Origin of the sequence: Rhizobium sp. 42MFCr.1, from assembly GCF_000377185.1 — a bacterium.
GTDB lineage: Bacteria > Pseudomonadota > Alphaproteobacteria > Rhizobiales > Rhizobiaceae > Rhizobium > Rhizobium altiplani.
The window spans coordinates 1-108,192 of record NZ_KB897833.1; the positions used below are offsets into that span (position 1 = coordinate 1).

Consider the following 108,192-nt stretch of genomic DNA (forward strand, 5'->3'; position numbering starts at 1 on the left):
GATCCCCGGCCTGATCATCTTCTCCGACGCCTTGAACCATGCGTCGATGATCGAAGGCATTCGCTACGCCAAGTGCGACAAGGTGATCTGGAAGCACAACGACATCCATGATCTCGAAGCCAAGCTGGCCGCCGCCGATCCGAAGGCGCCGAAGCTGATCGCCTTCGAATCGGTCTATTCGATGGATGGCGACATCGCCCCGATCAAGGAGATCTGCGACCTCGCCGACAAATACGGCGCGATGACCTATCTCGACGAAGTCCATGCCGTCGGCATGTATGGTCCGCGCGGCGGCGGCATTGCCGAGCGCGAGGGCCTGATGGACCGCCTGACGGTCATCGAAGGCACGCTCGGCAAGGCATTCGGCGTCATGGGCGGCTACATCGCCGCCTCGACGGCGCTCTGCGACTTCATCCGCTCGTTTGCCTCTGGTTTCATCTTCACGACGGCGCTGCCGCCGGCCCTTGCTGCCGGTGCGGTTGCCTCGATCCAGCATCTGAAGGTCAGCCCGTTCGAGCGCGCGCGCCACCAGGATCGTGTCCGCAAGCTCAGGGCGCTGCTCGATCAGCGCGGCATTCCGCACATGCCGAACCCGAGCCACATCGTGCCGGTCATGGTTGGCGATGCCGCCAAGTGCAAGTGGATCTCCGACCTGCTGCTCGACAATTGCGGTGTCTACGTGCAGCCGATCAACTACCCGACGGTGCCGAAGAAGACCGAGCGGCTGCGCATCACTCCGACGCCGCTGCACAGCGACGCCGACATCGAACATCTCGTCGAGGCGCTGCATTCGCTCTGGGCGCGCTGCGCGCTGGCGCGGCACGTGGCCTAAAGGTACATTGTTTGGGAAAAGATTGGGCCGCCGTCAGGCGGCCTTTTCGCTGAGGGCTACCAGTTCGGCAGCGAGCCTGCGGGCTTCGGCATCGGCGGCAAAGACGTCGTCCATCGTCTTCGCTTCGCCGGTTGCGATCATCTTGTCCATCACCGCTTCGGCAATGTCGGCCATGGACAGGAAGCCGATCCGTTCCTCGACAAACGCGTGAAACGCAATTTCCTCGGCCGCATTCATGATGGCGCCCTGTAGGCCGCCGCGTTCCAGCGCGGTGCGCGCCAGTCTGAGCGCCGGGAAACGCTGTTCATCCGGTGCCTCGAAGTCGAGGCGCGAGAGCTTGGCGAAATCCAGTCGCTCGACGTTCAGTGTCGGTCGGCGCGGGTAGTCGAGCGCGTAACCGATCGCCGTCCGCATATCGGGGCTGCCGAGCTGGGCGATGATCGATCCATCCGTGTAGCCGACCATCGAGTGAATGATCGACTGCGGGTGGACGATCACTTCGATCTGGTCCGGGCGAACGCCGAAGAGATGCTTCGCCTCGATCATCTCCAGCGCCTTGTTGAACATCGAGGCACTTCCGACCGAGATCTTCAGTCCCATCGACCAGTTCGGGTGCGCTCGCGCCGTTGCAGCGGTCACATTCGCCATGTCGGCGCGCGACCAGGTGCGGAACGGACCGCCCGAAGCCGTCAGGATGATCCGTTCGACGGCGTGCTGCTGGTCTTCGTCGAGAGACTGAAAGATCGCGCTGTGTTCGCTGTCGACGGGGATCAGCCGTCCGCCGCCCTTTGCCACTGCATCGACGAACAAGTCGCCGGCTGACACCAGGCATTCCTTGTTGGCGAGCGCGATCGTTGCGCCCTTGCGGGCGGCGGCCAGTGTCGGCGCGAGGCCGGCCGTGCCGACGATGGCGGCCATCACCCAATCCGCCTCGAGGTCGGCGGCCTCAGCCAGGCCCGATACGCCGGCGGCAACCGCAATGCCGCTGCCGGACAGTTCTTCCTTCAGCGAGTGATATTTGCCGTCGCTGGCGGTGACCGCAAGCTTGGCGCCTGACGATTTCGCCTGCTGCGCCAAAAGCTGGACGTTCTCGTTGCCCGTTACGACGGAGATCTCATAGCAGTCCCGACCGCCCAACTGCTCGACAACGTCGAGCGTATTTTGTCCGATCGAGCCGGTTGAGCCAAAAATACTGAGGCGCCTCGGCGCACTTTCGCCTGCCATCATCGGTGATTTCGCCAAAACTCTTGCATTGGCTCTGGCTGTACAGGGGATTGAAATGAGCGGCAAGTGTGCGGCGCAGCAGAAATCCAGCGAATCCGGGAGAGGGCGGTTGCCCTCCCTTGCCATGTCTAACAGGGTGGCGCGAAACCAATCGGCCAATTGCTGCGTTTCGTAATCGAGACAGGAGGAAGGCACATGGTTTTCAAGCAACCGACGCTCTATGGCGAACCCTTCGAACCCGAGACTGGAGCTAACCAGGATGCCGCGCTCGAGGAGGCCGTAGCGAATGCCTTGGCTGTCGCTGGTGGGATTGATGCGGCTGATGTGAAGGTGACGCTTGAAGGTCGTGAGGTCGTGCTGACCGGCATGGTTGCCACGGCAGCCGAGATCGAGCGTGCAACCGCCGTCGCGCGCGCTCTCGCGGGAACGCGGCCCGTGCGCAATGATATCAAGGTAGCGTAGTTATCCCTCAGCCGGCGAAGCGTTCCATCTGGAAGGCTGCGACCCGATCTGTCTTTGGCGTCGTGATCGGTCCCGCCGATTTATAGGTGGTTGCCAGCAACAGGCCGCTGACGACAAGATATGCGAATGCAAGCAACGTCAGTTTCATACGCATGGCGAGCACTCCCTCCGTTTTCCGCGAAACGCAGAACGGGTCGGAAAGTTCCGCCTTCCGAGAGTCGGAAGAAAATATGGTCCGGCAAGGCTTGCACTGGCTTGCTCGACCCGTCTTGTCGTAAAGAAGATCTGGCCGCTCTCGGCGGCCCAATGTGTTCGGCAAGGGAGTGCTTATGCGCAAAGCGATCATCGTCTGGGGCGGTTGGAGCGGCCACGAGCCTGAAGCGTGCGCCCACCGCGTCGCGGACCTGTTGCACGAGGATGGCTTTGCCGTCGAGGTGACCGGCGACCTCGGCATCTTCGGGTCAGCTGTGATCGCGGGCGCCGATCTGCTCGTGCCTGTAGTTACCGGCGAGAAAATCGAGAAGGCGCACGCAGACGCGCTGGTGGAGGCTGTGCGCGGCGGTCTCGGCCTCGGGGGGCATCACGGCGCGCTGGCGACTTCATTCAAGGAGAGCGCACCGTTCCGGTATGTCTCCGGGGTAACATGGGTCTCCCATCCCGGCAACATCATCGATTTCCGCGTCAACGTGACCCGTCAGCATGATCCTGTGATGGCGGGGATTCCCGACTTCGACTATCGGTCCGAGCAGTACTACCTCCACTACGATCCGTCGGTCGAAATCCTGGCGACGACGCGCTTTTCCGGAGAGTATGATTCGGCCGCCCGCAACGTGACAATGCCCGTTGCCTTCAAGCGCCAGTTCGGACAGGGGCGTGTGTTCTATTCCGCTCTCGGCCATGTCGCGAGCGAGTTCGACCACCCCTATATGCGCCTCATTCTTCGACGCGGATTGTCCTGGGCCGCACGGCGCTAAGGCGGAGGACGGGTCGCCGGCAGGGCTAGATGTTCTCCGAGGTGTAGATATCGAAGGGCAGGAACGATTGACCCGGGATCGCGTCGTCCTCTGATCCTATCGAGGTTGTCATCAATGTGATCAGCTCGGTGCAGAGGTTCCTGACGGGCGTCGCGATCGCCATGGTCACCACGTCGTCGGCGAGTGCCGAGCGCGAGTCCGGCGTCAGTTCGTTGACGACGACGACAAGCTTGCCGGCGAGACCTTCTTCGCGAACGGCTGAGATCGCGCCTTCCATGCCGCCGCCGCAGACATAGAAGCCGACGAGATCAGGGTGCTGCTTGAGGAGATTGATGGTGGCTTCGTGCGTTATTTCAGGGGTTTCGAGGTTGATCAGCGTCTCGAGAACCTCGAAATCCGGGGCGTTCTCTCGAAAATAAGAGCGGAAGCCGATCTCGCGCAGTTCATGTCCATGATAGCGGTGGCTACCGACGAAGCAGGCGACCTTGCCGGGTTTCTTGGCAGCCTTTGCGATCATCCAGGCGGCCGTGCGGCCGACCTTTCGATTGTTCAGCCCGATATAACCCTGTCGCACGCCACTGGCGAGATCGGACAGAATGGAAAAGGCAGGAATGCCCCTGGCCTTCAGATCTTCAACCTCGGCCGCGACGGCCGGATAGTCCGGACCGACCAATGCGATCGCCTGGTTGCGGCTGGCGAGAAGCTTCAGCTTTTCAATGATCGCAGCAGGCGTGGACGCCGTCGCATATTCGATCTGGGCGGTTATGCGAGACGATGTGTTGGCATGCGCCGCTTGCTCGATTTCCCTGGCGAGCGTTTGGTAGAACGACTGCGTCGGACGCTGCAGAAGAAAGCCCAGCCGATGATGCGGGAGGTCCTGGAATACCCGTTGCCGGAGCAAGCCGACCGCATGGTAGCCGATAGAGGCCGCCGCGTTATAGACCCGCCGTGCCGTCTCCTCCCTAACCCGATGCCGGCCGTTCAGCACACGATCGACCGTCGCGACGCTGACGCCCGAAGCATTCGCCAGATCCTGTATTGTCGGTCGCTTCACCATTCGGTCCTTGCAAGAATCCATCATTGTGATGTGGTCGCAATGATGTCTTTTGATAGAATACATCAAGGCTGCATTGTCGCTTGATGAAAGTCAACATATTCTCGTCTGCATAGGCCGGGAGGGATGGCATGCGGGAGGTTGAGATGGCTGATCAGACGAGGAAGCGGGACTACAGCCTGCTCGGTGAAAGCGGCCGCACAGCCGTTGACATGGGATTGGCCGCCGCCGAGTGGTATCACACCGAGGTTGCGCGCAAGGACATGAAAGCGCTGATGCAGCGCTCCGACGCTCCGGCTATCCTTGACACGATCATCTGGCTGGGCGCAATGATCCTCCTTGGCGGACTTGGCGTCTACTTCTGGGGCTCGTGGCTCTGCGTGCCCTTCTTTCTGGCATATGGGGTGCTTTACGGTTCGGCATCGGATAGCCGCTGGCACGAGTGTGGTCACGGCACGGCCTTCAAGACGCGCTGGATGAACGACGCGGTCTATCAGATCGCCTGCTTCATGATCATGCGCAATCCGGTGACCTGGCGCTGGAGCCATACGCGCCATCATACCGACACAGTCATCGTCGGCCGCGATCCCGAAATTGCGGTAATGCGTCCGCCGGATCTGCTGCGGCTGATCCTGAACTTCTTCGGCATTCTCGATGTCTGGCACGCGATGGTCGACATGCTGCGCAATGCCGTCGGCGTCATCGGCGTAGAGGAGAAGACCTTCATCCCCGAGATGGAACAGCCCCGCGCGATACTTATCGCCCGCATCTGGCTTGCCATCTATGTCGCGACGATCGCCGTTGCGATTGCGATGGGCTCCATCCTGCCGCTGGTGCTGATTGGCCTGCCCAGGCTCTATGGCGCGTGGCATCATGTGCTGACCGGACTGTTGCAGCATGGGGGCCTCGCGGACAATGTCATCGACCATCGTCTGAACAGCCGCACGGTTCACATGAACCCCATCAGCCGCTTCATCTACTGGAACATGAACTATCACGTCGAGCACCACATGTTCCCGATGGTGCCCTACCATGCGCTGCCGCGCCTGCATGCGATGATCAAGCACGACCTGCCGGCGGCAAACCCGTCGATCTGGTCCGGCTATCGCGAGATGCTCCCGGCATTCCTGCGCCAGCTGCGCAATGAGGACTATTTCCTGAAGCGCGAACTGCCGGCGACGGCGCGTCCCTATCGCGAGGAATTCCACGCCGAGCTTGCGCCGGCTGCCCAATAAACAACGCCAAGCATAAGCCTGGGAGGACGAGATGAGCGGAAATTGGATCGAGGTCTGTGCCGTCGAGGACATCGACGAAGAGGACGTGATGCGGTTCGATCACCAGGGCAGGACGTTCGCGGTTTATCGCAGCCCCGACGATGAATTCTTTGCAACGGACGGATTGTGCACGCACGAGCAGGTCCATCTGGCCGACGGCCTGGTCATGGACGAGATCATCGAATGTCCCAAGCACAATGGCCGTTTCAACTACAAAACGGGGCAGGCGAAGGGAGCGCCGGTTTGCGTCAACCTCGGCACCTATCCCGTGAAGGTCGAAGACGGCGCTGTCTTCATCTCGATCTGAGGAGGCTGTCATGACCCATTTCGTGACCATCGGGGCAGGGGAATGCGGCGCCCGCGCGGCATTTGCCCTCCGCGAAAAGGGATTTGACGGCGAGATCACGCTGATTGGAAGCGAGGCGCTCGCGCCGTACGAGCGGCCGCCGCTTTCGAAGGCGTCCGACCAAGGGACTGAGGAACCGAAATTCATCGCCGAACTGGAGAGATATGCCGCAGGCGGCATCAGTCTGCTGACCGGCCTGACGGTTCAGGATCTCGACCGTCAAGCAAAGTCCGTTACGCTTTCCGATGGCTCTACCATTGCCTATGACAAGCTGTTGCTCGCGACCGGCGCCCGTGCGCGGGTGCTTCCTGATATTGCCGAGGACAGCAAGCATATCTGCTCGCTGCGCACCCATGCCGATGCGGTGGCACTTCGCAGGGCAATGGTGCCCGGAAAGCATATTGTCATCATCGGCGGCGGCTTTATCGGCCTGGAGCTTGCCGCGACGGCGCGTGCGCTCGGAACTTCCGTAACGGTCCTCGAGGGCCTGGAACGCGTGCTGAAGCGCGGCGTCCCGGAGGAAGTTGCCGGGGTGATCTGCGAACGGCATTCGCTCGAGGGCGTCGATATCCGCTGCGGGGTGGCTATAACAGCCATTGCGGAAGACGACGAAAAGGCCGTTGTCCACCTGTCCGACGGCAATATGATCGGCGCGGACCTCGTGCTTATCGGAATCGGCGCCACTCCCAATACGGAGCTTGCCGCGCGGGCCGGTCTCACAATCGACAATGGGATTGCCGTCGATGAATTCCTGCGCACCTCGGCGCCTGACATCTACGCAGCCGGCGACTGCTGCTCGTTCCCCCTCGCGATCTATGGCGGCCGGCGTGTGCGGCTCGAATCCTGGCGGAATGCCCAGGAACAGGGAGCATTGGCCGCCGCCAACATGATGGGGCTTGGCACATCCGTTTCCGCCGTTCCCTGGTTCTGGTCCGATCAGTATGACGTAACGCTGCAGATCGTCGGCCTCGCGGAGGGCGCCGTTCAGCATTTGCGCCGCGACCTCGGCGACGGCGCTTTCATTCTCTTTCATCTCGATGAAGCCGGCAGGCTGCTTGCGGCCAGCGGCATCGGTCGCGGCAACGTGGTCGCGCGCGATATCCGGCTTGCCGAAATGCTGATTGCGGCGCGCGCGCATCCGGATCCGGCAGCGCTTGTCGCAAGCAGCGTCAAACTGAAATCCCTCCTGGCCGCCTGACTGGCTGCCGCATTCTCAAGGTATCGGCGATGGGCAAACAACTGCGACCGACTGTGCATGACCTCCTAGCGATGAAGGGCAAGCGGCAGCTCAGCATGCTGCGCGTCGTGTCGCTCGAAGAGGCGGAAGCGGCCGAGGCTGCCGGCATCGACCTGATTTCCGTGCCGCCGGAACTTTTTTTCGATCCGCGGTTCCGCGATGCCGCCCCGGGGCGTTTTGCCATTCCGGGTGGCGAATACGGCCAGAGCGGCGCCACCACCGATGAGATCCTGCGCTCGGCGGTAAAGATGCGGGCGGCCTCGGCCGATGCCATCTATTGCGCCGCCAGCCTGCAGACGATCCGGCGGCTGCGCGACGAGCATATTCCGGTCTGTGGACACACGGGGCTTATCCCGTCGCATGCCACATGGACGGGCGGCTTTCGCGCGGTCGGCAAGACGGCCGAAACGGCGGCTCTTGTCTACAAGCAAGTGAAGGATCTGGAGGCCGCGGGTGCCTTCAGCGCGGAGATCGAGGTCGTGCCGGCCGAGGTAGCGGCAGCGATTTCTGAACGCACCTCCATGCTCATGATCTCCATGGGCGCCGGCAGCGGATGCGACGCCCAGTATCTCTTCTCCGAGGACGTGCTCGGCCTAAACCGCGGGAAATATCCGCGCCATGCCAAGGTCTATCGCAACCTGGCGGCCGAATATGACCGCATCCAGGCTGAACGGATCGCGGCATTCCGCGAATACGCTACCGACATCGCCAGCGGCGCCTATCCGGAGGAACGGCATCGCGTGTCTGTCGATGGGGAGGAGTTGGAAGGTTTTTTGTCACGGCTTTAGGTAGTCGGAGACCAAAAGCGTTTCTCTCCTCATCGCCTGACTACCTCGCTGGCACGTGGAAATGATTGCCGCCCAGTGGGTCGAGAAGGCGCGCGTGACCGCCGGCAAGGCAGATCGAGCTATTCGGGTGGGGGATCGGGGTATATGCTTCGCGATCATCGTGTTGGCGGAGGGGAAGACCGATGCGTGGGCTACGCAAGGCCGCCCACTTCACGAGGCGGTGAAGAGCGGCGACCCGACTGCCATCGCGGCCGCCCTCGACGCCGGGGCTGACATCGAAGAGCAGGACAAAGGGAGCCAATCCTCTTTTCCTGGCCATTCGTAGCGAACATCCCGAAGCGGCAGAGTTGCTGATCAAGCGCGGCGCCAACGTGAACAAGGAGTCGGCGATCGGTCTGCCGATCGCCGGTGCCGCCCTGACAACTCCCTGTTGGCGTGGGAGGGGACTTGGACGTTCGAGGACCTCAACATTTTTCTCGCCGGTCCAACCCTCACAACCCCAGGCGTAAACATGGAGATTCGTGGAGCGCCTGATGAAACTGATCGACTGAACGTGATCGCATATCTGCGAACGCTCAGCGACGCGCCGGTTCCGTTGCCCTGAACTCAGAGCGGAAGCGCGCAGTACGACACGGTTACTGAAAATAATGGTGATCCCGACGCGATTCGAACGCGTGACCCTCAGATTAGGAATCTGATGCTCTATCCTGCTGAGCTACGGGACCACTTGAGCGTCATGCATACAAAAGGCTTGGCCGGAAGCCAAGCTCTTTTGCATGTGTAACTGACGTCAGATTTCAGGCGCCGAGGCGCTGTTCGGCGAGCCGCACCCAGTAGGAAATGCCGTGGGCGATGGTTTCGTCGTTGAAATCGTAGGCGGGGTTGTGCAGGCCGGCCGTGTCTCCGTTGCCGATGAAGATGAAGGCGCCGGGACGGGCGTTCAGCATGTAGGAGAAATCCTCGCCGCCCATCATCGGGTCGATCTCCGCATTGACGTTGCCTGCGCCAGCAATCTCGCCGGCGATGCGGACGGCGTGGCCGGTTTCCGTCGCGTGGTTGAAGGTGACGGGATAATTCCGGTTGAAGTCGATATCAACCTCTGCGCCGTGGGCGGCAACGAGGCCGTTGACGACCTGCTTCAGGCGGGTTTCGGCGAGGTTACGCACCTCCTCATTGAGCGTGCGCACGGTGCCGGCGATCGTCGCGTCGTTCGGGATGACGTTGTGGGCGAAGCCCGCGTTGAACTTGGTGACCGAGACGACGACCGAACGCAGCGGATCGACATTGCGGGAGGCAATCAGCTGCAGATTGCTGACGATCTGAGCGCCGATGGCGATCGGGTCGATCGTGCGGTGCGGCTGGGCCGCATGGCCGCCGCGGCCCTTGATGGCGATGGTGAATTCGTCGGTGGCGGCCATGATCGCGCCGCTACGGATGGCAAAGTGCCCGACAGGAAGACCCGGCAGATTGTGCATGCCGTAGACCTCTTCGATGCCGAAGCGCTCCATCATGCCGTCCTTGACCATCAGGTTGCCACCGCCGCCGCCTTCTTCCGCGGGCTGGAAGATGACCGCGATGTTGCCGTTGAAGTTGCGCGTCTCGGCCAGATACTTGGCCGCGCCGAGCAGCATGGCCGTATGGCCGTCGTGACCGCAGGCATGCATCTTGCCAGGTGTCGTGGAAGCCCAGGGCTTGCCGCTGATTTCGGTAAGCGGTAACGCGTCCATGTCGGCGCGCAAACCGATGGTGCGCCCGCCCTCGCCCTTGCCTTTGATCAGACCGACGACGCCGGTCCTGCCGATGCCGGTGACGATCTCGTCGACGCCGAATTCCTTGAGTTTTTCAGCCACGAAGGCGGCGGTGTTCTCGACCGCAAAAAGAAGTTCGGGGCGTGCATGGATATGCCGGCGCCACTCTGTCACCTCGTCTTGAAGTTCGGCGGCTCTGTTCAAAATCGGCATGTCAGCTTCCTGTCGTGAAATCGAAACGGGGACGGGATCGGGTCGCAAGGACACGATGCCGCAGAAATAACTTAATCAAGGCCCTTTGCCATGTCATGGCCATATACGTTAAATAGGGGAAACTTTCGAGACTTCCGGACATCTTTAAGGACGAACCGTGTTGACGCGCCAGAACCGTTTGCTTGCCGCCTTGCGGCCGCTTTCAATCGTAGCTTCCGCAGCCGCCATCGCGCTCTCGGCCTCCGCTCAGGCCTATGCGAATCCGCATATTCTGGTGGATGTGCAGAGCGGCCGCGTGCTGGAGCACGAGGAAGCCTTCCGCAAATGGTATCCGGCTTCGCTCACCAAGCTCATGACCGTCTATACGGTTTTCGACGCGGTTCGCGCCGGCCAGATCAGCCTCGATACCCCCATCGTCATGAGCAAGCGGGCGGCAGCCCAGCCGCCGGCAAAGATGTATTTCAAGCCGGGACAGAAGCTGACGCTCGACAGCGCGCTGAAGATCCTGATGGTCAAGTCGGCAAACGACATTGCGGTTGCCGTTGCCGAGGCCGTCGGCGGAACGCAGGAAGCCTTTGTGCTGAAGATGAACGCCGAGGCGGCGAAGCTCGGCATGACCGACTCGCATTTCGTCAATCCGAACGGCCTGCCCGGCAAGGGCCAGTATACGACGGCGCGCGATCTTGCGGTCCTTTCCGTGGCGCTTCGTCGCGAGTTCCCGCAATACGCCGGATACTTCTCGCTTGAAGGCATCACGACGGGCACCAAGAACGTGCCGAGCATCAACGTGCTGATCGGTCGTTTTGCCGGCGCCGATGGCATGAAAACGGGCTTCATCTGCGCCTCGGGCTTCAACCAGATCGGTTCGGCGACGCGCAACGGCCGTACCTTGATCTCTGTCGTGCTCGGCACGGACAGTCTTGCGGCGCGGGCGGATGCCTCCGCCGACCTGCTGCAAAAGGGCTTCACTTCGCAGTTTGCCGCGCCCGATACGCTCAGTTCATTACGGCCCTATGGCCCGGGTCAGGATCAGGTCGCCGATATTACCGCCGATATCTGCAGCGCCAAGGGTGCCAAGGTCCGCAGCGAAACGCGCGACGAAGTGGGCCGCATGAAGGTTCAGTCTCCCTATATCCAGGAAATGGACCACGACCCCAACTTCGTCTTCGCAGGACTGATCCCGGGCCAGAACGAACCGCAGCCGGACAAGTTGGCGACCGCGGATACCGCGGGAACGATTGCCAAGGTCCCGGTTCCGCTGCCACGCCCGACCACTTTCTGAGGCCACTTTGACATGAGCGCTGTTTCCGATCGGATACCGGTCACCATCCTGACCGGCTTTCTTGGCGCCGGCAAATCCACCTTGCTGAACCGGATCCTCAAGGATCCGGCGATGAAGGACGCCGCCGTGATCATCAACGAGTTCGGTGATGTCGGCATCGATCATCTACTGGTGGAAAGCTCGGGCGATGCGATCATCGAACTGTCGGACGGCTGCCTATGCTGCACGGTGCGCGGAGAGCTCGTCGATACCCTCGCAAATCTGATGGACGCGGTACAGACGGGCCGCGTCAAGCCGGTGAAGCGCGTCGTGATCGAGACGACCGGCCTTGCTGATCCGGCACCGGTCATGCAGGCGATCATGGGCAACCCCATCATCGCCACCAATTTCGACCTCGATGGCATCGTGACGGTGGTCGATGCAGTCAACGGCTCGCAGACCCTCGACAATCACGAGGAAGCGGTGAAGCAGGCCGCGGTTGCCGATCGGCTGATTCTCTCCAAGCGGACAATGGCTTCGCCAGACGTGTTGGAAGCACTGGAGGCGCGTCTCGATGCGCTCAATCCGCGTGCCGCATTGATGGATGCCGACAGCGCCGAAGCAGGGCAGGTCAGTGTGCTCGTCAACGGCCTCTACGATCCGACAAACAAGATTGCCGACGTCGGACGCTGGCTGCGGGATGAGGATGCGCATGAGGCGCATCACCAGCATGACCATCATCACCATGGTGCTGACGACCATCACCATCATCATCACGGGAACGATCACCAGGACCCACATGATGTGAACCGCCACGATGCATCGATCCGGTCCTTCTCGATCGTCGAGGACAAGCCGATCGACCCGATGGCGCTCGACATGTTCATCGATCTCTTGCGTTCGGCGCATGGCGACAAGCTGCTGCGGATGAAGGCGATCGTCGCGGTCTCGGACCGCCCGGATCGGCCGCTGGTGCTTCACGGCGTGCAGAGCATCTTCCATCAGCCATCGCGCCTGCCCGCATGGCCCGACCCTCAGGACAGGCGCACGCGCATGGTGCTGATCACCAAGGATCTGCCGGAAGCCTTCGTCAAGGATCTGTTCGACGCGTTTCTCGGCAAGCCGCGCATCGACACGCCGGATCGCACCGCGCTGCACGACAATCCGCTTGCCGTGCCGGGAATGCGATTTTAATCTATCGCTTGCGGATGAGGAAGCGGTGGCCGCCTTCCGTCGTCTCAGCCTCGATCAGTTCGTGGCCGTCTTCGTTGCAGAAATGAGGGATGTCGATGCCAGCGAGCGGATCTGTCGTTTCGACGCGGATCAGTGAGCCGCTCGGAAGGGAGGACATCTTGCGGCGGGTCTTCAGCACGGGAAGCGGGCACTTTAGCCCGCGTAGGTCATAGAGGATGGCGCTCACGCCGTCAGTCCCTGCCCCAGAATTTCCAGAACGGCTTCTTCGAGGCGACTTCCACCGGTTCGGGCTGTTGTACCGGCGCGAATGCCAGCGGGCTCGGCGTTGGGATCGGAACCTGAGCCGGAACGGCAGCGGCGACGGCAATTTCCTTTGCTTCGGAGGATGCCGGCGTAGCATTGGGCGCCGCATTTGCGGCAACCGCGGACGCGGTCTTGCTCGCCATCATCTCTTCGAGGTCCGCGACCTTGACCATCTTGCCCGCCTCCAGCGAGGTGCCGGTCGGTGCATAGGCCAGTTCGCGACCCTTTCGCAGCTTAGCGACCACGGCCTTGCGCTCCGCCTCGCTCGGGTCGTACCAGGCCATGCCATCATACTTCTTCATGGCCTTGGCGTAGTCGGCATCGTAGGTCTTGCCGTAGGAGGCAAGCGCGGCGGTCAGCGCCGGCGGCGTCGACATTGCCGGGCACTTGCCGGCCGGATTGAACTCGCCATTGTCGGTTGACTGCTGGTTGAAGACGTATTTCTTCTCGCAGAAATTCACCTCGGGAGGACGCTTGGTGACCTCGAAATTGTCGTAGCCGACCTTCAGCATGTTCCAGAACTCGATGTTCGGGTTCAGGCGATGGCGCACCATGTTTTCCGCGGTCATGCGGAAGGGGAAGGCCTGAAGCTGCACTGTCGACTGGCCGCCGGCAAAGGCGTCACGGGCAAAGGCGTAGATCTCCAGTACCTGCTGGTCGGTCATCGAGTAGCAGCCCGACGAAGAGCAGGCGCCGTGAATCATCAGGTTGGTGCCATTGTGGCCGTTCACAGCGTCATAGCGGTTCGGAAAGCCGGTGTTGATCGCGAGGTAGTATTTGGAGTTCGGATTGAGATTGGCGCGCGTCAGGTTGTAGAAGCCTTCCGGGGCCTGCCGGTCGCCCTCTTTTACCTTCGGGCCGAGGCGGCCAGACCAGGCGCAGATCTTGTAGTCGGCGATCTTGTCGAAGCGATTGTCGGTTTTCGCCTTCCAGATCTCCAGCGCGCCTTCTTCCTTGAAGATGCGGATCATGATCGGCGAGTTGCGCTGCATGCTCTTGGCCGACATCTCGGACAGGATGCGTGGCGGCAATGGCTGCTCGACCTTGTTCTTGACGCTGGAAAGATCGACCTGGGCGGTTTCCAATGCATCGTTGCAGCCGGCCAAAGCCAGCGCCATCAGGGAAACATATGCAAAATGACGAATGCGCATTCAAAAAAGCCCATCAACAGTATGCAACCCGGCCCCGGCACGCGGAGCGAATCATAGGCTGACTATGGTTCACAAACTCTTAGCAGCCTATGAAGCGCGCTCGCGTCCCCCGCAAGTAGTAATGTTATTGATAACATTATTGTGGCCAAGGTTTGGCCTCATTCACGGCGCAGCCGCGCGTTTGTGCACTACAAATTGCGGCCCATGTTGAGGAATTTCTGCCGACGCTCGTTGCGAAGCTGCTCGCCGGTGCGGTTGGAAAGCTCGCCCAGAGCTTTGGCAATGACATCACCGGTCGTGGCGATCACGCTGTCCGGATCGCGATGCGCGCCGCCGAGCGGCTCGCTGATGACGCCGTCGATGATGCCGAGCGCCTTCAGGTCCTCGGACGTGATCTTCATGTTGGTGGCGGCTTCCTTGGCGCGGGCGGAATCGCGCCAGAGGATCGAGGCTGCACCTTCCGGCGAGATGACGCTGTAGATCGCATGCTCCAGCATGTAGACGCGGTTGCCGGTGGCGATCGCGATCGCGCCGCCCGAGCCGCCTTCGCCGATGACGACGGAAACGATCGGTACCTTCACAGAGAGACACATTTCCGTCGAGCGGGCGATGGCTTCGGCCTGGCCACGCTCTTCGGCGCCGACGCCCGGATAGGCGCCTGCCGTGTCAACGAGCGTGATAACAGGAAGGCCGAAGCGGTCAGCCATCTCGAGAACGCGGATCGCCTTGCGATAGCCTTCGGGGCGGGCGCTGCCGAAATTGTGCTTCAGGCGGCTCTTCGTGTCGTTGCCCTTTTCCTGGCCGAGAACGGCGACGGGCTGGCCGCGGAAGCGGGCAAGGCCTGCCTGGATTGCGGCATCTTCGGAGAACTTGCGGTCGCCGGCAAGCGGCGTGAATTCCTGAAACAGCGTCTTGGCATAGTCGACGAAATGCGGTCGCTGCGGATGGCGCGCAACCTGCGTCTTCTGCCAGGCGTTGAGCTTCGAGTAGATGTCGACCATCGCTTCGCGAACGCGAACTTCGAGCCTGCCGATTTCATCTGACGTGTCGATGCTCTCGTCTTCCGTGGCGAGCTTCTTCAGTTCGATGATCTTGCCTTCGAGGTCGGAGATCGGCTTTTCGAAGTCGAGATAGTTGTGCATGAGGTGCGTTTCCGTTCCTTTGCCGGGGCTAGTTTGATGAGCTCGCCCTTTGTCGCCGGTCCTATTCCTGCTTTTTGTCCTGTTTGGCAAGGGGGTGGTGCGTTTGGACCAGTTGTTGAAGCCGTTCCTCCAACACATGCGTATAGATTTGCGTGGTTGAAATGTCCGAGTGGCCGAGCAGTTCCTGAACGACGCGAAGATCCGCGCCATTGGCGAGAAGATGACTTGCAAATGCATGCCGCATGACATGCGGCGAGATCATAGATGGGGTAAGACCTGCCCGGATCGCAAGATTTTTCAAATCACGCGCGAAAACCTGACGCGGCAGATAGCCCTCCTTGGACGCTGCGGGAAACAGCCAAGGGCTTTCCTGCAGCACTTTGGCGGCGTCGTTTTCAGCGGCGAGCATACGGCCGTAGAGCTTGAGCGCCACGATCGCCGACTGCGATAGCGGCACAAGCCGTTCCTTGTTGCCCTTGCCGCGGATCATCAGGAAGCGTCCGTCCTGGTCGAGCACGCGGGCCGGAAGCGAGACGAGTTCGCTGACGCGCATCCCCGTTGCGTAGAGCAGTTCGAGCAGGGCCAGCATGCGAAGGCGCTGCAACTGTCCGGGCGCGGAATCCTGCGCTTCGGTTTCCGCCTGCTCGAGCAACCGGCCAACTTCGTCGACCCCCATCGTTTTCGGCAGAGCCCGGCCTTTCTTCGGCGCATCGAGAACGCCGGTCGGATCGTCGGTGCGCAGACCCTCGGCGTAAAGGAACTTATAAAACTGGCGCATTGCCGCCAGTCGCCGCGCCTGCGAGGAAGGCTTGAAGCCTTGGGCGGCAAGGGAAGACAGGTAGGCCGAAAGATCGGCCGACGCCGCCTCCAGCAGGCGCACTCCCTTGCCGTTCAGGAAACCGTGCAGATCGTCAAGATCCCGCTCATAGGAAGAGAGTGTATTGGCCGCAGCGCCCCGCTCCGCGCTCATCATTTCCAGAAAGGCTTCGACGTGAACCCAGCCGAGATCCTTCATTGTCTCACTTCTTGGACGGGTTGATGGCGCCGGTGGCCGGAGGATTGACCCGCTCGGACGGAAGGCGGATCGTCACGTCGCGCTCCTGTGGCTCGACAAAAGCAACCAATGCCCACATCGTTCCGTATATCGCACCGGCGATGATCGCCAATATGGCGAGAAAACGGAACAGACTTGGCATTCAGCGACTCCATGGCTCTGCTTCTTTATGAAGAAGCATGTTTGCAAGTGCAAGAAGGTGCATTTGAACCACGTTTCCCTTGCCCGCGACTTGACGCTACACCTGCATTTGTCGATACCGTTCGCAAACAAAGTGTGAATGGACCAATGAGCGACCCAGTTCTGACCGTTGCCGAAAGCTTGAAAGACAGGGCTCGTGCTGCGCTCGGTTCTCGTAACCTGATCCTCGTCGGATTGATGGGCGCGGGCAAGTCCTCCGTCGGCCGGATCGTCGCGCATCAGCTCGGCATCCCTTTCGTCGATAGCGACGCCGAGATCGAGAGGGTCTCCCGCATGTCCATCGGTGAGCTCTTCGCCGCCTATGGCGAAGATGAATTCCGGGCGCTCGAAACCCGCGTCATGAAACGCCTGTTGAAGAATGGTCCGCGGGTGGTCTCCACCGGCGGCGGCGCCTTCATCAACGACCGGACGCGCAAGCATATCAAGAAGGGCGGCGTCTCCGTCTGGCTGAAGGCCGACCTCGACGTTCTCTGGGAGCGGGTCAACAAGCGTGACACGCGGCCGTTGCTCAAGACCGAGAATCCCAAGCAGACCCTCGAAAACTTGATGAATGCGCGTTATCCGATCTACGAGCTCGCCGACCTCACCGTCCTCTCGCGCGATGTGCGCAAGGAACTGATGGCGGAAGAAGTACTCAAAGCCGTGATCGACGCCCGAACCGAAAGTGCAGCCTGATGAATGCTGATGCCTCCGCCTCCGAACGCAAGGTTCACGTACCGCTCGGAGAGCGCGCCTACGATATCCTGATCGGGCCGGGCCTGATCGCACGCGCCGGTACTGAGATCGCCTCGCGCCTGAAGGGCCGCAAGGCGGCTGTCATCACCGACGCACATGTGGCGCCGCTCTATCTGGATGCGCTGGTTCAAAGCCTCGAGGCGGCGGGCATCGCGTCTGCCACCCTCGTGCTTCCGGCGGGCGAGAAGACCAAGAGCTTCGAGCACCTGATGACCGTTTGCGACAAGGTCCTCGAAGCGCGGATCGAGCGCAACGACTACGTGATCGCCCTTGGCGGCGGCGTTATCGGCGACCTCACGGGCTTTGCGGCGGGCATCGTGCGCCGCGGCGTGCGTTTCGTGCAGGTTCCGACCTCGCTGCTGTCGCAGGTCGATTCCTCGGTCGGCGGCAAGACGGGTATCAACAGCCGCCACGGCAAGAACCTGATCGGCGTTTTTCATCAGCCGGATCTGGTGCTCGCCGATACCGATGTCCTGAATTCGCTGAGCGCTCGCGAGTTTCGCGCCGGCTACGCCGAGGTCGCGAAATACGGACTGATCGACAAGCCTGATTTCTTCTCCTGGCTGGAAGCCAACTGGCCGGCAGTCTTTGCCGGCGGTGCCGCGCGCATCGAGGCGATTGCCACCAGCTGTCAGGCAAAGTCGGATGTCGTCGTTGCCGACGAGCGCGAAACTGGACAACGCGCCCTCCTCAATCTCGGCCACACCTTCGGCCACGCGCTGGAGGCTGCGACCGCCTATGACAGCGCTCGCCTCGTTCATGGCGAAGGTGTTTCGATCGGCATGGTTCTGGCGCACGAGTTCTCGGCGCGCATGAACCTGGCAAGCACGGATGACGCCCGCCGTGTCGAAACCCACCTGAAGGCCGTCGGCCTGCCCACCCGCATGTCGGAAATTCCGGGAGCGCTGCCGCCGGCCGAAATGCTGATGGACACGATTGCCCAGGACAAGAAGGTGAAGGGCGGCAAGCTGACCTTCATCCTGACCCGCGGCATCGGGCAGTCCTTCGTCGCCGATGACGTACCTGCGTCGGAAGTGCTGAGCTTCCTCAAGGAGAAACACCCGCGATGACCCTCGACGGCACGTTGGCATTTTTTTCCGCATACTGGCCGGAAATTGTCTCTATCGTGGCCCTCGTCCTCATGTCGGCGTTCTTCTCCGGCTCGGAGACCGCGCTGACCGCCGTCTCCCGCAGCCGCATCCACACGCTCGAAGCCAACGGCGAGCAACGTGCGGGGATCGTGCGTCAGCTTATCGAACGCCGCGACCGACTGATCGGCGCGCTGCTCATCGGCAACAACCTCGCCAACATCCTGTCCTCGTCGCTGGCGACCAGCCTGTTTCTTGGCGTCTTCGGCAATTCCGGCGTGGCGCTCGCCACCTTGGCGATGACCGTCATCCTGGTCATCTTCGCCGAAGTGCTGCCGAAGAGCTGGGCGATTTCCACCCCCGATCGGTTTGCGCTGAACACGGCTCCTGCAGTCAAGATGTTTGTCGCCGTCGTCGGTCCGGTTTCGTCCTTTGTGAATGCGATCGTTCGCCGGATATTGTCGCTCTTCGGCATCAATCTGTCGCGCGAAGTCTCGATGCTCTCCGCGCACGAGGAACTGCGCGGCGCCGTCGATCTGCTGCATCGCGAAGGATCGGTGGTGAAGGCAGACCGCGACCGTCTGGGGGGCGTCCTTGATCTCGGCGAACTCGAGCTCTCCGACATCATGGTCCACCGCACCGCGATGCGGGCGATCAATGCCGACGATCCGCCTGAGGTCGTCGTACGGACAATCCTTGAAAGCCCCTTTACCCGCATGCCGCTCTGGCGTGGCACGACGGATAATATTATTGGCGTTGTTCATGCGAAGGATCTTCTGAGGGCGCTTGCCGAGCCGAATGTCGAGCCGGAGAATCTCGACATTTCGAAGATCGCCCAGAAGCCCTGGTTTGTGCCCGATAGCACCAGCCTCGAGAACCAGCTCAACGCCTTCCTGCGCCGCAAGCAGCACTTTGCCGTCGTCGTCGACGAATATGGCGAGGTGCAGGGCATCGTGACGTTGGAGGACATTCTGGAAGAGATTGTCGGCGATATTTCCGACGAGCACGATATCGAGATGCAGGGCGTGCGCCAGGAGGCCGACGGCTCGATCGTCGTCGACGGAACGGTGCCGATCCGCGATCTCAACCGGGCGCTCGACTGGCACCTGCCGGATGAGGAGGCGACGACGATCGCTGGTCTGGTCATCCACGAATCCATGACCATTCCGGAAGAGCGCCAGGCCTTCACCTTTCATGGGAAGCGCTTCATCGTCATGAAGCGCGAGAAGAACCGTATCACCAGGCTTCGTATCCGCTCGGCCGAGGAGGACGGGGCGAAGCCGGCCTGACCTTCGCCGATCTGGCCGAGGGGGCCGGCGGCACATTTTTGATGGGATTTCACATGCTTGATATTATCTGGCGCTCTGTGATCATCGGTATCGGCGCGACCGCGCTCATGGATATCTGGACCGTGCTCTACGGCGTCACGTCTGGTGGCGGGCTGCCGAATTGGGCGCCGGCCGGGCGCTGGTTCAGGGAAGTGGCCAAGGGCCGCGTCTTTCACGACGACATCAATGCCGCCGAACCCTATCGGCACGAGCGGGCGCTCGGCTGGATTGGCCACTATGCCGTCGGCATTATCTACGGTCTGCTGCTGGTGCTGATCGTCGGCTCCGCCTGGCTCGATACGCCGACTTTCCTGCCTGCCTGGATCTTCGCCATCGTCACCGTCGGCGCCGGCTGGTTCCTGATGCAGCCGGGCATGGGGCTCGGAGTGGCGGCCTCCAAGACGCCCAATCCGAACAAGGTGCGCGTTCTCAATCTCGTTGCGCATACCTTCTTTGCGCTCGGGCTCTACGGCACGGCGCTTCTCATCCGCTAAGTCTTTGCGGCGCTCTTGGGAGAGCGCCGCCCAGTTCCTATATTCACGCAGCCGCCTACCCGCCTACCAGCGCACCGGCTCCCCAGGGGCTGCGGGTTCGACGGCGAGTGCATGCAATCCGGCATCCAGTTCTGGCTTCAGAAGCTCCGTGATCGCACGGTGCCGCGCCAGTCGCGGCATGCCGGCAAACTTGGCGGATACGATGCGCACCCGGATATGGGTCTCGCCGGTGCCCGTCATGTCAGGCTGATGGCCCGCATGAAGATGGCTTTCGTTGATGACGCTGAGGCGCTCCGGCGCGAACGCGGCGGTCAGCTTTTCTTCGATGCGGGTCTGCAGTGTCATGGTCTCGTTGCTTTGCGAAAAAGGTTCCCACCAAGCCAGCAACATTCCGGTTTGTCAATTCTTGTTGTCGCCTCTTCGCAGGCCCATAATTAGCGCCGTCATGAGACTCGATTCCAAATATTTCGACCGCATCCGCACCCGCCGCAAACGCGAGCAGGAAACCGAACAGGCACCCCCTGCCTGTCAGTGGGATGGCTGCGACAAAAAAGGCGTGCATCGCGCTCCCGTCGGACGCAATGCCGAGGGACAGTTCTTCCTGTTCTGCTTCGAGCACGTCAAGGAATACAACAAGGGCTACAACTACTTCTCCGGCCTTTCCGACGGCGAGATTGCGCGCTACCAGAAGGAAGCGATAACAGGGCATCGCCCGACCTGGACGGTCGGCGTCAACAAGGCCGCCAAGAACAGCCCGCTGCATTCCGATATGCGCTCGGGCTCCTACCGGGTGCGCGATCCCTTCGGCTTCGTCAATGGCACCAAGGGGAGCGGCCCGCGCTTTCCCGAGCAGCGCAAGCTGAAAAGCCTGGAAGCCAAGGCCTTCGACACGATGGGGCTTGATGCCAGCGCCACCTCCTCTGAGATCAAGAGCCGCTACAAGGAACTGGTCAAGAAGCACCATCCCGACGCCAATGGCGGCGACCGCGGCTCGGAGGAACGCTTCCGCGCCGTCATCCAGGCCTATCAATTATTGAAGCAGAACGGTTTTTGTTAATTCCCGTCCTTGCTCTTGGTCTTCAATCAGGTATGGTCCCAAATCGGCTGAGGCTGCAGGCAACCGCGGCATAAGTTTCTGCGTTTGTCCCACAGGCGCCTCGGCCACTTCCGGGCGCGGCGTTTCTTGTCCGGGACTTTGTTCAAGAATGCTCGCTAGCGGTAGATTATCGCCCCCGAGGTTTCGTTTCAGTCCCGGAGAAGCATCGCCGACGTTCCCACATGAACGAGCGCGGGGTAAACTGCGGCGTCATGGTTGCAAAATGGGCTGAGACAGTATGGCCGGGTGTCGGGCACCCGCCTTGGAGACATGATGAGCAAGATTGACCTTGATATTTCGGAGCTTCCGGACACCACCGTTTCGGTCAGGGAGGTCTTTGGTATCGATTCCGACATTCGCGTGCCGGCCTACAGCCAGGGCAGCGCCTATGTTCCGGACCTCGACCCCGACTATCTCTTCGACCGCGAGACGACGCTCGCCATTCTTGCCGGCTTCGCCCATAACCGACGCGTGATGATTTCAGGCTATCACGGCACGGGTAAGTCCTCGCACATCGAACAGGTCGCCGCCCGCCTCAACTGGCCCTGCGTGCGTATCAACCTCGACAGCCATGTCAGCCGTATCGACCTCGTCGGCAAGGACGCAATCGTGCTCAAGGACGGCCTGCAGGTCACCGAATTCAAGGACGGCATCCTGCCCTGGGCATACCAGCACAATGTCGCGCTCGTCTTTGACGAATACGATGCCGGCCGCCCTGACGTCATGTTCGTCATCCAGCGCGTGCTGGAATCGTCCGGCCGCCTGACGCTGCTCGACCAGAGCCGTGTCATCCGTCCTCACCCAGCCTTCCGCCTGTTTGCGACGGCAAACACGATTGGTCTTGGTGACACGACCGGCCTCTATCACGGCACGCAGCAGATCAACCAGGCGCAGATGGACCGCTGGTCGATCGTCACCACACTGAACTACCTGCCGCACGACCATGAAGTGAACATCGTCGCTTCAAAGGTGAAGAGCTTCGGGAAGAACAAGGAAGGTCGCGATCTTGTCTCCAAGATGGTGCGCGTCGCCGATCTGACCCGTGCTTCCTTCATGAACGGTGACCTGTCGACCGTCATGAGCCCGCGTACGGTTATCACCTGGGCCGAGAATGCCGAGATTTTCGGTGACATCGCCTTCGCTTTCCGCACCACCTTCCTCAACAAGTGCGACGAGCTGGAGCGTCCGTTGGTTGCCGAGCATTACCAGCGCGCCTTCGGCGTCGAGCTGAAGGAAAGCGCCGCCAACATCGTCCTGGAGGCCTAAGGCCAACCGATCATGGCTGCTCGCGGTGACAATTCGAAAGCAAAGCCCGGCTCGCCTGTCGACGTCGAGCCGTTGCGCCGGGCGATAACCGGCAGTGTGCGCGCGATCGCCGGCGACGGCGACGTCGAGGTGACCTTCGCCAATGAACGCCCTGGAATGACGGCCGAAAGGATCCGTCTGCCGGAGCTTTCCAAGCGCCCGACCATGCGTGAGCTGGCGATTACGCGCGGTCTCGGCGACTCGATGGCGCTGCGGCTCGCATGCCACGACGACAAGGTTCATGCGACGATGGCCCCGCAAGGCTCCGACGCGCGGGCAATCTTCGACGCCGTCGAGCAGGCGCGCGTGGAATCGATCGGTGCGCTGCGGATGGAAGGCGTGGCCACGAATCTCCGGACGATGACCGACGAGAAATACTCCAAGGCGAATTTCTCCGGCATCGAGCGGCAGGAAGACGCGCCGATCGGCGAAGCGATGGCCATGATGGTGCGTGAGAAGCTGACGGGCGAGAAGCCGCCAGCCTCCGCCGGCAAAGTGCTCGATCTCTGGCGCTCGTTCATCGAGGAGAAGGCTGGGTCCGACCTCGACGACCTTCCCTCCGTCATCGGCGACCAGCAGGCCTTTTCCAAGGTGATCCGCCACATGCTCTCCGCCATGGAAATGGCGGAAGAGTACGGTGACGACGACAGTCAGCCAGAGTCCGACGATGAATCGGAGCAGGAAGACCAGCCGAACGGCGACGAGCAGGATCAGGACGAGGTCGATGACGATGCGGGTTCGGATGCCGCGCCCGTAGAGGACAGCGAGGTCGCCGACGAGCAGATGGAGGACGGCGAGACCGAAGGCGCCGAGATCTCCGACGACGACATGCAGGAAGAAGGCGAGGAAGATTCCGAGACGCCGGGCGAGACCCGCCGTCCGAACACGCCCTTCGACGACTTCAACGAGAAGGTGGACTACCACGTCTTCACCGAGGAGTTCGACGAGACGATTACCGCCGAAGAGCTTTGCGACGCGGCCGAGCTCGAGCGCCTGCGGGCCTTCCTCGACAAGCAGCTTGCGCACCTGCAGGGCGCGGTCGGTCGACTGGCCAACCGCCTGCAACGCCGCCTGATGGCGCAGCAGAACCGTTCCTGGGATTTCGATCTCGAGGAAGGCTATCTCGACCCGGCACGCCTAACGCGCATGATCATCGACCCGATGCAGGCGCTCTCCTTCAAGATGGAGCGCGACACGCAGTTCCGCGATACGGTGGTGACGCTTCTGATCGACAACTCGGGCTCGATGCGCGGCCGTCCGATCACGGTTGCCGCCACCTGCGCCGATATCCTGGCCCGCACGCTGGAGCGTTGCGGCGTCAAAGTCGAGATCCTGGGCTTCACGACGAAGGCCTGGAAGGGCGGACAGGCGCGCGAGAAGTGGCTTGCCAGCGGCAAGCCGCAGACGCCGGGCCGTCTCAACGATCTGCGGCATATCATCTACAAGTCGGCCGACGCGCCCTGGCGTCGCGCGCGGCCCAATCTCGGCCTGATGATGCGCGAAGGGTTGCTCAAGGAGAACATCGACGGCGAAGCGCTTATGTGGGCGCATAACCGCCTGATCGGCCGCCGTGAGCAGCGCAAGATCCTGATGATGATCTCCGACGGTGCGCCGGTGGATGACTCGACGCTGTCGGTCAATCCGGGCAACTACCTGGAGCGACATCTGCGTGCCGTCATCGACCGGATTGAGACGCGCTCACCGGTAGAGCTGCTGGCAATCGGCATCGGCCATGACGTGACGCGCTATTACAGGCGCGCCGTAACGATCGTCGATGCTGACGAGCTGGCCGGTGCCATGACCGAGCAGCTTGCGTCGCTGTTTGAAGATAAGACCGCCCAGCCGCGGGGCGGTCGCCTCCGCCGCGCCGGTTAACCGCGAAGGACGCTTTCTGGATGCTCCGGAAGCCCTTCGCCAGCCTGATGTCAATTGCTTTCGGGCTGGCGGCTCTCATGTCGTCGGCGCTTGCCGAGGGCGACGTCGAGGTCCGCAGTCGCGTCATCACCGAATTCAAGATCGGCTCCGATGAGATCAAGTTCGGCTCGCTCGAGTTTCTCGGCGGGCTGGAAATGGTCTCGCCGCAGCGACTGTTCGGCTCTCTGTCGTCGATCCGGTTTCGATCGGACAAGACGCATTTCGTCGGCGTGCTGGACACCGGTCACTGGATGACGGGCCATATCGAACGCGATCCGCAGGGGCGCCTGTCGGATCTCGCCGAAGTCGCCATCACGCCGATGAAGAACCGCGTGGGGCGCAGCTTCGAAGGCAAGGGGTATATGGATGCCGAGGGCCTGACGCTGCATGGCGACCGGATCCTCGTTTCCTTCGAGCAGGATCATCGGGTCGATGCCTATCCCGATCCGGGTTTCGCGACATCGCGTGCGATCGATGCCCTTCCCATTCCCTTTCCGAAGAGATCGCTGCGGGGGAATCGCGGCTTCGAGACGATCGCCGTTGCACCCGTCGACAGCGTTCTGAAAGGAGGCATATTGATCGTCGCGGAGCGCAGCCTGGACGCTGACGGGAATGCCTATGCAGCAATCTTGGACGGGCCGCAGAAGGGACGCCTTGCGCTCGCTCACTATGGCGATTTCGACGCGACGGACGGAGCCTTCCTGCCGAACGGTGATCTCCTGCTCCTGGAGCGTCGTTTCAACATGGCGGAAGGTATCGGGATGCGCATTCGCCGCATCAAGGCGGCCGACATCCGCCCGGGCGCCGTCATGGACGGCGAGATATTGCTGCAGGGCGACTTCAGCTACCAGATCGACAATATGGAAGGCCTGGATGCCTTCACGGCCGATGACGGCACCACGCATGTGGTGATCGTCTCCGACGACAACCATTCCATCCTGCAACGGAATTTGATGCTGGAGTTCCGGTTGGTGGAACCGCGAGCCGGCGACACGGCCCGCTTACAGAATTGAAACCTGGCATCAGCCGCCGATCACTGGAAGCAGCGTAGCCGCAGAATAGCCAATAGTGCAGCGAGTTTCCGTGTGCTCGAATGCAAAACGGCGGAGCATAGGCTCCGCCGTCCGTCCGAGATAGTGGCTTCGAACTTTTTAGTTGGCGCGCGCTACCTGCATCGGGCGCAGCACATTCATCAGCGCGCCATAGGGCAGCAGCATTACGAGGCCGACAATCATTTTTACCGAGAAATCGCCAATCGCCCAGGAAATCCAGCGCGGTGCCGCAGCCGACAGGACGCCGAGGATCGGCGCCGATTCAAGCGCGAACGGATCGTTCGGGCCGAAGAAGACGAAGAAGGCCGCAAAGGCGAAGGAGAAGAAGATCACCGTGTCCAGCATCGAGCCGATGAGCGAACCGACGAGCGGCGCGCGCCACCAGGCCTGACGGCGCAGGCGATTGAAGAGCGAGATATCGAGCAGCTGGCCAGCGAGGTAGGCCGAGCCGGAGGCGATCGCGATACGCGGAACCGAGGTATAGAAGGACAGCGTCACGCCAACGACGAAGCCGGCGAAGACAACCTTGCGGGCAGCCTGCGGGCCGAACTGGCGGTTGGTCAGATCGGTGATGAGGAAGGCGACCGGATAGGTAAAGGCGCCCCAGGTCAGGATGTCGGCCAGATTGATGCCGGCGAGCTCGGCATGCAGCGGGAACTGGACGAGGAAGTTCGAGGCGACGACGACCAGCGTCATCAGTGCGACATAGATCAGCGTAGAGCGAGTCGTCAGCATTTTTTTATCCTGGGGTATGCCACCAGTTCGAGGAACAATTGGCAAAGCAAAAGGCTTGTCCGGATATTATCCGTGCAAGCCTTTTGAAGCCGTATGAAGAAGAAGCGGTCGAAGCTTACGCAGCAGCAGCTTCGGCAGTCTTCTTGACGATCTGGCGACGCAGCAGACGAGCGCGCATCGACAGTTCATTTTCGCTTGCCTTCAGCAGGAAGGCATCGAGACCGCCGCGATGCTCGACGGAACGAAGAGCAGCAGCCGAAACGCGAAGACGATAACGCTGGCCGAGCGCGTCGGAGATCAGCGTAACTTGGCACAGGTTCGGGAGGAACCGGCGCTTGGTCTTGTTGTTGGCATGGCTGACATTGTTACCAGTCAGGACTGCCTTGCCGGTCAATTCGCACATGCGGGACATGGAACACCTATTCTTGTTTTTCTCGGCCATCGGTTGCGGACCCGCGCATAATCGGGCTAGCAATCCAACGGGCCATGATTGGAAAGTTGCGGTTCTATAGTCAGACAGGCCGCGTGCGTCAAGCCAAACCTTGGCGTTTCCCGCAATTCTGTCAAAAAGCTTGTGTTTGCTTCGTCGTGACACAGGCGTATAGACCGTGATGAACGGCTTTACCAGCCGCTTGAACAAGGTTCATTTCATGGCTCATCTGGGCAAACGCATTTTTGTTTCCGCGGTCGCGGCGCTGATGGCCGTTCCGGCCAGCGCGAGCGAGATCGTGCATCGGACGGAATACAGGGTTGCGCTCGGTATTCTGACGATTGCGCGCGCCGCCTTTCTGACGAAGATCGAGGACGACAAGAGCTACCAGGTGTCCGGTGACATCAGCTCGGCCGGCCTTGCCGACCTCGTTACCAACATCTCCGCCAAGACGAGCGTCGACGGCGTTCTGCGCGGCGACCGACTGCAGGCGTCCCGCTACTATCTCTACTACAAGAGCGGCAAGCGCGCCCGGACATACGAGGTGCGCTACAGCAACGGCAATATCACCTCGACGACGGTGAAGCCGCCCCGAAAGCCTCCGAACAACTGGGTCAACGTACCGGCAAGCGACATGCGCTCGGTCCTCGATCCGATCTCGGGTCTGATCTTCCCCGCAGATGCCAATGTCTGCGCGCAGAAGCTGCCGATCTATGACGGCGAGATGCGCATGGATCTCGTGCTCTCGCCGAAGGGTGCCCAGAATTTCTCGACCACGGGTTTCAACGGCAAGGCGACGGTCTGCAGTGTGCGGTTCGTCCCTCGCTCCGGCTACAAGAAGGGGCGGAAGGATATCGATTATCTGAGCAAGAGCAGCCGGATGGAAATCTGGTTTGCCAAGTCAGATGCGGCAAATGTATATGCTCCTGTTTATGTTCGTATTCCGACGCAATACGGACCGGTGACGATCACCGCTGTAAAGTACGGTGCAAGCTGACGGAGCAGGGGCCTCCGTGAAGGGGGACAGGTGAAGCTTCGGGCAACGCTAATCGGCTTTACGGCCATTCTCATGTGGTCGATCCTGGCGCTGTTGACAGCTGCATCAGGCACCATGCCGCCGTTCCAGCTATCGGCTATCTGCTTTGCCATCGGCAGCATTCCCGGCATCGTCGTGCTGCTCCTCAATCCTTCGCGCCTGGCGCTGCTCAAGCAGCCGGCCAAGGTCTGGGTGACAGGGATCGCCGGCCTGTTCGGGTATCATTTCCTCTATTTCACGGCCATCAGAAACGCCCCGGCCGTCGAAGCCGGGCTGATTGCCTATCTCTGGCCGCTCTTGATCGTCGTCGGATCGGCGCTGCTGCCGGGCGAACGACTGCGCTGGTATCATGTGGCTGGGGCGTTGGCCGGTCTCTGCGGCACCTTCCTGATCGTCGGACGCAACGGCATCAATTTCGATGGCGCCTATGCCGTCGGCTATGGAGCGGCTTTCCTCTGCGCCTTCACATGGTCGGGCTATTCGCTGCTGACACGGCGGTTCGATGCGGTCTCGACCGACGTCGTCACCGGCTTCTGCATCGCGACCTCGATCCTGTCGCTCATTTGCCATCTCGGGCTCGAGACAACCGTCTGGCCGGAAACGGCGTTGCAGTGGATCGCGGTGGTTGGCCTCGGGCTCTTTCCTGTGGGAGCGGCTTTTTATGCGTGGGACTACGGTGTCAAGAACGGCGATATCCAGATCCTGGGTGCCGCAAGCTATGCCGCGCCGCTTCTCTCGACGCTCAACCTCACGCTGTTCGGCTTTGCCGAGCCGAGCTGGCGGATCGCCCTCGCCTGCGTGCTCGTGACAGGCGGTGCCGTGCTTGCGGCAAACGAGATGTTTCGCCGCAAGGCCACGATGGTTGAGCAAGGCGGAATAGCCTAGACGCTGAAAGGCTCTAATCCGCCGGCTTCCAGTCCGGCGGTGCCATTTCGAAGGATGCGAATTCGAAGCCGGGCGCAACCGTGCATCCGACTAGCGTGTAATCGCCCGTTGTTTCGGCTGACTGCCACCAGTTGGCGGGAATGATCGCCTGCGGACGCTCGCCCTTGGGGATGTCAGTCCCAAGGATCAGCGTCTCGCTGCTGGTGCCATCCTCAGAGCAGTGAAGCGCAAGCGGAGCCCCGGCATAGTGGTGCCAGACTTCCGCCGCATCACGGACGCGGTGCCAGTGAGAACGCTGCCCCGCCTTCAGGAGATAGTAGATCGCCGTCGAGTGGCCGCGCGATCCCCCCTTGAGGTCTCGGAACGTCTGCACGTACCAACCGCCTTCGGGATGCGGCTGCATTCCAAGCTCGCGGATAATATCGTCCGGCGACATCAGAAATTGTCCTTGCGCCGGCGGATCTCCGCGAAGACTTCCTCGTTGCTCTTGTTCTCCATCAGCAGGTTGCGACGGATGGCCGGATCGGCGGCGCGCAGGAACGGGTTGGTCTCTTTCTCAAGCGCCAGCGTGGTCGGGATGGTGAACTTGTTCTCGGCCCGCAGAGCTTCGATTTCGGCCGCACGGACTACCAGTCGCTGGTTGTCCGGATCGATGGTGACCGCAAAACGTGCGTTCGACAGTGTGTATTCGTGGCCGAAGTAGATCGCGGTTTCGTCAGGCAGCACGGCAAGCTTCTGAAGCGAGTGCCACATATCGGCAGCCGGGCGCTCGAAAAGACGCCCGCAGCCGAGCGCAAATAGCGTATCGGCGGCAAAAAGCAGCTTGTCGTCGACGAAGTGGTAGCAGATATGCCCGGCCGTATGTCCGGGAGTCTCGATGACCTGTACCGTGTGATCGCCGAACAGGAATGTATCGCCATCGGCCATGGTCTTGTCGAGGCCGGGGATTGCCACCGCCTCGTTGATCGGGCCGATGATCTCGCAGCCATATTGTTCCTTGAGCGCGAGATTGCCTTCGACGTGGTCCGTATGGTGATGGGTTGTGAAGATATGCGAGATCGTCCAGCCGCGGCGGGACGCAGCCTTCTCCACTGCGCCTGCATCCGGAGCGTCGATCGATGCCGTCAGGCCGGTTTCAGGATCGTGCACCAACACACCGAAATTGTCGGAACGGCAGAGAAAAACGTCTAAATCCAAAGGTTTCATAGTTTCAGGCAGCCTCTTTATCGCGGGTATATCGGGAATGTAGAGGGTCGCGCCTTGAAGTCCAACCGTGCACTGATAACATTTGCCTTGATGCACGCTGATATTGTCGACCTACGCCAGTTCTATCATTCCGACCTCGGGCGCATTGCCGAGCACTCGATCGCTATGGCCCTCTCGTCGCTTTGGGTGCGGCTACCGCAGGAGCGTCTCGTTGGCCTCGGCTACGTGGTTCCCTTCCTCGATCGCTTTCAACCCGACACGGAGCGAACCTTTGCCTTCATGCCGGCCGGGCAGGGGGCGGTGAACTGGCCGGTAGGCGCTCTTTCCTCGACCGCCCTGATCTTCGACGAGGAATTGCCACTGCCGGATTCCTCGATTGACCGGGTGCTGATGGTCCATTCCCTGGAATTCGCCGAAAGCCCGCGGGAAACCCTGAAGGAGCTGTGGCGCGTATTGGCGCCAGGCGGACGGCTGGTCATCGTCGTCCCGAACCGCCGCGGTGTTTGGGCGCGCATGGAACACACGCCGTTCGGCTCTGGACGCCCCTATTCGCGAGGGCAGCTGACGAGCCTTCTGCGCGAGACCAATTTCACGCCCGGCGCGACGGCGGAAGCATTGTTCTTTCCACCCTCGAAGCTGCGCACGATGATGAGCCTGCGCAGTGTCTTCGACCGCGTGGGACGCGCCTTATGGCCGGCATTCTCGGGCGTTATTATCGTCGAGGCGCAGAAGCGGCTCTATCAGGGCCTGCCGGTTGCCGCCCGCGCCTCGCGGCGCGTCTTCGTACCGGTTCTGGCGCCGCACGGCGTTCCAACGACGCGCAGTAGTTAGAGCCTAAAGCCGTGGCACTCGACAAGGGCGCCGTTCCGTTCTATTGCCACGGGGCAATTTCAGCCGAATTTTCCCGGTATTTCCAAGGTCGATCCCATGAGCGAAGAGAAGAGCAAGCCCGTTCCGCGTCCCGGTATTCTGGATATCGCAGCCTATGTGCCGGGCAAGGAACATGCGCCGGGCGTTGCCCGCGTCTACAAGCTCTCTTCCAATGAAACACCCCTTGGCGCGAGCCCGAAGGCGATCGAAGCTTTCCGCAATGCCGCCGGCAGTCTCGAGCGCTATCCTGATGGCCAGGCCACGGAACTTCGTGAGGCGATCGCGGCTGTGCATGGTCTGAACCCCGCCAACATCATGTGCGGCAATGGCTCGGACGAGTTGCTCGGCCTGCTTTGCCATGTCTATCTCGGGCCTGGCGACGAAGGCATCATCACCGAGCACGGCTTTCTCGTTTACAAGATCCAGATCATGGGCGCGGGTGCGACGTCTGTCGTCGTCAAGGAGAAGGATCAGACGGTCGACGTCGATGCCATTCTGGCGGCCGTTACGCCGAAGACCAAGATCGTCTTCATCGCCAATCCCGGCAATCCGACGGGTACCTATGTTGCGGTCAGCGAAATCCGCCGTCTTCAGGCATCCCTGCCGAAGCGGGTCGTTCTGGTGCTCGATGCCGCCTACGCGGAATATGTCCGCCGCAACGACTACGAGGCCGGCATCGAGATCGTTTCGTCGAATGCCAACGTCGTCATGACCCGTACCTTCTCCAAGGTCTATGGCCTGGCCGCGCTTCGCGTTGGCTGGATGTATGCGCCGGCAGACATCATCGATGCGGTCAATCGCGTCCGCGGCCCGTTCAACATGAACGCCGCAGCCATTGCCGCGGGCGCTGCAGCCATTCGCGACCAGGCGTTCACGCAGGAGGCCGCCTCCTTCAACCAGATGTGGATCGAGAAGCTGACGGGTGCGCTCGAGGCTCTCGGCCTCAAGGTGACGCCGTCGGTCGCCAACTTCGTGCTCATCCACTTCCCGGATGTCGATGGCAAGCGCGCGCCGGAAGCCGATGAGTTCCTGACCAGCCGCGGCTATATCCTGCGCGCTGTAAAGGGCTATGGCTTCCCGAACGCGCTGCGCATGAGCATCGGTCCGGAAGTGGCGAACCGTGGCGTCATCGAAGCGCTCGGCGAGTTCATGGGACGCAAGTCATGACGGTGCAGTTCGATCGCATTGCGCTGATCGGGATCGGCCTGATCGGCTCTTCGCTGGCCTATGATATCAGGCGGCTCGGTCTCTCAGGTGAGATCGTCGTCTCGACGCGCAGCGCCGAAACGCTGAAGCGAGCGGAGGAGTTGAGCCTGGGCGATCGCTATACGACCTCGTCGGCAGAGGCCGTCAAGGATGCGGACCTGGTGATCGTGTCGGTTCCCGTCGGCGCGTCGGAGAGCGTGGCGAAAGAAATCGCCGGCAGCCTGAAGCCCGGTGCCATCGTCACCGATGTCGGTTCGACCAAGGCATCCGTCATTGCCCAAATGCAGCCGCATATGCCGCCGCACGTGCATTTCATTCCCGGCCATCCTCTTGCCGGCACGGAGAAGTCCGGCCCAGACGCCGGATTTCCCGGGCTCTTCGAAGGGCGCTGGTGCATCTTCACCCCGATCGCCGGAACCGACCAAGCGGCATTGAAAAAGTTGCGGCGGTTCTGGGAAACGCTCGGCTCCAAGGTCGACGAGATGGATCCCGAGCACCACGACAAGGTGCTCGCCATCGTCTCACACCTGCCCCACATCATCGCCTACAACATTGTCGGCACGGCGGATGATCTCGAGGCGGTGACGGAATCGGAAGTAATCAAGTATTCCGCGTCCGGCTTCCGCGACTTCACGCGTCTGGCCGCTTCCGATCCGACGATGTGGCGCGACGTCTGCCTGCACAACAAGGATGCGATCCTCGAAATGCTGGCGCGCTTCTCCGAGGACCTCGCTTATCTGCAGCGGGCCATTCGCTGGGGCGAGGGCGACAAGATCTTCGATCTGTTCACCCGCACGCGTGCCATCCGCCGTTCGATCATCCAGGCCGGCCAGGACGTTGATGCGCCGGACTTCGGCCGTCCGCATCCGCTCGAAAAGAAAGCCTGAAGGCTCTATTTCAGATCGGCGGGATCGATCCCAACGGAATGAAACCGCCGACCGTGGCATTGCCACGTGCTACAACGAGATCGACGGAAACCTTGTCGCCGCCGCCCGCCAAAGCTTTCAGCAGCTTGGCGGCGGTGTCGACCGTCTTGGCGATTTCAGGGAAGGTCTGCTTGACGCTGTCGCGCCAGGGGCCGAGCTGTTCGATCTCCAGCTTGAATTTGCCCGACAGATAGCCCTCCTCGTCGAAGGAGAAGGGGCCGCTCAGGGTCATGACCTTGCCGTCGCCGATGTCGGCCACGACCTTGCGCAGTTCGCCGCTGGCGCCGTAGAGGCCCTTTTGGTCGCTGCCGTCGATCATGCCGGCCTTGCCGGCCAGCGTCACGTCGGCGCTCGCCGAGAGCTTCGGGAATGCCGGCCAGTCCTTGATGGCGGTATTGGAATCCTTCAGCGAGATCGCGCCATCCAGGTCGCCGTTGTTCTGGCGAAGGTGGATCTCCGTGTGAGCAGCGTCGAAATTGATCGTCTGGCCGGTCTGGGAAGCCGCCGTCCCCTTGAGCCCGTCGATGATGGTGGAGGAGCGGTCGATGCCCTTTAGCTTGGTGATCAGGCTGGATTGTAGGTTTGCCCATTCGGCATTGAGCGTCAGGCCGTGGGCGGTGCGGATCTCGGCGGGCGAGTCGAGTTCCCAAACGATATGCCCTGGAGCATAGACCTGGGCTGCGGAGCGCAGCTCGCCAAAACTCGCCGACACGCCGTTGACGTTGTCATCGACATCGACCTTCGAGCAGAACAGGCCGATCCGGAACGGATAGCCGCGGAAGTCGATATCGGCGCATTCGGCGGTGACGCCTGCGGTGTTGCCCGGCGCGATCGCCTTCAGCACCGTCGTTTTCAGCTGCGCGGCGGCATAGAACCAGCCACTCGTATAAAGCGCGATCACCAGGAGGAGGATGCAGCCGAGCCACCAGAATTTTCTGCCGCTGCGGGATGGGCTTGACGCTGCCATGATGTTCTCCAAAGGTGACGCGCGAGTGGGAATGTGGGTCTGGCGTGCGATATGGACGAATTTTGGGTGTTTGGCTACGGATCACTGATGTGGAATCCGGGCTTCGAATTTTTGGAGCGTTCTCAGGCGCTTGTCTATGGCTATAGACGGTCGCTCTGCGTGCATTCCTGGGTGCATCGCGGCACGCAGCAGAAACCGGGCCTCGTGCTCGGCCTTGATCGTGGTGGTTCCTGCCGTGGAATGGCCTTTCGGATCGCGCCGGATCAGTGGGGCGAGACAATCGACTATCTGAGGGAGCGCGAGCTCGTAACCAACGTCTATCTTGAGCGTTGCCTGCCCCTCCAGTTGGCGGACGGCCGGAGCAGCAAGGCGGTCGCCTACGTCGTCGATCGAGCGCATACGCAATATGCCGGTGGGCTCGACGCGATCGCGGCGGCGCACGTTGTCCACGGTGCGGAGGGCCGATCAGGGCCGAACGACGCCTATGTCTTCAATACGCTGGCACACCTGCGGGAAATGGGCATTCGCGACCACTGGCTGGAGCAGGTGGTCGGCGAAGTGGAACGACTAAGAAACGCGGCCTGAGTTCAGGCCGTCGTTGCCTTCGCTTTCTGCAATTCCGCGAGCCGACGAGCGGCGGTCGGCGGGAGCGGCAGGTTCGGGTTGCGCTTGACCGTGTCGACCAGCAGTTCATCGCTCGCCTTCTCGGTCACCTCGATCAGATGCGCGAAAAAGGCATCGGGGTCCATGCCGGGTTGGATTGGCGGCAGGATCCGCACCTTGAAGTGACCGGGGTAGCGCAACGTGCTGCGGCGCGGCCAGAACAGGCCGGGGTGCATGGCGACCGGCACGACCGGTAGCTGCAGGTCGCGGTACATGCGGGCGATGCCGTATTTGTAGAGCGGTTCGGCACCGGGCGGGCGGCGCGTGCCTTCGGGGTAAATGATCAGCTGGCGGCCGGTTGCCAGCTCTTCCTTGGTTCGCCTCAACGCCTCGACCATCACCTTGCCGCGGGCGCCGCGATTGACCGGGATCATCCGCTGCTTCTTGGCATACCAACCGAAGAGCGGGATCCACATCAGCTCTCGCTTCAGAATGTAGACCGGATCCTTGAGCCACGGCAGCAGGGCATAGGTATCCCAGAACGACTGATGCTTCGGCGCCAGGATATAGCCGCCATCGGGCAGATTCTCCATGCCCTCGATCTCGAAGGTCGTGCCGACGATCTTCTCCATCAGCCAGTGGCTCGACAGTGCCCAGTTCTTCGGTATGCGGTAGGCGTCCTTGCGTGGCGCGACGAAATAATAGGGGGAGAGCACGATCATGCGAACGATGAGGTTGGCGTAGAAGATCGTGTTGAAGAGAACGGAACGCAGGGCGATCATAAATTTTCCCGAGGCCAATGTCCGCAAGAGGCGGTTGCGCCCTCCTACACGATATTGGCGTTCAGAAAAAGGTTTCCCTCGGCATTAGCCGGAGACGCCTGCCGAGCGGAGCCCAGGGTGCCGGCCAAGTCCCGTCAGATTGCGCGCGCCGGCGAAGAGCACTTTCGCATATTCGGCGAGCATGACCCGGACGGCGTTGGGATCGGTGAACCAGTCGCTGGTCTTCAGGTCCGTATTGACAACGGGGTAGGGAATGAACTGCGTTTCGGCGTCGACATAAGCGAGTTCCGCCAGGCTGCGCGGCATGTGGTAGTTGTTGGTGACGACGAGGACGCTCTTGTAGCCGCGCTGGTGGATCCAGTTCGATGCTTCCTGGGCATTGCCGATCGTGTCGAGTGCGTCGTAGCCGACGTCGACGCAGCATGTGAAAAGTTCCGGCGAGGCCTGGGTCATCCTGCGGATCTGCTTCGGCGTGGTTGTCGGATGCACGCCCGAAATCAGCAGGCGTTTTCCGGCGCCTTTCTGCAGCAGTTCGACGGCCTGGTCGATTCGCTGGTAGCCACCCGTCAGAACGACGATTGCGTCTGCCCGTGGGTCAAGCGGAGGTTTCAGGGTCGTGACGGAATCGGCAAAGCGCAGGAACCCACCAAAAATCAGGGCGATGGCAAGGATGGAGGCCATGCCGCCCCAGCGCAGCATGCGTCGCACGGGGCCGCGAACAGGTCGCCCGTCGGAGCGAAGAAGCTCCGCTCCAGGGCGAATCGGGGTGCGCGGAATGTGTCCCATGCTCATGAATCGGAAAAATATATGCAGATTGCGGCGGCGAACAGACGCTTTCATGGCAAAAAAGGCATGACAAGCTTAATTCACGAGCCCATCCGCCCGTGTCGGGTCGGAACGCAACGTATCGATCTCGTAAATCGTCCGCATCACCGTCAGCCGTGCCGTGAAGGTCGTCAGCAGGGCGATGACGATCATGGTCGCAAAGATGCCGAGATAGCCAAGCGCGCCGACCGAGAACGTGCCAAAGAGCGCGGTGGCCTGGTCCGTCTGCGGCGTCGCCAAGGTCCGGCTCTGCAAGAAGCCGGCGGTGAGGAAGAACAGCGCTGCAAGGGCGCTCCCAACCGCCGATCCCTTCAGGCTGATCTTCAGGAAGTGCTTCTGAAACTCGTTGGCGACGAAAGAGCTTTCGGCGCCAACGAAATGCAGCACCTCGACGATATGGCGGTTGCCAGAGAGAGCTCCTCGGGTTGCGAAAACGACTGTCAGTACCATGGCCGAGAAGACAAGCAGCAGGATGCCGGTGCCGATCATGACCGTCGTGTGGGCCATCGACACCAGACGGTCGACCCAGGTGCGGTGATCGTCGAGCGAAGCCTGCGGAATGCTCCCCTTGAGCAGGGAGCGCATTGCCTCGAAATCGGGCGGGTTGCTTTCGTCGATGGTGATAATGACAAGCCGCGGGACCGGAAGTTCCTTGATGTCGAGCCCTGTGCCGAGCCAGGGTTCGAGTAGGCGGGCGGTTGCCGCTTCGTCGACGATCTGACCGTCCTTGGTGCCGACGAATGTCAGAGCGAGATCGCGCGCCTGCGCCAGCGTCTTTTCCATGTCCAAGCCCTCATCGGGCCTGATCTGGATGGTGATCTCGCGGGAAATCTGGCTCTCCCAGCTCGCCGCTGTGGAACGCACCATGCTGACGCCGCCGAGCGTCAGGCAGGCGAGAAAGGCCATGATGGCGATCACCACCATTAGCGCATTGCCCTGAATGTTGGCAGACGGCAGGATCGGCGCCGTCGGCCGCACCTTCATCTCCGGCCGCTTCTGGCCTTTCGGGGCGGCCTCAGCCGGCGGTTTGGGCGCAGCTTTAGTCATGGATATCAAGGTGCCCTTCCGAGAGTATCATGCGGCGGGCTTCCACTTGGTCCATCAGTGCCAGATCGTGAGTCGCGATCACAACTGCCGTGCCGAGACGATTGAGTTCGAGGAAGAGATTGAGCAGACGGCGAGCCATTGGCGGATCGACGTTGGCGGTCGGCTCGTCTGCAAGCAGGATCTCGGGACGGTCGATCAAGGCCCGCGCGATCGCGGCGCGCTGCTTTTCGCCGCCCGAAAGCACCGGCGGCAGAACGTTGATGCGCTCGCCGAGACCGACCCACTTCAGAAGTTCTAGCACGTCGGTCTTGTAGGAGCTCTCGTCCTTGCCACGCACGCGCAGCGGCAGGGCCACGTTCTCATAGGTGGTCAAGTGGTCCAGCAGCCGGAATTCCTGGAAGATGATGCCGACGCGCCGCCGCAGCAAAGGTAATTCGGGCCGCGGAATATCGGAAATGTCGCGTCCGAACATGCGGATTAGCCCGCGGGTCGGCTGCAGCGATAGAAACAGCAGCCGGAGCAGCGTGGTCTTGCCGGCGCCCGAGGGGCCTGTCAGGAACTGAAACGATTTCTTCGGAATGTCGAACGTCAGGTCCCGGAGAATTTCCGGGCCCATCCCATAGCGCAAACCGACATTTTCGAAGTGGATCAACGATAGATCAGTCTTTTGTTTGTTCACCGCACGACTTGTTAACCAACAGCATTAACAACCAGTAAATTTATCGGAAAGACGCCGCTTTGATGGCGATCTTTGCGAAGCATTAACCATTAAAATTTACGACTGAGGAGGATTCGTTTCAATGCCGGATTTCCGTCCGGCTCGAAACCATGTGGACACCGGAAAGGCCGTCATCATGACCTCCTCCTCGTTCAGACGCCAGGCGCCCGGCCGCAGCTATGATTTTCTGCCGCCCGAGCCGATCAAGCGCGAGGCCCGCCGAGCCCGCCCAGCCGATGTGGCCGATGCCGAATTCGTAGTGATCAACAACCGCTCCCAGGCCTTTGATGCCCGGAGCTTCAATGGCAATCGCCGACGTCCTCCGGCGCCTTCGATGCTCCGGCCGACGTCCCCGCGAGCTTCGATGGAATCATTCGTCCGAGCGGGCGAAGCCTGGCTGCAGCAGGCATCGGTCAAGACTTTCGCCGCCCTGGTGGTCGCGCTTTCGGTGCTGGTGTTTGGTCTCGTCGGTGGCTTCTCCGGCCTCTCTGAAAGCGACGCTGCACCGGCAGAGGCACCGCTGCATTTCTCGCATGTCACGATCACGCCCCGCGAGGCAAACGGGATGCAGGTGTTGCTGATCAACGGCATCATCGACAACCAGAGCGGCACGACGCAGATCGTTCGCCCCATCCGCGCCAACTTTTTTGCCGGCGAACAGTTGACCGCGAGCATCGTCATCAACCCGCCGGTGGATGTCCTCTACGCAGGGCAAAGCCGCGGATTTTCTACGAGAGTCCAATACACCGGTGGAAAAATGCCGGAAGTCCGGCTTTCGTTCATGCCCTGAAGGGCTCTAAAGGGGTGTTTCATCGCGCCGTTTGTGGTAACGGCTTGTGCTTCTATTCATGGAGCAAGCCTGCTTATGCCCGTCGTGCGCGGAAAAAACATCGAGCCACTCTTCACAGCCGAGCAGATTGCCGAACGCAATCATGCCATGGCGAAGCAGATTGCATCGGGACCGACGAAGGACCTGCTGGTTATTGCGGTGCTGAAAGGCTCGTTCATCTTTGCCGCGGACCTTATCCGCGCGCTGCATGACAGCGGCCTCGCGCCCGAGGTCGAGTTCATCACTCTCTCGAGCTACGGCACCGGCACGGTCTCGCAAGGCGTGCGGATCGTCAAGGATATCGACAGCGACGTGAAGGATCGCGACGTTCTTCTGATCGACGATATTCTGGAATCCGGCCGTACGCTGCTGTTTGCCAAGGAACTGCTCTACGAGCGCGGCGCCCGCAACGTCACCATCGCCGTGCTCCTCGACAAGAGCGTCAAGCGCAAGGAAAAGCTCGAGGCCGACTATGTCGGTTTCGAATGCCCCGACTATTTCGTCGTCGGCTACGGCATGGATGTCGCCTACGCCTTCCGCGAACTCCCATTTGTCGGCGTCGTCACCGGCGACGCCTAGGGATCACGACCTGACCCTGAATGTGCCACGATGAGACGGGTTGTTAACCATCCCGTCCATCCCTTCCTGCCGTTTACCGATCGCAAAGGAAACTCGTGTGATTTCCGTTGCGGGGCATGAAACGGAGTGATGCACACCATGGCAAAAATTCTGATTACGGAAGACGAGGACTCCCTACGCTCTTTCGTAGCCCGCGCTTTGCGTCTTGACGGTCATGAGACCGAAGAAGCCGCTGACGGTGCGGAGGGACTGGAAAAACTCAGAGACGGCGTCTACGACCTGCTGCTCTCGGATATCCGCATGCCTGTGATGGACGGCATCGAACTGGCGCATCAGGCAAAATCCGCCTTCCCGGCACTGAAGATCCTGCTGATGACTGGCTACGCGGAACAGCGCGAACGCGCGGACGACTTGGCGGAGAAGATCGTCGATGTCGTCTCGAAGCCCTTTGCCTTGCCCGATATCCGCAAGGCTGTCGCGCGTGCGTTGGCCGCCTGAGGCGGCTAACGGCATGATCTCGACTATTCAGCCCTCATCGGGGATGAATTTGCCTTCATAGCGGACGCGAAAATTGCGTCGCTGGAAGTCCTGCTGGAAACATACAAAGATCAGTTCGATATCGGCCAGGCTGTCGCGCTTGTGGAGCAGGCTGAGCGTCACGACGATGACGCCGGCATAGCCGCGCGTCAGCCTAAACGCCGCGTTGCGGATGGCGTTGGCTTCGGCGTCCTGCCGGTCGTCGCGCCGCTCGTAGATCACCCAGAAGCGGCAGATATCCCAGGTCGAACGGAGAATTTCCGTGATTTCCGCCTGGAACTGCTCGGCATGCATGCCGGGTGACCAAGGGAGAGTCTTCTCGCCTTCGTCAGCCACGACGTTTAGGTAGCCATCGTATTCGCCGGTACGGGAGAGCGCATTCTCGATCAACTCGAATGCCGCGTTTTCACCGATTACGGTCTTGAAAAGAATTGCCATCGAATCGCTATAGTTATTCAGCTGCAGCGTGACAAGACGAAGCTTTCGCCAGGCGGGACTCGCCTCGGTGGCGGAACTTGAAGTTTGTCATCCAGTCACGCACAGATCATGCCTTCGCCGCGCCACATGGAGACGATGGCCTCGTTGGCAAGATCCAACCCGTAGCTTCTCAATAGTCGGGGCAGGCGGGATTTATGGTCGTTCCGCTGTTTCCGCCCTGCGTCTGCAGCGTGCCGGGAATCGGCCTCGGCGGACAGTTGACGGGTTGCCGTGCCCTGGAGCGGCTGGACGAAATGCTCCCGGTTGTCTCCATGCTGTAGGGAGCCGGTCGGTAGCTGTTCGATCCGCCCCAGCTTCGGCTCGATTCGTAGCCGTCGGCAGCAAGGGTCCTGCCGCCGCTGTTGGTCGTTGCGAAACCACCAATATCCATTGCGCTTGCCGTGCTTGCAGCCATGCCGAATCCAAGAGCGACAGCTGCGATCAGCTTCCATTCCGTTTTCATGGAAATACCCTCAACTCGTGCCCAAACGACGCGCGATCTGCGTCAAAATAGACATAGGGAGTGCTGGCGTGGAGGTGGCGAATCTCACGCTATTGTGACCTGAATTGGCACAGCCGAGCTATTGAATGTCCAGAAGCCGTTCCAGGTAGCGCCGTTCGATTTCCTGCGGCGGGTTGTTGCCGAGCTTCTGGCGAATGGCATCCAGGATTTCGCGGGCGCGCTGCACGTCGATCTCGTCCGGGACCTTCACCTGATCGCCGAAATCGGGGCCTTCGGCGCGGCGCGGACGTCCAAGCGGGTCGCGGCCGTTCTGATTGCCTTGCCCGACCTGGCCCTGCTGGCCTTGTCCCTGTTGGCCCTGCATGGCCTGCATCATCTGGTTCATCATGTCGCGCGCGCCCTGACGGAGCGCCTCGAGGGCGCGTCCCTGGCCCTGGATGGCCGGTTCGCCGTGACCCTGACCGAGTTCGCGTCCGGCGCCTTCCATTTCGCGCTGGGCCTGGCCGAAGCCCGGACCGGGCTTGATGCCCATGTCGCCGAGACCCTTCTGCAGCTCGCCAAGCTGGTTGCCAAGTTCGTCCTGGCGCGAACGCAGCTGCTTCAAGGCTTCGCGCAGCTGCTCAGCCGTCATCTGGTCGGAAGGCGACTGGCGCTGCTGGTTCTGGCTCGGGTCCTGACTCTGGTCTTGCTGTCCCTGTTGTTGATCCTGCTGCATGCCGTCATTGTCCATCGGCATCTCGTCCAGCAGCGGATCGTTCATCCCCATGTTCGGATCGCCGCGCTGCATGCGATCCTTCAACTGCTGGTCCAGCTTGAAGGTCTCTTCCATCAGCTTCTGCTGGTCACGCAGGATCTGGCCAAGCTTGTCCATCTGCTGGCGCATCTGGCTGTTGTCCTGACCCTGCTGCCCCTGCTGTGGCCTGCCGGCCTGCAGGTTGTTCATCATTCGCTGCAGCTCGGAGAGCATCTGCTGGGCAGCGTCGCGGTTGCCGGAGCGCGCCAGATTCTCGATCTGGTCCATCATCCGCTCCAGATCCTGCTGGCGAAGGATGTTCTGAGCATTCTGGTTCGGCTGCATCGGCGAATTCTGCATGCGCTGCGCAAGCTCCTTCATGTAGTCCTGCATCGCCTTGCGCAGCTCGTCCATGAGCTTCTTGATCTCGGCATCAGGGGCGTTGCGCTGGAGAGCGTCGGCCAGGTTCTGCTGGGCGTTGCGCAGATTGCGTTCTGCCTGCGACAGATCGCCATCCTCCATGCCTACAGCAATATCCCAGAGGTGGTCGGCGGTATCCTTCAGCGCCTCCTCGCCCTTGGCGAGCTTCATCCGCGTCAGAGCGGATTGCAGCAGCAGGTAGTTGGTCAGCTTCGGGATCGTCTCTTCCGGGCGCAGCGTCAGCGCCTCGTTCAGCGTGATCGCTTCCAGCATCTTGCGCGTGTCGAGCGAAAAGACCTGCCGCTCTTCGGCGACGGCGGCGGCCAGCGGCTCGTGGAACGGGCGGGCCGGCATCGTCATCTCGTAGGGCGAGCTGCGACCCGTCTGGCCGGCGGCGTCCTTGGCAATAAGGGTGATGCGGACCCGCTTGCCCGACAGCGGATGCTCGGTCAGGTTCTTGCTGGTCAATCCCTTGGAGTCACGCGAATTGCGGCGGGGGATCTCCAGGCGGAAGTCCGGCAGCGGATAAAGCGGCGTTGCGGCCGGGTCGGAGTCGACAGGAACGATCTCCGCGCGCGCTTCCTGCACGCCGTAATCGTCCTTGACCGTGAAGCCGATTTCGAGAGCGCCGTTGACGGTCGGCTTCGGTATTCCATTGAAGGCGATCTCGGGCGCCTTGTCAGGAATAACGTCGAAGCTCCACGCGCGACCGTTGACCTCGAGCCTGCCGTTTTCCTCGAGCTTCATCAGATGCGTCGTGGCGGACAGCGCGGGATTGATGGGAGCCGTGCCGTCGGCCTGCTGAGTGGCCACTGGCGTAACAGGGGGCTTGGCGGCTTCCTGAGGCGTGATGTCCTCGGCCTCGCCATTCTCGTGCCGGAAGACAACCTTCTCCGCCGTCTTTCCGCCGCTGACGCGGACCGTCAGGCTCGAGAGTTCGGGGACGCGGATCGCCGTCTGCTCGGTACCGTTTGCCGTCAGATAGATCGGCGCGCGACCGGTGTAGGAGGGGGGCGTGACCCAGGCGTCGATACGCACGGCAGGATCAACTGCCTGCGGCGCGGGCCGCGGCTGCAGCGCATCCGAGATCGAACCGCCGCTCGTCGATAGCGAATAGGCGAAAGCCATTACCACAAGCAATGCCGGGATGGCACGCAAGGCCAGCCGGTCGTGGGAGGCGATGTCGGGGCGTGGGAAGCCGGTATCGAGCGCCGCGATCTTCTCCGCCATCCGCGTCTGATGTTCGCGCCAAAGGGCGCGGGCGAAAGGCGTGTCGGTGGCGGGTTCGTCTTCCTGAACGGCAACAGGCTGATGCTGCAGGCCGTTGCGCTGCTCGAGCAACCGATCGGCAGCAGCCACATCGGGCCAATGAAGCCGGCGCAGCGGAAGGAGGGTGACGAGGGTGGCAACCGCAAAAATGATCAGTAGCGCCACGCGAATCCATTCGGGCGCGTAGCGGAAGACACCGAACCAAGACGCTGTGAGGTAGAGCGCCACAACCGACAGAATCGGCAGCAGGAGAGGTAGGATCTGTTCGAACAGCAGGACCAGGCGCGCCAGAGAGCGCTTGGCCGCGACCAGGCGCGCCAAGGAAGGCCTCAGGGCAAATGCTCCGGTTTTCTCCTTGCTGGAGCTCTTGTTCAATCCGTTCTCCGCGCGCTGGCGTTCAAAGCAGGAGGGCGTTTCCGGCGATTGCCGGGGCAATTCGCTCTCGATCAAGGATAGCATTCTTTGTGGCGAAGGCGAGGGCAAGCCCCAGCCAATGCCGGTTTTTCACGGTTCTTCGCCAAAAAGTGATGCCCCCGCCAGGCGGTGATCAGTCCAGCCAGGCCGGGATGGAATCGAGGGCGATGAGCTCTTCGTAGGTGCCGCGCGGGCGAATCACGTGGAAATCGTTGCCCTTGACGATCACTTCAGGAACCAGAAGGCGGCTGTTATAGGTGCCGGCCTGAACCGCGCCATAGGCGCCGGCGGTGCTGATGGCGAAGAGATCGCCGGACTTCGGCATCGCCATTTCGCGGTCGAGCGCCAGATAGTCGCCGGTTTCGCATACGGGGCCGACGATATCCGCCTTGATGCGCGGCGCGTTCGCTGCCGAGATCACTACGGGGCGGATCTCGTGATGGGCCTCATAGAGAGTCGGACGGATGAGGTCGTTCATCGCGCCATCGACGATCACGAAGGTTTTCTCGCCGCCGTCCTTCACGTAGATCACTTCGGTGACCAGGATGCCGGCATTGCCGACGATCAGGCGGCCGGGCTCAGTGACGATCTTGCAGTTGAGGTCGCGCAGAGTGTTCGTGACGATCGCAGCATAGGCTTCCGGCGATGGGGGCGGGTTGTTGTCGTCCCGGTAGGGGATGCCAAGGCCGCCGCCCACATCGACGTGATGGATATCGTGGCCCTCTGCGCGTAGCGTGCCGACCAGTTCGCGCAGCAGCTTGAAGGCGTCTTCGAATGGCTGCAGGTCGGTGATCTGGCTGCCGATATGCATGTCGATGCCGGTCACTTCGATGCCGGGCAGGCTTGCCGCGCGGGCATAGACGGCGCGGGCGCGCTCCCAGGAAATGCCGAACTTGTTTTCCTTCTTGCCAGTCGAGATCTTCGCATGCGTCCTGGCGTCGACATCGGGATTGATGCGGAAGGAGACAGGGGCCTTCTTGCCTGCCCTGACGGCGCGCTGGTTGAGGATCTCGAGTTCCGGCTCGGACTCGACGTTGAAGCAATAGATGCCGGCCTCGAGGGCCAGGTCCATCTCCCGCGCTGTCTTGCCGACGCCGGAGAACATGATGCGCGATGCCGGGATGCCGGCGGCCAGTGCGCGACGCAGCTCTCCCTCGGATACGACGTCGATGCCGGCGCCGAGATTGCCCAGCGTCTTTAGCACTGCCTGATTGGAATTCGCCTTCATGGCGTAGCAGACCATCGCGTCGACATCGCTGAAGGCTTCCGAGAAGACGCGGTAGTGGCGCTCGAGAGTGGCCGTGGAATAGACATAAAAAGGCGTGCCGACGGCCTTGGCGATCTCGGGAACGGGAACGTTTTCGGCGTAGAGAACGCCGTCGCGGTAGTCGAAATGGTTCACGTCAGTGGCCTCTCAAAGCATGTCTCCCGACGTGGGAACCGGTTTCGGGATCAGGACATGCATAAATACAAAGGCTAAAGCGCTGCTGGCGAATCCTAAAGATCGCCGCGTGCCTTAGAGAAGCGGATCGAGGATGAAGGGCCTGTCGACCCTGCCCGGCTGCGGCGTCGGCTTGGACGAGTCACCGGTCTTCGTTGCGTTCGCGCTCGGCGGGTCGAGATCGCCCTTTCGCCCGCACCCGGCGACGGCAAGGCCGATCACGGCGAAAACAACCGTCAGGCGGACGATCTGCGGCAAGCTCTTCTGCATGGAATTCCTCTTGGGAAGCGGCACTGGTGGACACCTTCATAGCGAAGTTTATCCAGCTTGTGCACCCTGATTGTTGAGGTCAGTTGCGGGCTCGCCAATAGGCGATCTGCTTGCGCACTTCCGACGGCGCCGTGCCGCCGAAGCTCTTGCGGCTTGCAACCGATGCCTCGACCGTCAGCACGTCGTAAACCTTGTCGGTGATACCGGCATTGATCGCCTGCAGATCGGCAAGCGACAGCTCGGCCAAGTCGCAGCCCTTGCTCTCGGCCAGCGCCACCGCACGGCCGGTCACGTGATGCGCGTCACGGAACGGCAGGCCGGCTTCGCGCACCAGCCAGTCGGCAAGGTCGGTCGCGGTCGAATACCCGGAACCGGCAGCGGCCTTCATGCGCGCGCTGTTGACGGCCATGTCGCGAACCATGCCGGTCATGGCTGATACTGCCAGCTCCAGGCTTTCGGCAGCGTCGAAGACCTGTTCCTTGTCTTCCTGCATGTCCTTGGAATAGGCGAGGGGCAGGCCCTTCATGATTGTCAGAAGTGCGATCAGCGAACCGTTGATGCGGCCGGTCTTGGCGCGCACCAGCTCAGCGGCGTCAGGGTTCTTCTTCTGCGGCATGATCGACGAACCGGTGGAGAAGGCATCCGACAGGCGCACGAAGCCGAATTGCGGCGTCGACCAGATGACGATTTCTTCCGCCAGACGCGACAGGTGCATGCCTGCGATGGCGGCGATCGACAGGAACTCGATGGCGAAGTCGCGGTCCGAAACCGTGTCAATCGAGTTGCGTGTCGGCTCGCGGAAGCCCAGCGCCTTTGCCGTCATGTGGCGGTCGATCGGATAGCCGGTGCCGGCAAGCGCTGCCGCGCCGATCGGGCTCTCGTCCAGATGCTCAATTGCATGGCGCACGCGCGAGCGGTCGCGGCCGAACATTTCGACATAGGCCATGCAATGGTGGCCAAAGGTGACGGGTTGGGCGGTCTGCAGATGCGTGAAGCCCGGCATGACGGTCTCGGCGTGCTCTTCGGCGCGGTCGAGGAAGGCGGCGATCAGGTTGGTTAGTAGCTGCTCGGTCTTCTGCAGCTCTTCCTTGACCCAGAGGCGGAAATCGAGCGCGACCTGGTCGTTGCGGGAGCGGGCTGTGTGCAGGCGACCGGCGGCCGGGCCTATCAGCGTGGCGAGGCGTGCCTCGACGTTCATATGAATGTCTTCGAGCTTGCGGGAGAATTCGAAACTGCCGCTCTCGATCTCTGACAGGATCGTGTTTAGCCCTTCGACGATCTTGACTTTATCGTCTGCCGAAATGATGCCCTGGTGGGCAAGCATGGTGGCATGGGCGATAGAACCGCGGATGTCCTGGGCAAACAGCTTCTTGTCGAAACCGATCGAGGCATTTATCTCCTCCATGATCGCATCGGGACCGGAGGCGAAACGGCCGCCCCACATCTGGTTGGAAGATTTGGTATCCGTGCTGTCGGCCATGACGATGCCTGCCTTGAAGAACGCGTGTCTCGGAGAATGAAATGACGACAAGAAAGTCCCTGCGCCTGCCATCCCTGAAGCTGATCGGGATCGCGGCCGTCGCAGGCATTATTGCCGGTGCGGCAGCGGTTTACATCAGGGAAGCCGGGTCTGGCAATGGCAGGACGCAAACGGCCTCGGGCGAATGCGCGGCGACAAAGGAGATCGCCGCGAGAATCGCGCCGCTGCTCAAGGGACAGGTGGCGGCGATGGTCGCTCCTGACGAGCACCGCAGGCTTACCACCGTTTCCTTCAAGGGCGGGGACGGCAAATCGATGACGCTCGACAATTTCGCCGGCAAGACCGTGCTCTTCAATCTCTGGGCGACGTGGTGCGTACCCTGCCGCGAGGAAATGCCGGCGCTGAACGCGCTCGAGAAGGAGCTGGGCAGCGACAGGTTCCAGGTCGTGCCCGTCAACATCGACACCGGCGACGACGAGAAGCCGAAGGCCTTTCTCAGCGAGATCGGCGTAAACGCGCTGCAGCTTTACCGCGACAACACGATCGAGGTCTTCAACAGCCTGAAGAAGGAAGGCCTCGCCTTCGGCCTGCCGGTCACGCTTTTGATCGACGGCAAAGGCTGCCTGATCTCTGCGATGAACGGCCCCGCCGCCTGGGACAGCGACGATGCCAAGGCGCTGATCAAGGGCGCGATAGGTTCGTAAGCTGTGTCTGAGCACTTTGACGCGTTTGAAGAAAATACCAGTCGACCTTGCCTGGCGTAAACGCGACAGCCGCCCGCTTTTCCCACAATGGTGTTGTATGGTCACCGACAACGAGGATGTCCGTCGATGGTAGCTTTGGATCGGCTGCAATCTCGGAAATCTTGTCGAAAACCTCTGCCCAGATCTCGGTCAATTCGCAAACGCGCTGGTTCTTGATGATTGCTTCGTTGGTCCTGCAATGAAGCTGGCCGCCAGGTTTCGCGACGTAGGGTATGTGCGAGTTAAGCGTCAACCAGTAGACTATCATCGGCTGCGCGCTCTTGGCCAGAAGACGGAGATGAACTGCGTCACCAACTTCGCCATCACAAAGGCCGTTGAAGACGCTGCCGCATCGGGATGGGAAGAGCTGCCGATCGCGTGCAAGGTCGTCGAGGAAATGGGATTCTTTTATGCCAATCCGGGGGTACCAGACATCTCGATCGAACATTTCGCTGGAATAGCCGTGGTAGGAGATTGTAGCGAAACCCCTTTCGGCAAGTTGTCGAGGAAGGCAGTCGTATTGTTCGGCGCGCAGATAGTCGGTGAAATTCCCCCATCGCCCGCATAGTTCGCGTGACTCGGCAGAGGTGGTTGAGCCCTCAAAGTTGCTTCTGCCGGAGAGTACGCTGTAGCCCGCTTTAACTGCTGCACTTTCAAATTTGCTGGCCAAGAGGGCTTTCATCCCGGGGTCGGAAAACGAGCCAAGCCCTTCCACTATGACGATCAGCAGGTTCCGTCCGCGCTTGGTTATGCTTTCGGCATCAAGGCCGTTCAGTGCCATCGCACTTTCAAAATGTGAGGCAGGCTGTTTTACGTATAAGCGATTTACGTAACCATCTGCCACGGGCAGCGCAGCGGCCAGGATGGCCGCGGGCAATGGCGAGGCAGCGCAAAGCGCCTTTCTATGCCGGTTTACGAGCCAAGCTGTTCCAAGCGCGTTGAAAAGAAAAAGAGAAATTGCGCCGATGTAAAAAGCAGATGCGGCGACATCGATCGATGCAAGATAGCGAATCGTATGAAAGGCGGTTGCCAGGGGTAAGTAGAACATGACTGCGACCACCAAGCTTAAGTCGATAATCGCCACGAGCCCGAAAAGGACATAAACAAACGGTGGCCGCAGCCAAAGGGAAATCATCGCTGCCAGGAAATAGAGGGGAGGCGAAACCAGCCGGTAGACAAGAAAGTACGGAGTTGCGAGCAGGAAGATCAGATTCGGCACGACCACTGCCACCAGTGCGAGAAGCCATGCATTTGGCTGCGCCAGCCTTTTCAGCATGTCGTTCGAAGCGCTTTTCTTGCTCGTGCTGTTCATCGATGTCCCTCGGCTCGATCCAAGGCTAATCAATAAACCTTCAGCAATCGTATATGCTTTTGAGCGACTTTATTTAGCGGACACAACCAGAAGCTCGTCGCGGTGGCCGTCGAAGCCGCGGCGAGGTCTTCAACAGCCTGAAGAAGGAAGGCCTCCCCGTCACGCTTTTGATCGACGGCAAGGGCTGCTTGATCTCCGCCATGAACGGCCCCGCCGCTTGGGACAGCGACGATGCCAAGGCGCTGATCAAGGGAGCGATAGGGTCGTAGGCAAGGCGGCTTATGGCCGCTTGCGTGCAGAACAGCGAATGGGCTAGGTGGCATCTGCTACACCACTCTGAATTCTTCGTTGTTAATCTGCGATTTGAGCAGCTGCCGACAGAAGCTCTTCGGGATTGAGCGCCTGGCACACATTTCGCCCCTCGTCTTCGACCTCCGTGAAGCTCCAACGCACCACACTTTCTCGATCGAGCAAGAAGTGGCCGACAAGCTGCATATGTCCGGCGAGGCTCACCTGCCGATCGGCTTCCGTAAATTCGTACCGGTCCTTTTTGTTGAGAAGATCACCTGCTGTGGGCGGGGCCATTGGTTCCGGCAACTCTCCCGGTCGATCGACCCGCATTGCCATGACCACGTCCATTCCAACCTTGTATGGCCAGTCGGTCTCATTGTGGGTGAACTCGAGGACGGGCAAGCCGAAGGCGCGATGCAAATCCCGTTCCGGGTCGGATGCCGCAAAAAGATTGGGTATCGGCTGGTAACGGAAATAGAGTCGCGCGCGTTCTACCGGGGTGCTTACAACGACCAGGGATTCGATGCCTTTCTCGCGCAGCGCCGAACTGAGCTGTGCCATAGCTGCGACATGGCGACGGCAGAACGGACAGTGCAGGCCCCGAAACAGACCGATCAATAGCGGGCTGCGGCCGCGAAAGTCATCAAGTGCGATCTTCCCTTCGCGTGAGATTGCATCCAGCACAAAGTTCGGAGCTTGGTCGCCCGGTTGCAACAGATGTTCGACATGGCACACAGACATAAACAACCTCCTCGCCGCGGCGATCAGAGAGGCACCACGACAAGCGCTTTGAAGTCGAGCCCGCGTTGGGCGCTGCCGAGGTCGAGATTCAGCGTTGCAGGCCTGACCTCTCGTCTTGGCGAACCGCCAGGATCGATCCTGAGAATGGCCCCACATTGGCCGACGAGCAAGCGCTAAACAGCAAAACTGGTCTAGCTCTGCGGGGCGCCTGTTGGACGGCGGCGAGGGCGGCCAGATCTCTACATGAACGGCCCGCCGCCTGGGATAGCGACGAGAAGGCGCTGATCAAAGGTAGGTGGGGACGTCGCCTTAGGAGAGCGGCGGCCCGACGATCGCGATATGGTTTTCGGCGCAGCAGCGCGTGAGCGCGTCGATCACCTCGGGAGACGGGGCGGTCGCGGCGGGAAGTTCGGCCTTGTCGGCGACCTGGCTTGCCTGCCGCAGCATTGTCTCGAAGTCATCGCCACGCGTGATCGTCAGGCAATGGGCGCCGGCGACACTTTCGACCCGAAAGCTGTGCGGGATACCCTTCGGAGCAACCAGTGTCTGCCCCGCGCTGGCGTGAACCTCTCGCTGCCCGATTTGGAAGCGCATCTCGCCTTCGAGCAAATGGAAAACTTCATCTTCGCGATGGTGAACGTGCAGAGGCGGCGTCTCTCCCCATGGCATCCAATGCTCGATGACGCTGATCTTGTCATCGCTTGCCAGGGATGAAAGCCGGATGGCGACGAGCGTATTGCCAAAGCAGCGAAGCTCGCCATTTGACCGCGGATGGGTGTTCATGTTCATCTCTGATCCTTCCAGGATTTGAAGTGCTTACGAATGAGCGGTTTTTAGCGTCGGAGCCTGACTCCGATCCAATCCAATGATCGTATGGACTGAATCCACGCCATGAATTTCAATGGTCTCGACTTGAACCTCGTGCGCGTCTTCGATGCCTTGATGCGGGAGCGAAGCGTCACGCGTGCCGGGGATCGTATCGGTCTCAGTCAGCCGGCCGTGAGTGCGGCGTTGAACAGGCTTCGCCACCTCTTCAACGACAATCTTTTCGTGCGGCAGGGAAACGAAATGCTGCCCACGCCCAAGGCAGTCGAACTTGGTGAAAGGGCCCGCCTGGCGCTCGCGGAAATCGAGGGAATGATCCGCTCGGTCCGCGGCCTGGAACTAGGCGAACTCGATCGGACCTACACGCTGTTGGGGGCCGACTTCTTTTCCATGCTGTTGATGCCCCAGCTGGCGAGAAAGGTGCACGAACAAGCGCCGAATGTGCGCCTGTGGTTGCTTGATAGCGCCATGGGCGACGTCGCAAGGCTGCTTCAAGAGAATGCGGTCGATATGGCCCTCGAGCGTCCGCTCGAGTTACCGGATTGGGTATCAAGCGCGCTGCTTTTTCAATCGCCCTTCGTCATCATCGCATCACGAAACAACGAGGCCATTGCAGCGATTCCGGACGGCGGACAGATTCCGCTCGATCTCTTTTCCCGCTTGCCCCATGCTATACGTTCGATCGATGGGACGCTTTCCGGCATGGTGGACGAGGCTCTGAAGTCGCACGGGCTTCGTCGTAACGTGACGCTCGCGCTCCCGCATTCAGGGCGTGGCGCTCGCGGTTGCCGCCGGCTCGCATGTCGCGGCGGTGCCCGTGCAGTTTGCGAGAGCGGTCAAGGCGCAGCTCGACCTGATGGTCTTCGAACCGCCAATCGATGTTCCCGCGCCGCACGTGAACCTCTACTGGCACTCCCGCTACGACCAGGATCGAGCGCATCTGTGGATTTGATCGCTGATCGTGACGACGGTCTCGGAGTTGGGGTTCCCCATTTAAAGGCAAGCCGGCGCCAAGCGGGCCAAAGCAGGATCGCGCCAGCGAAGTCCATCACCGTCCTTTATGCGATGCTTACATCGGGTGCCCGTCCATCCAATCGAAAAGATATGGCCGCACCGATAATCTTAGCCGGTGCGGTCGATCATCTGGCCGCTTGAACAGTCATGCAGTTTTGCTGGAAGGATGAGGCGATGTACGGTCGCTGGTGGTTATATTACGTCGCGGTGCAATCGCGTCAGGCGGCTCAAGCGCAATCATCTGGGCACACCGATAAGCACGAGGTTGCCTTCGATCGCGCAGACGATTGCTGGATCTTCGCCAGGCTTGCACTCGTTCTTGCGGTCTTCTTCGCCGGGCTGGCTTGCATTCTTTGGGTCGCAAGCTGATCGCTGGCTTTCCTCCAAGGGCGAAGACGGCAACCGCCGACGCTCGACGGTTTCGCCGGCAAAGGCCGCGATTTTCAGTCTTCGGGTGACGGGTGACGCCGTTGTCGCTCCGATCATCCGTCAGCGTCTCCTATCCGTCGCAAGCAGTCAGTGGTGGATTTAGCCACAGCACTTGGTAGCAGCATTAGCCGGCCCGCGGCAGGCCGTCTCTTGGGCTTGCTTCGCCAGCCACCGGTCACGCGGCTTGCAGCTTGCCGCGCGGGGAAGGAGTTCAACCTGCACCACACCGTTGCTGATGACCGGGATCGAGGCGCAATAGAGCTGCATCGGCTGCACACCATCGCTTACCTCAAAGGTCAGCTTCGCCGAGCCATCAAGCTGCACATGTTCGGAAACCTTGCGAATGATGGCGGCGAACTTGCCGGCCGGCATGTGGGTGCGGTCGCCCTCCTCGATATCCCAGAGCTGAACGAAAGTCTCCGCCCAAGCTTCCGGGTTGGCTCCGCAGTCGAGTGCCGAAAACTGTCCGGCCTTGACCTCGGTGACGTGATAGCCCGGCTTCGCCAACCGACCGTCGTAGCGGAACGCCAGAGGCAGATCTGGAGACGTTGCCAGGGCCTCAAGCAGAAGGCCGAGGCTGATATCTGAAGACAGGGCCTTGTCGATCGCATTCATCTGAGGTACTCCTTGTTTCAACATTTCAAGGATTATTGAATTATGGATGAACGTCAAGCCCTCGCTTCGTTCGGCGCGCTGTCTCAGGAGACCCGCCTCCAGATCGTCCGCATGCTCGTCGTTGCCGGCCCCGAGGGCATGGCCGCCGGGACGATTGCGGAGAAGCTCGAACTATCGCCCTCGAACATTTCCTTCCATCTGAAGGAGTTGGACCGGGCGGGCCTTGTCAGCCAGCAGCGCGAAGCCCGCTCGATCATCTACACCGCCAATTACGATGCGCTCGGCGGCCTCGTGCGCTTCCTGATGGAAGACTGCTGCGCCGGCCATCTGGAAATCTGTGCGCCGGCTGCGGAAATCGCTGCCTGCTGCCCGCCCGGCAAGGGAAAAATTCAATGAACGTCCTGATCTAGTCCGGGACCTGAGGCCTTGACATCTTTTCCGCTCTCCAGTCGCCTTGCCTCGGAGGCGTTGGGCACAGCTCTTCTGGTCGCAACCGTGGTCGGCTCGGGCACCATGGCGGACAGACTGACGACGGACACGGCGCTTGCGCTGCTCGCCAACACGCTGGCAACGGGGGCGATCCTCGTTGTGCTGATCACCATCCTCGGACCGATTTCCGGCGCTCACTTCAATCCGGTCGTGTCGCTGGTTTTCGCGCTGCGCCGTGAGCTGACTGCCATGTCTACTCTGGCCTATATCGGTGCACAAATCCTTGGCGGCGTTGCCGGAACGCTGCTCGCGCATGCCATGTTCGGACTGCCTCTGCTGCAGGTCTCGACCACCATCCGCACCGGCAGCGCGCAGTGGCTGGCCGAAGTGACTGCCACGTTCGGCCTCGTCTTCGTCATCCTCGCCGGTCTGCGCTTTCGCGCCGATGCGGTGGCATGGCTGGTCGGCCTCTACATCACGGCGGCCTACTGGTTCACCGCTTCGACCTCATTCGCCAATCCTGCGGTCGCTATCGCCCGCTCGCTGACGAACACCTTTTCCGGCATCCGCCCGGTCGATCTGCCGGGTTTTATTGTCGCGGAAATCCTCGGCGCATTGCGGGCGAGTTGGCTGCTGATGGAAGCTCGCAATCCTCAATCACTGACTGAAACGGAACCTGCGCCATGACAATCGACGTCACGATCTATCACAATCCGAAATGCGGCACCTCGCGTAATACGCTGGCACTGATCCGCAATGCGGGCATCGAACATGTGGTCGTCGAATACTTGAAAGATCCGCCGAGCCGTGAACAACTCATCAAGATGATCGCGGATGCAGGCCTGACCGTCCGTGCCGCGATCCGCGAGAAAGATACGCCCTACGCCGAACTCGGACTCGACAACCCTGACCTGACCGATGACGAGTTGCTCGATGCCATGTTGAAAGACCCGATCCTGATAAACCGTCCCTTCGTCATCAGCCCGCTGGGTACGCGCCTCGCCCGGCCTTCGGAGGTCGTCCTGGATATCCTGCCCGGCACCCACAAAGGTCCGTTCGCCAAGGAAGACGGGCAGCAGGTTCTCGATGCCCAAGGTAAACGCCTTGTCTGAACGCGTGCCGCTTCTGGCCGTGCTGGCGCTCGGTGTGACACAGATCATCGGCTACGGCACCCTCTATTACAGTTTCAGCATTCTTGCTCCCGATATGGCCGCGCAGTTTGCCTGGTCGAAGGAATGGGTCTTCGGCGCTCTCTCTGCGGCGCTTCTGGTCGGCGGCCTGGCGGCTCCGTGGTTGGGAGCGCTGTTTGACCGGATCGGCGCCGGCCGGGTGATGGCTACGGGCTCTTTTATTGCTGCTGTCTCTCTGGCCGCCTGCGCTCTCGCGCCCAACAAGGCCGTGTTTGTTGCCGCGCTCATCGCCGTCGAAGTTGCCGCAAACCTTGTTCAGTACGGCGCAGCCTTCGCGCTGCTTGTGCAGATCCGGCCACAGGTTGCATCCCGCAGCATCACCTATCTGACGCTGATTGCCGGTTTTGCCTCGACGATTTTCTGGCCAATCACCGCGGCGCTGAATGCGCATCTTACGTGGCAGAACGTTTATCTGATCTTCGCCGTTCTCAACCTGGCCATCTGCCTGCCGATCCATGCATGGCTGTCGCGCAGCAGGAGCACGCAACGGACGACGGCGGCATTGGTCGCCGCCCCGCGAGTGGAGGGGATCTTGCCACCTGCTCGCCGCCGGCTCGGCTTTGCCCTCATGGTCAGCGGCTTATCACTGATGTCGCTCGTCAGTTCGGCCACGCTGGTGCATCTGGTGCCACTACTGTCCGGCCTTGGGCTCGGCGGAGCCGCTGCCCTCGTGGGGACACTCTTCGGCCCATCGCAGGTCAGCAGCCGGCTGATCAACATGGTCTTCGGTAAGAACCTGCCGGCAATCCATCTGGCGGTGATCGCGGCCATGCTGATTCCGGGCGGCGTGTTGGTGCTGCTGTTCACGGCTCCGTCCGTGCCGGGTGCGATGGCTTTCGCCGTGATCTTCGGCATGGGCAATGGCCTGCTGAGCATCGTCAGCGGTACGCTGCCTCTGCATCTCTTCGGCAGCGACGGTTACGGCAAGCTGCAAGGGAGAATGATGGCAGCGCGGCTGATCCTGTCGGCGCTTGCGCCGTTCGTCCTGGCTTTTGCGATGGAGAACTTCGGCATCACACAGTCACTCGGCACGGCCGCTGCTTTAGGCGGGCTTTCCATCATCGCGCTACTTTCCATCCCGGCGTTGCGATAATTGCGGTTGGCGCACCGCCGACCGGAAGCCGTGGCCGGGTCGCGAACGCCGGCAACCTGGAGTACTTCTATCGCAGTGACCGTGCGACTAGCGACACTGAAAGTCTATTGCCGACCTTGCCGTCAGCGCTAGGTTTGTGAATCGGACACAGTCGCGCGGATAAGTTGGACCCGCGACCGAACCAAGCTTTCGAAACTCTAGCTCGCTTTGCTGGTGCGCAGCGAGCCCTCTCGAACCAAGTCGGTGTACTGATGCGATAGCGTAGGAGGCGTAGATGGCAATTTCGCGCAAGCAGGCAGAGCGTTTGCTAACGGCGGACGAATGGCAGCTTGTTCAAAAGACTCACCATCCGGCAATGCAGGATTTGTCGGATACAGATCTCTCTGATCTCGCCAAGCGAATCCGTGAAAGGCGCGATCGTGCGCAAAGCGAGGCGAACAGACAGCGCAGGGAAATGAGAGGCAAGGCGCAACCCAAAGGGGCGACACCGGCACGCAAGGATACAGGCACGAGAGGCAAACTCGAAGTTCTGGCCATGGGCGTGCGCAGCGTGAACGCGGAACAGGCCCGCCGGCGTCGAATGCTTGCTAAAATTCAGATGGTCGAGAACATGCGCGCCGCGTTGGCACGAAGGAAAGAAGCGAAAAGCGAGAAGGACGAGTCATTTAACACGCGGCAGGCCCACGCAGGCATGCACTCGATCGAAAGCACAAAGCGCAAAGATCTCATCCGCCCCATGGAGCGCGGTAGACTGCGGAAGGCGAGCGCCGTTTCGCAGGCGAAGCGCGATGCTCGCGGCGCATAGGTTCTGGTTTCGCCAGCTCATCAGTTTCGGCGGACAACCTTCGAACGGCAAGAATGAAACGAGACCGTGCGGATCGTCGAGATCGGTTGGCGTCAGCGGGTCGGGATCGGCGTATCGCCGCGATAATCGTAGAAGCCGCGCCCGGACTTGCGGCCGAGCCAGCCGGCTTCGACATATTTCACCAGCAGCGGGCAGGGGCGATACTTCGAGTCAGCCAGGCCGTCGTGCAGCACCTGCATGATCGACAGGCAGGTGTCGAGGCCAATGAAATCGGCAAGCTGCAGCGGCCCCATCGGATGATTGGCGCCTAGTTTCATGGCGGTGTCGATGGCGTCGACGGTGCCGACGCCTTCGTAGAGCGTGTAGATGGCTTCGTTGATCATCGGCAACAGGATGCGGTTGACGATGAAGGCCGGGAAATCCTCGGCGACCGTCACCGTTTTCTCCAGCGAGGCGACGAAGTCCTTGGCGGTTGCGAAGGTCACTTCGTCCGTCGCGATGCCGCGAACCAGTTCCACGAGTTTCATGACCGGCACCGGATTCATGAAATGGATGCCCATGAAGTGCTCGGGGCGGTCGGTGGCGGAAGCGAGCCGGGTGATCGAGAGCGAGGACGTGTTGGTGGCAAGGATTGCTTCCGGCTTCAGGACCGGACACACTTGGGCGTAGATCTTGCGCTTGACGTTTTCGTCTTCGGTCGCGGCTTCGATCACGAGATCGGACGCGGCAAGATCGTTGATGTCGGAGGAGCCGGAAATCAGGGCGAGGGTGGCGGAACGCTCTTCGTCCGTCATCTTGCCGCTCGTCACATGGCGGGCGAGGTTGCCGTTGATGGTGGCCAGGCCGTGCTGGACGCGTTCCTCGGAGATGTCGTAGAGCTGGACCTTATAGCCTGCATCTGCCGAAACCTGCGCGATGCCGCAACCCATCTGGCCTGCGCCGATAATGCCAATCGTCTTCAACACCGCGTTCATCTCCAAACCCCCGCTCGGCATGCGCCGCCGCGCTGCCGCATTTTTCTAACAAAACTGCCGGGCAAATGATCGCCCGGCAGAAGTAGTAGCCCTTAAAAGGATAATTTTCCAGTCATTCGCAAGTGCGAAATAAGGGCATCTGCACACATCAGAGCGCCTTCTGCAGTTCCGGCAGTGCTTCGAAGAGATCGGCGACGAGACCGTAGTCGGCAACCTGGAAGATCGGCGCCTCCTCGTCCTTGTTGATGGCGACGATGACCTTCGAATCCTTCATGCCGGCGAGGTGCTGGATGGCACCCGAGATGCCGCAGGCGATGTAGAGATCAGGAGCGACGACCTTGCCGGTCTGGCCGACCTGCCAGTCGTTCGGGGCGTAACCGGCATCGACGGCGGCACGCGAGGCACCGACGGCAGCACCGAGCTTGTCGGCGACCGGCAGGATGACTTCCCTGAACTTTTCGGCGGAACCCAGCGCACGACCACCGGAGATGATGATCTTCGCAGAGGTCAGTTCCGGACGATCGGAGGCCGACAGTGCGTCCTTGACGAAGCTCGACAGGCCAGGGTTGGCCGCGGCCGCAATAGCTTCGACCGGGGCAGAACCGCCTTCGGCAGCGGCGGCGAACGAGGCGGTGCGCACGGTGATGACTCGTCTGGTGTCGGTCGCCTGCACCGTCTGGATGGCGTTGCCGGCATAGATCGGCCGCTTGAAGGTGTCTGCGGAGACCACTTCGATGATCTCGGAAACCTGCGCGACATCGAGCAGGGCGGCGACGCGCGGCATGACGTTCTTGCCGGTCGAGGTGGCGGCGGCGATGATCGTATCATAGCTTGCGGCCAGCGAAACGATCAGGGCGGCCAGCGGCTCGGCCAGATTGTTGGCAAGGCTTGCGTCCTCGGCAACCAGCACCCTGGAAACGCCCGAGAGCTTGGCAGCCTGTTCGGCTGCAGCCTTGGCGCCGGCGCCGGCGACAAGCACGGTCACTTCGCCGCCGATCTTGGCGGCAGCCGTCAGCGTCTTGGCGGTCTGGTCGGAAAGGTGGCTGCCGTCGTGATCAGCCAGAAGAAGAATGGCCATGGATATATCTCCCTTTCTCGATCCTTTAAAGCACGCCGGCTTCGGTCTTCAGCTTCTCGACCAGCTCGGCGACCGACTTGACCTTGACGCCTGCCTTGCGGCCGGACGGCTCCTCGGTCTTCAAGACCTTCAGACGCGGCGCGGTGGAGACGCCGAAGTCGGCCGGCGTTTTCTTGTCGAGCGGCTTCTTCTTCGCCTTCATGATGTTCGGCAGCGAGGCGTAGCGCGGCTCGTTCAAGCGCAGATCTGATGTGACGACGGCCGGCAGCTTGACCTCGATCGTCTGCAGGCCGCCATCGACCTCGCGGGTTACCTGGGCCTTGCTGTCGCCGATCTCGATCTTCGAGGCGAAGGTCGCCTGCGCCGTGCCGAGCAGGGCTGCGAGCATCTGGCCGGTCTGGTTCGAGTCGTCATCGATCGCCTGCTTGCCTGTTATAATCAGGCCCGGCAGTTCGGCGTCGACGACGCCCTTGAGGATCTTGGCCACAGTGAGCGGTTCGACTTGATCGTCGGTCTCCACCAGGATGGCGCGGTCGGCACCCATGGCAAGTGCTGTGCGCAGCGTCTCTTCGGCCTTGGCCGGGCCGATCGACACGACGATCACCTCCTCGGCCTTGCCGGCTTCCTTCAGCCGCAGCGCTTCCTCGACCGAGATCTCGTCGAACGGGTTCATCGACATCTTCACATTCGAAAGCTCGACGCCTGTGCCATCCGGCTTCACGCGGATCTTCACGTTGTAATCAACCACCCGCTTCACGGGGACGAGAATTTTCATGGGGTCCTTCCTTCAACTCTTTCGCCAAGAAAATGCGCGTTTCGGCGCTGCTCCGATTGTCGAATGGCGACATGGATACGCGTTTTTCCTCCAAACACAACGCTTCCATGGCGCAGATAGGCAAATTGATCCCGTGGATATATTACGCTTACGTTCACGTCAATATTAGAGTTATTGCTTGTCCCAAGGCAGGCGCGGGCGCAGCTGTTGACCGGGCGTCACGACCATCGTCGTGTTGGCGGCTGGCCGGTTTTTGACAGCCCTGGGCGTGACGACCTCCCGATCGAATAAAGGGACGCCGCGGCGACGCATCAGAAGGACCAACAGGCCTCCGGCGACGATGCCGCCGGCATGGGCGCCCCAGGAGATGCTGCCGTCGGGTTCCAAGACCAGCATCACGAATTGCTGGCCGATCCAGAGAAGGAGCGGCACGAAGGCCGGCAAGGGCAGCGGGACGCGCATTAGCACCAGCACCCAGACCTTCACGCGGGGATGCAAGACGACGTAGGCGGTGACCACGCCTGAGATCGCGCCCGAGGCGCCCACGAGCGGCGCTTCCGATGTCGGCCCCACAAGGCCATGGACAAGAGCGCCGGCGGCCGCGCACAGCAGATAAAAAATAAGAAAGCGGAAGTGCCCCATCGCATCTTCGACATTGTCGCCAAAGACCCACAGGAAAACCATGTTCGGCGCAAGGTGCCAGAAGCCGGAATGCACGAAGGAATAGGTGATGTAGGTTAGCGGTTCCGGGATGAGGGCCAGCGCCGGCGCCAGCCTGGCGTGGTTAAACGCAACCGCGGGAATGTAGCCCAGGCCGACAATCGTTGCCTGCGACGCGGACTCGTTGGCGACCACCCCGGTGAATAGCCAAACCGCGAAATCCACCGCGATCAGCGCCATCGTCACCCATTGGACCTTGATATGCTTCAGCGTATTGGCATCGTGCAGCGGTATGAACATGAAGCCTGCCCCGGCGTTCGCGCCACATAGTCGGGAAGGAGCCTACCTGTTTTTTCCCGGAACCCAAAGCACATCCGCATGGCCGCGGTCATTGGCGTGGCGGGCCGCGACAAACAGGAAGTCCGAAACGCGGTTGACGTATTTCAACGCGGCATCGCTGACGACCTCGCCATCCGTGCGGGCAAGCTCGACCATCAGCCGCTCGGCGCGGCGCGCGATCGTGCGGGCGAGGTGAAGATGAGCGGCAGCCGAGTGACCGCCCGGCAGCACGAAAGATCTCAAAGGTTGCAGGTCAGCGTTCAATTCGTCGATGTCGTTCTCGATCCGCGAGACCTGGCTTTCAACGATACGCAGCGGCTCGTGTGCGGGCGGTTTGCCATCGTCCGGCGTTGCAAGATCGGCGCCGAGATCGAAGAGATCGTTCTGGATCAGTGTCAGCATTCGGTCCAGGACCGGCATGCCCTGCATGTGAAGCCGCGCGACGCCGATCGCGGAGTTGGCTTCATCGATGGTGCCGTAGGCTTCGACACGCAGATCGTATTTCAGCCGACGCGGCCCGGAAACCAGGGCCGTCGTGCCGTCGTCGCCGGTCTTCGTGTAGATCTTGTTGAGCCTTACCATGTCTACCCCTTCTTTTTCCCCGCCTTAGCTAGGGCGGCCGCCGCCGGTCAGCCAGAGTGTCAGCATGATGAGGAGCACTGCGATCGCCTGCAGGAGCACGCGCAGCTGCATCAGCTTGTTGGAAAGGTTCGGATTGCCGCCCTTCATCATGTTGAAAAGACCGCGAATCAGTACGATGGCGACAATGCCCATGACAATGATCGCGAGAATATAGGTGACCGTGGACATGCTGGCTTTGGCTTTCCTGATTAGTCCACCCAGCGCATCAGGCGATAGAAAAGGTCTGCAGGCAGCAGCCTTTTCAACACCATGCCCTGCTTTGCCGGCGTGGTTACGGGGTAATGTGGTTTCGGATTGTTCGAGTTCAATGCGTGCTTCAGTACGGTATACACGGCTTCCGGACCAAGCTTATGTCGATTGGGGCGCCCCGAGCCGTCAAGACGCGCAAGCTGGCGGCGGTAATCTGCCGCATGGACCGAGTTCCTGACGTCTATGTGCTCGTGGATTTTTACGAGCGCATTTGCCGTAAAGCGAGACGCAATCGGGCCCGGCTCGATCAGGCTCACGTGAATGCCACTACCCTGCAGTTCCATGCGAAGACTGATGCTGAGGCCTTCGAGAGCGAATTTGGAGGCGGTATAGGCGCCGCGGAAGCGGTACGGCACGACACCGAGAATCGACGAGCACTGGACGATCCGCCCCTGATCACGCTTGCGCATTAGCGGCACGACCTGACGTGTCAACTCGTGCCAGCCGAAGACGTTCGTTTCGAATTGGGCGCGCAGAGCCTCGGTCGGCAGGTCCTCGACGGCGCCGGGCTGCCCGTAGGCGCCGTTGTTGAACAGCGCGTCGATGCGTCCGCCCGTCAGCTCGCTGACGTCGCGCACGAGATCCGAGATCGTATCGGGCCGCGTATAGTCCATGCGGAGGGCCTCGATGCCGTCGGCTTGGAGGGCGGCCAGATCATCGAACTTGCGCACGGTGGCGAAGACCCGCCAGCCATCGGCCTTCAGCGCGCGGGCGCAGTACGCGCCGATCCCGGAAGAGCATCCGGTCACGATGATGGTGCGCTGATCCGACATGGAATGATTCCTGTACAAAATAGGAGTGGTTTCCCATATTCGAACGGGCGACACAACGATCAAAGCCGGGAGACGGAATGCCGAAGATAATGCGCATCTTCTATGATGTGGTCTACGACGCTATCTGCCACCTTATAGAGGATGACGGCTTCGCGATGGCGAGCCATGTCGCGTTGTCGACGCTTCTCGCCGTTTTTCCATTTCTAATCTTTGGGACGACACTGGCGACCTTCCTGGGCGCTGACCAGTTCTCGGACAGGGCGATACATCTCATCTTCGACACCTGGCCCGAGGCGATCGCCAAGCCGCTTGTCGATCAGGTAATCCAGGTTCTGACGATACCGCGCGGCGGCCTGTTGACCGTGTCCGTGCTGGCAGCGGCCTACTTCGCTTCGAACGGGGTCGAGGCGCTGCGCATCTCGCTCAATCGCGCTTATCGTGTCCAGGAAACGCGGCCGTGGTATCTCACCCGCCTGGCAAGCCTTGGTTTTGTCATGATCGCCGTGGTCATTTTCGCCGCCGTCAGCGTCCTGCTGGTGGCGGTGCCGATTGCCCTGAACTACGCGCGCTATTGGTTTCCGCTGTTTGCCGACACGCTCGAGGTTGTTTTCAGCTGGCGCGTCTACGGCACGCTGTTCATGCTGACTATCGGCCTTTTCGTCGTTCACCTATGGCTGCCGGCGGGCCGGCGCCGGGTATTCGACGTGGCGCCAGGCGTGTTGGTAACGCTGCTGCTCTGGCTGGTGGGAGCCCTGATCTTCGCGTACTACCTCGCGACGTTCGCCAATTATACGGCGACCTATGCCGGCCTGGCATCGGTGATGATCGTGCTGATCTTTCTTTATATGGTCGGCGTCATCTTCATTGTCGGCGCCGAGATCAATGCCGCCCTCCTGAAGTTCCGCGTGCGTGCGATCTTCAAGAACAATTTCCTGGGCAGAGGTCAGGCCAAGGCGTCAAAGCCCGACAAGGTGACGGATATCGGCCGGTGACAGGCCGCGGTCGCGAAGTTCGGAAAGCCCCGTGTCGCTTCGGCTCTTCGAAAGCTTGCGTCCGTCCTCATCGGTGATCAGGCGATGGTGATGGTAGACAGGCGCCGGCAGGCCGAGCAGCGTCTGCAGCAATCTATGCACCGAGGTTGAGTGAAAGAGATCGAGCCCACGGACCACATGGGTGATCCCCTGCAGCGCGTCATCGAGGACGACCGAGACATGGTAGCTCGACGGCGCATCCGACCGCGACAGGACAACGTCTCCCCACGCGCCTGGATTTGCGGCGATGGTGCCACGGTCGCCGTATCCTGTTTCCTCCCAGAAAAGAGCCTCGCCGGCAGCCTCCAAAGCCTTGCTCATGTCGAGCCGCCAGGCGTGTTTCACGCCTGATGCGAGAAGCTGCCGTCGGTCGAAATCGGCGCGTTGACGATCGTCGGGGGGATAGAGCGGCGAGCCGTCGGGGTCTCGCGGCCAGGGGGTGCCATTGGCTTCGGCGGCGGCAACGCGCGTCTTGATCTCTCCCCGCGTCATGAAGGCGGGATAGGCGAGGCCGAGGTCGACCAGCCGGTCAAGCGCCGACTGGTATTCGGCGAAATGCTCCGACTGCCGCCGCACGGGTCGTTCCCAGTCTATGGCGAGCCATTCGAGGTCGGCGTAAATGCCGGCCTCGAATTCGGGTGTGCAGCGCGTCAGGTCGATGTCTTCTATACGCAGCAGAAAGCGTGCGCCTGCGGACGCCGCCATGTCTCTGTTCAGAAAGGCAGAAAGTGCATGGCCAAGATGCAGCGGGCCATTGGGGCTTGGCGCAAAACGAAAGACAGGCTTTTGACGGGGAATCGCGGTCATGCTTTCTTCTGCCACGGATTCGATGGGATCGCGAGGAAGCGTGTTGATCATTCGCAGCGACGATGACGTGAGAGAAGGGCTGGAGAAGCTGCTTCACCTGGATCCGAGACTTGCTGCCATTGCGGCCGAGACTGGCCCGCTTCCTTTGCGGCTGCGCGAACCGGGATTCGAGGGGCTCGCGCACATTATTGTCTCGCAAATGGTGTCGAGAGCCAGCGCCGAAGCGATCTGGAAACGGATGCGGCCGAGCGAAGGCGTGCTGACGGCTGATAATTATGTGCTTCTCCATCCGGAGGCCTGGCGGGAGTTCGGTCTTTCGCGCGCCAAGGCCGAAACGCTGTCGCGCATTGCCGAGGCGGTTGCCTCGGGCCGTCTCGACCTTGCAGCGCTTTCTGCGCTGCCGCCCGACCAGGCGCTGGCCAAGCTTACGGCTCTCAAAGGCGTCGGTCCCTGGACCGCCGAGGTCTATCTGATGTTCTGCGGCGGCCATGCGGACGTTTTTCCGTCCGGCGACGTCGCCCTGCAGAACGCCGTGGCTGCGGCATTCGATCTCGGCGCTCGCCCAGCTGCTCGCGAGCTGGCGTTCATGGCGGGTGGATGGTCACCGTGGCGATCGATCGCGGCGAGGCTATTCTGGGCCTATTACGCCGTCAAGCTCGGTCGCGGTATGCTGCCGGTCGACTGAGTGACCGTGCAGTAAATACAAGGATTGATGCCTGAATTTATTAGACTTCACAATGCCGTCACAACCGGCCTAATATAAGAGGGCAGATGCCGAATCGATCAGGAGAGTCCCTTGACGATTGCAGTCTCCCCCCAGGCCCTGCCAGCGCTCGTCCTGAACGCTGACTACAGGCCCCTGAGTTATTACCCCTTGTCGCTTTGGTCCTGGCAGGACGCGATCAAGGCGGTATTTCTCGACCGTGTGAATATCATTGCAGAATATGAGCATTCGGTATCTTCGCCCAGTTTTTCGATGCGGCTTCCGAGCGTCGTCTGCCTCAAGACCTATGTCCAGCCTTCCCGCAACCCGGCCTTTACGCGCTTCAACGTGTTCCTGCGCGACAAGTTCGAATGCCAGTATTGCGGCGAGCACGATGACCTGACCTTCGACCACGTCATCCCGCGTGCCCATGGCGGCGAAACGACATGGCAAAATGTCGTTGCTGCCTGCTCCCCCTGCAATCTGAGAAAAGGCAGCAAGCTGCCGAAGCAGGCAGGCATGTTCCCGAATCAGAAGCCGTACCAGCCGACGGTGCAAGACCTGCACAATAACGGCAGGCTTTTCCCGCCGAACTACCTGCACGACAGCTGGCTCGACTACCTCTACTGGGATAGCGAACTGCAGCCCTGATCAGTCTCTACTCAGACAGGCTCAGGCCGTCTTACGGACGCCGACGAAGGCGAAAGCCGCCAGGACAAGGCTTGTGATCACGTTCCAGCCTGCGAAGGAGAGGCCGAGGACGCGCAACGCGGCGTCTGTGCAGGAGGGGCCCTTGATGCTGTTCAGCTCGCCCAGCAGGTCGCCGGCATTCTGCGTCATGCTGCCTGCCGTCGTGGAGCAGGTCGCCGGTCCTTCCCAGAACTGCCACTCGACACCGGAGTGATAAACGCCCATGCCGGCGCCGACAATCATAAGCATGCCGGCGGCAAGCAGGAATGCCCGGCCGATCCAGCTCGGAAGGCCGACTGCGGAGGCAACCGCGCCGAGGATCGCGACCGGAATGCCGTAATAGTAGGGCTGGCGCTGCAGCAGGCAGAGCGCGCAGGGGATGTAGCCGCCGATATATTGAAAACCAAGCGCAGTTCCGACGACGACCGCCATGCCTAGTGCGAGCACCAGCGAGTAGCCGACGACCGGGCGAGCAAGGGAAAACGAGGCAGGCATGAACGGACTCCGCGCGAATAGCTCAGTGGGCAAGTAGTTTATAGGCAATCCCGAGGGCGATGGCGACGGCGGCAACAATGCCTGTAACCTGTGCAAGGCGTTTCTCGATGAAGTGGCGGATCGGCTCGCCATAGCGGCGCAGCAGCCAGGCGAGGAAGAAGAAGCGGGCACCGCGTGCGATGATCGCGGAAATAACGAAGAAGCCGAGGTTCATGTGAATGACGCCGGCAAGGATCGTCACGACCTTGATCGGCGGCAGATGCGCCAGGCCGGAGGTGACGAGCAGCAACAGCAGGATTTCCCACTCATCGTGGATATAGAGCCTGAGCTGCTCGAAGGCGCCAAGCTTTCCGTAGAATTCCAGAACCGGGCGAGCGATCGCATCATAGGCATAGTAGCCGAGCGCCCAGCCGGCGATGCCGCCCAGGACGGATGCAACGGTTGCGACCAGCGCGTAGCGATAGGCGCGTTCCGGCTTTGCGAGCCCCATCGGCAGGTAGAGAACGTCGGCAGGAACCAGAAAGACAGAACTTTCGACGAAGGCTATAACGGCGAGCCAGACTTCGGCCGATTTCCGGCCCGCGAGTGACATGGTCCAGTCGTAGAGTCTGCGGAGCATTCCGATCCTTTCGCTTCGAGCGCATGAGCTTTATGGGGCGTCTGCGCCGCTGTAAATGCTTGCTGTGTCGTTCGTAGGGTGACGTGCCAAAAATCTTCGTGATCAAACGGCGGCGATGAGCTCAGGAGTCGACGCTGGAGGGCTGATCTGTCTTCTGCCGCATGACGTTCATTTCGGTTCGTTCGCGCGCCATTTCGCTGACGGCCTGACGCAGAACGGGATGCTTTGCCGTGAACATGTTGAAATCACGTCTTTCGAGCACAAAGAACTGGCAGAAATCCACGGCAACGACGTCCGCGGTGCGTCGTCCGCCGCTGAGCAGCGCCATCTCGCCGAAGAACGCGCCCGGCTCCAGCCGGATCGGCTCGCCCGGTAGCTGTACTTCCACTGCGCCCGATGACAGGAAATACATGCCATCGCCTCGGTCGCCCTTGCGCACCACGCGTTCGCCCGGCAAGGCCGATTTCGGCCGAAAGAGGAGCAGCAACTCCTCCTGCGAATCTTCATCGACCTTGGCAAACAGCGGGAAGGTTTCGATAAGTTCTTCCATCTCGAGCTGATGCTTGTGCTCGCGGGCCTCGTTGATCGCTCGGATTTTTTCAAGCTCGCGGCCGAGTGCCTCGTGCCGGCGGCGACCGAAGCGATTGCTGAGCACCGGCCATCTGGTGTGCACATGGGTATGCAGCGCTTCGGCACCCAAGCAGACGAGCGGATTGAGCGTGATCGAAATGATGGCGGATGCGAGGATGATGTCCTGCCCGTCACTTGGCAGCAGCCCGAGAGAAACGCCGAGGCTGGCGAGAATGAACGAGAATTCGCCGATCTGCGCCAGTCCGCCTGACACGGTCAGTGCCATGCCGATCGGATAGCGAAGCATGACGACGATGAGGAAGGAGACGATGGTCTTGCCGACGACAATCAGCGCCAGCGCGCTGATGACAGCCATCGGCTGCCGCACCAGGATCGACGGATCGAACAGCATGCCGACCGAGACGAAGAACAGCACCGAAAAGGCGTTCTGAAGCGGCAGCGAATCGGCTGCGGCCCGATGGCTGAGGTTGGACTCGCTCATCACCACGCCTGCGAAGAAGGCGCCGAGCGCAAACGAAACGCCGAAGACTTTCGCCGAGCCGAACGCGATGCCAAGCGCTATTGCGAGGACCGTCAGGGTGAAAAGTTCGCGCGAACCGGTTCTCGCCACGAGCGTCAGGAGCCAAGGGACGATCTTCGGCCCTAGAAAGATTGCCATGACCGCAAAGGCACCAACCTTCACCAGCGTCAGCGCTATCGTCAGCGGAAGCGGCAGCCCGGCGTTGTGTGCAAGGCCGCCCGCGGTCGCATGACCACCGAGCAATTCGGCGACGGCAGGCAGAAGCACCAGTGCCAGGACCGTGGCAAGGTCTTCGACGATCAGCCAGCCGACGGCGACGCGGCCGCTGGCGGAGTTGAGCAGGTTCCGCTCCTCCAGGGCTTTCAACAGCACAACCGTACTTGCTACTGACAGGCTGAGTCCAAGGACGATTCCCGCCCCAAGGTTCCAGCCCCACCAGCTGGCGAGCCCGATACCGAGCAGGGTAACGGCGACGATCCGCGCGATTGCGCCCGGCACGGCAATCCCGCGCACGGCAAGCAGGTCGGCGGTCGAAAAATGCAAGCCAACGCCGAACATCAACAGGATGACGCCCATCTCCGCCAACTGGCTGGCAAGCTCGGCATTAGCGACGAAGCCGGGCGTCAAAGGGCCCATCACGATGCCTGCAAACAAGTATCCGACAAGCGGCGGCAGACGCACTCGATCGGCGAGATAGCCGAGTATCGCCGCGCAGACGAAACTCACGGCAACTGTTGCAATAAGCGATACTTCCTGATGCACGCGTGCGCTTTCCCTCTTGGCGGGCGCAGTGTGGCCGAAACGCCGAAGAAATTAAACAGTTGATTTGCCGCGTCGGGCCAATTGCTGGGTAGAGCCCGATTGAGGCAGCAATGTTGCAAACGACGAGATGAGAAAGCGTTGCCCTGCGGCAACACCCAGCTTCTGAACGATGCTGGAGAACCCCTGAAATTGCAGGTGAAGCGCTATACTCTCCATTAGAGTAGTTGCATATCTTCGTCCTGAATACTCGTTTAGACCGAGCGCATACGGGGCAGAAGTTGACTGATACTGTTGATAGTTCATACCTTTCCACCCGGCGTGCCACGCGTCTAAGCACACTCCTGCCCGTGCTCCTGCTCGCCACATACTTTAGCGCCAGCTTCGTTCTTCGACTCTTGCGTGGCGGCGATCTGGCGTCCGACGAGGCAGAGCAGATCAGGCTCTCGCATGCCTTGCAACTGGGCTACGGCGACCAGCCGCCGCTCTACGACTGGCTATTCTACTATTTCGCCAAGATCTTCGGCGCCTCTGTCGACACGCTGGCTTTCGTAAAGAACGGGACGCTGCTGCTGAGTTGCATCTTTCTCTGTCTCGCGGCCCGCAAGGTGATGGGCAAGCGCGAAACTGCATGGATCGCCCCCATCGGCTTCCTGAGCCTGCCTGTGGTCTTTCTGCTCTCGCAGCGGGATCTAACTCACAGCGTCGGCGCCTTCGCTGTCGTCGCGTTCTTTCTCTACGTACTGGCATTGATGGCGGAACGACCGTCGACCGGCAATTATGCACTTCTCGGCGCAGCAGCCGGGTTGGGATTCCTTGCCAAGTACAACTTTGCGATCGTCCCGGTCGCGACGGTTGCAGCGCTCCTTCTCGAACCTGGCCTGCGGCGATTGGTCTTCAACTGGCGGCTGGCGGTGACCATCGCGGTTGGTCTCATCGTCGCGGCCCCGCATGTTTATTGGATCGTGACCCATCTGGATTTGGCGACCGGCGACACGCTGAAAAATTTGCGGGCAGCCGCTAGCGCCGGGATGCCCGAGCAAGTGGTTGCGGCCTGGGAGCTGTTGGGAGCGATCGTCAAATGTTCGGCGTTGACGCTCGCTATCCTCGCCATTGTCTATCGTGGCCATATCCGGACGATCCTTGGCACCAGCAGCGAATGGACGAGGGTCATCGGCCGGATGCTCGTCATCAGCATGTTTCTGGTCTACGTGATCATGCTCGCCGTCGATGCGACGATCATGCGTCCGAAGTGGATCTCGATCTTCTTCGTGGCGTTCCCGCTTTATCTGGCATTCAAGGTCGAGGCCTCAGGTGTCCAGGTCCCCGGCGCAATCGGGAAGCTTGTCGCGCTTGTGGGGGCGGTGATCTTTATCTCCCTGGGCGTCGTTTTCGTTGGGAGCTTCCACTAAAGCATGTCATGCGATGCCGCTCGTCTTGCCGAGACGCGGGCGGAGCGGATCGAGCGCTGATCTTGCGTGGCATCTGCCAGTGGCTGCCGCATGCCGGGGTGTGGCAAGTGCGCGAAATTATGACCCTTCGAAATTATCAGACATAGCAATAGCTTACGGGATCGTTATGTCCTTCTCCGCGATGTCTGTCGCGGGCCCGAATTCATCGGCTAAAGCGCGCCTCACAGCCCTTACATTGGACGAGAAGCTCCGGACCCTGGACGAGCACGTTTCGTACTAAGCCTTTCTGCCGACTTAGCGAGAAAAGGTGGAAGGCGTATTATCGATTGTCCAACGCTGTTCGTAGCAAGGAGCGTCAGGATGCCTTATTTCCAAGATCCGAATCTGCCACGCAATACCGCGCGCCGACGTTTTCTGGGAGTGGCGGCCGCTGCCGGCGCTCGCGTTGCAAGCGTGGCAGCCCTTGCAATGGCAGCGTCGTCTTTGCCGGTGAGAGCGGGCCCACGTAACGGGAACGGGAACTCGGGCGGAAATGGCAACTCCGGCGGAAATGGCAACTCTGGCGGAAATGGCAACTCTGGCGGCGGTGCGCAGTGCTTTCTGCGTGGGACGTCAATCCTTACGGATTGCGGCGAAAAGCGTGTCGAGGACCTGCAGACGGGGGATCGCGTTGTTCTTCTGGAAGGAGAAACCAGCCCAATCAAGTGGGTCGGTCGGCAGGTATTTACGAAGCGAGGCGCGTGCTGGCAGGAAGGCGTCGTACCGATTCGAGTGGCACGTGATGCACTGGGCGATGGCACGCCACATTCCGATCTCTACCTGTCACCCGGCCATGCTCTGTTCCTGAATGGCGTACTTATCCGAGTGAAGGATCTCGTAAACGGCACAACAATCGCGCCGATCGCACCGCGCGACGATTTGACGATTGAGTATTACGCCGTTCTGCTCGCGACACACCAAGTAATCCTTGCTGAAGGCGCTGCGGCAGAAACCTTCCACCCCTCGGACAGCAATCGCGATAATTTCGGAAATTTCGCGGAATACGAACGCCTGTATGCTGGTGAGCTACGCGAGCCGATGACATCCTATGCGACGGTTCTGGGCGAGGAAGGCGGCTGGCAACATCTGAAAGCCCTTCTTCTTCTCGGCGCCTCGCCTCTGGTGCCAATGCGTGATCCGTTCGAGGATGTCTGCGAGAAGATCAATGCGCAAGCCAAAGAGCTCTCGGCCTAGACAGGCTGATTTCGAGGTTTTGCGTGCTTGAGACAAAAACGCCAAAGAATAGGAAATTAAATCACTAGCGTTTTGTCGGGATGGTGCCCCATGCCGGGGTCGATACACCATGCTTCATACTGTATTTTCAATAGCTTAGAGCGCCGTCTGTGGTGAGTGCTGTAGCAGTTTGCTGTAGCATTTTCAACCTGCCTTGCGCGGCCTTGGGCGGGTCAAGCCGACCAGCTCACGACGATCAACAGGCTTGCGAATCGGAGTGCAGTATCGTGATCTTCACCCTTGAGAGTTGCGCAGCGGGAGCGAGACGTGGACGACTACAGTAGACTTGATGATGAGACGGTGTGCTTCGCCCTCATAGGTCGATTCATGTTTCACTGGTCGGTGCTTGAACATGCCGTAGATCAGGCGCTGGGCAACGCCCTGAACCTCGACTACATGCAGATGACCGTCTTGTCGGACCACATCAAGTTCATGGACAAGCTTAAGATACTGACCGGTGCGATAACGCTGGCGACGTTCGACGCTTCTCAAAGGAAAAGCTATCACTCCACTATCGACAGCCTCATGCCGCTGTACCGGGATAGGAACATAGTCGCTCATCACCAGTTCGGACCTCTTTCCGGCAAGCGTGGGGTAACCTTCTTCACAAAGCAGACCAAGAAGACCGTAACGCTGACTGAAGAGTTCTGGGCGGTGGAAGAGTGTGTCGCTCGTTTCGTGAAGCTGGGCGAGGCAGCGCACGCCATCCACGAACTCTCGAAGAGCTTGGAGACAGAGAAGCTAAATCTCAATCGCCTCTTCATGTTGAGTACGCCCTATGGCGCTAAGCGTGAACTTAATGAGGAAAGCGGTTCTTGGCTCAGCAAGCTTCGCGGTAGTGGCTTACTCGATCAAGACGATGGGCACCCCAACGACACTGAGGGCTGACGCGGGAGAAGGTCGTGCATGCCCTACGAGCGAGGGTGCCTGAGGCCGAAAACACATAATCAGGGCAGAAGAAACGAACGCCCAAGAATTAGGACACGACCTGACCCGAGACACCTTTAGCCAGTCGAGCCAGCGTAGACCGTGAGCAGCCTGTAGCAGCCACGATGGTGTTCCAGCTCAGGCCGCTCTCAAGCATCTTGACGATGCCTGCATTGCGCTCCTCGTCCTCAGGGCGACGAAAATCCATCATCGCCCCTCGGCAGGTACGCCCTCAATCATCTGCCCTGAGGATGCGGAAGACGCTCGACCGGCTGACCTCCAGTGCTGCGACGATCTGGTCGATGGTCTTACCTTCTGCCTTTAGCTGCCTCACCTCATCGGCCTTACGCTGGGCAGTGGGTGCCCGTCCCCTATACTTCCCGTCCTCCTTGGCTTTGGCGATGCCCTCACGCTGACGCTCAAGCATGATCTCACGTTCGAACTCAGCGATGGAGCCGAGCAGGTTCATCATGAGCTTTCCGGTAGGGGTCGAGGTGTCGATGCTAAGGTTAAGGATTTTTAGTGTTACGCCCTTGGCTTCAAATGCATCCTTGATCTTGACGAGGTCAGCCATCGAGCGGGCCAAGCGGTCGAGCTTGGTGACCACGAACACGTCACCCTCACGGGCATACTCCACAGCTCTCGTCAGCTCAGGCCGCTGCTTATCGACCGATGAAAGCTGTTCTTGGAACACCTTCTCACAGCCCGCAGTCTGCAAATCCCGTAGCTGGGCGGCAAGGCCGTAGGTCTGGTCGAGGGTCGAAGTACGGGCATAGCCTATGACGGTGGAAGGCATGGTAGCGTCGGTCCTTAGCTTCGTTGAAGTCTAAGACCTTGTGACACTGACGGTGCCAAAAGTCAATTACCATTTATATGACACGGTTGAGCGGACCGATCAGATAGATTCACATGAGCAGGGTCTATTGGCACTGCAAGGCATCCACACTCAAGCTGAGGGAGAGTGCCGCCCGCCCTGAAGGTCAGGGGATTTTTTCCAACCGCTCCTTCGCACGTAGGTAGGTGTCTTCTCCGAAGTGGGCCGTGCTTTGGAGTAGCGCGTCCGCCTCACGACCAAGCCCATCACGATCAGATTGGGCGGCTTCCTGAATACCGGCTTGGAAAAACAGAAACGCAAAGTCGAGGTCGTCGTACTTAAGTGCCGGGATAAAGCCGTTGCCGATGCCAAACTCGACGCATGCCAGGTATTCGTACTTTTGTGCCCTGAACGCGCTAAACGACTTCTTCATCTTGATCACAAGAAACGACATGTTCAGGTCGGGGACCACTAACAGCAGCATCCCTTTGGCCACCAGCTTCAGGTAACCGTCAGATGCCGCTCCAGACACTGGGTCGCCCACGTGCATCTGAACCCCGTCTTGCCTGCAACGGCCCACGAACTTCAAGCCCTCGTTGGTCTCGATGGGATCGAAGGGCACGCACGAGTAACGTCCCCAAAGCTCACTCAGCCTAAGCCCCTGCTGCATGCCATCTCACCCCCGTTAGCCCCACGGGCAATCCAGCATACATCAAGCGGGGTTGTAAACCCCTGTAGGTAGGTTGCATGACGGGGGCACCGGGGGAAGCTGGTGATTCCTATTATCTGATTGAGGTCTCGAAATTTTTCGTCGGATATTTCGACCTCCCTTCCGCTGACACTGCTGGATACAGCGACGGAGACTTCCCAAAAAGTGGGGGGGTATGTCAGCGGAAGGGGCAGGCAGGGGCCATCGTTTCAGATCGCCTCATACAGACTTCAGGAAATCGACCGTAGACGCGCGTTCGGCCTCAGGTACCACAAAGGTACCCTGAAAGCTCAAGCGCTCGTCCTTGGTCGGTACCGCATAAGAAAGAATGCAGGTCTGGCGTTAGACCGTGCTGTGTAGCTTCAGGACTTCAGCCACGAGCTGCTTATGAGCAGTCTCGGTCATCAATGCGACGGGGCCGATAAGCCCACCCTGGCTGTCTACCATCAATTCCCGGAACGGGATTTCGAACTGGCTCAGTACTGACCGGTAATCACCGTCGTCATCGACCCGAAGGTCGTAAAGGGAGCAGATATCCTTGGCGAGGTAATGCATTTCACCGTCCAGTTCAGCCATACGGAGGCTGAATGTCGGCTTGTCCTCGTCATGGGGGTCTATGGTCATAGTAGCAATGCGCGGATAGGTCATGGGTTCTCCTTACAGCGTGGGTGAAGCCACGGCTGCTATTGGGTGTGGTGATGGTGAGAGAAGTAGTCGCCAGCTTGACCCTGGCTGGGTAGAAGACCAAGGCTGAACGCCTCGCTCACAAGAAGCTTTTCGTCATCAGGCGAGCTGTTGGGGAGCTGGGATTACGGTCGATGTATCCTTTCGTCTCGTCCATCCCGGCAGCAGCGATCCTCAGACCAGCATCAAAGAAGCTCGGCTTGGCCGCACGCTGAACCGAGTTGATGCGGTCCTGAGCGTTCGTCTGGATGCTCTTCATTTCGGTGTTGAGCTGAGACATCGTCCAGTCGGTGTTCTCGTCGATGCGATCATTCGCCTTAGAGGCACGGCCATCATATTCAGCCAGGAGGGCATCAACGGAGAGACCGGTCACACCAGATTCACCGGCAGCTACTGCGGCTGTTGCCTTGGCAGCGCGGGCTTCTTGGATGTTGTCGTTCTTCTCCTCAGCGCCCTTCACTTGTTCCTGCATCATTCGCTGCTGGGTCTGGACGTACTGGTCGCGAGCGGCCTGTTGGGCGTTGAGGGCGTTCTGTTTGTAGAGCGCGTTCTGCTGATTTGCAGCAGCAACTTCGCCCTGATAGCCAGCGATGGCGGAGACCGAGCTGACCGCGAAGGACACGAGAGCTGCGGGGTTACACATCAGGCAGCCTCCTTCGAGCGTAATTTGAGCCGCTGGACATGGTCGTCCTCCATAGCTCGATACGGAACGATGCGAGGACCGTGAAGCTCACCCTCGGCTACCGTCAGAGCAGCAGCCCTGACGATGTCGCGGACGCGAAGACGGGGATAGGACCGCTCCTCATCCCAGACCTCAAGCGACCCGACATGGCCGAGGGAGACCAAGACGCGGCACGCATCGAGGGAGGGATTGCGGGTCTTCGCGATCAGGAGATGACCGTCATGCAAGACCTCGTAGTATTGACCCCGATGTCCCACCTTCGTGGGCCTGATGGTGATCTTGATCGGGGCGACAAGATCGGAGCTGCTCGCAGCGGGCGTGATCGAAGGCAAAGCTTCGCCACCCTCTGCACCGGCAGCGGCAGTTTCGTTGTGCATGAAATTCTCGTTAGGTTTGGTGATCGTGGTGAGTTCGGACCTCGTGGTCGGATGAAAGCAAAAAGCCCTCCTCATCCCAACGAGGGACCAGAAGGGCCTTGAGGTTCACCAAAACCACGAGAACGTTTGACCGGTCAGAGACTGACCCGTCGCCGCACTCTCAGCAGTCGAGCGTTCGTTCATGAACCGTGCGGGCTATGTTCAGGTGTAAGCGCGAATTTCAGTGCGCCTTTTGAGGCGCAGCGCTCTGAGGCATGAAGTGTCCACCAAAAAATAGGTGGACACCAAATCATGGATGAAGATGCTCCTAAACTGCAGGTGCGGCTTGTTGGTCGCGACGGCCGCCGTCGATATGACCCTGCCTCCCGAGATCAGCTTGTCGCAGCGTGTTTAGAGCCCGGCGTTTCGCTCTCGCGTCTAGCTCTGGAGCACGGCGTCAACGCCAATCTCGTTCGCAAGTGGGTGAGGAGAGCCAGAGAAGATCGTGCTTTGCCTGTGGTCTCGGCGTTCGTTCCGGTTCAGATAGCTGCGGATATGCACTCGTCTTCTGCCAGCGGTCCACTGACGAAGGCGGAGCCGGTCGGCAAACGATCTCATGCATCCAAGGTGAGCGCGGTGCTGCCGAACGGGGTCAGCCTGACGGTGGAGTGCAGCGATGTTGATGGACTGGCGGCGATCATAGGAGCGTTGAGTCATGTTCAGGCTGGGCGCTGACCTCAAGGTCTACCTGCATCGGGAACCGATCGACTTCCGCGCGGGCATCAACAGCCTTGCGGTTCTGGTGCAAGAGGTGATGGAGCTTGATCCCTTTGCTCCCGCGGTCTTTGCCTTTTGCAATCGCCGTCACGACCGGATGAAGCTTCTGTTTTTTGATCGGTCCGGTTTTGTGATGGTGCTGAAGAAATTGACGGAAGACAGGTTCCGTTGGCCCCGCCGGGAGGTGCCGGTCGTTGTGCTGACGACAGAACAGCTTCACTGGATTCTCGACGGCATCGATATCGATGCGATGATCCGCCATCCCGTGCGGCAGTATCAGATCGCCGGCTGAGGATGGCGAATTGCGATTGACGCGCAGGGACGGTTCAGATTCAAGAATCTGATGACTCGCACCGGCGAACCGAGCATTGCAGAACTGATGGCGCAATTGGCAGCCAATGCTGCCGAAATCGCTGCGCTCAAAGCCGAGAAGGAAGCGCTATCGCAGCGAGTCGTCAAGCTTGAGGAGGAGCTGGCGCTTGCAAAGCTGCATCGCTTTGCACCGCGCAGCGAAAAGCACATTGACCGTCTCTTCAACGAGGCCGAAGAGGCTGCGGTCGAGGATGACAGCGAGGAAGGCGATGCTGTCGAGCTTCCAGACACCGGCCTGCCACCGGTAGAAGGTCAAACGGGAAAGAAGCGTGGACGCAGACCTCTGCCGGAAGACCTGCCCCGCGAGCGTGTCGAGTATGACCTCCCCGACGATCAGAAGTCTTGTCCCTGCTGCCAGGGTCAGATGCATCGCATGGGCGAGGCTGTTACCGAGCAGCTCCATATCGAGGTCAAGGCAAAGGTCCTACAGAATGTGCGGTTCAAGTACGCTTGCCGCCATTGCGACCGCACCGGGATCAACACGCCCGTCGTGATCGCACCGATGCCGACGCAGCCCCTGCCGGGCAGCATCGCTACCGCCTCGACGTTAGCCTTCGCGCTCGTCCACAAATACGTCGACGGCACACCGCTTTACCGCGTGGCTCAGACATTCGAGCGGGCCGGTGTACCGATCAGCCGCGGCGCTCTCGCTCACTGGGTGATCGGCTCAAGCGAGAAGCATCTGCACCGCATCTATGATGCCCTGAAACTGCGGTTGCGATCGCAGCCTCTCATTCATGGCGATGAGACGACAGTTCAGGTGCTGAAGGAAAAGGACAAGGAAGCCACCAGCACGTCGTACATGTGGGCGTACCGCAGCGGCGAGGACAGTGACGAGCCGATCGTACTTCTCGACTACCAGCCCGGCCGCGGTCAGATCCACCCGCAGACCTTCCTCGGTGACTACCGTGGCATACTCGTCACTGATGGCTACACGGCCTGGCGCACATTGAATGGCGCCACCCATGTCGGATGCATGGCTCATTCCAGGCGCCGCTTCGTCGAGGCCCTCAAAACCAGGAAGAATGGAGGCGGCCCGCCGGAACAGGCACTCCGGTTCTTCGAGCAGCTCTACCGGATCGAAAAGCAGGCAAGAGACAAAACCCCAGACGCTGGGGAGACGAAGGTCGACTGCATTCGCCGCTTCCGCCAACAGCACAGCTTGCCTGTCCTGAACGCCCTAAAGACGTGGCTCGACAACATCGCGCCAAAGATCGTGCCGGATACCAAGCTCGGCGATGCCGTGTCCTACACCCTGAACCAATGGGATTACCTGACGCGTTACACCAACGACGGCAGGATGCCGATCGATAACAACATTCTGGAACGCGAGATCAGAGTTTTTGCCACCGGAAGAAAATCGTGGCTGTTCAGCGATACCGTCGACGGAGCCAAGGCCAGCGCCGTGATCTACAGTCTGATGCTGACTTGCCGTGCCTGTGGCGTCGACCCGCTCGCCTGGCTACGCCACGTGCTCACTGAGTTGCCGCAGCGGGGCGAAGCGGCCGACATCGGCGACCTGCTGCCATTCAACTTCTCCAAGACTACTGCGGCCGGGTAGAGCGGGATCACGCTACCCCGCGTGGGCGTTCATCAGTCCCGCAGACGTCAATGCGCATCGAAAATCGCGCTTACGTTCAGGTAAGCTTTAGGGAGACCTGAAGAGTAGGTTGAGGTTGTTGTTGATGATGTATTGAAGATATATCCACCATCATCTCATCCATAAAATTCCCATAGAGTAATCCTGATTTCATCAGTCATCTTCTATTCCATCTTTATTTTTTCATGTTGTCTCTCTTGCTTCTTGGTCTTCCCTTAAGTGAGGTGTAATCAGGGGTTGTTTGTTCTTGGTCTCCACACCAGCGAGGTCTTTACGCTCTCCTTAAGAGGGCGGTAATTGCAGTTCGGGTCTTTCTTATGTGGTACCGACCATAGACGAGCGTTCGTGTTTCTCTGGTGTCCGACATCATTCAAGACGACAAACGCGCTGTGGGGTCGACACCCGACAAGAAAGAATCGATGTCTTTCGACGTGGTGGGAATTGCATGCTGCCAGATCGCGGGCAGTTTGAGTTGAGCCTCCATCGCATTGAACTGCTCGATGTAGCGGAGTTTGAAGCTCAGCGCCTTCGCTCCGGTGAAGCGCAGGGCGAGGAGAGTGAAGCCATTATCAAGCGAAGTGAAGAATTGACCCCGCAGATCACTCCACGGGGCTGGAGGCTACCGCTTGCTCAGCGGCGGCTTACGATCACGTAGAAACGGCCCATCCAATACTCGGAGGTTCCAGCCTCGTGTCTTGTGCTGAACCAGCTATCTATCCGTCGATACCGCTCCAACTGAGCGTACACTTCGAATGACCTGAAGCTATGAAAGAAGCTCCATATGATAGCGTAGGGCTTGGCCGTCATGTTGTTGTCTTCGACTGCTGCGGAATGCACTGTGGTATCCCCTGAAGGTGAGTTGCTGAAGTGATGCGTTCCGGCCAGAACGCACCTCTTAGATTCCAGCGACGATTCCGTGTCAATGGGATAAAACATATATTTTTCAAATAATTAACTCACCAGTGACACGATCCAACTTCTGGATTCTTCATCAATGGTTTAGCTGAACTGACCGCCCTCTCGGGGCGCTGCTCGAACTGCTCAGCCCATGCACGAGCCGCGATGGCGGGGTTCGAGAAATCAGGTAGTGAGATGGCTGTGCCCTGTGCCTGCTGCTCCAATTCCATCCAGCGGTCGATGATGCGGGCACGAAGCTCGACGTTGTAGCCAGAGACGAGGATGAGGGTCTCACGCTTGGGGAGAGAGTATTGGGCGCGAAGCTTGTCTTGGGCATCACGGTAGGTCGATCCAAATTTGGATTGGCCTCCGATCTCTTCGAGCATGATGCGGATATCTCGCATGACATGAGCATGTTGCTTGCCAGTCAGCTCAGCGATCTCGCGGCTGGACATGGTGGGGATGGAAGACTGGTTGATGGTGATGATCTGGTTCATTTTAAGAGCTAAGCGCCCGCTCGGGGCTGCGATTTGGAGCAGCACGATCAATCGAACTGAATCGACAGCTTCAGCGCGTGGTGAGACAATCCGTACTCTCGGAAGAGGAGGACATCGCTATGCCGGGAACTGACGACCACGATCAGCGCAAAGCTCAAGACCAAGAGGCAGAGCGTAAGCGTCACGCTGAAGAAAACTCAGCGGAAGACAAGGCTATTAAGGAGCCTGAGAGCGGTTCCTCAAAGGTCGAGGCTGGTAAGATCATCGGTAACGGGTAGCCGCTAAGAAGGCGCACGCCCAGCTCACCATCGATTGATGTCTCGTTCTCTGTCTTCGACAGCGTAGTGCATTGCCTGCTCTCTGCTGCACCCCAGCCTTTGCATGTGATAGTCAATGAGCGACTGCCGCTGCGGCTCTGCCATGATCGCAAAGACCGCTCTGAAGCGCCTCTCGCTCTCTGATAGACTGTCAAGTCGTATTGCAGGAACGCGCAGCCTCTGGAGCAGCGGCGCGAGTAAACAGAAAGCGAAGAACCCAATACCCGCGCCGACCACAGCAGCCATTATGTATTGCATTGCGAACCTCCAGCAATCAAGAGGAGTATCGGCAAATGCTAAATCTGCGACAAGCCGCAACGTTGAAGAGGCTTACCGCAGCCTTAATGCCACGATCTCATGCGTCTGTGATTTCACCGGCAAGAGCTTCCCCTGGCATCTCGCTAATCCCGAATGCCTTCTCCATAGCTCGCTTCAGCCTCACCCTCTTCACCGCGTCTGAGCCGTAGTGCTTCTCGCTCGCACCCACTTTGAGGTGCCCAAGTATCGCTTCCTTATCCGTGGGATGTACCCCGGCAAGGTCGCATCTATCGGCCATGTTGTGGCGTAGAGAGTGAACGACATGTAGTGGATCAGTGCTGATCTTGCGCAGCCACTTCATTAGGGACTGAGAGGCCGTGTTTGGCCCTGTAGGTCCAGAGTAGCGTGGAAACGCGAACAGGTTTGTATCTGCGCCCGTGACTACTTCCCGCGCCGCTGCAAGGGCATCACCGACCAACGGAACATCGCGCTTCGATGAGGCGTTCTTGAGCCGCCGTCCCTTATGCGCGACGATCTTGAGATGTGGCGTGTCTCCATCTACCACAATGTCGGAAACTCTTAGACCGGTGATTTCAGCCATTCGGCACCCTGTGCCCTCAAGTAATCGCCATATGGTCTTGAGGTCGGGATTGGCCCTGTCGAGGATGAGCTTGCGCGTCCCCGTGACAACCTCGTCAGGTAGAGGGACACGGACCTCCTTGTCCGGCACAAGGCTGTTGGGCAGCTCAAGACGAGCGAACGGGTTGTCCATGCTCCTGAGCTTCTTGTCCTTGTAGAGCGAGAAGACGCCCTTCAGGTCGTTCAGATCACGTTGCACCGTGGACGGTTTAATTCCTTCCTTCGACAGCAGGTAATCACGGACCTTGTAGGCGTGGTCGATGGTCCAATCTGGAAGGGCAGGTATCTCGCCACCCAAAGCTTCCTTCACCTGCCGCATCATGGCCTCCAGGCGGGTCTTACGCTTCTTCTGCGCGAACTCGCTGCCTGAAACCCTCTCTGTGATGTAGAAGCCCTTGGCATCCTCCAGCGTGGGCTTTTCCTTCTCAGCAGGTTTTGGGGCTGCTGGAGGGGCCTTGGGGGTCTCCACCACAGCACCGGTATTGCGCTGGCGGCGAACCTCATCCGCTTTGATACGAGCCTTGTAGATTTCCCTGACCACCTTCACCCAGCTCGCGGAGGTTTCGCTGAGGCGAAGATCAACGTTGCTCCATGTCAAAACCTCTGCGGCCTCGTCCAGCATGAAATGCGAAATTCCTCCACGGGCAAAGTCATGCCGATTGTCCGCGTCTAAGGCTTCCAACCACTCAGCATCCTCATCGAAGTCCCGACCCTCAAAGCCGCCCTCACGGGTTTCGTCATCCTCCTCCAACAGGTGGACGAAGTAGGCATCGTGGATGGACTTGAGCTGTCCTTCGTTAAAATCTTCAAGGGCTGGTTCCAGCTGCTTCGCCTGCCGTCTCCTTGCCACTTCGAATAGATCGGTGATCTCCGCGCTCTCCTGACGCAGCCGATCAATGGCTGTGCGTCGGTCCTGAGTGTGGAGAGACTTCCAGATTTCCGCCTTGCCGAACGACCCACGAATGTCGGCCGGTACCGGAGCGCGGAGGTAATAAGTCCTGCCCCTGAGGGTCAGCCAAGGATAAATAGCCACGTCTTCCATGCCTCGCTGTAGCAGTTTGCTGTAGCAGATGGAAGCTTAAGCCGTTGAAATTACAGTATGCAATTGACTTTTTTGAAGATTTTTGGTGCCCCATGCCGGGGTCGAACCAGCACTTCTTTCGAAACTCGATTTTGAGTCGAGCGCGTCTACCAATTCCGCCAATGGGGCAACGGATACCGACGAGGCGGCTGTCTAGCATGCGTTCGCCCGCGCGCGCAAGACGGCGGGCGAAGTTCTCGGGTTGATTTGTTGGAGTTTCCGGCTCGCGACGTGCGGCCGGAAACGGTATCAATGCGCGACCGCGGCGGCGGGTTGATGGACGGCCGACTTCTTCAGCGTGATCGCGAGGACGGAGGCGAGCAGGCAGAAGGCGCCGGCAATGAAGAAGGCGGGCAGATAGCTCTGCAGTTCGGTGCGCGACCAGCCGGCGCCGTAGGCGGCGGTCGCCGCTCCCAACTGATGGCCTGTGAAAACCCAGCCGAAGACGAGGCCCGCCTTTTCGCGACCGAAACGGTCGGCGGCGAGCTTGACGGTCGGCGGCACGGTGGCGATCCAGTCGAGGCCATAGAAGATCGCGAAGATCGACAGTCCGTAGAAGCTGAAATTGCTGAAGGGCAGGAACAGCAGCGACAGGCCACGCAGACCGTAATACCAGAAGAGCAGCCAGCGATTGTCGAAGCGGTCCGACAGCCAGCCGGAGCCGATCGTGCCGAAGAAATCGAAAATGCCCATCACGGCAAGAACGCTGGCGGCAGCCACCGGCATGATACCGAAGTCACCGCAGAGCGTGACGAAATGCGTCTGGATCAGGCCGTTGGTGCTGAGACCGCAGATGAAGAAGGTGGCGAACAGGATCCAGAAGGTCGAGGTACCGGAGATTTCCTTGAGAACCGTGACCGGCGTTGCCAGCATCGCCAGCAGCCCGGATTCGGTTGGCGGCGGTGGCGTGATATGTGCCTCGCCGAAGGCGGGCAGGTTGAGGTCGGAAGGGCGGTCGCGCATGAAGGCCAGTACGATGAGTGCGGCGAACATGATCATGCCGCAGACCAGAAAGACTGTTGCGCGCCAACCGTACCGTTCCGTCAACTCCGCCATCAGTGGCAGGAAGACCAGCTGTCCCGTCGCAGAACTCGCCGACAGCATGCCTACCACGAGGCCGCGATGCTTGGTGAACCAGCGGGCGGATACGGTTGCGGCGAGCACCATTGCGGTCAGCCCGGTGCCGAAGCCGACGACGATTCCCCAGAGCAGGAGCAACTGCCAGAGTTCGCTCATGAAGAGCGAGCCGACGAAGCCGCCGCCGATCAGGACCATGGCGAAGACGATAACCTTGCGGATGCCGAAATAGTTCATGAAAGCGGCCGAGAACGGTCCCATAAGCCCGAACAGAATCAGCCGGACGGCGAGCGCGGAAGATATCTGCGAAGTTTCCCAACCGAACTCGTCCTGGAGCGGCTTGATGAGGACGCCGGGGGCGCCCATCGCGCCAGCGGTCACCAGCATGGTCAGGAAGGTTGCTGCAACGACCACCCATCCATAGTGGATGTTGCGTCGCGCCAGAGATGAAGCAAGTGCAGTCGATACCATGTGGCCGTTCCGTTTTGAGGTTGCCGGAGACTATCGGAAGCTTTTAGATGATGGTCATCATAATTGTTGCGTATTGATGATTGACGTCATATAAATTGTCAAGCTGCCAATTGCGGAGAACCGAATGCGGGTCAGCCGAGAGAAATTTGCCGAGAATCGCGAGAAGATCCTGACGGTTGCCGGGGTGCTGTTTCGCGAAAAGGGTTTCGACGGCATAGGCGTCGCCGAGATCATGAAGGCTGCCGGGATGACGCATGGCGGGTTCTACGGCCATTTCGAATCCAAGGAAGAGCTGGCGCTGGAAGTGAGCCGCGCATTGATCGAGAAGGTGAAGATTCGCTGGAACGAGATCATCGCGTCGGCGCCGGAGCGGCCGTTCGATGCGCTGCTCAATCACTATCTGTCGCGCTGCAGCGTCGACGACCCAGGCGGCAGCTGCGTTTTCGCCTCGCTTGCCCAGGAAGTCAGTCGCAGTCACGGAGCGATGCGCGAGACATTCAACGATGGGCTTTCGATGCTCGTTGATATTCTGTCCAAGATTGTGTCCGGCAAGACGCCAGAGGAACGGCGCGAGAAGGGCTTTACGACGCTTTCAGCGATGATGGGTGCGGTGATCCTGGCGCGAGCCGTCGAGAGCCGTGAACTCTCCGACAGCTTTCTCTATGCGACTCGCGATGCACTCTCCCTTGAGAACAGGACCGAAGGCTAGCCGCGGCGTGCAATCAGGCCGCCGATCTCCACCACCTCCAGGAAGCTGCCCTCGGGCGAAAGCTTGAGGAGGGTGGCGCGAAGCTCGGCCTCGAAGGCTGCCGTCCTTTCGCCAAGCGCCTGTGGCGATGTCACCGAGGTCGAGAAGGCGCGGCCGACGATATCGTCGAGGCCGAGCTTGCGCTCCCTCACAACGGAGATCCGCTCCAGATCACCGAAGGGCGAGCGAAGGAGGATGCTTTCATGCTCAATCCAATCCGGGCTTTTCCGCCGTTCGCGATTGGCATTGCGCTCCGGTGCGAAGCTCTCGGCGATCTCGTTGACGGCCTGCCGCCAGTCGGGCGTCGAGGAGATGTGGCGATCGCCGAACAGCACCACGCAACCGTCAGTCACGGTGATTTCATCGAGAGCCTTCAGCGTCTCCAGGCGGTCCATCCAGTGAAACGAACGCCCCATGACCGTCATCTTGAGCGGCGCAAAGCGCGGGCCGAGATCGTATGAAGAGCCCTTGATGAAGGTGACGTTGACACCGACGGCGGCTGCATCCGTCCGCGCCGCCTCCAGCATTTCCGGTTCCGGATCGAGGCCAGTGACCGTTGCTCCGGCCAGCCGCACGAAAGCAATGCCGAGCTGACCGGGGCCGCAACCAAGGTCAAGCACACGCTCGCCGGCCACGAGGCCGGCGCGCTTGGCAACCTGCCCGATGAGTTGATCGGGATAGGGAACGCGATAGCGCGTGTAGTAGGCGGCCGTGGATTGAAAGCGGCGCGCTTCGAAGGGGATCGTCGTCATGGCAATATCCTTGAACGGAAGTGGCCGCGGTCGCCGGCTCAACGCCCGCGACCGGCAACTCTCCAAACTGTCGCGTTATTTGAAACCTTCGACCCTGTGGGGAACATAGGGTTCCTCGAGCGCGGCGACGTCTTCTGGGGCCAGCTTTACGGACAGTGCGGCGACGGCGTCGGCCAAGTGCTTGGCTTTCGACGCGCCGATGATCGGCGCCGTGACGGCGCCCTTCTGCAGGATCCAGGCGGTCGCAATCTGGGCACGGGAGACACCATGTTTTTCGGCCAGCTTTCCGACAACGCCGATGATGGTACGATCGGCGTCTTCCGCCTGCTTGTAGAGCGTCTTGCCGAATTCGTCCGTCTCGCTGCGGGTTGTCTTCTCATCCCAGTCGCGCGTCAGCCGACCGCGGGCGAGCGGGCTCCAGGGAATGACGGCGATCTTCTGATCCTGGCAGAAGGGCAGCATTTCGCGCTCTTCCTCCCGGTAGAGCAGGTTCAGATGATCTTGCATGCTGACGAATGGCGTCCAGCCATTGGCGCGCGAGGTATAGAGCATCTTGGCGAATTGCCAGGCATACATGGAGGAGGCGCCGATATAGCGCGCCTTGCCTGCCTTCACGACATCATGCAGGGCTTCCAGCGTTTCTTCGATCGGCGTCGTATAATCGAACCGGTGGATCTGATAGAGGTCGACATAGTCGGTGCCAAGGCGACGCAGGCTGTTGTCGATCTCGTCGAAGATCGCCTTGCGCGACAGGCCGGCGCCGTTCGGCCCCGGACGCATGCGGTTAAAGACCTTGGTCGCGAGCACGATCTCGTCCCGCTTTGAAAAGTCCTGGATCGCGCGCCCGACGATCTCCTCCGAGGAGCCGTCCGAATAGGTGTTGGCGGTGTCGAGGAAGTTGATGCCGAGATCGAGCGCCTGTCTGATCAATGCCCGGCTGTCTTCTTCGCCGAGTGTCCAACTGTGGTTGCCACGGCCAGGTTCGCCGAAGGTCATGCAACCCAGGCAGATCTTCGACACTTCCAAGCCAGTGCCGCCAAATTTGACGTAATCCATGAAATTGCTCCAAACGAGTCGCTACCCAGCGCCCTTTGATCTAGCGCGGCAAGCTTGAAAGTGTCTGCTCCTCACACAAAAGTTTTGTGACCATCGAGAAGCCATCGCAAGGTCTCGCGCTTGCGTGTGCCGGGCTCTCGGTGTTAGCTGCTGCAGCATTTGACTGGATTTTCGCCGATGAGACTACCGCAGCGCGATCGCTACGAAGACCTTTACCGTGATTTCGCCTGGGAAATACCGGAGGATTTCAATATCGGCCGCGCGGTGAGCGACGAATGGGCGGCGCGGACGCCTGATCGCGTTTGCCTTGAGCACTTCAGCCCTGACGGCAATCATCTCTCCATGACCTACCGCGAGCTGGCCGACCGGTCGGCGTCGCTCGCCAATGCGCTGGTGTCTTTGGGGGTAACGAAAGGTGATCGGGTCGCCCTGCTCCTGCCGCAGTCGTTCGAGACCGTTATCGCCCATGTTGCGATCTACAAGATCGGCGCGATCGCACTGCCGTTGGCCTTGCTCTTCGGCGTCGAGGCGCTGGAATACCGGCTGCGGACCGCGGGCGCTTCCGTCGTCATCACCAACACATTCGGGCTCGACCGCATCAGTCATATCCGCGAGCGACTACCTGACCTTTCCGAAGTGATCTGCGTCGACGGCGATCGACAGGGCGTGCGATACTTTTCAGGGCTGCTCCAAAGCCATCCCCCGGTGTTCGAGGTCGCGAAAACCGCGCCCCACGATCCGGCGCTGATGATCTTCACGTCGGGAACGACCGGTCCGCCGAAGGGCGCGCTTCACGGTCATCAGGTGCTGGCGGGGCACATACCGGGCATGCAGTTTGCCCATGAGGGATTTCCGCAGGCCGGAGACAAGGTCTGGACACCTTCGGACTGGGCCTGGGCTGGCGGTTTGCTGAATGCGCTGCTGCCCAGCCTGTTGCTCGGTGTTCCCGTCGTCTCCTCGCCGGCGCAGAAATTCGATGCCGACATGGCTTATCGCATCATGGCCGAAATGAAGGTGCGCAACGGTTTCATTCCGCCGACGGCCTTGCGGCTACTGAAATCGGTGCCAGATCCACGTGCCAAATATGATCTCGTCTTGCGCACCATCGGCGCAGCGGGCGAGTCGCTCGGTGCCGAAACGCTGGAATGGGTCAAGCGGACGCTCGGGATTACGGTCAACGAGTTCTACGGCCAGACGGAGTGCAATTTCGTGCTTTCGTCGAGCGCCGCGATCGGAATCAGTCGTCCCGGCGCAATCGGACGCCCGGTGCCCGGGCATCGTGTGGCCATCGTCAGCGAAGCCGGCAAGGAGCTTCCTGTTGGCGAAGCTGGGCAGATTGCCATCCGCCGCCCGGATCCCGTGATGTTTCTCGGCTATTGGGACGACGTCGGGGCGACCGAGCGGAAGTTTGTCGGCGATTGGCTTCTGACAGGCGATATCGGGCGCCAGGATGCGGACGGCTACGTCACCTTCTTCGGGCGGGATGACGATGTCATCACCTCCTCAGGCTATCGGATCGGGCCAGCCGAAATCGAGGACTGCCTCATCGGCCATCCCGCCGTGCAGCTGGCCGCAGCCATCGGCAAGCCCGATCCCGTTCGCACCGAGATCGTCAAGGCCTATGTCGTGCTGGCGCCAGGATTCGAGCCAAGCCAACAGCTGGCGTCCGAGATCAGCGAATGGGTGAAGTTGCGGCTTTCGATGCACGAGTATCCGCGCGAAGTGGAATTTGTCCCGGAACTGCCGCTGACCACGACAGGCAAGGTCATCCGGCGCCTGCTCAGGGAGCGGGCCGCTGCCGGCTGACGGCTTTGGCGTGACCTGACGTCACTGGGGAGACTTTCCACGCCGGGCGAGTGACATGATCTTCTGTCGCAGCATCTTCGCGACGTTGCGGGTGCTGCTGTACATATGGAGCTGGGCGGCCACCTGGCGCACGTCCCGGTCGCCGTTCTGGTTCAGCCCGATTACCATCGTGCCCATCTCCTCCCGCTCCTTCCAGAAGCGATTGATCATCGGGTGATCGGGGATGGCGCAGGAGTCGGAACGAACGATGTTGGCGTCGTCAAGGTGCCATTCGGTCACCTCGCCCATCAGCAACTTGCCTGGCGAATAGCGCGCATAGGCTTCGTCGTAGGCCGTCTTCCAGGTGTAGGCCTCGCCGCCCATCATCAAGACCACCATCGAGGCGATTGCCTTGCCGTTGAGGTCGATCGTGTGGACACGAACGGCATCGACGGCGGCGAGGTTGGAAACCGCCTCTCGGGCAAAGGCGGTGTGGTAGCGATCGGTCACCAGCGCACTGCGCTTCTTGCCCTTCCAGCCGCCGGCCTCGAGCGCAAGGAACTCTTCGAAACGCGCGTGGACTTCACGCGCCTGGCGGGCGACGTTATAAACCACCGTGCCCAAGTCCTCGAGCAGACGCCATTGCCGCCGCATCTCCTTCAGATGCGACGAAGAAATCGCGTCGCGCAGATAGACGGTTGCTTCCTCGTCGCTCTGCAGCATGGCGCGCTGATAGGGATTGGCGATGGTGATCGGCAGGTTGCGGCCGATGGCGACCGCCCTTGCCATGCGGGCAAAGAGCCCGTTCAGCCTGACATCCGGCAACACGAGAATTGGGGGCAGGCGCAGGTCCCGATGGGTCAGGCCGTCATAGAGATTGTCCAGCGTTTCGCCTGCATCCTCGGTATCGACCAGCGGCGTGCCGAGCGGTGCAAAGCCGTTCGACCAGACCCGTACGATCGAGGGGCCGACGGCGAAGCCGGGTTTTTCGATGGAGAACGGCATCAGGAAGCGCATCCGGCTTCGCGTGTCGCTCAGATCCCGCAACAGGGCGAAGTTCACCTCTCTATCATCCAGCCGCGGCATGGCCGGGGCGAGGAAGCGACCGGTGAAGAAGACATTCGGCTCCATCGCTCGGTTGGAGAGGAAATCGAGCTCTTCCTGCAGTTCGTAGCCGAGCTTGCCGGAATAGAGGCAGAGTTCACGGCCCGGACGGCCGACTTCAACGCGCGCATCCGGCCGTGGCATGTCGAAATCGAGAGCCGCTAGCTCGTGAACCATGCGGTTCGTCGTGACATCGGTCGTTTCGGTAGCTGGAGGAATGCGCACCATTATATCAGGCTTCCATGTCTGTTTTGGCCGGAGGCGTGGCAAATGCGAAAAGCATAATTCCAAGCGCGCGCCGGACGGCAAAATGCAGGAGGATGGCTTCGACGCCCATGGCCGAGGCCGTGGCGATCGCCGCACCCTCGATACCCAGTCTTGGGATGAGGAGCAGGTTGAGGCTGATGTTCGCTGCCAGCGCTCCGGCATAGAGCAGAACGCAGACGTTCTGCTTGCCAGCCATCATCAGCAGCGTCTCCGCCGGTCCGACCAGGGCTTTGGCGAGGATGCCCGCCAGCAGGATTGCCATCACGATATAGCCAGCGGTGAAAGCGCCACCAAAGAGCGAGAGCAGAAAATGGCCGGCGGCGACAACGGCCAGGCCGATGGCGAGCGCGGGCCAGAAGGTCCATCGCGCGGCGTCGATCGCAGCAGCCGCGAGCTGCTCGCGTGTCCCCTCGGCGATGAGGCTTGAAAAGCGCGGACCGGATGCCGCCTTCACGGAGAAATTGATGAAGTGGACCAGCGCCATCGTCTTGGCAGCGGCGAAATAGATCGCGACGTCGTGCGGTTCGAGGAAGATGCCGACCACGACCACATCAGAATTGGTCAACAGGAAGCTGACCCCCTCGATAAGGAAGATTGGGAAGGCGACACCAAGCCAACCGAGAAAGTCGACCTCGCGCGGACCCTCTTGGTAATGGCGGCGCAGTCGCAAGAGCGTTGCGACGTATTGGCCGACGGTGGTGACATAGGTCGCGATGAGTGCGGCCTGCATCGCCGTCATCGCGGTGCGCGGCGCGCCAAGCCCGATCGCAGTCAGCATGAAAAGAATGATGAGGACCGGCCGTACGATGTAGGCAGGACTCAACGCCATGACAGGCCAGTGATTGGCCCGCGACGTGCCTTCGAGAATATCACCGAGGGCGATCATCGGCATGGCGACCAGTCCGAGGAAGATCGGGATGACATAATAACCCTCGATCCTGTCGCGGAAGAGATGCAGGGCGATCATGCCGATGACAAGAGCGGCCGTGCCGGAGAGCAATCCGAAGATGCGGGCGGTGCCGGTCAGTCCGCGGATCTTCTCAAAAGAGCCGGCCGCCTTGTATTGCGGCAGGAACCGCACGACGGCGGTGTGGAAGCCCAGGCAGGAAAGATCGCCGAAGAGGACGATCAGCACCCAGACGAATACAAAAATTCCGTACTCATATTCGCCCATGAGGCGGGCCAATACGATTTGCGACAGAAAGGCGAGGGCGGCGCTGACGATGCGGATGGAAAAGGCGGTCAGCGCCATGCGCTGAGCTGTAGCCTTATCGCCGCGCGCAGTCAGAGCGGTCACAAACGAGCGCAGCAGGCGACTTCCCGCCGGGCGCAGACCCGCAGGCAGCATCTTTTCCGCCGTCTCAATGACCGCCATCACAAACACGCAAAACTCTTCAGGCAAATCGTCGTCGAAGTCTTGGCAGAACGGCGTTAAGAAACGGTTGTGACACCGTCATTCGTGCCAACGGCTGGAACGCCAGAAATCAGCGGCCTGCATGGGAAAGCGCACGTTCGATCAGTCGGTCGAGAACCTCGGCATAGCTGACGCCACTGGCGGCCATGGCCTTGGCATACATGCTAATATTGGTGAAGCCGGGTATGGTGTTGAGTTCGTTGACGACGAAGGACATGTCGGGCGTGAGAAAGAAATCGACCCTCGCCATTCCATCGCAGCCGAGCGCTTTGAAGGCATTGGTCGCTGTGCGGCGCAGTTCTTCCCCGATCTCCTTCGGCAGTTGCGCGGGAACTCTGAGCGCTGCGCCATTCTCGTCGATATACTTGGCCTCGTAGCTATAAAAGCCGTGGGTTTCGGCGGGCACTATCTCGCCGGGCAGTGATACGAAGAGCGAACCATCGGCGTGTTCGAGCACGCTGAATTCAATCTCGCGGCCGGTGATGAATTCCTCTGCCAGCAGCTTGCGGTCGTGCCTGAAGCCTTCGGCGAGGGCGGCGGCGTAGTTGTCGGCGTCGGCTACCTTACTGACGCCGACGGAAGAGCCCTGGCGCGCGGGCTTGATGAAAAGCGGAAGGCCGAGTTTTTTTACAACATCAGCGAAGGGCGGCTCCGCGCCTTCTTCGATGCAGACGGCCTTCGCGACCGGTAGACCAGCCTCCTTCAACAGGCGCTTGGCGATATCCTTGTCGATGGCCGTTGCCGAGCCGAGGATGCCACAGCCTGCGAGCGGCACGCGGGCGACGGCGGCCAGTCCCTGTACCGATCCGTCCTCGCCGTGCATGCCATGCAGGACGGGAAACAGGATGTTGATCGGCGGAACTTCGTATGGAGCTGCATTCGCGGGAATGGCTAGCAGGCGGCCCCGACCGCCGGGCAGCAGCGTCAATTCCGGAGCGTCGCCGACGGTTGCTGCGGTCGACAGTTCCGTCTGCCGTGCCATCAGCAACCACCGCCCTTCCTTCGTCACGTAGATGGGAAGAACGTCGTAGCGGTCACGATCGAGCGCATTGACGACATTGGTTGCCGACAGGATTGAGACATCGTGCTCGGGCGAACGCCCGCCGAAGAGGACAGCGACCCGCAGGCGCGAGGCTGTGGGCCGGTCAGTTTCCGTAGAACGCGTGTTCGGCATGATGATTTTCTGCTCGGATGGGTCTGTTGAGGTTGTCAGAGAATGATGGCCACGCCGCGATTGGCGAAGAAGCGGTCGAAGGTTGGGAGCGGCAGTACGACGTCTGCCTGGCTTTGAGCGTCATGGCCGAATGGATTGTGGAAACGGATCGTTCCGGGCGATGCCGCCGTTACCAGTACGAGATGGCCGCCGCGCGACGGCGGCTCGCGATCCGGCCACCGGATCTGGCTGTTGACCGAGGCGATGAAGAATGTGTTCCTGCGAAGCAATTCGGGAATATCAGTGGTCGGCAGATTGGTGATCGTTTCGGCCTTGAGGCCGAAGGCCCGCCCGACGAAGGTGACGAACGGCGCATAGATCAATCCCTTGATCGATTGATCCGCCTCGTTGACGACGTACCCGCCAAAAGCAGTGCAGGCCCGTGCCAGGTCGATGGTCCGGTGCATCTCGCCGCGTGCGGCAAGTGCCATCTTCAGGCATGCCATGCCGCAGATATTGACCGCCCAGCGGGCATATTCTTCGACCGTCTCGGCGCCAGACTGGTGCCAGAGCGGATCGCTCAATAATACAGACGAGCCGCTTTCAAGCACAGGCAGCGTCATCGACGCCGTTTCCCACTGGCTGAAATAGGGAACCGCTCGGGCGCAAGCGTTCATCTCTTCCTCGGCAATCAAAACGAATATGGTCGCAAACTCGGCGAACAAAGCGACAGTTCTGTGGCTGAAGTGTGCGCTGATTATTAAATCAGGAGTTGTGAAGGGGCTGGGCGCGAGCGACAACTGGGCGGACAAAAAAACCCTCGCGACGTTTCCGTCGCGAGGGCCTTGTTTCTAGCTTACCGGCCGGCTCAAGCCTGTGCGAAGGCGCCGTGGCAATGCTTGAACTTCTTGCCGGAGCCACAGGGGCAAGGCTCGTTGCGGCCGACATGACCCCAGGTCGACGGGTCGGTCGGATTGCGGTTTTCCGGGGCGACAACCACTTCCGAGGCCAGGAACGCGGGCGCGAAATCGTCTTCGCCCGTATTCGGATCGAGGTGGTGCGCCTGCATGAACGGAGGTTCCGGCTCCGCAGGTGCCTGCTGCACGAGTTCGACGCGCATCAGCTGTGCGGTGACGGCTTCACGCAGGTTGTTCAGGAGCGAGGTGAAGAGCTCGAACGCTTCCGACTTGTATTCCTGCAGCGGATCGCGCTGTGCGTAGCCACGGAAGCCGATGACGGAGCGCAGGTGGTCGAGGTTGACGATATGCTCGCGCCACAGGTGGTCGAGCGTCTGCATGACGATCGAGCGCTCGACATAGTGCATGATGTCGTCGCCAAAGCGTTCGGCCTTCTCCGTGAAAGCCGCATTGGATGCTTCCGTCAGGCGCTCGCGAATGCTGTCCTCGCCGATACCTTCCTCCTTAACCCAGTCCTCAACCGGCAGATCGAGGTTGAGCAAGGCTGCTGTCCGCTCCTTCAGGCCAACGGCATCCCACTTCTCGGCATAGGCGCGCTCGGGGATGTGCTTCTCGACGAGATCGTCGATGACCTCGCGGCGCATGTCGGAGACGGTCTCGGAAATATTGGCCGCTTCCATCAACTCGAGGCGCTGTTCGAAGATCACCTTGCGCTGATCGTTCAGAACGTCGTCGTATTTCAGGAGGTTTTTGCGGATGTCGAAGTTGCGGGCTTCGACCTTCTTCTGCGCGCGCTCCAGAGCCTTGTTGATCCAGGGATGAACGATGGCTTCGCCCTCCTTGAGACCGAGCTTCTGCAGCATGCTATCCATGCGGTCGGAACCGAAGATGCGCATCAGGTCGTCCTGAAGCGACAGGTAGAACTTGGAACGGCCAGGGTCGCCCTGACGGCCGGAACGGCCGCGCAGCTGGTTGTCGATGCGGCGGCTCTCGTGGCGCTCGGTCGCGATGACATAAAGGCCACCGGCGGCAAGTGCCTGCTCCTTGAGCTGCTTGATCTCCTCGCGGATCCCTTCGATCTTTGCGTCGCGCTCGGGGCCGGGCTCGATCTCGCCAAGATCGCGTTCGACACGCATTTCAAGGTTGCCGCCGAGCTGAATGTCCGTACCGCGGCCCGCCATGTTGGTGGCGATCGTTACCGCACCTGGCACGCCGGCCTGCGCGACAATATACGCTTCCTGCTCGTGGTAGCGGGCGTTCAGGACCTGGAAGTCCTTGAAGCCCTGCTTGCGCATCATCTCGGCGAGCAGTTCCGACTTTTCGATCGAGGTCGTGCCGACGAGAACCGGCTGGCCGCGCTTCTGAGCGTCCGCGATCTCGGCAATGATAGCCTTGTATTTCTCTTCAAAGGTCCGATAGACCTCGTCGTCTTCGTCGGTACGCTTGATCGGCAGGTTGGTCGGCACTTCGACAACCTCGAGGCCGTAGATGTTGCCGAATTCTTCCGCTTCCGTCTGCGCCGTACCGGTCATGCCGGCGAGTTTGCCGTACATACGGAAGTAATTCTGGAAAGTGATCTGCGCCAGCGTCTGGTTTTCCGGCTGGATGGTCACCCTTTCCTTGGCTTCCAGAGCCTGGTGCTGGCCTTCCGAGTAGCGGCGGCCCGGCATCATGCGGCCGGTGAACTCGTCGATGATGACGATCTCGTCGTTGCGGACAATGTAGTCCTTGTCGCGCTGGAACAGCTTGTGGGCCTTGAGCGCGTTGTTGACGTGGTGGACGATCGCCACATTCTCGATGTCGTAGAGCGACTGGCCCTTCAGCAGGCCAGCCTGGCGCAACAGGTTTTCCAGCTTCTCGGTGCCTTCTTCGGAGAAGTTGGCTGAGCGCTGCTTTTCGTCGATCTCGTAGTCGCCTTCGCTCAGTTGCGGAATGAAGGCGTCGATGGTGTTGTAGAGGTCGGAGCGGTCGTCCAGCGGACCGGAAATGATCAGCGGCGTGCGCGCTTCGTCGACGAGGATCGAGTCCACTTCGTCGACGATCGCGAAGTTGTGGCCGCGCTGGACCATCTGGTTCTTCTCGTACTTCATGTTATCGCGCAGATAGTCGAAGCCGAGTTCGTTGTTGGTCGCGTAAGTGATGTCGCAGTTATAGGCGGCAGCGCGCTCCTCGTCCGACAGGCCGTGGACGATGACGCCCGTGGTCAGGCCGAGGAAGCCATAGATCTTGCCCATGGTCGCGGCGTCGCGGCGGGCGAGGTAGTCGTTCACGGTGACAACGTGGACGCCCTTGCCGGCGAGTGCGTTCAAGTAGACCGGCAACGTGGCAACAAGCGTCTTGCCCTCACCGGTCTTCATTTCCGCGATGTCGCCGTCATGAAGGATCATGCCGCCGATCAGCTGTACGTCAAAAGGTCGCAGGCCGAGAACGCGGCGCGAAGCCTCGCGCACAACGGCGAACGCAGGCACAAGGATGTCGTCGAGCGTCTTGCCGTCTGCCAGCATCTTGCGGAATTCGACGGTCTGGGCAGCCAGCTGCTCGTCGCTCAAAGCCTTCGTCTTTTCTTCGATGGCGTTGATGGCTGCGACTTTCGGCTGGAAGGACCGCACGCGGCGATCATTGGCAGAGCCAAATATTTTGCGGGCTATACCGCCAAAGCTGACCATATGACTGGTCCTTTCTCAATAATATTCCCCGGCTTTTCTTATCCGCTGCCCGGCCGAATTTCAGGCACACGTCTCGAAACGCCAGGAAACTGTTCTGGACGCGAGGTTGCGTGACAGATAAGAGGGGGGTCGAATGATGTCAACGGATTTGGCTGATATACAAAGGCCACATTCCAGTGTTGATGGCTGTTTCAGGCTGAATTCACGAAGCTGAAGCCGGTGGGTGTAACTGTGAAGGGTTATTTGATGTTGAACTACAACAAAATCGCTGTGATGGCGTTCGCAACCTTCGTTGCGTTCCAGGCGCCGGTCCGTGCGGAAGACAAGCCGGATGCCGTCGTCGCCAAGGTCGGCGATGTCGAAATTCATCAGTCCGATCTCGATCTGGCCGTTGCCAATCTCGACCCGCAGCTCGCCCAGCTGCCGGACGACCAGAAGAAGATCGCCGCCCTGTCCGCCGCCATCGACGTCAAGCTGCTGGCACTGGACGCAACGGCCGAAAAGCTCGACCAGAACGCCGAATTCAAGAAGCGCATGCAGTATCTCGCTGATCGCGAACTGCACAACGCCTACTTCAAGAAGCACGTCGTCGACACGGTGACCGACGCGGACGTCAAGGCGCGCTACGACAAGGAAGTCGCAGCACTTCCGAAGCAGGAAGAAGTTCACGCCCGCCACATTCTCGTGAAGACCGAGGACGAGGCCAAGGACGTCATCAAGCAGCTGGACGCCGGCAAGAGCTTCGCGGATCTGGCGAAGGAAAAGTCCACCGATCCGAACAAGGCTGACGGTGGCGATCTCGGCTATTTCACCAAGGGCCGCATGGTCAAGGAATTCGAAGAGGCCGCCTTCGCCCTTGACAAGGGCACCTACACCAAGACCCCCGTGAAGACCGATTTCGGCTATCACGTTATCCTGGTCGAAGATAAGCGCGACGCCGCTCCACCAGCCTTCGATCAGGTCAAGGACCAGGTTCGCCAGCTCGTCATGCGCGACAAGTACCTTGCGCTTCTCGCCTCTGCCAAGGAAAAGTCCAAGGTCGAGATCACCGACGAAGCGCTGCGCAAGGGCTATGACGACGCCAACAAGCAGCCGCAGCCGGGTGATGAACCCGCCGCGCAGCCGCAGCAGTAAAATCCAAAGTTTAGGGCCCGGTTCTTCCGGGCCCTTCACTATAGCAGTTGTCGTATTTCCGCAGGGCGAGCCGGCTTATACTTCGCCCTGAAAATCCTTCCAGCCACCAGGTCGATTGCCATGTCCGGTTCCGTTTCTCCGCTCGCTCCGAAATCCTATGCCAATGTGCCCGCCCTGCGCGGCGTGCGCATGGCCACTGCCTCAGCCGGCATCAAGTACAAGAACCGCACCGACGTACTGATGATGGTGTTCGACAAGCCGGCCGCAGTCGCGGGCGTTTTTACGCGCTCGAAGTGCCCTTCGGCGCCGGTCGATTTCTGCCGCGCAAACCTGCCGCATGGCACAGCACGCGCTGTCGTCGTCAATTCCGGCAATGCGAATGCTTTCACTGGTTTGAAGGGGCGCGACGCGACTGCCCTGACGGCAAAGTCGGCAGCGGCTGCCGTCGGTTGCGGCGAGAACGAGGTCTACCTCGCGTCGACCGGTGTCATCGGGGAACCGCTGGACGCGACGAAGTTCTCTGGCGTTCTCGACCAGATGCACAAGGATGCGACCGGTGACTTCTGGTTCGAGGCCGCCAAGGCGATCATGACCACAGACACCTATCCGAAGGTCGCCACCCGCAGTGCCGAGATCGGCGGCGTGAAGGTGACGATCAATGGCATTGCCAAGGGCGCCGGCATGATTGCGCCTGATATGGCGACCATGCTTTCCTTCGTGGTCACCGATGCCGATATTGCTCCCGCCGCCCTGCAGTCGCTCCTATCCGCGGGCGTTGATCCGACGTTCAATTCGATGACGGTCGACAGCGATACCTCGACCTCTGATACGTTGATGCTGTTTGCCACCGGCGCGGCTGCCGAGGACGGTCAGGCTCGGGTCGAGAGCGCCGATGACGCCCGCCTTGCCTCGTTCCGCGCTGCGCTCAATGATCTTCTGAAGGATCTTGCCCTGCAGGTCGTGCGCGACGGCGAAGGTGCGACGAAGATGCTGGAGATCACGGTGACTGGGGCCGAAAGCGATGCCGCGGCCAAGAAGATCGCGCTGTCGATCGCCAATTCGCCGCTGGTCAAGACCGCGGCCGCCGGCGAGGACGCCAACTGGGGCCGTATTGTCATGGCCGTCGGCAAGTCCGGTGAAATGGCCGACCGCGATCGGCTGGCTATCTGGTTCGGCGATGTGCGTGTTGCCGTCAACGGCGAGCGCGACGCCGTCTATTCCGAGCAAGCTGCAACCAACGTCATGAAAAAGCAGGATATTCCTGTGAAGGTCGACATCGGTCTTGGAAACGGCACCGCCACGGTCTGGACGTGCGACCTTACAAAGGAGTATGTCGCCATCAACGGTGACTACCGGAGCTGATTTTTCATTGACTGAAGCATTATCCAAGAAGGCAAATCTGCCACTCGTGCGCAGGCTGGAGGCTGTCGGCTTCCGGGCTTGGCCAGCCTCATCCGTGCAGTACGACGGCAGTTGGCAGATACGGCTGACGGCGGGGCATCCGTCCAATCGGCTGAATTCGATCGTGCCGCTCGATCCTTCGGATCACCGCGATGTCGAAATCCGTCTTGCGAAGGCAGGCCGCAAGTTCGAAGCCTATGGCCGCCCGGCAGTTCTGCGTCAGACGCCGCTCGCCTCGCCGGTATTGATCGACCTCGTGCGGGAACAGCAGTGGTCATCCTTCGACGAGACGATCGTCATGACCTGCGATCTTGCGCATGCGGAACTGCCGGATACGCTCGATCATCTGCCGACTCACGATATTGGCCGCTTCGTGGATGCCAATCTGGCAACCGACGGCGTCTCGTCCAAGCTCAAGCCGGCGCTCGCCGAAATCATCAATGCGATCAAGCCGCCGTCGGGCCTGTTCATGATCGAAGATGCGGAAACGGGGCCGCTTGCGACCGTTCTCTGTGTTCAGGACAACGACCTCGCCGGCATCATGTCGCTCTCCGTCGCCAAAGAGCGCCGCCGCGAGGGCCTTGGCATGGAAATCCTGACATCGGCCCTGCGCTGGGCCAGGATGCGCACCGCCCGTTCCGCCTGGTTGCAGGTGAAGGCGACGAACGCTCCGGCCCTGGCACTCTACGAACGGCTCGGCTTCCGTGAAGCCTACCGCTATTCCTACTGGCGGCAGGAGCCGTCACGATGAGCGAGGCAGCCCGAAACATCCTTCTCGTTGCCGCTTGTGCCCTGATCGATGCCGACGGGCGAATTCTGTTGGCGCAACGCCCCGAGGGAAAATCGCTTGCGGGGCTTTGGGAGTTTCCCGGTGGCAAAGTGGAGCCGGGCGAGACGCCGGAGGAATCATTGGTGCGCGAGCTTCACGAGGAGCTCGGGATCACGACCAAGGTCGCCTGCCTGGCGCCCCTGACTTTCGCGAGCCATACCTATGAGAAATTCCATCTGCTGATGCCGCTCTATGTCTGCCGGCGCTATGAAGGAATTCCGCACGGGAAAGAGGGGCAGGCGTTGAAATGGGTGAAGCCGCAAGCTCTGCGCGACTACCCGATGCCGCCCGCTGACGAGCCCCTGATCCCGATGTTGCAGGATTTACTTTAGGAACTTCTGATTATTATCCAGTAAGCGTCGAATTTGGGTGTGGATATTAATCGATCGTTTAACACCTTCTGCCAAATATCGGCCTCAATCAAGCAACTGGCGTGTGTGTAGAAGGCTTGACGCATGGACGACGATTTCTGGAAAGCTGTTAGAGAGAAAGAACAGGCCTCGACTGGCTCGAGCAGAACAGGAGTGCTGAATATTGCGCTGCTGTTTGGCACGGCCGTTGTTGCCCTCACTTTGATCTTGACGCCGATGCTTGCTGACAAGTCCAGGTCGAGCGTCTTTGCCAGCGCGCCGTCGGAATTCGATACGATGACAACGGGCTCGATACCGAAGACCGAGAACGGCAAACGCTACACGATCCGCCGCAGCGTGCTTCAGGAAACGCCGGGTTCTGTTTGCGTGGTTCAGGGTTACGGAAGCGGAGCTGGTTGCTGATACTGGCGTTGCTGCCGCGGCAGACGCAACGTGATGAAGGACTGCCGCTTTAGCGCCGAGGTTGGCATGCGACTAATAAGGGCATTTCTGGCAGACGTCCGTGGCGCGGCCGCGTTCGAATACGGCCTGATTGCGGCCCTCATATCCGTGGCTCTCATCGGTGGAGCGCGGGCGCTTGGTGGCGATATCAACGGCCTTTTGAGCAATATCGCCAACCAGTTCCCGAACTGAGCCGATTTCTACTGCTTCAGCTTATGCTCCTCGACCTTCAACGCATCGGCGAGCCTCACCTTCGCCGATCCTGGGCGAAGCGGCTTCTGCTGGCTTTCGTGCGGTGCCCATCCCGAGACATAGATGATCGAGAAGGTTGCCCTGATCCGGCCGTCCGGATCGGCGTATCGCTCGGCATAGATTTCAGCCGCCCGTAGGAAGAAGGCGCGCGTCAGAGGTTTGCGGCTGCGCGCAAGAAGCGGATTGGTCATTCCCATCGCCCGCAGGTCTTTCATCAGCGGAAAGATCGAGTCGTAGCGGACCGTATAGGTCTCTGCATCGATCACGGGCAGGGCGAAACCGGCGCGCTGCATGAGACCGCCGACGTCGCGCACGTCGGCGAAAGGGATGACCCGTGGGCTCGCACCTCCGGTCATTTCGATTTCTGTCGCCAGCAGGATCTCGCGCAGCTCCTGCAATGTGCCCGATCCAGGGATCGCGGCAAGAAAGAGCCCATCGGGTTTCAAGGCGCGACGGATCTGGATGAAGACGCCCGGCGTGTCGTTGGTCAAGTGAAGGCTGAGCGGGGCCAGCACGAGGTTTGCCGACTGTGGCTCCAGGGGAACCTCTTCCAGAGCAGCCTCGATGATAGCCTCGCCCGCTTCCGCATAGGCGTGCTCGCTTTCGACCCGTGTCAGTTGCCTGACCTTGCCGGTTGCGATCGCAGCGCGGGCCGCAGCCCCGGTGGCGCCATGCAGCTCGACCGCATGTTCGAAGGTCCGTTCGACCACGGCAAGACGCTCGCCGAGTTCTTCCGCGGCGATATCGAGAAGGAAGGTCGCCTTAGGGTCATGGTGGAGACGGGCGCGATGCCGGTTTACTGCGATCCGGGCCTGGTCGAAGATCATATCCATGGCGCAGTGCATAGTCCCGCAGAACCGGTGCTGCAAGGCGATTTTCCTCGAAGGCGAAACGCGCTAAGCTTTCGCGAGAGGGTTGGGGCAGTGGGGCTTGGGAGACGACGATCGCCTATGAAGTTGGATGGGACGCTTCTAATGCGTCCCTTCGGGCGCTTGGTCGACTTTGTCTATCCGCCGGGATGCGTGGTTTGCGGCATCGCCACCGGTCGCCACAACGGCCTTTGTCCGACGTGCTGGTCCGGACTGCGCTTTATCGAACGGCCGTATTGCGAAATCCTCGGGATACCGTTCTCGCATGATCTCGGTTCCGGCATTCTCAGCGCCGAGGCGATTGCCAATCCGCCGCCGTTCGACCGGCTGCGGTCAGCCGCCTTTCATGACGAGCCGGTGCGCCAGTTGGTGCATGGCCGGAAATACCGCGACAGAACGGATCTCGCGCCAATGATGGCCGAATGGATGCTACGCGCGAGTGACGGGATGGTGGAGCGGTGTGACGCCATCCTGCCGGTACCGCTGCATCGAAGCCGCATGTTCTCGCGCAAATTCAACCAGGCTGCAGAGCTGGCGCGTCATCTGGCGCAGCGATCCGGAAGGGCGCTTCTGCCGGCAACGCTGATGCGCGTCAAGCGCACCCGCCCTCAGGTGGGTCTCGGCGCAGATGCGCGCGAGGAAAATGTTCGCGGTGTCTTTGCCATTGCCAAGGCGCGGGACAACGACGTCTTCGGCAAGCGGCTTGTCTTTGTCGATGATGTCTACACGACCGGTGCCACGGTTGCCGCGGCGGCAAAAGTACTGCGCAAGGCCGGAGCGGCGGACATCACGGTTTTGACCTTTGCAAGGGCTCTTTCAGAAACTATATGACGAAAAGATAACCGTATTGTCTGGAGACCCCATGGCACCCGTGACCATTTATACGCGCCAAGCCTGCGGCTACTGCGCGCGTGCCAAATCGCTGCTGTCCGAAAAGGGCGTGGATTTCGTCGAGCACGATGCGACCTTTGCGCCGGAACTTCGCCAGGAAATGATCGGCAAGGCCAACGGCCGCACGACGTTCCCGCAGATTTTCATTGGCGAGCAGCACGTCGGCGGATGCGATGATCTCTATGCGCTGGATCGGGCCGGCGGGCTTGATCCTCTGCTTGCCGCGTAAGGAAGTGCGATGACGTTTACGGCTGCCGCCATCCAGATGTGCTCCGGCGTCGATCCCGAGAGGAACGCTGCCGCGATGGCGCGCCTCGTCCGCGACGCTGCGGGCCAGGGCGCGATCTATGTGCAGACACCTGAGATGACAGGCATGCTGCAGCGCGATCGTGCCGCTGCCAAGGCACTGCTTCGCGACGAAACCAATGACGTCATCGTGCGGACAGGTTCGGAATTGGCCCGGGAGCTCGGCATCTTCATGCATGTGGGCTCGACCGCTATTGCGCTCGATGACGGCAAGCTTGCCAACCGCGGCTACCTCTTCGGGCCTGATGGCAAGATCCTTAATCGTTACGACAAGATCCATATGTTCGATGTCGATCTCGACAACGGCGAAAGCTGGCGCGAGAGCGCTGCCTACCGGCCGGGGTCCGAGGCGCGCGTGTTGTCGCTTCCCTTTGCTGAAATGGGCTTTGCGATCTGTTATGACGTTCGCTTCCCCACCCTTTTCCGCGCCCAGGCTGTTGCCGGCGCCGAAGTGATGACGGTGCCTGCTGCCTTCACGAAGCAGACCGGCGAAGCACATTGGGAAATCCTGCTTCGGGCACGCGCGATCGAGAATGGCGTTTTTGTGATTGCCGCTGCTCAGGCCGGGCACCACGAGGACGGGCGTGAGACCTTTGGTCATTCGATGATCGTCGATCCCTGGGGCCGCGTTCTGGCTTCGGCCGGGCCGGAGGGCGAAGCCGTCATCCTTGCCGACATTGATACGGCGGCCGTCAAGTCAGCTCATGACAAGATTCCCAATCTGAAAAACGGCCGTGATTTCTCAATCGAGAGGGTTCCAGGGGCAGTCGCAGGAGGCGTGGCCGCTTGATCCGTTATTCGCTGCGTTGTGAAAATGCCCACGAATTCGAAGGCTGGTTTTCCGAAAGTGCCGATTTCGATCGCCAGATCGCATCAGGATTCCTGACCTGTCCCGCCTGCAACTCCGCATCCATCTCCAAGCTCCTGATGGCGCCTTCGGTTTCGACGGCGCGCAAGAAGGATGAAATGCAGACGCTGGCGATGGATACGATGCGGCGCGACGCGTTCCAGAAGCTGAAAGAGGCTGTTGCGACGATCAGGGCCAATTCCGAGGATGTCGGAACGCGGTTTCCCGAGGAGGCCCGCAAGATCCATTACGGGGAAAGCGACGCCCGCGGCATCATCGGGCAGACCACGATGGATGAGGCCCAAGCGCTTTTGGACGAAGGCATCGAAATCGCGGCCCTGCCTGTTTTGCCCGACGATGTGAATTGAGCTAGTGCGCGCTGTAGGCGCCATCCACGAGATGGTAGCTGCCGGTGATGAAGCTTGCCTGCTCCGACAATAAGAAACAGACGAGAGCTGCCACTTCTTCGGGCGTGCCGCGCCGGCCCATCGGCTGCAGTGCTTCCATGCGACGGCTGCTCGCAATATCACGATGTTCCGATGAGAGTGGTGTCTCAATCCAGCCGGGACCGACCGCATTGATGCGGATTCCCAGGCGGGCATATTCTATCGCCGCCGCCTTTGTCAGTCCAACGACGCCGTGTTTAGCCGCCGTATAGGCGCATGCGATCGGCAGTGCGACGGCACCGAGCACGGAGGATACATTGACGATCGCACCGCCGCCGCGGGCCAGCATCGCTCCGATCTCGTATTTCATGCAGTAGAAAACGCTGTTGAGGTTGACGTCCATCAGCTTGTGCCAGTTGTCGAGCGGATAATCTCCCGTCGCCCTGCGCACGCCGTCGACGCCGGCATTGTTGACCGCCAGATGGAGGCCGCCGCAGGTTTCGGCGACCGTTTTGACCAGCTTTTCAACAGCTGCAGCATCGGTCACGTCGACCGCAAAATGGCGAGATTTGCCTCCTTTTTCGCGAATCTCCGTTGCAACCCGCTCCGCTGCTTCGACATTGATATCGGCGACGACAACTTCCGCGCCCTCCTCGGCCAACTGACGGGAGATGGCCGCGCCAATGCCTGAGCCGGCGCCGGTGACGATCGCTACTTTTCCTTCGAAACCAAGATTCATCGTTATTTGCTATCGCTCCCCTGCGACAAGGTCAATTCAAACGCGAACAGCTGCCAACCTCCCGGAAGCCCCGCGATACGCGCCGGCGCCGCGGCGCGAAGCGTCTCAACCTAGCTTCGCGGCGCCCATTGCCGCAAGAGGCGCCCTCCGACACGGCGACATTATGAAGAACTTATACAACGATAGGGAGGTTTCTGCACAGAAGAGCGCTTGAGCGGTCCACCGATGACTTGGCCTGAATACAACAGGATGCTAAAGGAAAGCGATAGGGCTCACCATAATCAGCAGGTAACGATGGATAACGACCATATTACGCGCCGTGGCCTAGTCTTGGGCTGTGTGGCATTGATGACCTCTGGATGCACCACGGCGAGTTGGCCGATAGGGTCTCCCTTTTCTTCGAATGGCGTCAGCTACCGCAACCGGCGGCGTGAGGTTGCATATTCGGGCGGCGAGGCGCCGGGCAGTATCGTCGTCAACACCTACGAACGTTACCTCTACTACGTTGAGGACGAAGGCCGCGCGACACGCTATGGCGTGGCAGTCGGCGAGGAAGGTCTTACTCTGAAGGGCAATGCCGTTGTCGGGCGGAAGGCCGAGTGGCCATCGTGGACGCCGACCGCGAGCATGATCGAACGCAAGCCGCGTTTGGCGCAGTATGCTGGGGGCGTTCCCGGAGGGGAAAACAACCCTCTGGGCGCCGCGGCGCTTTATCTTTACCAAGGCGGGCGGGATACCTATTTCCGGATCCACGGAACGAACGAGCCCTGGCTGATCGGACAGGCCGTGTCGAATGGTTGCATCCGCATGACCAATGAAGACATCGTTCACCTCTACAGCCGGGCGCCCATTGGGACCGGCGTTTTGGTCGTATGATACTTACATTTTGTATCGATATTGCCACCCTCTGTTAGCTTTGCGCGTCGCCTGTGCGACGCGACGGCTAGGTGTGCCCTTTCTGCACTTGGCTTGTCGCTAATTTACCGCTATTAGTAGAATCGTTGCCTTCGATAACCTATTCCATGCTAACGGAGAGGAACTACTTGATGAGCAGAATCCTAATCATGTGCCTTGTTGCTTTGTTTTCCGTTTCGAGCCTGACGGCTTGCGGAGCAGTTGGTAAGGGCAAGGGCAAAGCCCCGCCACCGGTGGCAGAAGCCCCGATCACCAAGTAACATCTGACTTTTGAGTAAGGGGGAGGGACTTTGTGGCCCCTCCCCCAAATCGTTGTCGGAGCCAGGCTGCCTAATGCGCAAATGCGCAACCCTAGGCTGGCATTTCTGTTTGGGTGTCTGTGCTCTTCGATCTCGGAGATGAAGCGTAGCATGACGCTTGCTAAAGGCCACCTATCCCTCCTGATTCTCACCGCGCTCGCGCTCACATCCTGCCAATCTGACGACAAGCCACCGCAACCGAGGTACACCTCGAACGCCAGCGGTGCACAAGTCGCTAAAGCCTCCCAGCGCGAGGGGCAGTATTTCATCGAATTCCGTTCACGCTATGCGCTGACCTATGGCCATACCTATGCGGTGTTCGGACGCCTGAACAAGGCTGGCGGAATGATCAATCCGCAGGTCGCCGGGCTTGCGCCGGCTTCTCCCGACGCCGCGCCTTACGTACTCGGGCATTTCATCCCCGTTCCGGCGTCGACCGGGGCCACGGATGGCGATCTTGAAGAAGCCTATCGTTCGGCAAGCTGGCGCATCCTGCTCACCGAAGCGGAGTACAACAAGACCGTCGCTTACATTCGTGACCTGCAGGCCAAATCGAAGATGTGGCAGGCCACCGTCGACAATTGCAACAATTTCGTCGGCGAGATCGCAAGTTCCATGGGATACAAGACGCCTAGCATCTGGCTTCGTCCGCAAGAGTTCATTACAAAGCTCCGAGAGATGAATACGTGATGCGGAGCGAGCCGTCGGGTCGTTCGGCACCATAGATGGCAGGCGTAGAAGGGCTCCGGTGATCTGAATTGAGCGTCACTCTCATTGGCAAAATCGTGTGGGTGCTTGGCATCATCGCCTGGTATGCCATTCGCTATCCTTCGGAACGCCGCGCGAGGCGCACGAGGGTCGTCAGCGACCGGCGCTCCGGTGTGGAGGCGGCGGGTCTTACGGCTGCGTTGATAGGGCTTGCCTTTATTCCAGGCTTCTACGTCGCAACCGGAAAGCCAGCAGCCGCCGACTACCCTGCTCATCTGTGGGCAGTGATTCTCGGTGCTCTATTGTTTTTCACGGCCATGTGGGTCTTCCGCAGGACGCACAAGGCGCTTGGCCGCAACTGGTCGATCACGCTGCAGATCCGCGAGAAACACGAGCTGATTTCCCACGGCCCCTACGCGCTCGTCCGCCATCCGATGTACACCTCCTTTCTGCTGATGGCGCTTGGCCAGGCCTTTCTGCTCGCGAATTGGGTCGTTGGGCTGGCGGGCCTGATCGGCTTCGCAGTCCTGTTCTTTTTGCGGGTAGACAAGGAGGAGCGGATGATGCTGGAGATTTTCGGTCCCGAGTACCGCGCCTACATGGACCGGACGAAGCGAATTATCCCCTACATCTACTAGAGGACGCAGGATGCGGGGACGCGCCGTCAAGCTTTCGCCATCACGACGTCTGGTCGGAGACCTGATGCGGTTCTCGATCGGCGTGCCGCGCGTCACGGTGCAGCGGCAGATGAATCTCGCGCCGCTACAGCAAGCGAGGATGGCGCAGCAGAGCAAGACGTCCTGGACGGTGTTGTTCCTGAAGGGCTATGCCCTTCTCAGCCAGGACGTGGCGGAGTTGCGGCGTGCCTATGTCAAGCTGCCCCGGCCGCAACTCTACGAATATCCGGTCAGTGTCGCCTCCGTTGCGCATGAGCGCGAGCATGAGGGCGAGCGAATCGTTCTGCTGAGCACGATCAAGGATCCGGAGCATCGGTCCATTGCCGAGATCGAGGGACATTTTCTTGCAGCCAGATCAAAGCCGATCCATGAGATCAAGGAATTCCGCAGGGCGCTGAAATTTGCGCGCGCACCCGGCCCGATCCGATGGCTCCTGATGTGGCTTGGGCTGAACCTTGGCCGTCAACGCGGACGGCGCTTCGGCACATTCCAGCTGTCGGTCTATTCGGGCCTGGGGGCGGAGTCGTTGAACCCTCTAACGCCGCTGACCACCATTTTCAATTATGGCCCGATCTCCGAAGACGGAACGGTCACCGTGCGCATCCACTATGATCACCGGGTCATGGATGGCGCGAACGTTGCCCGTGCGCTCGTTCGCTTCGAAAGTATCCTGAATGGGGCGATTGCCGACGAAGTCCGCGGGATGGCTTCAGGCGAAGCGATCCCCGATGGGGCGGTGTCGGGGATGGCACCATGACAGACGAACAGCGTGAAGCATTGCGCCCCGCCGTCGTCGTGGTCGGTGGGTCCCGTGGCATCGGCCGGGCGATTGCCAAGGTGGCGGCCCGAGAAGGTGCGACGGTCGTCCTCGTTGCGCGGTCGCTGGATGGACTGGAGGCGGCTGCGGATGATGTGAAAACGGCAGGCGGCCCAGCATTCACCCTCTCGCTCGACCTGCTTGCGGCCGACGCATCGGCGCGGCTGAAGGACTTCCTTACGGCCAACGGCCTTGTTTGCGAGGTGCTGGTCAACAGCGCCGGCTATGGTTTGCGCGGTGCGGCAACGACACTGCCGATTGCCGACCAGCTTGGCATGGTCGACCTTAACATCCGGGCACTCACTGACCTGACCCTGCACTTCCTGCCGGGTATGGTGGCGCGTGGCCGCGGCGGCGTGCTCAATCTCGGCTCCATTGCGGGTTTCACCCCGGGTCCGAACATGGCGCTGTACTACGCCAGCAAGGCCTTCGTCCGCTCCTTCTCCGAGGCGCTGCATCAAGAGGTCAGATCAACCGGCGTGACGGTTACCTGCGCTGCGCCTGGGCCCGTTGCGACGGAGTTTCTGGAGCGGTCTGGTGCTGGTCGGGCGGCTCTGTTCAAGATCCTGCCCAAGCTCAGCTCGGACTATGTGGCCGAGCGCGCCTGGCGCGGGTTCAAAGCCGGACGCCGTCTGGTGATTCCAAGCCTTTCGGCGAAGCTGGTCGCCTTCGTGGCATCGTCGCTGCCATCGGCCGTGAAGGTGCCCTTGATCGGTCGCCTGCAACGGCGCAGTCGCGACCTGTGTCCATGCGGCTCGGGCAAGCCTTTCAAGGAGTGCTGTGGCTCGAGACAGGCGCGTCGAGGGGTCTGACCCTCGCGACCTCTATTAGCCAGGGCGTTTCGCCAGCATCATGTAGTTCACATCCATGTCCTTCGACAGATTCCACTGGTTTGACAGCGGATTGAAGAAGACGCCCGTGCGATCGATGATCGAAAGGCCATTGTCCGCAACCGGCTTTTCGATCTCTTCGGGACGGACCAGCTTCTCATATTGATGAGTGCCGCGCGGCAGCCACCGCAGGATATTTTCTGCCGCAAAGATGGCGAGCGCGGCGGCCTTCATCGTCCGGTTGATCGTTGCGACGAACATCAAGCCACCCGGGCGAACCATCTTTGCGCAGGTGCCCAGGAAGAAATCGACGTCGGCGACGTGTTCCACGACCTCCATGTTGAGAACGATGTCGAAGGTTTCGCCGGCCTCTGCAAGCTGTTCGGCCGTGACGGCACGGTAATCGACGGATACGCCTGAGGCTTTCGCATGGGTCGAAGCGATGCCGATGTTCTTTTCCGATGGATCTGCACCGACGACGCTGGCACCCATGCGGGCCACCGGCTCCGAGAGCAAACCGCCACCGCAGCCAATGTCGAGGACGCGAAGACCCTCTAGCGGCCTTGGGGAACGAACGTCGCGGCCGAAGTTTTCCGCTGCCTTATCGCGAATATAGGCGAGCCGCACGGGGTTGAACTTGTGCAGTGGCTTGAATTTACCGGTGGGGCTCCACCATTCGGCCGCCATCGCCGAAAAGCGGTCCACCTCTTCCTGGTCGATCGTGCTTTTTGCCGCTTCGCTCATGCTTTTGTCCTCGCATTCGTTCTGAGTGAAGTCGGACGAAGCTGTGAGGAAGTCAAGAGCTGACCGCGGGCGTGGTGCGCAAGCAACTCCCGGTGAAGGCGAAAGCCGTACTCCCTACACCAAGAAGATGAGAAGACGTTAAAGTTAACAATATGCTAATATACTGACAGTTTATCGGGGGTCGACCATGTCTCGCTTCTGTGGTGCTGTCGCTGCAGGTGT

124 protein-coding genes, 2 tRNA genes and 1 pseudogene (1 of these 127 only partly in view) are annotated in these 108,192 nt (G+C 60.5%); 63 read left to right on the forward strand and 64 right to left on the reverse strand.

What is annotated here, in order from left to right; translation table 11 throughout:
• Positions 1-832: 5-aminolevulinate synthase (gene hemA / locus C934_RS0116395; RefSeq protein ID WP_018857740.1), on the forward strand; the 832-nt coding region annotated here is incomplete at its 5' end.
• 33 nt (positions 833-865) lie between these two features.
• On the opposite strand, the gene dxr is transcribed toward hemA, so the two are convergent.
• Positions 866-2,059, reverse strand: coding sequence for a 1-deoxy-D-xylulose-5-phosphate reductoisomerase (gene dxr / locus C934_RS0116400; protein ID WP_018857741.1), 1,194 nt, complete (start codon positions 2,057-2,059; stop codon positions 866-868).
• Positions 2,060-2,251: 192 nt separating this feature from the next.
• Here dxr and C934_RS0116405 point away from each other — a divergent pair, with 192 nt between their 5' ends.
• On the forward strand, positions 2,252-2,518 hold the full coding sequence (locus C934_RS0116405) for a BON domain-containing protein (protein WP_018857742.1): 267 nt from the start codon (positions 2,252-2,254) through the stop codon (positions 2,516-2,518).
• Positions 2,519-2,525: 7 nt separating this feature from the next.
• Here the strand turns inward: C934_RS0116405 and C934_RS35185 are convergent, their stop codons facing one another.
• Positions 2,526-2,672 carry a hypothetical protein gene (locus tag C934_RS35185; RefSeq protein WP_167354926.1) on the reverse strand — a complete coding sequence of 49 codons (147 nt, stop codon included), beginning with the start codon at positions 2,670-2,672 and terminating at the stop codon, positions 2,526-2,528.
• A gap of 175 nt (positions 2,673-2,847) precedes the next feature.
• Between C934_RS35185 and C934_RS0116415 the strand changes: the two genes are divergently transcribed.
• Positions 2,848-3,492, forward strand: coding sequence for a ThuA domain-containing protein (locus tag C934_RS0116415; RefSeq protein ID WP_018857744.1), 645 nt, complete (start codon positions 2,848-2,850; stop codon positions 3,490-3,492).
• A 25-nt stretch (positions 3,493-3,517) separates the two neighbouring features.
• On the opposite strand, the gene C934_RS0116420 is transcribed toward C934_RS0116415, so the two are convergent.
• Positions 3,518-4,549, reverse strand: a complete 1,032-nt coding sequence (locus C934_RS0116420) for a LacI family DNA-binding transcriptional regulator (RefSeq protein WP_018857745.1) — start codon at positions 4,547-4,549, stop codon at positions 3,518-3,520.
• Between the two features lie 143 nt (positions 4,550-4,692).
• On the opposite strand from C934_RS0116420, the gene C934_RS0116425 reads away from it, so the two are divergent.
• From C934_RS0116425 to C934_RS0116440, 4 genes are read left to right on the forward strand one after another with little or no spacing between them, the layout of a single operon-like run.
• Positions 4,693-5,781 (forward strand): fatty acid desaturase family protein, encoded by a 1,089-nt coding sequence (locus C934_RS0116425; protein WP_026371841.1) that lies wholly within the window; start codon positions 4,693-4,695, stop codon positions 5,779-5,781.
• 31 nt (positions 5,782-5,812) lie between these two features.
• On the forward strand, positions 5,813-6,127 hold the full coding sequence (locus tag C934_RS0116430; RefSeq protein ID WP_018857747.1) for a MocE family 2Fe-2S type ferredoxin: 315 nt from the start codon (positions 5,813-5,815) through the stop codon (positions 6,125-6,127).
• A gap of 10 nt (positions 6,128-6,137) precedes the next feature.
• On the forward strand, positions 6,138-7,364 hold the full coding sequence (locus C934_RS0116435; protein ID WP_018857748.1) for an NAD(P)/FAD-dependent oxidoreductase: 1,227 nt from the start codon (positions 6,138-6,140) through the stop codon (positions 7,362-7,364).
• Positions 7,365-7,393: 29 nt separating this feature from the next.
• Positions 7,394-8,191 carry a 3-methyl-2-oxobutanoate hydroxymethyltransferase gene (locus C934_RS0116440; protein ID WP_026371842.1) on the forward strand — a complete coding sequence of 266 codons (798 nt, stop codon included), beginning with the start codon at positions 7,394-7,396 and terminating at the stop codon, positions 8,189-8,191.
• A gap of 40 nt (positions 8,192-8,231) precedes the next feature.
• Here the strand turns inward: C934_RS0116440 and C934_RS35650 are convergent, their stop codons facing one another.
• Positions 8,232-8,492, reverse strand: a complete 261-nt coding sequence (locus C934_RS35650) for a hypothetical protein (protein WP_156828757.1) — start codon at positions 8,490-8,492, stop codon at positions 8,232-8,234.
• Between the two features lie 16 nt (positions 8,493-8,508).
• Here C934_RS35650 and C934_RS35655 point away from each other — a divergent pair, with 16 nt between their 5' ends.
• Positions 8,509-8,700: a hypothetical protein gene (locus C934_RS35655; protein ID WP_245267958.1), complete on the forward strand. Its 192-nt coding sequence runs from the start codon at positions 8,509-8,511 to the stop codon at positions 8,698-8,700.
• A gap of 139 nt (positions 8,701-8,839) precedes the next feature.
• Here the strand turns inward: C934_RS35655 and C934_RS0116450 are convergent.
• Together C934_RS0116450 and C934_RS0116455 are read right to left on the reverse strand one after the other, a co-directional pair.
• A tRNA-Arg gene (locus C934_RS0116450) sits at positions 8,840-8,916 on the reverse strand.
• A gap of 72 nt (positions 8,917-8,988) precedes the next feature.
• A complete protein-coding gene (locus C934_RS0116455) occupies positions 8,989-10,152 on the reverse strand; it encodes a M20 aminoacylase family protein (protein ID WP_018857751.1) in 1,164 nt (387 codons plus the stop codon).
• A gap of 157 nt (positions 10,153-10,309) precedes the next feature.
• Here C934_RS0116455 and C934_RS0116460 point away from each other — a divergent pair, with 157 nt between their 5' ends.
• Positions 10,310-11,434, forward strand: a complete 1,125-nt coding sequence (locus C934_RS0116460) for a D-alanyl-D-alanine carboxypeptidase family protein (protein WP_025661862.1) — start codon at positions 10,310-10,312, stop codon at positions 11,432-11,434.
• A gap of 12 nt (positions 11,435-11,446) precedes the next feature.
• Positions 11,447-12,607 (forward strand): CobW family GTP-binding protein, encoded by a 1,161-nt coding sequence (locus C934_RS0116465; protein ID WP_018857753.1) that lies wholly within the window; start codon positions 11,447-11,449, stop codon positions 12,605-12,607.
• A gap of 1 nt (position 12,608) precedes the next feature.
• Here C934_RS0116465 and C934_RS0116470 read toward each other — a convergent pair whose 3' ends face one another.
• From C934_RS0116470 to C934_RS35195, 5 genes are all read right to left on the reverse strand, one after another.
• Positions 12,609-12,833, reverse strand: coding sequence for a sulfurtransferase TusA family protein (locus C934_RS0116470; protein ID WP_018857754.1), 225 nt, complete (start codon positions 12,831-12,833; stop codon positions 12,609-12,611).
• Positions 12,834-12,837: 4 nt separating this feature from the next.
• Complete coding sequence (locus C934_RS0116475) at positions 12,838-14,061, reverse strand: L,D-transpeptidase family protein (protein WP_018857755.1); 1,224 nt, start codon at positions 14,059-14,061, stop codon at positions 12,838-12,840.
• Between the two features lie 188 nt (positions 14,062-14,249).
• Positions 14,250-15,203 carry an acetyl-CoA carboxylase carboxyltransferase subunit alpha gene (locus tag C934_RS0116480; RefSeq protein ID WP_018857756.1) on the reverse strand — a complete coding sequence of 318 codons (954 nt, stop codon included), beginning with the start codon at positions 15,201-15,203 and terminating at the stop codon, positions 14,250-14,252.
• A gap of 61 nt (positions 15,204-15,264) precedes the next feature.
• A complete protein-coding gene (gene xerD, locus C934_RS0116485; protein ID WP_018857757.1) occupies positions 15,265-16,218 on the reverse strand; it encodes a site-specific tyrosine recombinase XerD in 954 nt (317 codons plus the stop codon).
• 4 nt (positions 16,219-16,222) lie between these two features.
• The gene (locus C934_RS35195; RefSeq protein WP_018857758.1) at positions 16,223-16,399 is read right to left on the reverse strand and encodes a hypothetical protein; all 177 of its coding nucleotides are present in this window, start codon (positions 16,397-16,399) and stop codon (positions 16,223-16,225) included.
• Positions 16,400-16,545: 146 nt separating this feature from the next.
• Here C934_RS35195 and C934_RS0116495 point away from each other — a divergent pair, with 146 nt between their 5' ends.
• Genes C934_RS0116495 through C934_RS0116510 form a run of 4 tightly spaced genes read left to right on the forward strand, consistent with a single transcriptional unit; the run spans position 16,546 to position 20,103 of the window.
• Positions 16,546-17,133 (forward strand): shikimate kinase, encoded by a 588-nt coding sequence (locus C934_RS0116495; protein WP_018857759.1) that lies wholly within the window; start codon positions 16,546-16,548, stop codon positions 17,131-17,133.
• Positions 17,133-18,263, forward strand: coding sequence for a 3-dehydroquinate synthase (gene aroB, locus C934_RS0116500; RefSeq protein WP_018857760.1), 1,131 nt, complete (start codon positions 17,133-17,135; stop codon positions 18,261-18,263). Before C934_RS0116495 ends, aroB begins: the two co-directional genes overlap by 1 nt.
• Entirely contained in the window at positions 18,260-19,570 is a 1,311-nt protein-coding gene (locus C934_RS0116505; RefSeq protein WP_018857761.1) for an HlyC/CorC family transporter, read from the forward strand. Before aroB ends, C934_RS0116505 begins: the two co-directional genes overlap by 4 nt.
• Before the next feature lie 53 nt (positions 19,571-19,623).
• Positions 19,624-20,103, forward strand: a complete 480-nt coding sequence (locus C934_RS0116510; protein ID WP_026371843.1) for a DUF2938 domain-containing protein — start codon at positions 19,624-19,626, stop codon at positions 20,101-20,103.
• Between the two features lie 63 nt (positions 20,104-20,166).
• On the opposite strand, the gene C934_RS0116515 is transcribed toward C934_RS0116510, so the two are convergent.
• Positions 20,167-20,448 (reverse strand): BolA family protein, encoded by a 282-nt coding sequence (locus tag C934_RS0116515; protein WP_026371844.1) that lies wholly within the window; start codon positions 20,446-20,448, stop codon positions 20,167-20,169.
• Positions 20,449-20,548: 100 nt separating this feature from the next.
• On the opposite strand from C934_RS0116515, the gene C934_RS0116520 reads away from it, so the two are divergent.
• The 4 genes from C934_RS0116520 (at position 20,549) to C934_RS0116535 (ending at position 25,431) form a co-directional block, all read left to right on the forward strand.
• On the forward strand, positions 20,549-21,160 hold the full coding sequence (locus tag C934_RS0116520) for a J domain-containing protein (protein ID WP_018857764.1): 612 nt from the start codon (positions 20,549-20,551) through the stop codon (positions 21,158-21,160).
• 312 nt (positions 21,161-21,472) lie between these two features.
• Entirely contained in the window at positions 21,473-22,465 is a 993-nt protein-coding gene (cobS, locus tag C934_RS0116525) for a cobaltochelatase subunit CobS (RefSeq protein ID WP_018857765.1), read from the forward strand.
• Between the two features lie 12 nt (positions 22,466-22,477).
• Positions 22,478-24,379 (forward strand): cobaltochelatase subunit CobT, encoded by a 1,902-nt coding sequence (gene cobT / locus C934_RS0116530; protein ID WP_018857766.1) that lies wholly within the window; start codon positions 22,478-22,480, stop codon positions 24,377-24,379.
• A 20-nt stretch (positions 24,380-24,399) separates the two neighbouring features.
• Positions 24,400-25,431, forward strand: a complete 1,032-nt coding sequence (locus tag C934_RS0116535) for an esterase-like activity of phytase family protein (protein WP_018857767.1) — start codon at positions 24,400-24,402, stop codon at positions 25,429-25,431.
• Between the two features lie 138 nt (positions 25,432-25,569).
• On the opposite strand, the gene C934_RS0116540 is transcribed toward C934_RS0116535, so the two are convergent.
• Together C934_RS0116540 and rpmB are read right to left on the reverse strand one after the other, a co-directional pair.
• Positions 25,570-26,205 carry a queuosine precursor transporter gene (locus C934_RS0116540; RefSeq protein WP_018857768.1) on the reverse strand — a complete coding sequence of 212 codons (636 nt, stop codon included), beginning with the start codon at positions 26,203-26,205 and terminating at the stop codon, positions 25,570-25,572.
• A 115-nt stretch (positions 26,206-26,320) separates the two neighbouring features.
• A complete protein-coding gene (rpmB, locus tag C934_RS0116545) occupies positions 26,321-26,617 on the reverse strand; it encodes a 50S ribosomal protein L28 (protein ID WP_024316182.1) in 297 nt (98 codons plus the stop codon).
• A gap of 238 nt (positions 26,618-26,855) precedes the next feature.
• On the opposite strand from rpmB, the gene C934_RS0116550 reads away from it, so the two are divergent.
• Together C934_RS0116550 and yddG are read left to right on the forward strand one after the other, a co-directional pair.
• The gene (locus C934_RS0116550; protein WP_026371845.1) at positions 26,856-27,632 is read left to right on the forward strand and encodes a DUF3108 domain-containing protein; all 777 of its coding nucleotides are present in this window, start codon (positions 26,856-26,858) and stop codon (positions 27,630-27,632) included.
• 30 nt (positions 27,633-27,662) lie between these two features.
• Complete coding sequence (gene yddG / locus C934_RS0116555) at positions 27,663-28,556, forward strand: aromatic amino acid exporter YddG (RefSeq protein ID WP_018857771.1); 894 nt, start codon at positions 27,663-27,665, stop codon at positions 28,554-28,556.
• 13 nt (positions 28,557-28,569) lie between these two features.
• Here yddG and C934_RS0116560 read toward each other — a convergent pair whose 3' ends face one another.
• Both C934_RS0116560 and gloB read right to left on the reverse strand, forming a co-directional pair.
• Positions 28,570-28,992: a cupin domain-containing protein gene (locus C934_RS0116560; RefSeq protein WP_018857772.1), complete on the reverse strand. Its 423-nt coding sequence runs from the start codon at positions 28,990-28,992 to the stop codon at positions 28,570-28,572.
• Complete coding sequence (gene gloB / locus C934_RS0116565; RefSeq protein WP_018857773.1) at positions 28,992-29,762, reverse strand: hydroxyacylglutathione hydrolase; 771 nt, start codon at positions 29,760-29,762, stop codon at positions 28,992-28,994. The genes C934_RS0116560 and gloB overlap by 1 nt, the downstream gene beginning before the upstream one ends.
• 54 nt (positions 29,763-29,816) lie before the next feature.
• Here gloB and C934_RS0116570 point away from each other — a divergent pair, with 54 nt between their 5' ends.
• From C934_RS0116570 to C934_RS0116580, 3 genes are all read left to right on the forward strand, one after another.
• Positions 29,817-30,593: a class I SAM-dependent methyltransferase gene (locus C934_RS0116570; protein ID WP_026371846.1), complete on the forward strand. Its 777-nt coding sequence runs from the start codon at positions 29,817-29,819 to the stop codon at positions 30,591-30,593.
• 96 nt (positions 30,594-30,689) lie between these two features.
• Positions 30,690-31,799 carry a histidinol-phosphate transaminase gene (hisC, locus tag C934_RS0116575; RefSeq protein ID WP_018857775.1) on the forward strand — a complete coding sequence of 370 codons (1,110 nt, stop codon included), beginning with the start codon at positions 30,690-30,692 and terminating at the stop codon, positions 31,797-31,799.
• Positions 31,796-32,725 (forward strand): prephenate/arogenate dehydrogenase family protein, encoded by a 930-nt coding sequence (locus C934_RS0116580; RefSeq protein ID WP_018857776.1) that lies wholly within the window; start codon positions 31,796-31,798, stop codon positions 32,723-32,725. The genes hisC and C934_RS0116580 overlap by 4 nt, the downstream gene beginning before the upstream one ends.
• Positions 32,726-32,735: 10 nt before the next feature.
• Here C934_RS0116580 and C934_RS0116585 read toward each other — a convergent pair whose 3' ends face one another.
• On the reverse strand, positions 32,736-33,731 hold the full coding sequence (locus C934_RS0116585; protein WP_018857777.1) for a DUF2125 domain-containing protein: 996 nt from the start codon (positions 33,729-33,731) through the stop codon (positions 32,736-32,738).
• Positions 33,732-33,782: 51 nt separating this feature from the next.
• On the opposite strand from C934_RS0116585, the gene C934_RS0116590 reads away from it, so the two are divergent.
• Positions 33,783-34,316 (forward strand): gamma-glutamylcyclotransferase, encoded by a 534-nt coding sequence (locus C934_RS0116590; protein WP_018857778.1) that lies wholly within the window; start codon positions 33,783-33,785, stop codon positions 34,314-34,316.
• A 2-nt stretch (positions 34,317-34,318) separates the two neighbouring features.
• On the opposite strand, the gene C934_RS0116595 is transcribed toward C934_RS0116590, so the two are convergent.
• The 4 genes from C934_RS0116595 to ftsE all read right to left on the reverse strand — a co-directional run bounded on the left by C934_RS0116595 (position 34,319) and on the right by ftsE (position 37,640).
• Positions 34,319-35,116, reverse strand: a complete 798-nt coding sequence (locus C934_RS0116595; protein ID WP_018857779.1) for a lysophospholipid acyltransferase family protein — start codon at positions 35,114-35,116, stop codon at positions 34,319-34,321.
• An 84-nt stretch (positions 35,117-35,200) separates the two neighbouring features.
• Positions 35,201-35,908: a YdcF family protein gene (locus C934_RS0116600; RefSeq protein WP_025661883.1), complete on the reverse strand. Its 708-nt coding sequence runs from the start codon at positions 35,906-35,908 to the stop codon at positions 35,201-35,203.
• 69 nt (positions 35,909-35,977) lie between these two features.
• A complete protein-coding gene (locus C934_RS0116605) occupies positions 35,978-36,925 on the reverse strand; it encodes a cell division protein FtsX (protein WP_245267959.1) in 948 nt (315 codons plus the stop codon).
• 55 nt (positions 36,926-36,980) lie between these two features.
• Positions 36,981-37,640 (reverse strand): cell division ATP-binding protein FtsE, encoded by a 660-nt coding sequence (ftsE, locus tag C934_RS0116610; protein WP_007528031.1) that lies wholly within the window; start codon positions 37,638-37,640, stop codon positions 36,981-36,983.
• Positions 37,641-37,788: 148 nt separating this feature from the next.
• On the opposite strand from ftsE, the gene C934_RS0116615 reads away from it, so the two are divergent.
• The 3 genes from C934_RS0116615 to C934_RS0116625 all read left to right on the forward strand — a co-directional run bounded on the left by C934_RS0116615 (position 37,789) and on the right by C934_RS0116625 (position 39,612).
• Positions 37,789-38,496, forward strand: coding sequence for a membrane protein (locus tag C934_RS0116615; protein ID WP_018857783.1), 708 nt, complete (start codon positions 37,789-37,791; stop codon positions 38,494-38,496).
• A 75-nt stretch (positions 38,497-38,571) separates the two neighbouring features.
• Positions 38,572-39,114, forward strand: coding sequence for a hypoxanthine phosphoribosyltransferase (gene hpt, locus C934_RS0116620; RefSeq protein WP_018857784.1), 543 nt, complete (start codon positions 38,572-38,574; stop codon positions 39,112-39,114).
• Positions 39,115-39,252: 138 nt separating this feature from the next.
• Positions 39,253-39,612: a response regulator gene (locus C934_RS0116625; RefSeq protein ID WP_007789408.1), complete on the forward strand. Its 360-nt coding sequence runs from the start codon at positions 39,253-39,255 to the stop codon at positions 39,610-39,612.
• Positions 39,613-39,639: 27 nt separating this feature from the next.
• On the opposite strand, the gene C934_RS0116630 is transcribed toward C934_RS0116625, so the two are convergent.
• The 6 genes from C934_RS0116630 to argH form a co-directional block, all read right to left on the reverse strand.
• The gene (locus C934_RS0116630) at positions 39,640-40,089 is read right to left on the reverse strand and encodes a hypothetical protein (RefSeq protein ID WP_018857786.1); all 450 of its coding nucleotides are present in this window, start codon (positions 40,087-40,089) and stop codon (positions 39,640-39,642) included.
• 169 nt (positions 40,090-40,258) lie between these two features.
• Positions 40,259-40,591 carry a hypothetical protein gene (locus C934_RS0116635; protein ID WP_018857787.1) on the reverse strand — a complete coding sequence of 111 codons (333 nt, stop codon included), beginning with the start codon at positions 40,589-40,591 and terminating at the stop codon, positions 40,259-40,261.
• Positions 40,592-40,709: 118 nt separating this feature from the next.
• Positions 40,710-43,334, reverse strand: a complete 2,625-nt coding sequence (locus tag C934_RS0116640; RefSeq protein ID WP_018857788.1) for a TIGR02302 family protein — start codon at positions 43,332-43,334, stop codon at positions 40,710-40,712.
• Positions 43,335-43,560: 226 nt separating this feature from the next.
• Positions 43,561-44,829 carry a diaminopimelate decarboxylase gene (lysA, locus tag C934_RS0116650; RefSeq protein ID WP_018857790.1) on the reverse strand — a complete coding sequence of 423 codons (1,269 nt, stop codon included), beginning with the start codon at positions 44,827-44,829 and terminating at the stop codon, positions 43,561-43,563.
• Positions 44,830-44,943: 114 nt separating this feature from the next.
• Positions 44,944-45,138, reverse strand: a complete 195-nt coding sequence (gene lptM, locus C934_RS0116655) for an LPS translocon maturation chaperone LptM (protein WP_018857791.1) — start codon at positions 45,136-45,138, stop codon at positions 44,944-44,946.
• Positions 45,139-45,217: 79 nt separating this feature from the next.
• A complete protein-coding gene (argH, locus tag C934_RS0116660; protein WP_018857792.1) occupies positions 45,218-46,618 on the reverse strand; it encodes an argininosuccinate lyase in 1,401 nt (466 codons plus the stop codon).
• A 41-nt stretch (positions 46,619-46,659) separates the two neighbouring features.
• Here argH and tlpA point away from each other — a divergent pair, with 41 nt between their 5' ends.
• On the forward strand, positions 46,660-47,322 hold the full coding sequence (tlpA, locus tag C934_RS0116665) for a thiol:disulfide interchange protein TlpA (protein ID WP_018857793.1): 663 nt from the start codon (positions 46,660-46,662) through the stop codon (positions 47,320-47,322).
• Here tlpA and C934_RS0116670 read toward each other — a convergent pair.
• Entirely contained in the window at positions 47,300-48,673 is a 1,374-nt protein-coding gene (locus C934_RS0116670) for a hypothetical protein (protein ID WP_018857794.1), read from the reverse strand. The two genes, tlpA and C934_RS0116670, sit on opposite strands and share 23 nt — an antisense overlap.
• Before the next feature lie 125 nt (positions 48,674-48,798).
• On the opposite strand from C934_RS0116670, the pseudogene C934_RS33715 reads away from it, so the two are divergent.
• Positions 48,799-48,942, forward strand: a pseudogene (locus C934_RS33715) (TlpA family protein disulfide reductase); the annotation flags it as partial.
• Between the two features lie 82 nt (positions 48,943-49,024).
• Here C934_RS33715 and C934_RS0116680 read toward each other — a convergent pair.
• Both C934_RS0116680 and C934_RS0116685 read right to left on the reverse strand, forming a co-directional pair.
• Positions 49,025-49,705, reverse strand: a complete 681-nt coding sequence (locus C934_RS0116680) for a redoxin family protein (RefSeq protein WP_018857796.1) — start codon at positions 49,703-49,705, stop codon at positions 49,025-49,027.
• 309 nt (positions 49,706-50,014) lie between these two features.
• A complete protein-coding gene (locus C934_RS0116685; RefSeq protein ID WP_018857797.1) occupies positions 50,015-50,494 on the reverse strand; it encodes a cupin domain-containing protein in 480 nt (159 codons plus the stop codon).
• A gap of 102 nt (positions 50,495-50,596) precedes the next feature.
• Between C934_RS0116685 and C934_RS32020 the strand changes: the two genes are divergently transcribed.
• On the forward strand, positions 50,597-51,685 hold the full coding sequence (locus tag C934_RS32020; protein WP_245267957.1) for a LysR family transcriptional regulator: 1,089 nt from the start codon (positions 50,597-50,599) through the stop codon (positions 51,683-51,685).
• A gap of 96 nt (positions 51,686-51,781) precedes the next feature.
• Here the strand turns inward: C934_RS32020 and C934_RS0116695 are convergent, their stop codons facing one another.
• Together C934_RS0116695 and C934_RS0116700 are read right to left on the reverse strand one after the other, a co-directional pair.
• Positions 51,782-52,030: a hypothetical protein gene (locus C934_RS0116695; protein ID WP_018857798.1), complete on the reverse strand. Its 249-nt coding sequence runs from the start codon at positions 52,028-52,030 to the stop codon at positions 51,782-51,784.
• Between the two features lie 42 nt (positions 52,031-52,072).
• Positions 52,073-52,588 carry a DUF6428 family protein gene (locus C934_RS0116700; protein ID WP_018857799.1) on the reverse strand — a complete coding sequence of 172 codons (516 nt, stop codon included), beginning with the start codon at positions 52,586-52,588 and terminating at the stop codon, positions 52,073-52,075.
• Positions 52,589-52,630: 42 nt separating this feature from the next.
• Between C934_RS0116700 and C934_RS0116705 the strand changes: the two genes are divergently transcribed.
• The 5 genes from C934_RS0116705 to C934_RS0116725 all read left to right on the forward strand — a co-directional run bounded on the left by C934_RS0116705 (position 52,631) and on the right by C934_RS0116725 (position 56,105).
• Positions 52,631-52,984, forward strand: coding sequence for an ArsR/SmtB family transcription factor (locus C934_RS0116705; protein WP_018857800.1), 354 nt, complete (start codon positions 52,631-52,633; stop codon positions 52,982-52,984).
• 30 nt (positions 52,985-53,014) lie between these two features.
• Positions 53,015-53,704 carry an aquaporin gene (locus C934_RS0116710; protein ID WP_026371849.1) on the forward strand — a complete coding sequence of 230 codons (690 nt, stop codon included), beginning with the start codon at positions 53,015-53,017 and terminating at the stop codon, positions 53,702-53,704.
• Positions 53,701-54,129, forward strand: coding sequence for an arsenate reductase (glutaredoxin) (arsC, locus tag C934_RS0116715; RefSeq protein ID WP_018857802.1), 429 nt, complete (start codon positions 53,701-53,703; stop codon positions 54,127-54,129). The genes C934_RS0116710 and arsC overlap by 4 nt, the downstream gene beginning before the upstream one ends.
• The gene (arsK, locus tag C934_RS0116720) at positions 54,104-55,300 is read left to right on the forward strand and encodes an arsenite efflux MFS transporter ArsK (RefSeq protein WP_018857803.1); all 1,197 of its coding nucleotides are present in this window, start codon (positions 54,104-54,106) and stop codon (positions 55,298-55,300) included. Before arsC ends, arsK begins: the two co-directional genes overlap by 26 nt.
• A 274-nt stretch (positions 55,301-55,574) precedes the next feature.
• Positions 55,575-56,105 carry a hypothetical protein gene (locus C934_RS0116725; protein WP_018857804.1) on the forward strand — a complete coding sequence of 177 codons (531 nt, stop codon included), beginning with the start codon at positions 55,575-55,577 and terminating at the stop codon, positions 56,103-56,105.
• 92 nt (positions 56,106-56,197) lie between these two features.
• Here the strand turns inward: C934_RS0116725 and C934_RS0116730 are convergent, their stop codons facing one another.
• The 7 genes from C934_RS0116730 to C934_RS0116760 all read right to left on the reverse strand — a co-directional run bounded on the left by C934_RS0116730 (position 56,198) and on the right by C934_RS0116760 (position 61,595).
• Positions 56,198-57,079: a 3-hydroxybutyryl-CoA dehydrogenase gene (locus tag C934_RS0116730; protein ID WP_026371850.1), complete on the reverse strand. Its 882-nt coding sequence runs from the start codon at positions 57,077-57,079 to the stop codon at positions 56,198-56,200.
• A gap of 148 nt (positions 57,080-57,227) precedes the next feature.
• Positions 57,228-58,157 carry an electron transfer flavoprotein subunit alpha/FixB family protein gene (locus C934_RS0116735; RefSeq protein WP_018857806.1) on the reverse strand — a complete coding sequence of 310 codons (930 nt, stop codon included), beginning with the start codon at positions 58,155-58,157 and terminating at the stop codon, positions 57,228-57,230.
• 25 nt (positions 58,158-58,182) lie between these two features.
• Positions 58,183-58,932 carry an electron transfer flavoprotein subunit beta/FixA family protein gene (locus C934_RS0116740; protein WP_018857807.1) on the reverse strand — a complete coding sequence of 250 codons (750 nt, stop codon included), beginning with the start codon at positions 58,930-58,932 and terminating at the stop codon, positions 58,183-58,185.
• Positions 58,933-59,103: 171 nt separating this feature from the next.
• Positions 59,104-59,892 carry a rhomboid family intramembrane serine protease gene (locus C934_RS0116745; RefSeq protein WP_018857808.1) on the reverse strand — a complete coding sequence of 263 codons (789 nt, stop codon included), beginning with the start codon at positions 59,890-59,892 and terminating at the stop codon, positions 59,104-59,106.
• A gap of 42 nt (positions 59,893-59,934) precedes the next feature.
• Positions 59,935-60,513, reverse strand: coding sequence for a cob(I)yrinic acid a,c-diamide adenosyltransferase (locus tag C934_RS0116750; RefSeq protein ID WP_018857809.1), 579 nt, complete (start codon positions 60,511-60,513; stop codon positions 59,935-59,937).
• A 24-nt stretch (positions 60,514-60,537) separates the two neighbouring features.
• Positions 60,538-60,741, reverse strand: a complete 204-nt coding sequence (locus C934_RS0116755; protein WP_018857810.1) for a twin transmembrane helix small protein — start codon at positions 60,739-60,741, stop codon at positions 60,538-60,540.
• A 20-nt stretch (positions 60,742-60,761) separates the two neighbouring features.
• The gene (locus tag C934_RS0116760; protein ID WP_018857811.1) at positions 60,762-61,595 is read right to left on the reverse strand and encodes an SDR family oxidoreductase; all 834 of its coding nucleotides are present in this window, start codon (positions 61,593-61,595) and stop codon (positions 60,762-60,764) included.
• A gap of 77 nt (positions 61,596-61,672) precedes the next feature.
• Between C934_RS0116760 and C934_RS0116765 the strand changes: the two genes are divergently transcribed.
• On the forward strand, positions 61,673-62,587 hold the full coding sequence (locus C934_RS0116765; RefSeq protein ID WP_018857812.1) for a YihY/virulence factor BrkB family protein: 915 nt from the start codon (positions 61,673-61,675) through the stop codon (positions 62,585-62,587).
• Here the strand turns inward: C934_RS0116765 and gluQRS are convergent.
• Complete coding sequence (gene gluQRS / locus C934_RS0116770) at positions 62,552-63,433, reverse strand: tRNA glutamyl-Q(34) synthetase GluQRS (RefSeq protein WP_018857813.1); 882 nt, start codon at positions 63,431-63,433, stop codon at positions 62,552-62,554. The genes C934_RS0116765 and gluQRS overlap by 36 nt on opposite strands.
• Between gluQRS and C934_RS0116775 the strand changes: the two genes are divergently transcribed.
• Positions 63,432-64,118 (forward strand): DNA-3-methyladenine glycosylase family protein, encoded by a 687-nt coding sequence (locus C934_RS0116775; protein WP_018857814.1) that lies wholly within the window; start codon positions 63,432-63,434, stop codon positions 64,116-64,118. The two genes, gluQRS and C934_RS0116775, sit on opposite strands and share 2 nt — an antisense overlap.
• 111 nt (positions 64,119-64,229) lie before the next feature.
• Positions 64,230-64,787, forward strand: coding sequence for an HNH endonuclease (locus C934_RS0116780; protein ID WP_007790722.1), 558 nt, complete (start codon positions 64,230-64,232; stop codon positions 64,785-64,787).
• A gap of 21 nt (positions 64,788-64,808) precedes the next feature.
• Here C934_RS0116780 and C934_RS0116785 read toward each other — a convergent pair whose 3' ends face one another.
• From C934_RS0116785 to C934_RS0116795, 3 genes are all read right to left on the reverse strand, one after another.
• A complete protein-coding gene (locus tag C934_RS0116785; RefSeq protein WP_018857815.1) occupies positions 64,809-65,321 on the reverse strand; it encodes a disulfide bond formation protein B in 513 nt (170 codons plus the stop codon).
• Between the two features lie 22 nt (positions 65,322-65,343).
• Positions 65,344-65,940: a YqaA family protein gene (locus tag C934_RS0116790; RefSeq protein ID WP_018857816.1), complete on the reverse strand. Its 597-nt coding sequence runs from the start codon at positions 65,938-65,940 to the stop codon at positions 65,344-65,346.
• A 121-nt stretch (positions 65,941-66,061) separates the two neighbouring features.
• Positions 66,062-67,813, reverse strand: coding sequence for a cation:proton antiporter domain-containing protein (locus C934_RS0116795; protein WP_018857817.1), 1,752 nt, complete (start codon positions 67,811-67,813; stop codon positions 66,062-66,064).
• Positions 67,814-68,091: 278 nt separating this feature from the next.
• Here C934_RS0116795 and C934_RS0116800 point away from each other — a divergent pair, with 278 nt between their 5' ends.
• The 3 genes from C934_RS0116800 (at position 68,092) to C934_RS0116810 (ending at position 71,382) form a co-directional block, all read left to right on the forward strand.
• Positions 68,092-69,222 (forward strand): glycosyltransferase family 39 protein, encoded by a 1,131-nt coding sequence (locus C934_RS0116800; protein ID WP_026371851.1) that lies wholly within the window; start codon positions 68,092-68,094, stop codon positions 69,220-69,222.
• A 360-nt stretch (positions 69,223-69,582) separates the two neighbouring features.
• The gene (locus tag C934_RS0116805) at positions 69,583-70,455 is read left to right on the forward strand and encodes a Hint domain-containing protein (RefSeq protein ID WP_018857819.1); all 873 of its coding nucleotides are present in this window, start codon (positions 69,583-69,585) and stop codon (positions 70,453-70,455) included.
• Between the two features lie 306 nt (positions 70,456-70,761).
• Positions 70,762-71,382, forward strand: a complete 621-nt coding sequence (locus C934_RS0116810) for a hypothetical protein (protein ID WP_018857820.1) — start codon at positions 70,762-70,764, stop codon at positions 71,380-71,382.
• Positions 71,383-71,470: 88 nt separating this feature from the next.
• On the opposite strand, the gene C934_RS34690 is transcribed toward C934_RS0116810, so the two are convergent.
• From C934_RS34690 to C934_RS0116840, 6 genes are all read right to left on the reverse strand, one after another.
• On the reverse strand, positions 71,471-71,629 hold the full coding sequence (locus C934_RS34690) for a helix-turn-helix domain-containing protein (protein ID WP_335327569.1): 159 nt from the start codon (positions 71,627-71,629) through the stop codon (positions 71,471-71,473).
• 24 nt (positions 71,630-71,653) lie between these two features.
• Entirely contained in the window at positions 71,654-72,217 is a 564-nt protein-coding gene (locus tag C934_RS0116820) for a recombinase family protein (protein WP_018857822.1), read from the reverse strand.
• Positions 72,218-72,401: 184 nt separating this feature from the next.
• A complete protein-coding gene (locus C934_RS0116825) occupies positions 72,402-72,905 on the reverse strand; it encodes a hypothetical protein (RefSeq protein ID WP_018857823.1) in 504 nt (167 codons plus the stop codon).
• A gap of 381 nt (positions 72,906-73,286) precedes the next feature.
• Positions 73,287-73,568 (reverse strand): hypothetical protein, encoded by a 282-nt coding sequence (locus C934_RS0116830; RefSeq protein ID WP_156828758.1) that lies wholly within the window; start codon positions 73,566-73,568, stop codon positions 73,287-73,289.
• Positions 73,569-73,707: 139 nt separating this feature from the next.
• Complete coding sequence (locus tag C934_RS0116835; protein ID WP_018857825.1) at positions 73,708-74,271, reverse strand: virion core protein, T7 gp14 family; 564 nt, start codon at positions 74,269-74,271, stop codon at positions 73,708-73,710.
• On the reverse strand, positions 74,271-74,687 hold the full coding sequence (locus C934_RS0116840) for a hypothetical protein (RefSeq protein WP_018857826.1): 417 nt from the start codon (positions 74,685-74,687) through the stop codon (positions 74,271-74,273). The genes C934_RS0116835 and C934_RS0116840 overlap by 1 nt, the downstream gene beginning before the upstream one ends.
• Before the next feature lie 291 nt (positions 74,688-74,978).
• On the opposite strand from C934_RS0116840, the gene tnpA reads away from it, so the two are divergent.
• Genes tnpA through tnpC form a run of 3 tightly spaced genes read left to right on the forward strand, consistent with a single transcriptional unit; the run spans position 74,979 to position 77,376 of the window.
• Positions 74,979-75,401, forward strand: a complete 423-nt coding sequence (gene tnpA, locus C934_RS0116845; protein WP_018857827.1) for an IS66-like element accessory protein TnpA — start codon at positions 74,979-74,981, stop codon at positions 75,399-75,401.
• Complete coding sequence (gene tnpB, locus C934_RS0116850) at positions 75,382-75,735, forward strand: IS66 family insertion sequence element accessory protein TnpB (RefSeq protein WP_018857828.1); 354 nt, start codon at positions 75,382-75,384, stop codon at positions 75,733-75,735. The genes tnpA and tnpB overlap by 20 nt, the downstream gene beginning before the upstream one ends.
• Positions 75,736-75,786: 51 nt before the next feature.
• A complete protein-coding gene (gene tnpC / locus C934_RS0116855) occupies positions 75,787-77,376 on the forward strand; it encodes an IS66 family transposase (RefSeq protein WP_018857829.1) in 1,590 nt (529 codons plus the stop codon).
• Positions 77,377-77,785: 409 nt separating this feature from the next.
• Here the strand turns inward: tnpC and C934_RS33725 are convergent, their stop codons facing one another.
• The 5 genes from C934_RS33725 to C934_RS0116890 form a co-directional block, all read right to left on the reverse strand.
• Positions 77,786-78,013 carry a Rha family transcriptional regulator gene (locus C934_RS33725; protein WP_083929862.1) on the reverse strand — a complete coding sequence of 76 codons (228 nt, stop codon included), beginning with the start codon at positions 78,011-78,013 and terminating at the stop codon, positions 77,786-77,788.
• Positions 78,014-78,371: 358 nt separating this feature from the next.
• On the reverse strand, positions 78,372-78,809 hold the full coding sequence (locus tag C934_RS32025; RefSeq protein ID WP_083929864.1) for a Rha family transcriptional regulator: 438 nt from the start codon (positions 78,807-78,809) through the stop codon (positions 78,372-78,374).
• Between the two features lie 672 nt (positions 78,810-79,481).
• A complete protein-coding gene (locus C934_RS0116880; protein WP_018857834.1) occupies positions 79,482-81,065 on the reverse strand; it encodes a DUF6538 domain-containing protein in 1,584 nt (527 codons plus the stop codon).
• A gap of 83 nt (positions 81,066-81,148) precedes the next feature.
• Positions 81,149-81,233: transfer RNA gene (locus C934_RS0116885), tRNA-Leu, on the reverse strand.
• 120 nt (positions 81,234-81,353) lie between these two features.
• Positions 81,354-82,652: an MFS transporter gene (locus C934_RS0116890; RefSeq protein ID WP_018857835.1), complete on the reverse strand. Its 1,299-nt coding sequence runs from the start codon at positions 82,650-82,652 to the stop codon at positions 81,354-81,356.
• 124 nt (positions 82,653-82,776) lie between these two features.
• Here C934_RS0116890 and C934_RS0116895 point away from each other — a divergent pair, with 124 nt between their 5' ends.
• A complete protein-coding gene (locus tag C934_RS0116895; RefSeq protein ID WP_018857836.1) occupies positions 82,777-83,361 on the forward strand; it encodes a TetR/AcrR family transcriptional regulator in 585 nt (194 codons plus the stop codon).
• Here the strand turns inward: C934_RS0116895 and C934_RS0116900 are convergent.
• Entirely contained in the window at positions 83,358-84,152 is a 795-nt protein-coding gene (locus C934_RS0116900) for a class I SAM-dependent methyltransferase (protein ID WP_018857837.1), read from the reverse strand. The genes C934_RS0116895 and C934_RS0116900 overlap by 4 nt on opposite strands.
• 75 nt (positions 84,153-84,227) lie before the next feature.
• Positions 84,228-85,208, reverse strand: a complete 981-nt coding sequence (locus C934_RS0116905; protein WP_018857838.1) for an aldo/keto reductase — start codon at positions 85,206-85,208, stop codon at positions 84,228-84,230.
• Positions 85,209-85,385: 177 nt separating this feature from the next.
• Here C934_RS0116905 and C934_RS0116910 point away from each other — a divergent pair, with 177 nt between their 5' ends.
• Positions 85,386-87,014 (forward strand): AMP-binding protein, encoded by a 1,629-nt coding sequence (locus C934_RS0116910; protein ID WP_018857839.1) that lies wholly within the window; start codon positions 85,386-85,388, stop codon positions 87,012-87,014.
• A 21-nt stretch (positions 87,015-87,035) separates the two neighbouring features.
• On the opposite strand, the gene C934_RS0116915 is transcribed toward C934_RS0116910, so the two are convergent.
• The 5 genes from C934_RS0116915 to secA form a co-directional block, all read right to left on the reverse strand.
• Complete coding sequence (locus C934_RS0116915; protein ID WP_018857840.1) at positions 87,036-88,325, reverse strand: GNAT family N-acetyltransferase; 1,290 nt, start codon at positions 88,323-88,325, stop codon at positions 87,036-87,038.
• A gap of 4 nt (positions 88,326-88,329) precedes the next feature.
• Positions 88,330-89,739 carry a lipopolysaccharide biosynthesis protein gene (locus tag C934_RS0116920; RefSeq protein ID WP_018857841.1) on the reverse strand — a complete coding sequence of 470 codons (1,410 nt, stop codon included), beginning with the start codon at positions 89,737-89,739 and terminating at the stop codon, positions 88,330-88,332.
• Positions 89,740-89,848: 109 nt separating this feature from the next.
• Entirely contained in the window at positions 89,849-90,952 is a 1,104-nt protein-coding gene (locus tag C934_RS0116925; protein WP_018857842.1) for a D-alanine--D-alanine ligase family protein, read from the reverse strand.
• 35 nt (positions 90,953-90,987) lie between these two features.
• Positions 90,988-91,608, reverse strand: a complete 621-nt coding sequence (locus C934_RS0116930; RefSeq protein ID WP_026371854.1) for a C39 family peptidase — start codon at positions 91,606-91,608, stop codon at positions 90,988-90,990.
• Positions 91,609-91,799: 191 nt separating this feature from the next.
• Complete coding sequence (gene secA, locus C934_RS0116935; RefSeq protein ID WP_018857844.1) at positions 91,800-94,514, reverse strand: preprotein translocase subunit SecA; 2,715 nt, start codon at positions 94,512-94,514, stop codon at positions 91,800-91,802.
• 246 nt (positions 94,515-94,760) lie between these two features.
• Here secA and C934_RS0116940 point away from each other — a divergent pair, with 246 nt between their 5' ends.
• From C934_RS0116940 to C934_RS0116965, 6 genes are all read left to right on the forward strand, one after another.
• A complete protein-coding gene (locus C934_RS0116940) occupies positions 94,761-95,648 on the forward strand; it encodes a peptidylprolyl isomerase (protein WP_018857845.1) in 888 nt (295 codons plus the stop codon).
• Positions 95,649-95,768: 120 nt separating this feature from the next.
• Positions 95,769-97,010, forward strand: coding sequence for a bifunctional glutamate N-acetyltransferase/amino-acid acetyltransferase ArgJ (gene argJ, locus C934_RS0116945; protein WP_018857846.1), 1,242 nt, complete (start codon positions 95,769-95,771; stop codon positions 97,008-97,010).
• A complete protein-coding gene (locus C934_RS0116950) occupies positions 96,979-97,800 on the forward strand; it encodes a GNAT family N-acetyltransferase (RefSeq protein WP_051085593.1) in 822 nt (273 codons plus the stop codon). The genes argJ and C934_RS0116950 overlap by 32 nt, the downstream gene beginning before the upstream one ends.
• A complete protein-coding gene (mutT, locus tag C934_RS0116955; RefSeq protein WP_018857848.1) occupies positions 97,797-98,210 on the forward strand; it encodes an 8-oxo-dGTP diphosphatase MutT in 414 nt (137 codons plus the stop codon). The genes C934_RS0116950 and mutT overlap by 4 nt, the downstream gene beginning before the upstream one ends.
• A gap of 123 nt (positions 98,211-98,333) precedes the next feature.
• Positions 98,334-98,651 (forward strand): hypothetical protein, encoded by a 318-nt coding sequence (locus C934_RS0116960; protein ID WP_018857849.1) that lies wholly within the window; start codon positions 98,334-98,336, stop codon positions 98,649-98,651.
• Positions 98,652-98,717: 66 nt separating this feature from the next.
• Positions 98,718-98,882 (forward strand): Flp family type IVb pilin, encoded by a 165-nt coding sequence (locus tag C934_RS0116965; protein ID WP_051085594.1) that lies wholly within the window; start codon positions 98,718-98,720, stop codon positions 98,880-98,882.
• Between the two features lie 8 nt (positions 98,883-98,890).
• Here C934_RS0116965 and C934_RS0116970 read toward each other — a convergent pair whose 3' ends face one another.
• On the reverse strand, positions 98,891-99,775 hold the full coding sequence (locus tag C934_RS0116970) for a methyltransferase domain-containing protein (RefSeq protein ID WP_025661652.1): 885 nt from the start codon (positions 99,773-99,775) through the stop codon (positions 98,891-98,893).
• 117 nt (positions 99,776-99,892) lie between these two features.
• Between C934_RS0116970 and C934_RS0116975 the strand changes: the two genes are divergently transcribed.
• The 4 genes from C934_RS0116975 to C934_RS0116990 are packed head-to-tail and all read left to right on the forward strand — an operon-like array spanning position 99,893 to position 102,223.
• On the forward strand, positions 99,893-100,642 hold the full coding sequence (locus C934_RS0116975; RefSeq protein ID WP_018857852.1) for a ComF family protein: 750 nt from the start codon (positions 99,893-99,895) through the stop codon (positions 100,640-100,642).
• Positions 100,643-100,673: 31 nt separating this feature from the next.
• Complete coding sequence (grxC, locus tag C934_RS0116980) at positions 100,674-100,931, forward strand: glutaredoxin 3 (RefSeq protein WP_018857853.1); 258 nt, start codon at positions 100,674-100,676, stop codon at positions 100,929-100,931.
• A gap of 9 nt (positions 100,932-100,940) precedes the next feature.
• Positions 100,941-101,798: a carbon-nitrogen hydrolase family protein gene (locus C934_RS0116985; RefSeq protein WP_018857854.1), complete on the forward strand. Its 858-nt coding sequence runs from the start codon at positions 100,941-100,943 to the stop codon at positions 101,796-101,798.
• Entirely contained in the window at positions 101,795-102,223 is a 429-nt protein-coding gene (locus tag C934_RS0116990) for a DUF1178 family protein (protein WP_018857855.1), read from the forward strand. The genes C934_RS0116985 and C934_RS0116990 overlap by 4 nt, the downstream gene beginning before the upstream one ends.
• 1 nt (position 102,224) lies before the next feature.
• Here C934_RS0116990 and C934_RS0116995 read toward each other — a convergent pair whose 3' ends face one another.
• A complete protein-coding gene (locus C934_RS0116995; protein WP_018857856.1) occupies positions 102,225-102,980 on the reverse strand; it encodes an SDR family NAD(P)-dependent oxidoreductase in 756 nt (251 codons plus the stop codon).
• 294 nt (positions 102,981-103,274) lie between these two features.
• Here C934_RS0116995 and C934_RS0117000 point away from each other — a divergent pair, with 294 nt between their 5' ends.
• From C934_RS0117000 to C934_RS0117020, 6 genes are all read left to right on the forward strand, one after another.
• Positions 103,275-103,856 (forward strand): L,D-transpeptidase, encoded by a 582-nt coding sequence (locus C934_RS0117000; protein WP_018857857.1) that lies wholly within the window; start codon positions 103,275-103,277, stop codon positions 103,854-103,856.
• Between the two features lie 170 nt (positions 103,857-104,026).
• Positions 104,027-104,155, forward strand: a complete 129-nt coding sequence (locus C934_RS33735; RefSeq protein WP_037075964.1) for a hypothetical protein — start codon at positions 104,027-104,029, stop codon at positions 104,153-104,155.
• Positions 104,156-104,305: 150 nt separating this feature from the next.
• Positions 104,306-104,884, forward strand: a complete 579-nt coding sequence (locus C934_RS0117005; RefSeq protein WP_018857858.1) for a hypothetical protein — start codon at positions 104,306-104,308, stop codon at positions 104,882-104,884.
• A 68-nt stretch (positions 104,885-104,952) separates the two neighbouring features.
• The gene (locus tag C934_RS0117010; RefSeq protein WP_026371855.1) at positions 104,953-105,540 is read left to right on the forward strand and encodes a protein-S-isoprenylcysteine O-methyltransferase; all 588 of its coding nucleotides are present in this window, start codon (positions 104,953-104,955) and stop codon (positions 105,538-105,540) included.
• Positions 105,541-105,550: 10 nt separating this feature from the next.
• On the forward strand, positions 105,551-106,336 hold the full coding sequence (locus C934_RS0117015; RefSeq protein WP_026371856.1) for a hypothetical protein: 786 nt from the start codon (positions 105,551-105,553) through the stop codon (positions 106,334-106,336).
• A complete protein-coding gene (locus C934_RS0117020) occupies positions 106,333-107,208 on the forward strand; it encodes an SDR family NAD(P)-dependent oxidoreductase (RefSeq protein WP_018857861.1) in 876 nt (291 codons plus the stop codon). The genes C934_RS0117015 and C934_RS0117020 overlap by 4 nt, the downstream gene beginning before the upstream one ends.
• Before the next feature lie 15 nt (positions 107,209-107,223).
• On the opposite strand, the gene ubiG is transcribed toward C934_RS0117020, so the two are convergent.
• Entirely contained in the window at positions 107,224-107,970 is a 747-nt protein-coding gene (gene ubiG, locus C934_RS0117025) for a bifunctional 2-polyprenyl-6-hydroxyphenol methylase/3-demethylubiquinol 3-O-methyltransferase UbiG (protein WP_018857862.1), read from the reverse strand.
• A gap of 187 nt (positions 107,971-108,157) precedes the next feature.
• Between ubiG and C934_RS32030 the strand changes: the two genes are divergently transcribed.
• Positions 108,158-108,192, forward strand: the beginning of a protein-coding gene (locus C934_RS32030) for a FecR family protein (protein ID WP_018857863.1). Its footprint extends 925 nt past the window's final position; only the first 35 of its 960 coding nucleotides appear in the window; it begins with the start codon at positions 108,158-108,160; the stop codon falls past the right edge of the window.

Bases quoted from the DNA above. Each gene is read 5' to 3' on its own strand.
- dxr (WP_018857741.1), bottom strand. From the start codon at position 2,059: ATGATGGCAGGCGAAAGTGCGCCGAGGCGCCTCAGTATTTTTGGCTCA.
- C934_RS0116405 (WP_018857742.1), top strand. From the start codon at position 2,252: ATGGTTTTCAAGCAACCGACGCTCTATGGCGAACCCTTCGAACCCGAG.
- C934_RS35185 (WP_167354926.1), bottom strand. From the start codon at position 2,672: ATGCGTATGAAACTGACGTTGCTTGCATTCGCATATCTTGTCGTCAGC.
- C934_RS0116415 (WP_018857744.1), top strand. From the start codon at position 2,848: ATGCGCAAAGCGATCATCGTCTGGGGCGGTTGGAGCGGCCACGAGCCT.
- C934_RS0116420 (WP_018857745.1), bottom strand. From the start codon at position 4,549: ATGGTGAAGCGACCGACAATACAGGATCTGGCGAATGCTTCGGGCGTC.
- C934_RS0116425 (WP_026371841.1), top strand. From the start codon at position 4,693: ATGGCTGATCAGACGAGGAAGCGGGACTACAGCCTGCTCGGTGAAAGC.
- C934_RS0116430 (WP_018857747.1), top strand. From the start codon at position 5,813: ATGAGCGGAAATTGGATCGAGGTCTGTGCCGTCGAGGACATCGACGAA.
- C934_RS0116435 (WP_018857748.1), top strand. From the start codon at position 6,138: ATGACCCATTTCGTGACCATCGGGGCAGGGGAATGCGGCGCCCGCGCG.
- C934_RS0116440 (WP_026371842.1), top strand. From the start codon at position 7,394: ATGGGCAAACAACTGCGACCGACTGTGCATGACCTCCTAGCGATGAAG.
- C934_RS0116455 (WP_018857751.1), bottom strand. From the start codon at position 10,152: ATGCCGATTTTGAACAGAGCCGCCGAACTTCAAGACGAGGTGACAGAG.
- C934_RS0116465 (WP_018857753.1), top strand. From the start codon at position 11,447: ATGAGCGCTGTTTCCGATCGGATACCGGTCACCATCCTGACCGGCTTT.
- C934_RS0116475 (WP_018857755.1), bottom strand. From the start codon at position 14,061: ATGCGCATTCGTCATTTTGCATATGTTTCCCTGATGGCGCTGGCTTTG.
- C934_RS0116480 (WP_018857756.1), bottom strand. From the start codon at position 15,203: ATGCACAACTATCTCGACTTCGAAAAGCCGATCTCCGACCTCGAAGGC.
- xerD (WP_018857757.1), bottom strand. From the start codon at position 16,218: ATGAAGGATCTCGGCTGGGTTCACGTCGAAGCCTTTCTGGAAATGATG.
- C934_RS35195 (WP_018857758.1), bottom strand. From the start codon at position 16,399: ATGCCAAGTCTGTTCCGTTTTCTCGCCATATTGGCGATCATCGCCGGT.
- C934_RS0116495 (WP_018857759.1), top strand. From the start codon at position 16,546: ATGAGCGACCCAGTTCTGACCGTTGCCGAAAGCTTGAAAGACAGGGCT.
- aroB (WP_018857760.1), top strand. From the start codon at position 17,133: ATGAATGCTGATGCCTCCGCCTCCGAACGCAAGGTTCACGTACCGCTC.
- C934_RS0116505 (WP_018857761.1), top strand. From the start codon at position 18,260: ATGACCCTCGACGGCACGTTGGCATTTTTTTCCGCATACTGGCCGGAA.
- C934_RS0116510 (WP_026371843.1), top strand. From the start codon at position 19,624: ATGCTTGATATTATCTGGCGCTCTGTGATCATCGGTATCGGCGCGACC.
- C934_RS0116515 (WP_026371844.1), bottom strand. From the start codon at position 20,448: ATGACACTGCAGACCCGCATCGAAGAAAAGCTGACCGCCGCGTTCGCG.
- C934_RS0116520 (WP_018857764.1), top strand. From the start codon at position 20,549: ATGAGACTCGATTCCAAATATTTCGACCGCATCCGCACCCGCCGCAAA.
- cobS (WP_018857765.1), top strand. From the start codon at position 21,473: ATGAGCAAGATTGACCTTGATATTTCGGAGCTTCCGGACACCACCGTT.
- cobT (WP_018857766.1), top strand. From the start codon at position 22,478: ATGGCTGCTCGCGGTGACAATTCGAAAGCAAAGCCCGGCTCGCCTGTC.
- C934_RS0116535 (WP_018857767.1), top strand. From the start codon at position 24,400: ATGCTCCGGAAGCCCTTCGCCAGCCTGATGTCAATTGCTTTCGGGCTG.
- C934_RS0116540 (WP_018857768.1), bottom strand. From the start codon at position 26,205: ATGCTGACGACTCGCTCTACGCTGATCTATGTCGCACTGATGACGCTG.
- rpmB (WP_024316182.1), bottom strand. From the start codon at position 26,617: ATGTCCCGCATGTGCGAATTGACCGGCAAGGCAGTCCTGACTGGTAAC.
- C934_RS0116550 (WP_026371845.1), top strand. From the start codon at position 26,856: ATGGCTCATCTGGGCAAACGCATTTTTGTTTCCGCGGTCGCGGCGCTG.
- C934_RS0116560 (WP_018857772.1), bottom strand. From the start codon at position 28,992: ATGTCGCCGGACGATATTATCCGCGAGCTTGGAATGCAGCCGCATCCC.
- gloB (WP_018857773.1), bottom strand. From the start codon at position 29,762: ATGAAACCTTTGGATTTAGACGTTTTTCTCTGCCGTTCCGACAATTTC.
- hisC (WP_018857775.1), top strand. From the start codon at position 30,690: ATGAGCGAAGAGAAGAGCAAGCCCGTTCCGCGTCCCGGTATTCTGGAT.
- C934_RS0116580 (WP_018857776.1), top strand. From the start codon at position 31,796: ATGACGGTGCAGTTCGATCGCATTGCGCTGATCGGGATCGGCCTGATC.
- C934_RS0116585 (WP_018857777.1), bottom strand. From the start codon at position 33,731: ATGGCAGCGTCAAGCCCATCCCGCAGCGGCAGAAAATTCTGGTGGCTC.
- C934_RS0116590 (WP_018857778.1), top strand. From the start codon at position 33,783: ATGGACGAATTTTGGGTGTTTGGCTACGGATCACTGATGTGGAATCCG.
- C934_RS0116595 (WP_018857779.1), bottom strand. From the start codon at position 35,116: ATGATCGCCCTGCGTTCCGTTCTCTTCAACACGATCTTCTACGCCAAC.
- C934_RS0116600 (WP_025661883.1), bottom strand. From the start codon at position 35,908: ATGAGCATGGGACACATTCCGCGCACCCCGATTCGCCCTGGAGCGGAG.
- C934_RS0116605 (WP_245267959.1), bottom strand. From the start codon at position 36,925: ATGAAGGTGCGGCCGACGGCGCCGATCCTGCCGTCTGCCAACATTCAG.
- C934_RS0116615 (WP_018857783.1), top strand. From the start codon at position 37,789: ATGCCGGATTTCCGTCCGGCTCGAAACCATGTGGACACCGGAAAGGCC.
- hpt (WP_018857784.1), top strand. From the start codon at position 38,572: ATGCCCGTCGTGCGCGGAAAAAACATCGAGCCACTCTTCACAGCCGAG.
- C934_RS0116625 (WP_007789408.1), top strand. From the start codon at position 39,253: ATGGCAAAAATTCTGATTACGGAAGACGAGGACTCCCTACGCTCTTTC.
- C934_RS0116630 (WP_018857786.1), bottom strand. From the start codon at position 40,089: ATGGCAATTCTTTTCAAGACCGTAATCGGTGAAAACGCGGCATTCGAG.
- C934_RS0116635 (WP_018857787.1), bottom strand. From the start codon at position 40,591: ATGAAAACGGAATGGAAGCTGATCGCAGCTGTCGCTCTTGGATTCGGC.
- lptM (WP_018857791.1), bottom strand. From the start codon at position 45,138: ATGCAGAAGAGCTTGCCGCAGATCGTCCGCCTGACGGTTGTTTTCGCC.
- argH (WP_018857792.1), bottom strand. From the start codon at position 46,618: ATGGCCGACAGCACGGATACCAAATCTTCCAACCAGATGTGGGGCGGC.
- tlpA (WP_018857793.1), top strand. From the start codon at position 46,660: ATGACGACAAGAAAGTCCCTGCGCCTGCCATCCCTGAAGCTGATCGGG.
- C934_RS0116670 (WP_018857794.1), bottom strand. From the start codon at position 48,673: ATGAACAGCACGAGCAAGAAAAGCGCTTCGAACGACATGCTGAAAAGG.
- C934_RS0116680 (WP_018857796.1), bottom strand. From the start codon at position 49,705: ATGTCTGTGTGCCATGTCGAACATCTGTTGCAACCGGGCGACCAAGCT.
- C934_RS0116685 (WP_018857797.1), bottom strand. From the start codon at position 50,494: ATGAACATGAACACCCATCCGCGGTCAAATGGCGAGCTTCGCTGCTTT.
- C934_RS32020 (WP_245267957.1), top strand. From the start codon at position 50,597: ATGAATTTCAATGGTCTCGACTTGAACCTCGTGCGCGTCTTCGATGCC.
- C934_RS0116695 (WP_018857798.1), bottom strand. From the start codon at position 52,030: ATGATCGGAGCGACAACGGCGTCACCCGTCACCCGAAGACTGAAAATC.
- C934_RS0116700 (WP_018857799.1), bottom strand. From the start codon at position 52,588: ATGAATGCGATCGACAAGGCCCTGTCTTCAGATATCAGCCTCGGCCTT.
- C934_RS0116705 (WP_018857800.1), top strand. From the start codon at position 52,631: ATGGATGAACGTCAAGCCCTCGCTTCGTTCGGCGCGCTGTCTCAGGAG.
- arsC (WP_018857802.1), top strand. From the start codon at position 53,701: ATGACAATCGACGTCACGATCTATCACAATCCGAAATGCGGCACCTCG.
- arsK (WP_018857803.1), top strand. From the start codon at position 54,104: ATGCCCAAGGTAAACGCCTTGTCTGAACGCGTGCCGCTTCTGGCCGTG.
- C934_RS0116725 (WP_018857804.1), top strand. From the start codon at position 55,575: ATGGCAATTTCGCGCAAGCAGGCAGAGCGTTTGCTAACGGCGGACGAA.
- C934_RS0116730 (WP_026371850.1), bottom strand. From the start codon at position 57,079: ATGAACGCGGTGTTGAAGACGATTGGCATTATCGGCGCAGGCCAGATG.
- C934_RS0116735 (WP_018857806.1), bottom strand. From the start codon at position 58,157: ATGGCCATTCTTCTTCTGGCTGATCACGACGGCAGCCACCTTTCCGAC.
- C934_RS0116740 (WP_018857807.1), bottom strand. From the start codon at position 58,932: ATGAAAATTCTCGTCCCCGTGAAGCGGGTGGTTGATTACAACGTGAAG.
- C934_RS0116745 (WP_018857808.1), bottom strand. From the start codon at position 59,892: ATGTTCATACCGCTGCACGATGCCAATACGCTGAAGCATATCAAGGTC.
- C934_RS0116750 (WP_018857809.1), bottom strand. From the start codon at position 60,513: ATGGTAAGGCTCAACAAGATCTACACGAAGACCGGCGACGACGGCACG.
- C934_RS0116755 (WP_018857810.1), bottom strand. From the start codon at position 60,741: ATGTCCACGGTCACCTATATTCTCGCGATCATTGTCATGGGCATTGTC.
- C934_RS0116760 (WP_018857811.1), bottom strand. From the start codon at position 61,595: ATGTCGGATCAGCGCACCATCATCGTGACCGGATGCTCTTCCGGGATC.
- C934_RS0116765 (WP_018857812.1), top strand. From the start codon at position 61,673: ATGCCGAAGATAATGCGCATCTTCTATGATGTGGTCTACGACGCTATC.
- C934_RS0116775 (WP_018857814.1), top strand. From the start codon at position 63,432: ATGCTTTCTTCTGCCACGGATTCGATGGGATCGCGAGGAAGCGTGTTG.
- gluQRS (WP_018857813.1), bottom strand. From the start codon at position 63,433: ATGACCGCGATTCCCCGTCAAAAGCCTGTCTTTCGTTTTGCGCCAAGC.
- C934_RS0116785 (WP_018857815.1), bottom strand. From the start codon at position 65,321: ATGCCTGCCTCGTTTTCCCTTGCTCGCCCGGTCGTCGGCTACTCGCTG.
- C934_RS0116790 (WP_018857816.1), bottom strand. From the start codon at position 65,940: ATGCTCCGCAGACTCTACGACTGGACCATGTCACTCGCGGGCCGGAAA.
- C934_RS0116805 (WP_018857819.1), top strand. From the start codon at position 69,583: ATGCCTTATTTCCAAGATCCGAATCTGCCACGCAATACCGCGCGCCGA.
- C934_RS34690 (WP_335327569.1), bottom strand. From the start codon at position 71,629: ATGGATTTTCGTCGCCCTGAGGACGAGGAGCGCAATGCAGGCATCGTC.
- C934_RS0116820 (WP_018857822.1), bottom strand. From the start codon at position 72,217: ATGCCTTCCACCGTCATAGGCTATGCCCGTACTTCGACCCTCGACCAG.
- C934_RS0116825 (WP_018857823.1), bottom strand. From the start codon at position 72,905: ATGCAGCAGGGGCTTAGGCTGAGTGAGCTTTGGGGACGTTACTCGTGC.
- C934_RS0116830 (WP_156828758.1), bottom strand. From the start codon at position 73,568: ATGACCATAGACCCCCATGACGAGGACAAGCCGACATTCAGCCTCCGT.
- C934_RS0116835 (WP_018857825.1), bottom strand. From the start codon at position 74,271: ATGTGTAACCCCGCAGCTCTCGTGTCCTTCGCGGTCAGCTCGGTCTCC.
- C934_RS0116840 (WP_018857826.1), bottom strand. From the start codon at position 74,687: ATGCACAACGAAACTGCCGCTGCCGGTGCAGAGGGTGGCGAAGCTTTG.
- tnpA (WP_018857827.1), top strand. From the start codon at position 74,979: ATGGATGAAGATGCTCCTAAACTGCAGGTGCGGCTTGTTGGTCGCGAC.
- tnpB (WP_018857828.1), top strand. From the start codon at position 75,382: ATGTTCAGGCTGGGCGCTGACCTCAAGGTCTACCTGCATCGGGAACCG.
- tnpC (WP_018857829.1), top strand. From the start codon at position 75,787: ATGACTCGCACCGGCGAACCGAGCATTGCAGAACTGATGGCGCAATTG.
- C934_RS32025 (WP_083929864.1), bottom strand. From the start codon at position 78,809: ATGAACCAGATCATCACCATCAACCAGTCTTCCATCCCCACCATGTCC.
- C934_RS0116880 (WP_018857834.1), bottom strand. From the start codon at position 81,065: ATGGAAGACGTGGCTATTTATCCTTGGCTGACCCTCAGGGGCAGGACT.
- C934_RS0116890 (WP_018857835.1), bottom strand. From the start codon at position 82,652: ATGGTATCGACTGCACTTGCTTCATCTCTGGCGCGACGCAACATCCAC.
- C934_RS0116895 (WP_018857836.1), top strand. From the start codon at position 82,777: ATGCGGGTCAGCCGAGAGAAATTTGCCGAGAATCGCGAGAAGATCCTG.
- C934_RS0116900 (WP_018857837.1), bottom strand. From the start codon at position 84,152: ATGACGACGATCCCCTTCGAAGCGCGCCGCTTTCAATCCACGGCCGCC.
- C934_RS0116905 (WP_018857838.1), bottom strand. From the start codon at position 85,208: ATGGATTACGTCAAATTTGGCGGCACTGGCTTGGAAGTGTCGAAGATC.
- C934_RS0116910 (WP_018857839.1), top strand. From the start codon at position 85,386: ATGAGACTACCGCAGCGCGATCGCTACGAAGACCTTTACCGTGATTTC.
- C934_RS0116915 (WP_018857840.1), bottom strand. From the start codon at position 88,325: ATGGTGCGCATTCCTCCAGCTACCGAAACGACCGATGTCACGACGAAC.
- C934_RS0116920 (WP_018857841.1), bottom strand. From the start codon at position 89,739: ATGGCGGTCATTGAGACGGCGGAAAAGATGCTGCCTGCGGGTCTGCGC.
- C934_RS0116925 (WP_018857842.1), bottom strand. From the start codon at position 90,952: ATGCCGAACACGCGTTCTACGGAAACTGACCGGCCCACAGCCTCGCGC.
- C934_RS0116930 (WP_026371854.1), bottom strand. From the start codon at position 91,608: ATGAACGCTTGCGCCCGAGCGGTTCCCTATTTCAGCCAGTGGGAAACG.
- secA (WP_018857844.1), bottom strand. From the start codon at position 94,514: ATGGTCAGCTTTGGCGGTATAGCCCGCAAAATATTTGGCTCTGCCAAT.
- C934_RS0116940 (WP_018857845.1), top strand. From the start codon at position 94,761: ATGTTGAACTACAACAAAATCGCTGTGATGGCGTTCGCAACCTTCGTT.
- argJ (WP_018857846.1), top strand. From the start codon at position 95,769: ATGTCCGGTTCCGTTTCTCCGCTCGCTCCGAAATCCTATGCCAATGTG.
- C934_RS0116950 (WP_051085593.1), top strand. From the start codon at position 96,979: ATGTCGCCATCAACGGTGACTACCGGAGCTGATTTTTCATTGACTGAA.
- mutT (WP_018857848.1), top strand. From the start codon at position 97,797: ATGAGCGAGGCAGCCCGAAACATCCTTCTCGTTGCCGCTTGTGCCCTG.
- C934_RS0116960 (WP_018857849.1), top strand. From the start codon at position 98,334: ATGGACGACGATTTCTGGAAAGCTGTTAGAGAGAAAGAACAGGCCTCG.
- C934_RS0116965 (WP_051085594.1), top strand. From the start codon at position 98,718: ATGCGACTAATAAGGGCATTTCTGGCAGACGTCCGTGGCGCGGCCGCG.
- C934_RS0116970 (WP_025661652.1), bottom strand. From the start codon at position 99,775: ATGGATATGATCTTCGACCAGGCCCGGATCGCAGTAAACCGGCATCGC.
- C934_RS0116975 (WP_018857852.1), top strand. From the start codon at position 99,893: ATGAAGTTGGATGGGACGCTTCTAATGCGTCCCTTCGGGCGCTTGGTC.
- grxC (WP_018857853.1), top strand. From the start codon at position 100,674: ATGGCACCCGTGACCATTTATACGCGCCAAGCCTGCGGCTACTGCGCG.
- C934_RS0116985 (WP_018857854.1), top strand. From the start codon at position 100,941: ATGACGTTTACGGCTGCCGCCATCCAGATGTGCTCCGGCGTCGATCCC.
- C934_RS0116995 (WP_018857856.1), bottom strand. From the start codon at position 102,980: ATGAATCTTGGTTTCGAAGGAAAAGTAGCGATCGTCACCGGCGCCGGC.
- C934_RS0117000 (WP_018857857.1), top strand. From the start codon at position 103,275: ATGGATAACGACCATATTACGCGCCGTGGCCTAGTCTTGGGCTGTGTG.
- C934_RS33735 (WP_037075964.1), top strand. From the start codon at position 104,027: ATGAGCAGAATCCTAATCATGTGCCTTGTTGCTTTGTTTTCCGTTTCG.
- C934_RS0117005 (WP_018857858.1), top strand. From the start codon at position 104,306: ATGACGCTTGCTAAAGGCCACCTATCCCTCCTGATTCTCACCGCGCTC.
- C934_RS0117015 (WP_026371856.1), top strand. From the start codon at position 105,551: ATGCGGGGACGCGCCGTCAAGCTTTCGCCATCACGACGTCTGGTCGGA.
- C934_RS0117020 (WP_018857861.1), top strand. From the start codon at position 106,333: ATGACAGACGAACAGCGTGAAGCATTGCGCCCCGCCGTCGTCGTGGTC.
- ubiG (WP_018857862.1), bottom strand. From the start codon at position 107,970: ATGAGCGAAGCGGCAAAAAGCACGATCGACCAGGAAGAGGTGGACCGC.